Origin of the sequence: Paenibacillus sp. J45TS6, assembly GCF_018403285.1 — a bacterium.
Taxonomy (GTDB): Bacteria; Bacillota; Bacilli; order Paenibacillales; family Paenibacillaceae; genus Paenibacillus.
The window spans coordinates 346,028-448,999 of record NZ_BOSJ01000004.1 but is presented as its reverse complement, the minus strand read 5'-3'; the positions used below and the strand labels follow the sequence as shown (position 1 = coordinate 448,999).

The 102,972-nt window shown below is 41.9% G+C and carries 103 protein-coding genes, 2 tRNA genes, 1 other RNA gene, 1 pseudogene and 1 other annotated feature (1 of these 108 running past the window's edge); of the genes and pseudogenes, 33 read left to right on the top strand and 74 right to left on the bottom strand.

Annotated features, from left to right (window positions below):
- Positions 1 to 158, top strand: a pseudogene (locus KJS58_RS09280) (IS30 family transposase); the annotation flags it as partial.
- 39 nt (positions 159 to 197) lie between these two features.
- Here KJS58_RS09280 and murB read toward each other — a convergent pair.
- Entirely contained in the window at positions 198 to 1,214 is a 1,017-nt protein-coding gene (gene murB / locus KJS58_RS09275) for a UDP-N-acetylmuramate dehydrogenase (protein WP_213532224.1), read from the bottom strand.
- 229 nt (positions 1,215 to 1,443) lie between these two features.
- Between murB and KJS58_RS09270 the strand changes: the two genes are divergently transcribed.
- The 3 genes from KJS58_RS09270 (at position 1,444) to KJS58_RS09260 (ending at position 5,340) form a co-directional block, all read left to right on the top strand.
- Positions 1,444 to 3,270 (top strand): DEAD/DEAH box helicase, encoded by a 1,827-nt coding sequence (locus tag KJS58_RS09270; RefSeq protein ID WP_249717067.1) that lies wholly within the window; start codon positions 1,444 to 1,446, stop codon positions 3,268 to 3,270.
- Complete coding sequence (locus KJS58_RS09265) at positions 3,267 to 4,226, top strand: YqhG family protein (protein WP_213532222.1); 960 nt, start codon at positions 3,267 to 3,269, stop codon at positions 4,224 to 4,226. Before KJS58_RS09270 ends, KJS58_RS09265 begins: the two co-directional genes overlap by 4 nt.
- A 187-nt stretch (positions 4,227 to 4,413) precedes the next feature.
- Positions 4,414 to 5,340: a hypothetical protein gene (locus KJS58_RS09260; RefSeq protein ID WP_213532221.1), complete on the top strand. Its 927-nt coding sequence runs from the start codon at positions 4,414 to 4,416 to the stop codon at positions 5,338 to 5,340.
- A 39-nt stretch (positions 5,341 to 5,379) separates the two neighbouring features.
- On the opposite strand, the gene KJS58_RS09255 is transcribed toward KJS58_RS09260, so the two are convergent.
- Complete coding sequence (locus KJS58_RS09255) at positions 5,380 to 5,595, bottom strand: YqzE family protein (protein ID WP_213532220.1); 216 nt, start codon at positions 5,593 to 5,595, stop codon at positions 5,380 to 5,382.
- Between the two features lie 166 nt (positions 5,596 to 5,761).
- Here KJS58_RS09255 and KJS58_RS09250 point away from each other — a divergent pair, with 166 nt between their 5' ends.
- Entirely contained in the window at positions 5,762 to 6,472 is a 711-nt protein-coding gene (locus KJS58_RS09250) for an N-acetylmuramoyl-L-alanine amidase family protein (protein WP_213532219.1), read from the top strand.
- Here KJS58_RS09250 and KJS58_RS09245 read toward each other — a convergent pair.
- Positions 6,447 to 7,313, bottom strand: coding sequence for a divergent polysaccharide deacetylase family protein (locus tag KJS58_RS09245; RefSeq protein WP_213532218.1), 867 nt, complete (start codon positions 7,311 to 7,313; stop codon positions 6,447 to 6,449). The genes KJS58_RS09250 and KJS58_RS09245 overlap by 26 nt on opposite strands.
- A gap of 193 nt (positions 7,314 to 7,506) precedes the next feature.
- Here KJS58_RS09245 and KJS58_RS09240 point away from each other — a divergent pair, with 193 nt between their 5' ends.
- Entirely contained in the window at positions 7,507 to 7,878 is a 372-nt protein-coding gene (locus KJS58_RS09240) for a YhjD family protein (RefSeq protein ID WP_213532217.1), read from the top strand.
- A gap of 72 nt (positions 7,879 to 7,950) precedes the next feature.
- On the opposite strand, the gene KJS58_RS09235 is transcribed toward KJS58_RS09240, so the two are convergent.
- The 3 genes from KJS58_RS09235 to KJS58_RS09225 form a co-directional block, all read right to left on the bottom strand.
- Entirely contained in the window at positions 7,951 to 8,169 is a 219-nt protein-coding gene (locus KJS58_RS09235; protein WP_213532216.1) for a hypothetical protein, read from the bottom strand.
- Positions 8,170 to 8,275: 106 nt separating this feature from the next.
- The gene (locus KJS58_RS09230; protein ID WP_160033066.1) at positions 8,276 to 8,602 is read right to left on the bottom strand and encodes a hypothetical protein; all 327 of its coding nucleotides are present in this window, start codon (positions 8,600 to 8,602) and stop codon (positions 8,276 to 8,278) included.
- Positions 8,603 to 8,724: 122 nt separating this feature from the next.
- On the bottom strand, positions 8,725 to 9,294 hold the full coding sequence (locus KJS58_RS09225; protein ID WP_213532215.1) for a xanthine phosphoribosyltransferase: 570 nt from the start codon (positions 9,292 to 9,294) through the stop codon (positions 8,725 to 8,727).
- Positions 9,295 to 9,521: 227 nt separating this feature from the next.
- On the opposite strand from KJS58_RS09225, the gene KJS58_RS09220 reads away from it, so the two are divergent.
- A complete protein-coding gene (locus tag KJS58_RS09220) occupies positions 9,522 to 10,571 on the top strand; it encodes a YkvI family membrane protein (RefSeq protein ID WP_213532214.1) in 1,050 nt (349 codons plus the stop codon).
- An 8-nt stretch (positions 10,572 to 10,579) separates the two neighbouring features.
- Here the strand turns inward: KJS58_RS09220 and KJS58_RS09215 are convergent, their stop codons facing one another.
- The 4 genes from KJS58_RS09215 to KJS58_RS09200 all read right to left on the bottom strand — a co-directional run bounded on the left by KJS58_RS09215 (position 10,580) and on the right by KJS58_RS09200 (position 14,651).
- Positions 10,580 to 11,710: a glycosyltransferase family 4 protein gene (locus KJS58_RS09215; RefSeq protein WP_213532213.1), complete on the bottom strand. Its 1,131-nt coding sequence runs from the start codon at positions 11,708 to 11,710 to the stop codon at positions 10,580 to 10,582.
- A 197-nt stretch (positions 11,711 to 11,907) separates the two neighbouring features.
- On the bottom strand, positions 11,908 to 12,957 hold the full coding sequence (locus KJS58_RS09210; RefSeq protein ID WP_213532212.1) for a hypothetical protein: 1,050 nt from the start codon (positions 12,955 to 12,957) through the stop codon (positions 11,908 to 11,910).
- An 85-nt stretch (positions 12,958 to 13,042) separates the two neighbouring features.
- A complete protein-coding gene (locus tag KJS58_RS09205) occupies positions 13,043 to 13,849 on the bottom strand; it encodes a Cof-type HAD-IIB family hydrolase (RefSeq protein WP_213532260.1) in 807 nt (268 codons plus the stop codon).
- Between the two features lie 25 nt (positions 13,850 to 13,874).
- Entirely contained in the window at positions 13,875 to 14,651 is a 777-nt protein-coding gene (locus tag KJS58_RS09200) for a pseudouridine synthase (protein ID WP_213532211.1), read from the bottom strand.
- Positions 14,652 to 14,939: 288 nt separating this feature from the next.
- On the opposite strand from KJS58_RS09200, the gene KJS58_RS09195 reads away from it, so the two are divergent.
- Positions 14,940 to 15,509, top strand: coding sequence for a thioredoxin family protein (locus tag KJS58_RS09195; protein ID WP_213532210.1), 570 nt, complete (start codon positions 14,940 to 14,942; stop codon positions 15,507 to 15,509).
- Positions 15,506 to 15,994 carry a PCYCGC motif-containing (lipo)protein gene (locus KJS58_RS09190; protein ID WP_213532209.1) on the top strand — a complete coding sequence of 163 codons (489 nt, stop codon included), beginning with the start codon at positions 15,506 to 15,508 and terminating at the stop codon, positions 15,992 to 15,994. The genes KJS58_RS09195 and KJS58_RS09190 overlap by 4 nt, the downstream gene beginning before the upstream one ends.
- Positions 15,995 to 16,075: 81 nt before the next feature.
- Here KJS58_RS09190 and KJS58_RS09185 read toward each other — a convergent pair whose 3' ends face one another.
- The 3 genes from KJS58_RS09185 to KJS58_RS09175 are packed head-to-tail and all read right to left on the bottom strand — an operon-like array spanning position 16,076 to position 18,523.
- On the bottom strand, positions 16,076 to 16,567 hold the full coding sequence (locus KJS58_RS09185) for a DUF309 domain-containing protein (RefSeq protein WP_213532259.1): 492 nt from the start codon (positions 16,565 to 16,567) through the stop codon (positions 16,076 to 16,078).
- A complete protein-coding gene (gene yjbM / locus KJS58_RS09180) occupies positions 16,557 to 17,369 on the bottom strand; it encodes a GTP diphosphokinase (protein WP_213532208.1) in 813 nt (270 codons plus the stop codon). Before yjbM ends, KJS58_RS09185 begins: the two co-directional genes overlap by 11 nt.
- Positions 17,370 to 17,428: 59 nt before the next feature.
- Positions 17,429 to 18,523 carry a quinone-dependent dihydroorotate dehydrogenase gene (locus tag KJS58_RS09175; RefSeq protein ID WP_213532207.1) on the bottom strand — a complete coding sequence of 365 codons (1,095 nt, stop codon included), beginning with the start codon at positions 18,521 to 18,523 and terminating at the stop codon, positions 17,429 to 17,431.
- Positions 18,524 to 18,838: 315 nt separating this feature from the next.
- Between KJS58_RS09175 and KJS58_RS09170 the strand changes: the two genes are divergently transcribed.
- On the top strand, positions 18,839 to 18,985 hold the full coding sequence (locus KJS58_RS09170; protein ID WP_191798136.1) for a hypothetical protein: 147 nt from the start codon (positions 18,839 to 18,841) through the stop codon (positions 18,983 to 18,985).
- A gap of 168 nt (positions 18,986 to 19,153) precedes the next feature.
- Here KJS58_RS09170 and KJS58_RS09165 read toward each other — a convergent pair whose 3' ends face one another.
- Both KJS58_RS09165 and KJS58_RS09160 read right to left on the bottom strand, forming a co-directional pair.
- Positions 19,154 to 19,396: a ferredoxin gene (locus KJS58_RS09165; RefSeq protein ID WP_160033042.1), complete on the bottom strand. Its 243-nt coding sequence runs from the start codon at positions 19,394 to 19,396 to the stop codon at positions 19,154 to 19,156.
- A 126-nt stretch (positions 19,397 to 19,522) separates the two neighbouring features.
- The gene (locus tag KJS58_RS09160; RefSeq protein ID WP_213532206.1) at positions 19,523 to 20,803 is read right to left on the bottom strand and encodes a DNA polymerase IV; all 1,281 of its coding nucleotides are present in this window, start codon (positions 20,801 to 20,803) and stop codon (positions 19,523 to 19,525) included.
- 224 nt (positions 20,804 to 21,027) lie between these two features.
- Between KJS58_RS09160 and cimA the strand changes: the two genes are divergently transcribed.
- Positions 21,028 to 22,647: a citramalate synthase gene (gene cimA, locus KJS58_RS09155; RefSeq protein ID WP_213532205.1), complete on the top strand. Its 1,620-nt coding sequence runs from the start codon at positions 21,028 to 21,030 to the stop codon at positions 22,645 to 22,647.
- A gap of 56 nt (positions 22,648 to 22,703) precedes the next feature.
- On the opposite strand, the gene KJS58_RS09150 is transcribed toward cimA, so the two are convergent.
- The gene (locus KJS58_RS09150; RefSeq protein WP_213532204.1) at positions 22,704 to 23,270 is read right to left on the bottom strand and encodes a TlpA family protein disulfide reductase; all 567 of its coding nucleotides are present in this window, start codon (positions 23,268 to 23,270) and stop codon (positions 22,704 to 22,706) included.
- A gap of 164 nt (positions 23,271 to 23,434) precedes the next feature.
- On the opposite strand from KJS58_RS09150, the gene KJS58_RS09145 reads away from it, so the two are divergent.
- Positions 23,435 to 23,866: a M67 family metallopeptidase gene (locus tag KJS58_RS09145; protein WP_213532203.1), complete on the top strand. Its 432-nt coding sequence runs from the start codon at positions 23,435 to 23,437 to the stop codon at positions 23,864 to 23,866.
- On the opposite strand, the gene KJS58_RS09140 is transcribed toward KJS58_RS09145, so the two are convergent.
- Together KJS58_RS09140 and KJS58_RS09135 are read right to left on the bottom strand one after the other, a co-directional pair.
- A complete protein-coding gene (locus tag KJS58_RS09140) occupies positions 23,852 to 24,589 on the bottom strand; it encodes an exonuclease domain-containing protein (protein WP_213532202.1) in 738 nt (245 codons plus the stop codon). The two genes, KJS58_RS09145 and KJS58_RS09140, sit on opposite strands and share 15 nt — an antisense overlap.
- Positions 24,586 to 25,632 carry a DUF294 nucleotidyltransferase-like domain-containing protein gene (locus KJS58_RS09135; protein ID WP_249717064.1) on the bottom strand — a complete coding sequence of 349 codons (1,047 nt, stop codon included), beginning with the start codon at positions 25,630 to 25,632 and terminating at the stop codon, positions 24,586 to 24,588. The genes KJS58_RS09140 and KJS58_RS09135 overlap by 4 nt, the downstream gene beginning before the upstream one ends.
- 297 nt (positions 25,633 to 25,929) lie before the next feature.
- Here KJS58_RS09135 and KJS58_RS09130 point away from each other — a divergent pair, with 297 nt between their 5' ends.
- Both KJS58_RS09130 and KJS58_RS09125 read left to right on the top strand, forming a co-directional pair.
- Positions 25,930 to 26,358: a MerR family transcriptional regulator gene (locus KJS58_RS09130; RefSeq protein WP_213532258.1), complete on the top strand. Its 429-nt coding sequence runs from the start codon at positions 25,930 to 25,932 to the stop codon at positions 26,356 to 26,358.
- Positions 26,359 to 26,386: 28 nt separating this feature from the next.
- Complete coding sequence (locus KJS58_RS09125; RefSeq protein WP_213532200.1) at positions 26,387 to 27,061, top strand: zinc metallopeptidase; 675 nt, start codon at positions 26,387 to 26,389, stop codon at positions 27,059 to 27,061.
- Between the two features lie 22 nt (positions 27,062 to 27,083).
- Here KJS58_RS09125 and gltC read toward each other — a convergent pair whose 3' ends face one another.
- Together gltC and KJS58_RS09115 are read right to left on the bottom strand one after the other, a co-directional pair.
- Complete coding sequence (gene gltC, locus KJS58_RS09120; protein WP_213532199.1) at positions 27,084 to 27,995, bottom strand: glutamate biosynthesis transcriptional regulator GltC; 912 nt, start codon at positions 27,993 to 27,995, stop codon at positions 27,084 to 27,086.
- Positions 27,996 to 28,083: 88 nt separating this feature from the next.
- The gene (locus tag KJS58_RS09115; RefSeq protein ID WP_213532198.1) at positions 28,084 to 28,704 is read right to left on the bottom strand and encodes a rhomboid family intramembrane serine protease; all 621 of its coding nucleotides are present in this window, start codon (positions 28,702 to 28,704) and stop codon (positions 28,084 to 28,086) included.
- A gap of 101 nt (positions 28,705 to 28,805) precedes the next feature.
- Between KJS58_RS09115 and tpx the strand changes: the two genes are divergently transcribed.
- Positions 28,806 to 29,324, top strand: a complete 519-nt coding sequence (gene tpx, locus KJS58_RS09110; protein WP_213532197.1) for a thiol peroxidase — start codon at positions 28,806 to 28,808, stop codon at positions 29,322 to 29,324.
- 53 nt (positions 29,325 to 29,377) lie between these two features.
- Here tpx and KJS58_RS09105 read toward each other — a convergent pair whose 3' ends face one another.
- The 3 genes from KJS58_RS09105 to KJS58_RS09095 all read right to left on the bottom strand — a co-directional run bounded on the left by KJS58_RS09105 (position 29,378) and on the right by KJS58_RS09095 (position 31,044).
- Positions 29,378 to 29,773 (bottom strand): DUF1499 domain-containing protein, encoded by a 396-nt coding sequence (locus tag KJS58_RS09105; protein WP_213532196.1) that lies wholly within the window; start codon positions 29,771 to 29,773, stop codon positions 29,378 to 29,380.
- A 232-nt stretch (positions 29,774 to 30,005) separates the two neighbouring features.
- Positions 30,006 to 30,196, bottom strand: a non-coding RNA gene (ssrS, locus tag KJS58_RS09100) — 6S RNA.
- 71 nt (positions 30,197 to 30,267) lie between these two features.
- Complete coding sequence (locus tag KJS58_RS09095) at positions 30,268 to 31,044, bottom strand: YesL family protein (protein ID WP_213532195.1); 777 nt, start codon at positions 31,042 to 31,044, stop codon at positions 30,268 to 30,270.
- Between the two features lie 422 nt (positions 31,045 to 31,466).
- Between KJS58_RS09095 and KJS58_RS25625 the strand changes: the two genes are divergently transcribed.
- Positions 31,467 to 31,592, top strand: coding sequence for a hypothetical protein (locus KJS58_RS25625; RefSeq protein ID WP_283771257.1), 126 nt, complete (start codon positions 31,467 to 31,469; stop codon positions 31,590 to 31,592).
- A 50-nt stretch (positions 31,593 to 31,642) separates the two neighbouring features.
- Here KJS58_RS25625 and cshA read toward each other — a convergent pair whose 3' ends face one another.
- Positions 31,643 to 33,241, bottom strand: coding sequence for a degradosome RNA helicase CshA (gene cshA / locus KJS58_RS09090; protein ID WP_213532194.1), 1,599 nt, complete (start codon positions 33,239 to 33,241; stop codon positions 31,643 to 31,645).
- Between the two features lie 324 nt (positions 33,242 to 33,565).
- On the opposite strand from cshA, the gene KJS58_RS09085 reads away from it, so the two are divergent.
- The 3 genes from KJS58_RS09085 to KJS58_RS09075 all read left to right on the top strand — a co-directional run bounded on the left by KJS58_RS09085 (position 33,566) and on the right by KJS58_RS09075 (position 36,307).
- Positions 33,566 to 34,387 carry a YitT family protein gene (locus tag KJS58_RS09085; RefSeq protein WP_213532193.1) on the top strand — a complete coding sequence of 274 codons (822 nt, stop codon included), beginning with the start codon at positions 33,566 to 33,568 and terminating at the stop codon, positions 34,385 to 34,387.
- Positions 34,388 to 34,573: 186 nt separating this feature from the next.
- A complete protein-coding gene (locus KJS58_RS09080; protein WP_201450707.1) occupies positions 34,574 to 34,762 on the top strand; it encodes a hypothetical protein in 189 nt (62 codons plus the stop codon).
- Between the two features lie 183 nt (positions 34,763 to 34,945).
- Positions 34,946 to 36,307 (top strand): MATE family efflux transporter, encoded by a 1,362-nt coding sequence (locus KJS58_RS09075; protein WP_213532192.1) that lies wholly within the window; start codon positions 34,946 to 34,948, stop codon positions 36,305 to 36,307.
- 63 nt (positions 36,308 to 36,370) lie between these two features.
- Here KJS58_RS09075 and pfkA read toward each other — a convergent pair whose 3' ends face one another.
- The 3 genes from pfkA to KJS58_RS09060 form a co-directional block, all read right to left on the bottom strand.
- The gene (gene pfkA / locus KJS58_RS09070) at positions 36,371 to 37,342 is read right to left on the bottom strand and encodes a 6-phosphofructokinase (RefSeq protein ID WP_213532191.1); all 972 of its coding nucleotides are present in this window, start codon (positions 37,340 to 37,342) and stop codon (positions 36,371 to 36,373) included.
- Positions 37,343 to 37,357: 15 nt separating this feature from the next.
- Complete coding sequence (locus KJS58_RS09065) at positions 37,358 to 38,392, bottom strand: tetraprenyl-beta-curcumene synthase family protein (RefSeq protein WP_213532257.1); 1,035 nt, start codon at positions 38,390 to 38,392, stop codon at positions 37,358 to 37,360.
- A gap of 335 nt (positions 38,393 to 38,727) precedes the next feature.
- Positions 38,728 to 38,925, bottom strand: a complete 198-nt coding sequence (locus tag KJS58_RS09060) for a cold shock domain-containing protein (protein WP_160033010.1) — start codon at positions 38,923 to 38,925, stop codon at positions 38,728 to 38,730.
- Between the two features lie 163 nt (positions 38,926 to 39,088).
- On the opposite strand from KJS58_RS09060, the gene KJS58_RS09055 reads away from it, so the two are divergent.
- The 4 genes from KJS58_RS09055 to KJS58_RS09040 all read left to right on the top strand — a co-directional run bounded on the left by KJS58_RS09055 (position 39,089) and on the right by KJS58_RS09040 (position 42,670).
- Positions 39,089 to 39,322, top strand: coding sequence for a hypothetical protein (locus KJS58_RS09055; protein ID WP_160033009.1), 234 nt, complete (start codon positions 39,089 to 39,091; stop codon positions 39,320 to 39,322).
- 5 nt (positions 39,323 to 39,327) lie between these two features.
- Complete coding sequence (locus KJS58_RS09050) at positions 39,328 to 39,510, top strand: hypothetical protein (protein WP_191798084.1); 183 nt, start codon at positions 39,328 to 39,330, stop codon at positions 39,508 to 39,510.
- Positions 39,511 to 39,735: 225 nt separating this feature from the next.
- Positions 39,736 to 41,526, top strand: a complete 1,791-nt coding sequence (gene pepF / locus KJS58_RS09045) for an oligoendopeptidase F (protein ID WP_213532256.1) — start codon at positions 39,736 to 39,738, stop codon at positions 41,524 to 41,526.
- A 106-nt stretch (positions 41,527 to 41,632) separates the two neighbouring features.
- Positions 41,633 to 42,670 carry a M42 family metallopeptidase gene (locus KJS58_RS09040; RefSeq protein ID WP_213532190.1) on the top strand — a complete coding sequence of 346 codons (1,038 nt, stop codon included), beginning with the start codon at positions 41,633 to 41,635 and terminating at the stop codon, positions 42,668 to 42,670.
- 270 nt (positions 42,671 to 42,940) lie between these two features.
- On the opposite strand, the gene KJS58_RS09035 is transcribed toward KJS58_RS09040, so the two are convergent.
- The 9 genes from KJS58_RS09035 to hemE form a co-directional block, all read right to left on the bottom strand.
- Positions 42,941 to 43,882, bottom strand: a complete 942-nt coding sequence (locus KJS58_RS09035) for a hypothetical protein (RefSeq protein ID WP_213532189.1) — start codon at positions 43,880 to 43,882, stop codon at positions 42,941 to 42,943.
- Between the two features lie 45 nt (positions 43,883 to 43,927).
- Positions 43,928 to 45,865 carry an ABC-F family ATP-binding cassette domain-containing protein gene (locus KJS58_RS09030; RefSeq protein ID WP_213532188.1) on the bottom strand — a complete coding sequence of 646 codons (1,938 nt, stop codon included), beginning with the start codon at positions 45,863 to 45,865 and terminating at the stop codon, positions 43,928 to 43,930.
- Between the two features lie 54 nt (positions 45,866 to 45,919).
- The gene (locus KJS58_RS09025) at positions 45,920 to 46,507 is read right to left on the bottom strand and encodes a TetR/AcrR family transcriptional regulator (protein ID WP_213532187.1); all 588 of its coding nucleotides are present in this window, start codon (positions 46,505 to 46,507) and stop codon (positions 45,920 to 45,922) included.
- A 29-nt stretch (positions 46,508 to 46,536) separates the two neighbouring features.
- Positions 46,537 to 47,346, bottom strand: coding sequence for a DUF92 domain-containing protein (locus tag KJS58_RS09020; RefSeq protein WP_213532186.1), 810 nt, complete (start codon positions 47,344 to 47,346; stop codon positions 46,537 to 46,539).
- A gap of 176 nt (positions 47,347 to 47,522) precedes the next feature.
- Entirely contained in the window at positions 47,523 to 48,146 is a 624-nt protein-coding gene (locus KJS58_RS09015) for a fumarylacetoacetate hydrolase family protein (RefSeq protein ID WP_213532185.1), read from the bottom strand.
- 24 nt (positions 48,147 to 48,170) lie between these two features.
- Entirely contained in the window at positions 48,171 to 48,935 is a 765-nt protein-coding gene (locus KJS58_RS09010; protein WP_213532184.1) for a glycerophosphodiester phosphodiesterase, read from the bottom strand.
- A 28-nt stretch (positions 48,936 to 48,963) separates the two neighbouring features.
- Positions 48,964 to 50,421: a CapA family protein gene (locus KJS58_RS09005; RefSeq protein WP_213532183.1), complete on the bottom strand. Its 1,458-nt coding sequence runs from the start codon at positions 50,419 to 50,421 to the stop codon at positions 48,964 to 48,966.
- 218 nt (positions 50,422 to 50,639) lie between these two features.
- The gene (hemH, locus tag KJS58_RS09000) at positions 50,640 to 51,587 is read right to left on the bottom strand and encodes a ferrochelatase (RefSeq protein WP_374705794.1); all 948 of its coding nucleotides are present in this window, start codon (positions 51,585 to 51,587) and stop codon (positions 50,640 to 50,642) included.
- A 27-nt stretch (positions 51,588 to 51,614) separates the two neighbouring features.
- Positions 51,615 to 52,676, bottom strand: a complete 1,062-nt coding sequence (gene hemE, locus KJS58_RS08995; protein WP_213532182.1) for a uroporphyrinogen decarboxylase — start codon at positions 52,674 to 52,676, stop codon at positions 51,615 to 51,617.
- A gap of 251 nt (positions 52,677 to 52,927) precedes the next feature.
- On the opposite strand from hemE, the gene KJS58_RS08990 reads away from it, so the two are divergent.
- On the top strand, positions 52,928 to 54,136 hold the full coding sequence (locus KJS58_RS08990; RefSeq protein WP_213532181.1) for an MFS transporter: 1,209 nt from the start codon (positions 52,928 to 52,930) through the stop codon (positions 54,134 to 54,136).
- Positions 54,137 to 54,387: 251 nt separating this feature from the next.
- Positions 54,388 to 55,302 (top strand): ArsR/SmtB family transcription factor, encoded by a 915-nt coding sequence (locus KJS58_RS08985; protein WP_213532180.1) that lies wholly within the window; start codon positions 54,388 to 54,390, stop codon positions 55,300 to 55,302.
- A gap of 97 nt (positions 55,303 to 55,399) precedes the next feature.
- Here the strand turns inward: KJS58_RS08985 and KJS58_RS08980 are convergent, their stop codons facing one another.
- The 10 genes from KJS58_RS08980 to KJS58_RS08935 form a co-directional block, all read right to left on the bottom strand.
- Complete coding sequence (locus tag KJS58_RS08980; RefSeq protein WP_213532179.1) at positions 55,400 to 56,392, bottom strand: carbohydrate ABC transporter permease; 993 nt, start codon at positions 56,390 to 56,392, stop codon at positions 55,400 to 55,402.
- A gap of 1 nt (position 56,393) precedes the next feature.
- A complete protein-coding gene (locus KJS58_RS08975) occupies positions 56,394 to 57,269 on the bottom strand; it encodes a carbohydrate ABC transporter permease (protein WP_213532178.1) in 876 nt (291 codons plus the stop codon).
- 3 nt (positions 57,270 to 57,272) lie between these two features.
- Entirely contained in the window at positions 57,273 to 59,687 is a 2,415-nt protein-coding gene (locus KJS58_RS08970; RefSeq protein WP_213532177.1) for a DUF5696 domain-containing protein, read from the bottom strand.
- A 15-nt stretch (positions 59,688 to 59,702) separates the two neighbouring features.
- Positions 59,703 to 60,320 (bottom strand): Yip1 family protein, encoded by a 618-nt coding sequence (locus KJS58_RS08965; RefSeq protein WP_213532176.1) that lies wholly within the window; start codon positions 60,318 to 60,320, stop codon positions 59,703 to 59,705.
- Positions 60,317 to 61,816 (bottom strand): hypothetical protein, encoded by a 1,500-nt coding sequence (locus KJS58_RS08960; RefSeq protein ID WP_213532175.1) that lies wholly within the window; start codon positions 61,814 to 61,816, stop codon positions 60,317 to 60,319. Before KJS58_RS08960 ends, KJS58_RS08965 begins: the two co-directional genes overlap by 4 nt.
- 10 nt (positions 61,817 to 61,826) lie before the next feature.
- On the bottom strand, positions 61,827 to 62,690 hold the full coding sequence (locus KJS58_RS08955) for a carbohydrate ABC transporter permease (protein WP_213532174.1): 864 nt from the start codon (positions 62,688 to 62,690) through the stop codon (positions 61,827 to 61,829).
- Positions 62,691 to 62,696: 6 nt separating this feature from the next.
- Complete coding sequence (locus KJS58_RS08950; RefSeq protein WP_213532173.1) at positions 62,697 to 63,605, bottom strand: carbohydrate ABC transporter permease; 909 nt, start codon at positions 63,603 to 63,605, stop codon at positions 62,697 to 62,699.
- Positions 63,592 to 66,546 (bottom strand): extracellular solute-binding protein, encoded by a 2,955-nt coding sequence (locus KJS58_RS08945; RefSeq protein WP_213532172.1) that lies wholly within the window; start codon positions 66,544 to 66,546, stop codon positions 63,592 to 63,594. Before KJS58_RS08945 ends, KJS58_RS08950 begins: the two co-directional genes overlap by 14 nt.
- Before the next feature lie 80 nt (positions 66,547 to 66,626).
- Positions 66,627 to 68,039: an ABC transporter substrate-binding protein gene (locus tag KJS58_RS08940; RefSeq protein ID WP_213532171.1), complete on the bottom strand. Its 1,413-nt coding sequence runs from the start codon at positions 68,037 to 68,039 to the stop codon at positions 66,627 to 66,629.
- Between the two features lie 469 nt (positions 68,040 to 68,508).
- Positions 68,509 to 69,162, bottom strand: a complete 654-nt coding sequence (locus tag KJS58_RS08935) for an O-methyltransferase (protein ID WP_213532170.1) — start codon at positions 69,160 to 69,162, stop codon at positions 68,509 to 68,511.
- Between the two features lie 222 nt (positions 69,163 to 69,384).
- Between KJS58_RS08935 and KJS58_RS08930 the strand changes: the two genes are divergently transcribed.
- Together KJS58_RS08930 and KJS58_RS08925 are read left to right on the top strand one after the other, a co-directional pair.
- Complete coding sequence (locus tag KJS58_RS08930) at positions 69,385 to 70,530, top strand: THUMP domain-containing class I SAM-dependent RNA methyltransferase (RefSeq protein WP_213532169.1); 1,146 nt, start codon at positions 69,385 to 69,387, stop codon at positions 70,528 to 70,530.
- A 185-nt stretch (positions 70,531 to 70,715) separates the two neighbouring features.
- Positions 70,716 to 72,713: an LTA synthase family protein gene (locus tag KJS58_RS08925; protein WP_249717049.1), complete on the top strand. Its 1,998-nt coding sequence runs from the start codon at positions 70,716 to 70,718 to the stop codon at positions 72,711 to 72,713.
- Between the two features lie 89 nt (positions 72,714 to 72,802).
- Here the strand turns inward: KJS58_RS08925 and KJS58_RS08920 are convergent, their stop codons facing one another.
- The 13 genes from KJS58_RS08920 to KJS58_RS08865 form a co-directional block, all read right to left on the bottom strand.
- Entirely contained in the window at positions 72,803 to 73,069 is a 267-nt protein-coding gene (locus tag KJS58_RS08920) for a hypothetical protein (protein WP_213532168.1), read from the bottom strand.
- A gap of 81 nt (positions 73,070 to 73,150) precedes the next feature.
- Positions 73,151 to 73,375 (bottom strand): YuzB family protein, encoded by a 225-nt coding sequence (locus KJS58_RS08915; RefSeq protein WP_191798050.1) that lies wholly within the window; start codon positions 73,373 to 73,375, stop codon positions 73,151 to 73,153.
- Positions 73,376 to 73,403: 28 nt separating this feature from the next.
- A complete protein-coding gene (locus KJS58_RS08910) occupies positions 73,404 to 73,706 on the bottom strand; it encodes an iron-sulfur cluster assembly accessory protein (protein ID WP_160032985.1) in 303 nt (100 codons plus the stop codon).
- Between the two features lie 137 nt (positions 73,707 to 73,843).
- A complete protein-coding gene (locus KJS58_RS08905; protein WP_213532167.1) occupies positions 73,844 to 74,107 on the bottom strand; it encodes a hypothetical protein in 264 nt (87 codons plus the stop codon).
- Between the two features lie 97 nt (positions 74,108 to 74,204).
- Positions 74,205 to 75,104: a M14 family metallopeptidase gene (locus KJS58_RS08900; RefSeq protein WP_213532166.1), complete on the bottom strand. Its 900-nt coding sequence runs from the start codon at positions 75,102 to 75,104 to the stop codon at positions 74,205 to 74,207.
- A gap of 179 nt (positions 75,105 to 75,283) precedes the next feature.
- Positions 75,284 to 76,093, bottom strand: a complete 810-nt coding sequence (gene racE / locus KJS58_RS08895; protein ID WP_283771258.1) for a glutamate racemase — start codon at positions 76,091 to 76,093, stop codon at positions 75,284 to 75,286.
- Between the two features lie 229 nt (positions 76,094 to 76,322).
- A complete protein-coding gene (locus tag KJS58_RS08890) occupies positions 76,323 to 76,676 on the bottom strand; it encodes a YtxH domain-containing protein (RefSeq protein WP_213532165.1) in 354 nt (117 codons plus the stop codon).
- Positions 76,677 to 76,683: 7 nt separating this feature from the next.
- The gene (locus KJS58_RS08885) at positions 76,684 to 77,145 is read right to left on the bottom strand and encodes a DUF948 domain-containing protein (protein ID WP_213532164.1); all 462 of its coding nucleotides are present in this window, start codon (positions 77,143 to 77,145) and stop codon (positions 76,684 to 76,686) included.
- 107 nt (positions 77,146 to 77,252) lie between these two features.
- Positions 77,253 to 78,176 (bottom strand): DUF4261 domain-containing protein, encoded by a 924-nt coding sequence (locus KJS58_RS08880; RefSeq protein ID WP_213532163.1) that lies wholly within the window; start codon positions 78,174 to 78,176, stop codon positions 77,253 to 77,255.
- A gap of 65 nt (positions 78,177 to 78,241) precedes the next feature.
- On the bottom strand, positions 78,242 to 78,685 hold the full coding sequence (locus KJS58_RS08875; RefSeq protein ID WP_213532162.1) for a DUF86 domain-containing protein: 444 nt from the start codon (positions 78,683 to 78,685) through the stop codon (positions 78,242 to 78,244).
- Between the two features lie 5 nt (positions 78,686 to 78,690).
- Positions 78,691 to 78,819: a hypothetical protein gene (locus KJS58_RS25620; protein WP_263621304.1), complete on the bottom strand. Its 129-nt coding sequence runs from the start codon at positions 78,817 to 78,819 to the stop codon at positions 78,691 to 78,693.
- Positions 78,820 to 78,856: 37 nt separating this feature from the next.
- Positions 78,857 to 79,144, bottom strand: a complete 288-nt coding sequence (locus tag KJS58_RS08870) for a Dabb family protein (protein WP_191798037.1) — start codon at positions 79,142 to 79,144, stop codon at positions 78,857 to 78,859.
- 174 nt (positions 79,145 to 79,318) lie between these two features.
- The gene (locus KJS58_RS08865) at positions 79,319 to 79,834 is read right to left on the bottom strand and encodes a phage holin family protein (protein WP_249717047.1); all 516 of its coding nucleotides are present in this window, start codon (positions 79,832 to 79,834) and stop codon (positions 79,319 to 79,321) included.
- 337 nt (positions 79,835 to 80,171) lie between these two features.
- On the opposite strand from KJS58_RS08865, the gene KJS58_RS08860 reads away from it, so the two are divergent.
- A complete protein-coding gene (locus KJS58_RS08860) occupies positions 80,172 to 80,762 on the top strand; it encodes a helix-turn-helix domain-containing protein (protein WP_160032977.1) in 591 nt (196 codons plus the stop codon).
- 136 nt (positions 80,763 to 80,898) lie between these two features.
- On the opposite strand, the gene KJS58_RS08855 is transcribed toward KJS58_RS08860, so the two are convergent.
- A complete protein-coding gene (locus KJS58_RS08855; protein ID WP_213532161.1) occupies positions 80,899 to 82,050 on the bottom strand; it encodes a sn-glycerol-1-phosphate dehydrogenase in 1,152 nt (383 codons plus the stop codon).
- 148 nt (positions 82,051 to 82,198) lie between these two features.
- On the bottom strand, positions 82,199 to 83,497 hold the full coding sequence (gene melA / locus KJS58_RS08850) for an alpha-glucosidase/alpha-galactosidase (RefSeq protein ID WP_213532160.1): 1,299 nt from the start codon (positions 83,495 to 83,497) through the stop codon (positions 82,199 to 82,201).
- Between the two features lie 252 nt (positions 83,498 to 83,749).
- Here melA and KJS58_RS08845 point away from each other — a divergent pair, with 252 nt between their 5' ends.
- Positions 83,750 to 84,631: an AraC family transcriptional regulator gene (locus tag KJS58_RS08845; RefSeq protein ID WP_213532159.1), complete on the top strand. Its 882-nt coding sequence runs from the start codon at positions 83,750 to 83,752 to the stop codon at positions 84,629 to 84,631.
- Between the two features lie 56 nt (positions 84,632 to 84,687).
- On the opposite strand, the gene KJS58_RS08840 is transcribed toward KJS58_RS08845, so the two are convergent.
- From KJS58_RS08840 to KJS58_RS08830, 3 genes are all read right to left on the bottom strand, one after another.
- A tRNA-Leu gene (locus tag KJS58_RS08840) sits at positions 84,688 to 84,771 on the bottom strand.
- Between the two features lie 144 nt (positions 84,772 to 84,915).
- Positions 84,916 to 86,058, bottom strand: coding sequence for a 5-methyltetrahydropteroyltriglutamate--homocysteine S-methyltransferase (locus KJS58_RS08835; protein WP_213532158.1), 1,143 nt, complete (start codon positions 86,056 to 86,058; stop codon positions 84,916 to 84,918).
- A 103-nt stretch (positions 86,059 to 86,161) separates the two neighbouring features.
- Positions 86,162 to 87,079, bottom strand: a complete 918-nt coding sequence (locus KJS58_RS08830) for a LysR family transcriptional regulator (RefSeq protein ID WP_213532157.1) — start codon at positions 87,077 to 87,079, stop codon at positions 86,162 to 86,164.
- A 152-nt stretch (positions 87,080 to 87,231) separates the two neighbouring features.
- On the opposite strand from KJS58_RS08830, the gene KJS58_RS08825 reads away from it, so the two are divergent.
- Positions 87,232 to 88,155 (top strand): S66 peptidase family protein, encoded by a 924-nt coding sequence (locus tag KJS58_RS08825; protein WP_213532156.1) that lies wholly within the window; start codon positions 87,232 to 87,234, stop codon positions 88,153 to 88,155.
- A 97-nt stretch (positions 88,156 to 88,252) separates the two neighbouring features.
- Positions 88,253 to 88,612 carry a hypothetical protein gene (locus KJS58_RS08820; RefSeq protein ID WP_213532155.1) on the top strand — a complete coding sequence of 120 codons (360 nt, stop codon included), beginning with the start codon at positions 88,253 to 88,255 and terminating at the stop codon, positions 88,610 to 88,612.
- A gap of 21 nt (positions 88,613 to 88,633) precedes the next feature.
- On the opposite strand, the gene KJS58_RS08815 is transcribed toward KJS58_RS08820, so the two are convergent.
- The 3 genes from KJS58_RS08815 to tyrS form a co-directional block, all read right to left on the bottom strand.
- A complete protein-coding gene (locus tag KJS58_RS08815) occupies positions 88,634 to 89,863 on the bottom strand; it encodes an AGE family epimerase/isomerase (protein ID WP_213532154.1) in 1,230 nt (409 codons plus the stop codon).
- Positions 89,864 to 90,098: 235 nt separating this feature from the next.
- Positions 90,099 to 90,171 (bottom strand) — tRNA-Lys (locus KJS58_RS08810).
- A gap of 236 nt (positions 90,172 to 90,407) precedes the next feature.
- Positions 90,408 to 91,667, bottom strand: a complete 1,260-nt coding sequence (gene tyrS, locus KJS58_RS08805; RefSeq protein WP_213532153.1) for a tyrosine--tRNA ligase — start codon at positions 91,665 to 91,667, stop codon at positions 90,408 to 90,410.
- 97 nt (positions 91,668 to 91,764) lie between these two features.
- Positions 91,765 to 91,997 (bottom strand) — a binding site (T-box leader).
- A 180-nt stretch (positions 91,998 to 92,177) separates the two neighbouring features.
- Here tyrS and KJS58_RS08800 point away from each other — a divergent pair.
- Positions 92,178 to 93,638: an MFS transporter gene (locus KJS58_RS08800; RefSeq protein ID WP_213532152.1), complete on the top strand. Its 1,461-nt coding sequence runs from the start codon at positions 92,178 to 92,180 to the stop codon at positions 93,636 to 93,638.
- 127 nt (positions 93,639 to 93,765) lie between these two features.
- Here KJS58_RS08800 and KJS58_RS08795 read toward each other — a convergent pair whose 3' ends face one another.
- Entirely contained in the window at positions 93,766 to 94,866 is a 1,101-nt protein-coding gene (locus KJS58_RS08795; protein WP_213532151.1) for a glycoside hydrolase family 88/105 protein, read from the bottom strand.
- Positions 94,867 to 94,878: 12 nt separating this feature from the next.
- Positions 94,879 to 95,793: a pectinesterase family protein gene (locus tag KJS58_RS08790; RefSeq protein ID WP_213532150.1), complete on the bottom strand. Its 915-nt coding sequence runs from the start codon at positions 95,791 to 95,793 to the stop codon at positions 94,879 to 94,881.
- Positions 95,794 to 95,945: 152 nt separating this feature from the next.
- On the opposite strand from KJS58_RS08790, the gene KJS58_RS08785 reads away from it, so the two are divergent.
- Positions 95,946 to 96,770 carry a helix-turn-helix transcriptional regulator gene (locus tag KJS58_RS08785; protein ID WP_374705793.1) on the top strand — a complete coding sequence of 275 codons (825 nt, stop codon included), beginning with the start codon at positions 95,946 to 95,948 and terminating at the stop codon, positions 96,768 to 96,770.
- A gap of 5 nt (positions 96,771 to 96,775) precedes the next feature.
- Here the strand turns inward: KJS58_RS08785 and KJS58_RS08780 are convergent, their stop codons facing one another.
- The 5 genes from KJS58_RS08780 to KJS58_RS08760 all read right to left on the bottom strand — a co-directional run.
- Positions 96,776 to 98,365, bottom strand: a complete 1,590-nt coding sequence (locus KJS58_RS08780; RefSeq protein WP_213532149.1) for a glycoside hydrolase family 28 protein — start codon at positions 98,363 to 98,365, stop codon at positions 96,776 to 96,778.
- 51 nt (positions 98,366 to 98,416) lie between these two features.
- On the bottom strand, positions 98,417 to 99,982 hold the full coding sequence (locus KJS58_RS08775) for a glycoside hydrolase family 43 protein (RefSeq protein WP_213532148.1): 1,566 nt from the start codon (positions 99,980 to 99,982) through the stop codon (positions 98,417 to 98,419).
- Positions 99,983 to 100,164: 182 nt separating this feature from the next.
- Entirely contained in the window at positions 100,165 to 101,760 is a 1,596-nt protein-coding gene (locus KJS58_RS08770) for a pectate lyase family protein (protein ID WP_249717038.1), read from the bottom strand.
- 130 nt (positions 101,761 to 101,890) lie between these two features.
- The gene (locus KJS58_RS08765) at positions 101,891 to 102,859 is read right to left on the bottom strand and encodes a carbohydrate ABC transporter permease (RefSeq protein ID WP_213532147.1); all 969 of its coding nucleotides are present in this window, start codon (positions 102,857 to 102,859) and stop codon (positions 101,891 to 101,893) included.
- Positions 102,860 to 102,932: 73 nt separating this feature from the next.
- Positions 102,933 to 102,972, bottom strand: the 3' portion of a protein-coding gene (locus KJS58_RS08760; RefSeq protein WP_213532146.1) for a carbohydrate ABC transporter permease. 827 nt of this gene lie beyond the right edge of the window; only the last 40 of its 867 coding nucleotides appear in the window; its start codon lies off the right edge, out of view; the stop codon is at positions 102,933 to 102,935.

Sequence of the window (102,972 nt, the reverse complement as noted above, 5' to 3'; positions counted from 1 at the left end):
TGTTACGAGAGTTCTTTCCAAAAGGAAAAGACTTCGCAGAGGTATGTGATGAAGAATTGGAACATGCCCTCCATCTCATTAACAACAGACCAAGAAAATGTTTAGGATGGAAAACAGCCCACGAATCTTTTGAGTATGAAGTGTCGCACTTGGATTGACAATCCGTCATTTTATAATGGATTAATTTGTGTACAATCTTATTTCTTTTCTACAATAATGAGTTCTTCTTCCGGGATAAAATCAAATGCTTCATTCACTGATTTTTTCACTTGTTCAACCAAATATACGATATCTTCTGCTTTTGCATTTCCTTGATTCACAATCATATTTCCATGCCAAGATGAAATAGATGCACCCCCGTGCACCGTTCCTCTCATGTTCAGCCGATCGACCACTTTACCCATGGGTTCACCAAAATTGTAGTTATTTTTGAACACCGATCCGCAAGAAGGATAATCAAAATGAAACTTACTTCCGCGATCCTGAATTACGCTTTTGAAAGATTCAGGAACCTCTGCCTCATGATCCTGTGCCCAAGTCTCGGCCATTGTAGTGTAGTATTTATAGAAATTAGGCAAGACAGATGGATTTTGATATTCTACGACTTGCTCTAGTCTTTCCACTTCACGTATTCCTTGCTCAAGCGCGCTAAAGTCAGGATGGTTTAAGTATGCCCCCACAATAATCCAATCATTATTCATAAAGATCGAATTTTTGTAACTATACCCGCATCCATCTACATGAATGGTCTGCACTTTGAATTCTGGGTCTTTTAAATCAATATAAAAGGCAGTATCAAGAATGTCACAAATTTGTCTGTTATAATATTTCGCGTTCATATAGATTCCTGCGCCAACCGTTCCTGGAAGCAGAAAGCAAAAATCAAAGTCAGCTGTTCCTGAAGCAAGGCCAATAAGCGACAGATGCGACATCGGCATACCGGCAGAAACAAACCAGCCCTTCTCATCAATATAAGTTTCTTTCAGTTCTTTAAGACTGATAAAGATCATATCTTCTTTTGGTTCGTCCGGAAATAGGATGTTCGATCCCATGCCAAACCAAAATGGTTTTAATTCTTTTTCTTTTGCAAATTCTAGTACAGAAGTTAATTCCTCTATTGTGGCAGGCGCAGCTAGATATTTAGCTTTGCCTCCGATCTCATAAGTAGAATAAGCTGATAAATCTGCATTACTTTGTATGAATTGTTTATTCACCCTGTGTCCCTCCTACTGCTGTACAAAACAAAATCGCTTCATGATGTCTAACCATTATATACAATTATATTGTATGTAGCCATTATGTATACGCGCCTATGGTAAGTCAAATAATTTCATGATCTTTATCCTATCGCTTCTATCGTAAAATGCTGATTTAGTTATGAATCTCTTCGCTTTCGTCCATACTATGAAGACTTATGAGACGACAGGGGAGGCAATAACACCAGTGAATAGAAAAATATCACCCGCTCGCGCGATCTTTCAGCCCGAACCGCTGCCCGTTCCAATTCACTTTGATCAAAATTGGCTTGATGAACTTACAAATAGACTAGACAAAGGCGGACCATGGGGCGACTATCGTCTTTTTCAGCTTGCCGTTGAGGCTGAAGAAAGAGGACTCATACCAAGTTTTGATGATATGCAGTGCTTAAAACATATCCCTGAGCTTACACCCTTGCCGCATCAGATTGACACTGCTCGCAGAGTGCTGTTTGAAATGTCGGGGCGTGCCATTCTTGCAGACGAAGTAGGTCTTGGGAAAACGATTGAAGCGGGCCTCATTTTAAAAGAATATTTAATTCGCGGACTCGTATCTAAAGTCCTTATTCTTGTCCCTGCATCACTTGTACTGCAATGGGTAAGGGAACTCAATTCAAAGTTTGGAATACCGGCTGTCGCACAGAAAAAAGCGTACTCTTGGCAAAATGATATTGTTGTCGCTTCCATGGATACAGCCAAACGCGACCCCCATCAAGAGATCCTCATGAGTACCGACTACGATATGATTATCGTTGATGAAGCTCATAAATTAAAAAATAAAAAAACATCGAATTATCAATTTATGCTGAAACTTCGTAAAAAGTATTGTCTTTTGTTAACCGCAACGCCGGTCCAAAATGATTTAAGTGAGTTATTCAATCTCATTACTCTTTTAAAACCAGGACAACTAGGACGTCAAGGCGACTTTGCCGCTAATTTTGTGGTTGATAAACGAATGGCGAAAAATGAGGATCAGCTGAAGGATGAGCTGGCTAAAGTCATGATCCGTAATCGCAGAGGCGAAGGGCCTGTTCAATTTACGAAACGTAAAGTTACAAATATTAATCTCACCCTCTCACCGGAAGAGCAAGCTCTTTATGATGGAGTTACCGCTTTCGTAAAAGACCAGTTCCATTCAGCGGGAGGTAATATGACTAGTATGTTCTCGATGGTAACTTTACAACGTGAGGTATGCAGCAGTCGTGATGCTGTTTTCGTGACTCTTGTAAATCTATCTAAGAAATTGGCTCCAGACTCCCCGTGGCGTGACCGAATCTGGGATCTTGTTGCTAATATCAAAGCGATAAAAGCGAACACCAAAGCAGAGAAAACGATGGAGCTTATTCGTGAAATGAACGAGAAGGTGATTGTTTTCACCGAATACCGAGCTACTCAGGAGTATTTGCTTAACTATTTCCGCGACCGCGGTCTAACAGCAGTACCTTACCGCGGTGGTATGAACCGGGGTAAAAAAGACTGGATGATGGATCTATTTCGCGGAAGGGTTCAAGTCATGATCGCAACAGAAGCCGGCGGTGAGGGAATTAATCTGCAGTTTTGTCATAATATGATTAACTTTGATCTGCCTTGGAATCCGATGCGAGTCGAACAGCGGATTGGGCGGGTTCACCGACTTGGTCAGCAAAATGACGTAAATATATATAATTTAGCAACGCGCGGCACCATTGAGGAGCATATTTTGCACCTATTGCATGAAAAAATTAATATGTTCGAAATGGTTATCGGCGGACTTGACGTTATCCTCGAACGTCTTGAGAAACAAGAATCTATTGAGAAAAGTCTCACTAAAATCATACTTGAATCCTCAAGTGAAGACGAAATCAATGAAAAAATGAATGCCCTGTCTCATAACATTCATTCGCTCAAAGAAGAGGTCAAACAGCATCCTGACGCTTCACTTGTTAAAGATGCGGTAGGCAGCGTTCTGGATCCAATGAAAATGCAGCAAGCTGGTTCTTCCACCAAAAGCCGCAAAAGGGGGAGCTCCTTATGACGATGTCTAAAGATGAGGTTCAGTCTTATGTTATGACATTTCTTGAAGCAATGGATTGCCAAGTGATTGAGAAATCTCCTGCTCATGTTACGGTGAAATTATCAGTAGAAGCGGATAAAGCACTCACCAATCGTCCTTATTACTGGGGATTCGTAGACCGGACGGGCACTCCTGCTGAGACGATGTCTTTTACGTTTATTTTTGACCAAGAAGCGCATGAAAAGGCTGAACAAATACAAAAACAGCAAGCCAGTTTAGAATCGGCTGCGGAACTCGGAACAACCGGAACCAATCAAGACGCAGTGCTGGGGCGCTACTTTGGAAACGTTCCTTCCCTCCCCGTTCTTGGCCCGGGGCGTGTACTTCGTGAACCTATAGTCTATGGCTGCCCTCGACTCAAACAAATTTTCACGGCTTCTCGTGAAGGTGGAGCTTACGTTAACTTGTTTGAGCTCCCTTCTAAAAGGCAGATCAGCGGTTCCATTCCAAAAGCCTACGAGCCATGGCTTAGTGTCTGCTTTAAAGTAGAACTATCTTGCGACCTTAAACGAGAGGAACTTCATTTTCTAGGAATTTCACTGCTGACGGGCAGAATTGCAGAAGACTTTGGACTCGTGCTGGATAAAAGAGAACTCAGTCCAAGACTCCCGGATAATATGCATGTTCAAGGGGGACGAATTCCGCTCAAGCAAGCAGCTGAGTCACTAGAAAAACATATCCAAGGCAAACTTCGATTACTTGACTATAGCTGGGCAGATGCTGCCAAAAAACGCTTAGAAGAAGAACTCGTTGTTCTGGATACTTACTATGAAGATTTACTGAAAGAACAGCCAGAGGAAGAACAAAAATTACCTATCCAGGAACAATATAACCGCAGACGCAGCGAAATGAAATGGCAGTATGAACCTAAAATTAACGTAAGTACGGTTAGCTGTGGAATTATGCATCTTAGGTAAAGGGCGAGGCTGTTTCCTCAATCTTCGGCACAGGAAAAGGAAACATCACTTTTTTCGTCAAAACTAGTGCATGTCTTTCTTAAAGTCTATTCCAGTAAACAGCACCTTTCTCGTTCTTTCATCGGTAAAATGTAGATAAGAACAGCAGGTGCCTTTTTATGCTTGCAGAAAAGAAGGTGTGATTTCCTTGAAACGAACAAAACTCATGCTGAGCATGTTGTGTACCTTAATTTTTTCTTTCGCCAGCCATACACCATCCTATGCAGGTCAAGGCTCTACTTATAATCATAATACCGCTCCTGCCCCCGTCTTTCAGGTTGCAGAGCATACCATAAAAGAGCTTTCACAATACAGCGAATTTGCTGATTTTATTAACTCCCGTCTTCATATTATGCCGCTTGGTCCCGGGACGCACAGTTATCTTGTGCATGTTTATCAAGGAAAAGAGATCGCCGGTTACCTCATTATTACAGCAGAACAATCATCCATAGAAGAAACGAAAGCATCTCAGATCAAGTATCTGGTTACTGAATATGGGGTAGGTACTTCCTCCGTTTTTGATCCCGAATTGTTATACTCACTGGGCCATCTTTCTCGCCAAGAACAGAGTGCGGTAAATTCTAATCTTTATGAAATGCAGTATACAGGAAAATTATCATATTGGGTGATTGAAAAAGAAGAGAAAACAATATATGTGGATGCTGGGAGTGGAGATGTACTTCCTGATAACCCAGAAAAGCTTGCTGAACCACTTACTGTAGATGGCCGTTCCGATTGGATTGGCACAAGCCATACAATTCAAACGATACAACAGACCTCTCCCCTTTTTGATTCTTCCGAGAATCTCAAGTGGCGGGTTTCGACTCCGGTACCTATCGTGTCTGAACTTATGCTTCTGAAAAAACTTTATACTTCAAACCAGCTCATCTTTAGTTCTTCTGATCACAATATGTGGTACAGCGGACCGCTTTCCATCTCAGGATACGCAACATGGGCTGGCCCTGGTACAACTACCGTCTCTTACGTTCGTGTTGGCACGGATCAATCCCTGATTAGGTATATCCCCATGAAAAGACTGATTGAAAACGGGGAATTTCATGAAAACATAAAATAAGCCCTATCCCTTCACGTAATGGAATAAGGCATTTTGAATTTAAGAATCAGACGCTGTATTCTGGTTCTTTTTTTTATTGCGAACTTTTTTCTTATCCTTTGCCCACATGGATACCCCAAGCGGAAGCATTCCAAACCATTTTGTCTGCCAAGGTTCTTTTCTCTTTTTTTGGGATTTACGTTCTTCTTTCGGCTTTTCCATATAATCAACCACTTGCTCGGTTATATATCTAATTAAATCATTTCCTTTAGCCATGTCCATTCACTCCCTTTGACCAGCAGCTATTTTTCTTAGTGTGCACGAGAACCTATTTAAATAAACATTATTAATATTTCAGCTGAATGAAACATTAAAATTTGCACAGTCTATGGTAAGGAGTTTGAAATGATAAGTAACACACGGGAAGGAAGGTTTAATTTAGATGCCAAGACGAATTTCGATGTGTTTTTCTGTACTATTTCTTTTTCTTTTCCTTATCGGATCTGCGAACGCAACAGCAGCGCCAACCGCTCCACAAAAGGAAGATGATCACGTATCGCATGCTGCATTTCGCCATCCAGTTATCATTATTGATGCAGGACACGGGGGGATTGACGGAGGAACATCGGCCGATGATTTACTTGAAAAAAACATTAATCTTTCCATCTCCCAAAAAGTGTACATGATGCTAAAATCTAAAGGTTATGCTGTCGTGCTGAATCGAAATGGAGATTACGCACTCAGCGATGACAACACTTGGCTAAAAAGCCGTTCCAGGCATTTAAAAGACTTGGCACAGCGAAAAGGACTTAGTGATGAACTTCCCTCTGAAATTATTGTCAGTGTTCATGTTAACTGGAGCAAAAAAGAAAAATCACATGGTCCTGTCGTCCTTCATCAGCGGGAAGGAAGAAGTTATATGCTGGCTGAATCGATTCAAAGCTCACTTAATACGATGTATCAAACCGATCGCCAGGTAGAATGGGGGAAACCTTTTTATTTACTCAATTATGTAAAGAAACCAGCCGTTATCGTTGAGGCCGGTTTCATCAGTAACTTACAAGATCGGGAGATGCTTAGCTCAAGCCGTGGACAAAAGAAAATAGCCGAAGCTATCAGTGCAGGCATTATTTATTATTTGTCGGTATTGTAAGATCTGGATTCCAGTTCCATACTTGTTTCACCATATCACTGATGCTGATTAATTCGACCTTCCCCGTTAATCGGGGAATGGCATCTCTAATGATGCCTGCCGTCATAAGCCCTGGCACTCCGACATGTCCAATCGTTACACAAATATCTTGTTGCTTCAATTTTTCTTCAGCAAGTCTCATCTGCCTTGATATATGGCTAATGGAGTACTGATCATCCAGAAAGATATCATTTTCCACGGGCGGCATTCCTTTTTCTGCGGCGAGTTCAGCCACAACCGAATGCTGATCGGTTTTACTATCCACAAAAAAGAGTCCTCTTTCTTTACATACATCCAGCACAATGGACATGATGCGCCGATCTGAAGTGACTTTAGATCCCATGTGATTGTTCATTGCAACTGCATAGGGAACCTCATCGATTGCTGCATTGACTCTCTTGCGAATCTCCTCATCGGACAAATCCGTCGTAATTGCGCCCGGACCTAACCAATCTCTTTTTCCTTTACGAGGTTCCATCGGCATGTGAACAAGCACATCAATCCCCTTTTGATGAGCAAGTTCTGCATCTCTTTTCGTTGTCGGTAAGAAAGGCATGATCGCCACATTTAATGTAGTCGGCATATTCAGCATTTCATCTGTACCTTTCATCCCATTACCAAGGTCATCAATGATGATAACCATTTTCTTCACAGGCTCAGCATGAACCGGAACCGCTCCTATTGTTGCAGCTATTATTATACTTAGCGTTGTCATCCATACAATTAAGCTAAGACTCCCCGGCCTAAAAGAAGTCAGCACTTTTTTCTTAAGTTGTCTTCGTTTTTGTTTGCGAGTTGCCATGTGCACCCCCTCCTTCCATATGAAATTTTTCTTATTATTGGAGATATATACATTATTGGTTTAGATCCAAAAAATTATGTGAGATTTTATAGAAACCTAATTTCTTATATTTAGTAAACGATTCATTGATTAATTTGCTGAATACAGCATAAAATAAGAACATAAGTTCTTATTTTAGAAAGGGGAGATTCACTTGAAGGCAAACACATCATATGAAGAACAAAACCTGATTTGCAGCTATTTGCAGTTATTGCTCGTTGACCGCATTTTTCACCGTGATCTGCAGGTATTAACAAACCATCCGCTCCTTCGAACTCCGGTTCTTTATATAGAAGTGCTGTCCAGTGGAATGGAGCGTGTAACTTTACTATTGTCAGAAATACAAATGGAGTTTGCTCGAAAGGATATACGGATTACGAATATTAAATCAAATAAGGAAGGATTATGGGCAGATGCCAAAATAAGAGGACAAGAGATGCGCGTTGTTTTTCCATTATCTCAGTATAAAAATGAATTATACTCTAGAATGAGAGTTTACCTTGGTGGAATGAATCACGAAATATAATAAAAAACCGTTCTCTCTCTTATGCCCTTTCTATGAAAGAGGATAAGAATAAGAACGGCGGTATAGTGCAAGTTATATGTCTGTAGGACTCCGTCTTGGCTCGCTTTCCAGCTGAATTAAATAATTCCGATCTAATTTTACAATACGCCGATTGCGTTTGCGAACCATAATTTGTTCATCACTCCAAGCCACGACGATACCAACCACATCGTTAACTTCCAGATTGTCTCTGACGACACGAACACGTTCACCCGACTCACGGAGTTCATTTAATCGTTCATCTGTTATCATTTATAATCCCCCTTCTTACGTCTGCGATCTTCGCAGCTTGTCTCTTCTAACATGCAAAAAAAGACCTAAATGCATGCATTTAGGTCTTTAGGCTAATCACTAGAAATTAACGTGAAGCATGCTCTTTACTGTCGTTCTTTTCGAACCAGAAATCAAGCACCTTCGCCGACATCACACGCTGTTCAACATATTCGACCTGGTGAGGTGTAAATTCGTCTTTCCATGAGAAGGACAATTCTTCACACAGGTTTACAATAGTGAGAAGTTCAGACCAAGCAACATACCTTTTATACCAGAAGAACTGTGGATGTTCAAGCATATAGGGATAAAGGTCATCAAACTCCGTATGCTTACAATCAAGGGCACGTTCAAAATGAACTTTGGACTGCGCTAACTTATCAAGGAAATACTGTTCGTTTGGTTCTTTCCCCATGGGTGTTGCCTCCTCTCCCTAACCTACCTTTATTATAATCCATAAAAAACGTGATGCAAAGGCATTAAACAAAATTAGGCAACCAGAATATAAATTAAAAAGAAAAATGTGGTTTAAAAAAATTAAGCAAAGTGGACCTTGCCATCGGACAGAGACTTGATCTTCGCAAGTGATTCTACTCTAATCCCTTGTTCACGAAGGGTGCTCGCACCGGATTGGAAACACTTTTCAACCACAACTCCAAATCCGACGAGTTCTGCTCCAGAACGTTGAATAATCTTAATGACACCTTTGGCTGCATCCCCGTTCGCGATAATATCATCGATAAATAGAATCCGATCCTCTGGACCAATAAACTCACGCGATACCATAATATCCGTTACAATTCCCTTCGTAAACGAAGGTACACGTTCGCAATATGCATCCGGATCGGCCAGCAATGTTTTCTTTCTTCGAGCAAAAACAAGAGGTACTCCCATTTCTGCAGCAGTAGCAAAAGCGACTGGAATTCCTGAAGATTCAACGGTAACGATACGTGTGACTCCATCTTCACTAAATTTTGCCGCAAATTCGCGACCCATCTGCATGGTAAGTGCAGGGTCTATCTGGTGATTCAGTAATGCATCAAGCTTCAGAACCTGATCTGAAATAACAACGCCCTGTTCCCTAATTTTTTGTTTTAGTACTTCCAATGTTATGACCTCCCAGCCCATCCTATGACGTAAAAGTATCATAAAATATGGGTGGCTTTCAATATGAAAGTTTATTTCTTCCATTGGTATGTAACTATATCTACCTTACACTTTCCTCTTCTTACTCTTTGTCATGTCCAGATGGACAAGAGCATACCTTGTACGAGTAGTTATTTTTTAGGACGACTATAAGCTGTTGTTATACAGATCGGACAAGGAGGAAACGCATGAGACAGGGTTTCAAGGTCTTACAGGTTGCATTCACTTATATTGGCACGATTGTCGGGGCTGGCTTTGCCACAGGCCAAGAAATCTTACAATTTTTTACGGAGTATGGAAAATGGGCCACACTCACCATCGTCTTGTCGAGCCTGCTATTCGTATGGCTGGGTACTAAAATGATGCTGATCGCACATGATACCGGAGCGAATTCATATGAGGACTTGAACGGGGAGCTTTTTGGAAAAAAAGCAGGGAAATGGATTAGTTTTTTCACTTTATTTGTTCTGATTGGGGTTAATAGTGTAATACTTGCAGGTGCAGGTTCTGTCTTCGTAGAAAATCTTCATCTATCCTTTCAAACAGGAGTTCTCATTACCCTCATCGGCACCTATTTACTGCTTGGACGAGGAATCAAAGCTATTTTGCAATTGAACAGTATCATTGTGCCTTTCATGCTTTTGTTATCGCTCATGATTCTCATCAGCACGGTTCACCATCCCTCAGCTTCTAATTTTATCCGCCTTGAGCCGGACCGCAGCATGTTTGCCACTTGGCTGTCTCCGCTTTTGTATACGTCCTTCAACCTAGCTATGGCTCAAGCTATACTTGTACCTCTTGGCAGCCAATTAAAAGATAGAAACGTAATCAAGTATGGAGGAATGATTGGGGGGATCGGGATTGGCTGCATGTTAATGACGGCCCACTTCGCTATGTCCGCCTACATGCCTGGAATTCAGCAGTTTGAGATTCCAATGGGGAGTATTGCCTTCGCTTTGGGGGCCGCCATACAGATCATCTATGTTATTCTTATCTTCATGGAAATTTTCAGTACGTTTGTTGCCGATATTTATGGAATTACACTACAAGTGCGTCAGCATCTTCAAGTATCTCCTAAACTTATCACCTTGTTTATCATGTTAACTTGTTATTTAGTAAGCCAGTTTGGATTCAGTTCATTATTATCGATATTATATCCCATTTATGGGATGCTTGCGGTAATTTGGGTCTTTCATCTAATCAAAAGCCCGCTTGGTTCCTTTCACAGCAAGCAGTAACCCTTCTCTTAACTGGATACTTGATACTGCAAATACAGCTTCTTAAGTAAATTAACAGAACGGCTTAGAGAGTATTCTGATTTAGCCTTCTCACTTGCCGTACGGGCCAGTTCATATCGGTACGATGGATCAAGAATGACTTTCTCCAGTGCCTCAGCGAGAGCAACAGGATCATTCTCGGGAACAAGCAGACCATTCACTCCATCTTCAATCTGTTCCGCTATTCCTCCAATATCCGTACCAACAAGTGCAAGTGAACTGAGGGCTGCTTCTGCAAATACCGAACCGAACGCTTCTGCTCTCGAGGGAAGAACAAAGATATCGAAGAACGGCATAAACTCCTCGGGATGAAGCGTGTACCCATAAAATATAGTTTCGTTATATATGCCAAGATCCTGTGCCAACTTCTCAAGCTCGGAACGGATCGGACCATCCCCAATAATATGAAGGACATAGTCATGCCCTTTCTTTTTGAGCTCATAACAAGCTCTCAACAGTATATCAATTCCTTTTGCAGGGACAAGGCGGCATACAGTGACAAGCTGTGGCACTTCATTTTCGTGAGGGACAGGCTTAAACCGTTTCTCATCAAATCCATTAGGAATAATATCAATCTTCTCAGGATGCTGTATATAAGGTCTCAAGTAGTCTTTAAATGATTCAGAAACGGTAAGAAGACAATCCGCTTTAGCTTCCATTTCTTTATAGAGCGAAGTCAGGAACTTATGTTCCAATCCCCCCTCTTTGATTCTTCCGTTGAGAATGAGTTCTCTCTCGTAACTAGAGTGAATGGTTTGAATGAGGGGAACCTCAGGAAATGCTTCTTTCATAGCAAGTCCGGCAATCGGATGATGTGCATGAATAAGATCATAAGATTTATGTAGCCTGAGCTTCACCCACCATAAGTAATCACGGTATGTTTGAATATATTTGGTGACCACAGGACTGTCCTGATAAAGAGTCCAATCAAACGTATCAAATACAACTTCTTCACTGCCTTTATTCCGAATCCGTTTTGGCAAGGAGAACAATTCCATTTCCCATCTTGGGCTGCTAAAACGTTCTTGCATATAAGGAATCATGGAGGATACCCCGCCCGGCTGTTCAGGAGGGAAAAATAATGCTTGGAGCAATCGCATGTATTAGAGCCCCTTTCTCGTAGTCATCTTATCAAGTAATTCTTTCATCATGATATCTTAGCTTATGTAAATTAGTAAAGAAGGTACCCCATTCTTTTCACAAAAACAGAGGATGGCTAAGCGTCTCTTCCTTTTTATACACATAAGAAAAAGGCACCCCTAAAAGGATGCCTTTTGTTTTATAACGTTATTTATTTTTAGTCTTCATCCGAAGTCAGCAGCATTTCATCAATAACGACATTTCGGTATAACATGGTAATGTGCAGCTGTTTTAAATCGATCTCTTTTTCAACTTCTTTGGAAAGGACCAAGACAAGATCATGTCGCTGTTCCTCCGAGGGTTCTATATAGAAATCAATGTATCCTGAAACGGCTGCTTCACTTATATCTACAGTAGCGGAAGCGACAGGTAATCCTCCGTGTTCCTGAAGAAATAGATCGTAGGATACAATCTCATGATCGTGACGAATCATCCTCACATAACAGGATTCTTCAGCTTCCTCTTCACCTTGATCCAAGATAGACTGCAGTTCTACTCCATCCTCATCCCAATCAGGACCATCTGCCTCATCTGATGCTGTGTAAGAGGCATGATCTTGTCTAACGAGTTCGAGGATTGTAATCATATTATCTTTATATTTCATCTCAATGGTAATGGTATCAATCTCCCCATCATCCACCTCGGCCACTAAAAGTTCTTCCGCAGACTCAAGCTCCTCTTCTAGCGGTTCCTTCAGCCAGTCTACTTCTCCCTGGATATCTGTACCATACTGCTTTAGAACCGCATGAGCTATCGTCTGTCCCTTCCCATTTTGCAGTTCAAACGAAGACACGAATCGTCCGGCAGATATTAGCTCAATCTGCATTTCACCGCTCTCATCTTCATATAGAAAAAGAGGCGTTGGCTCAGGAATAATAGACTCTGGGGCGGACGGCAGTGTATCTTCCTCGTAACCATCCTCATCTTCGAGGAAACTTTCCACCTCGCCCCAGGTTAACAAAATATCAATATGTTCGGCATCTACCGCATCACGATATTGCAGCAAATATTGCTTTACATAAGTAAGAATCTCTGCTTTGGCCTTCGGCGGAACACTTTTGGCATCCAGCTGAACACTACCTGCAAGCCGATGGCCTTCCCGGAAGACAAGAATAAGCGTGCCGGCATACCTGTCTTCAATTAAAATATCTTGAACTTCTCCATTTGCCGTTCGCAAATCGGGCCGCAGCCGAATATGATAGCTCATCTTTTGTTAACCTCCTGTAGACCATTTCACTCTTGCTTTAAGAGTATCTGATATCCATAGTAGTACCCTGGGACAAGGAAGAATATTACTTAACGCCGATTACAAATTTTTCGAGCGCATGATGAACTCCATCTTCATTATTAGACAGAGTAACTTCGTCAGCAGCTGCCTTTACATCAATAGGAGAATTATCCATCGCGATGCCCTTACCTGCAAATGTAAGCATCGTAATATCATTATAGTAGTTTCCCATAGCCAGAACGTTCTCCCGAGCAATTCCCTTGCTCGCTGCAAGACGTCTCAGCGCTTCTCCTTTTGAAGCATCCTTATGCATAAGATCCAGGAAGAAATCTCCACTGCGGACCATATAAAACGGGCTGTTCCAAGTGTTCCATTCTTTTTCAAGTTCATTCATCGTATCGAGATCTCCAAAAGCCGAGAATTTCACAACCGGTTCACTTAATTCTGACCAGTGGGGCAAATTCATTGGTTCTAGAAAAACTTCATCATACATACCACGCACTTTCGGGGACATTTGATCTGCTTTATCAATATATAAACCAAACGCCGTATTCACATCAAAATGAATCCCATGCTCTCGGCAATAATCTACATAAGGCTGTAGTCCCTCCGCATCCATAGGGAACTGGTATATCACTTCCTGCGTTTTTGTATCAACGGTAACGGCTCCGTTATGTGTGATCACATAACCGCTGAGCCCCATTTTCTTCATAAGCGGTATCGTACTAACCGGGCCTCTGCCGGTGCAAAGCACCAACTCTGCCCCGCGGCTAGCCGCTGCCTTGATACTATCTTTATTCTCTTCAGATAATTCATGATTATCATGTAGAAGAGTTCCATCTACATCTAGTGCAATCAGTTTATAATTCATATTTGATCCATCCTTTATTTCTTTATTATTTTGCAAGATCCGTCCCGGTGAGAATATTCAGTTCTTCCTCCGTCAGTTCACGATAAGATCCAATGGGAAGCAGTGGATCTAACTGCAAAGCACCCATAGAGATGCGCTTCAGATATAAGACTTTCGACTGAACTGCTTCAAACATCCGCTTAACCTGATGGAATTTCCCTTCATGAATCGTAACCAGCACGCGCGAAGTATCTCCCTCTTCGCCAGAATCGACAGAGATGATCTCTAGAACCGCCGGTTTCGTTGTGTATCCATCATCGAGGGTTACGCCCTGCTGAAAAGCATGGATTTCTTTCTCTCCGATCTCCCCTGAGACAATTGCTTCATATGTTTTGGGTACATGCTTCTTCGGAGACAATAAATTATGTGAGAGTTGTCCGTCATTCGTGAGAATCAGCAGCCCTTCGGTATCCTTGTCTAAACGTCCGACCGGAAAAGGCTGGAACAATGCGTATTCCGGATCGAGAAGATCAATTACTGTCTCTTCCCTTACATCCTCTGTAGCCGATATCACTCCTGGCGGCTTATGAAGCATCAGATAAATGAACTCTCTGTACTTCACCGTTTCACCGTCAATCTCAATCAAATCCTCATAAGGATCGACTTGCATCCCGCTGTCCTTGATCAGCTTTCCATTCACCGTAACATACCCATTCTTTACTGCTTTCTTAATTTCCGAACGAGTGCCATATCCCATATGACTTAAAATTTTGTCTATTCGCAACTTTTTCACCGTTTTCTTTTGATTTATTTGCTGACTCATACTAAAGTCCACCTCCATCCTTCTGGTTATTAGTTCATTCAAATAAGACTTCACAAATTGTTCATATTACTTAAAAAGCAAAGATTACATACGCTCTGTAGAGCGTAAAGGCAGTTATAACGCTATAAGATTACGATCATGTGGTTCTGTTATTAGAATATCTGTCGCAGTCTGTACCTTATCTAACAAATCTATCCCCGTATTTCTGTTCCACTACAATGCGTAATGTTGTATAATGAAGGGCATTAAACTAGTTCCATAATTTATCATATTGACGGGGGATGAACAATGAGTTCTAAAACACAAACCAAATCGAAGACAGGCTATACCGGTAGGAAAAACAAAAAATCGAACACTGCTATTATTGCCTTTATTGCTGCATTTGTCATACTGATCGGCGCACTTATCACCATGAATATGATCAATAACAAAAATATTAATGAAGTATACGGGCTTCCTCAGTCGCAGCTGAGTGCATCAACAATCGAAATATTAGATGACCCGAATTATCAGAATATCATCCTGCCAGAAGAACTCAAAGGAAAAATTGATAACAAAGAAGACTTTTTCGTATATTTCTTTGCTTCTGATTGTCCTCACTGCCGTGCAACGACACCGAAACTGATGCCGATTGCCGGTGATTTAGGCGTCGATCTTCCCCAGTTTAATTTAAGAGAATTTGACAGCGGCTGGAGAGAATACAATATTGAATTTACACCAACCCTTGTTTATTTTGAGAAAGGTGTAGAGAAAGAGCGTCTTGTTGGCGGCATTCAAGAAGAAGGTACGAATACCGGCTATACGGAAGAAGATATCAAAGCATTCTTTACGAAATATAAAGGAGATGCTGTAAATTGAAAACCAAATGGTATGGAACCCTCTTCGCCGGTCTAATCTTCGGTAGCCTTGCACTAAGTGCCTGTGGGCAAAAAGAAGCAGGACACGACCACACCATGCATGGCAAAGAAAGCGAACAGTATGAGGCAAGTGCCTCTTTTACTGAAATGCCTGAGTTCCTCACAAAATATACGGATAACACACAAGCGACCTACGCTCTTGTCGGACAAGTTAAAGAGGAGCTGAAAATGCTCAACTGTTACTGTGGATGTATGGATTATGAATCAGCTCATGATTCCCTTTACCGCTGCTTCATCGCTCTAGAAGAGAACGGTGAAGTGACCTGGACTGATCACGGTGCACAGTGCGGTATTTGTCTAGAAGAACTACGCGATACCGTAGAACTCACTGCAGCAGGTAAATCGATTGAGGAAATCCAAACCTTTATTGATGATAAATATGCTCCCGAAGGTGCTCCTTCTTCTAGCGAAGTACATCCCGGTTAATCCTGCCAAAAGCTAAATATATAATCATATAAACCCCCGATTTCTTTCACTTTCTCAGTGAAGAGTCGGGGGTTTATATGATTAGGACGTGAATCCGTTTTTACCCATTGCTTTCATCCGTTCCTCGTACACTTTCCCGCGTGTCGGACTTCTCCGCTGAGGTATACTCGGTTTTAATTCCTTCGACCTCTGGTATACCGCTTCTTCGAGTTCATCATCCCAAATCACAATTGTATAATCCTGATAAGGTACAGGACTTTGGTCCGAGTGCTGCAGTTTCTCGAGGGCACTACGGCAAGATGAGAGAAGAAGTCCAAGTTCTATACCCAGGATCTGCTCCGGATACGGTTCAAGAATCTGGATCGCGCTGGTAAGCATTAACCGTGCCCCGCGCAGATTCTGATTCCGATAATGATACATCCCTACTGCGACTTGCAACAATCCTTTATATACAGGCTCACGATCCTCAGCAAGCCACAATTCCTCGAGCACTTCATGACACTCAAAGTAATCCTGATCCCGGTTAAAATAGACCAGGTAATCGACATAGAGCGGATCGTATTTAGAACTCATCGGTTTCACTGCTTTTTCTTGCGTTATTAAGCAGCTCCTTTACTTCTCCGGATAATTGCTTTATCGCCTCGATATCGTGTGCTTGCCAATACGTATTAAATTTCTCTTGTGCTTCAATCGCCTCATCCACAAGGTGATAAAAATATAACTGATGAATGATGGCGAGTGTCTTGGAGATGATACTGGATTCATCTTCAAACGTTTTTTGTGCTTCCAGAATCTCTAGCCGTATTGCAGACATCTCATTGTCCAGAATAAAGGCGGCTTCAGACGTTTTCTTCAGTCGTTCTCTTACCATATCAGGCAGGTTGTCTCTAAATTTGTAGTTCAAGGAATGCTCAATGGTAGCCCAGAAATTCATCGCCAGGGTTCGAATCTGAATCTCAGCAAGTACATGCTTTTGACCAAGCGCTGTCTGGACAGGATATTCAACAATCATATGGAAACTACGATAACCGCTTTCCTTGAAATTGGTAATGTAGTCCTTCTCATAAAGAACTCTTAAGTCCTTTCTTTCCCGAATATACTCGGCTACTCTGCGAATATCCTCCACAAATTGACACATGATCCGAATACCTGCGATATCCTCGATCCCTGTTTCAATTTCATTCATGGGCACGGAAAGCCGTTTGGCTTTATCCAAGATACTTGAAATTTTCTTGACGCGACCGGTTACGAATTCGATAGGTGCATACTCTTCACGTTTTTTAAGTTCTGCCCGCATTGTTTTAAACTTAACCTTAAGTTCCTCTACGGCCTGTTCGTAAGGAAGCAAAAATGTCCCCCAGTCTCTTCCGTCCATTGCCTCTGCCTCCTGTCTTATGCTCATACCTAAATCTTAATCATTATAGTACCAGCCACTTATCTATGGTCAGCTCCAACCGCTTCGGAAATGTGACGATAACCATCCTTGCGAAGCAGTTCCCGAAGGCCTTCATGAAGACGTTGATTAATCTCAGGACCTTCATAAATAAGTGCGGTATAAATCTCAACCAGACTTGCTCCCGCTTTAATCTTGTCGTAAGCATCTTTAGCTGTAAAAATGCCTCCCGATCCGATAATAGGGAGTTTCCCATTCGTTTGACGATAAACCTGGCTGATGATTTCAGTTGAACGATCACGAAGCGGCTTACCGCTCAGTCCACCTGTTTCTTTCGCATTCTCATGAGTCAATCCTTCGCGGCTTATTGTTGTATTCGTAGCTATGATACCCGAAACACCGCTTTTTGAAATCGTATCCACCATATATTTCAGTTCAACCTCAGTTACATCCGGTGCAATCTTAACCAGAACAGGCTTCTTTACACCTGATTTCTGAGATTCTTTCTTCATCTGATCCATAACCGCGGCAAGCAAATCACTAAGTTCACTTCCATGCTGCAAGCTGCGCAGATCCGGTGTATTTGGGGAACTGATATTTACAACAAAAAAGTCAGCATGCGAATACAACATTTCGATACACTTGCGATAATCTAATGGAGCATCCTCATTCGCAGTGATCTTGTTTTTTCCAATATTAATGCCAACCGGTATCGGTCGTTCCTTTATTCCGGATAAAACCGTTGCCATGGCTGCTGCACCTTGGTTATTAAATCCCATTCGGTTAACAAGTGCTTCATCTTGAGGAAGTCTGAACAGTCTAGGCTGTTCATTTCCTGGTTGTGGTTCTGGCGTTACGGTTCCCACTTCCATGAATCCAAATCCAATGGAAGAGAATCCAGGGACAGCTTCCCCATTCTTATCCAGTCCTGCAGCAAGACCTATAGGTGATGGAAAATGGAGACCGAATAAATCAGTAGCTAGATCCGCTGTTTCACGTACACGATACATGGAACGAAGTAAGCTCACTCCTCCTGGTATTCGGCCTGCTTTATTCAGACTGCCTATAACAAGATGGTGTGCTTTTTCAGCGTCCATTGCGAAGAAAAAAGGTTTTCCGAAATTACGATACAGCAAATCATCCACTCCGTTTACTAGATCTATTTATGGGAGCTTACAAATGTATCAAAACACTATTGCTATATCTAGCTATATCGTATGTAAACTTACAACATATAGTATGAATACAGCTTGCTTTTTGATATCACCAGCTTCCCCTCTACTCTCCAGTTTAGCGTTTTTTGTTGCAAAAGAAAAGGGATAGAGACCCAACTCCCTACCCTTTTACGAAGATCTAGATAGATATAATACTTTGATAATTTATCCCAGTTTGAATACAATAGAGAAAGCTTATGATAAAACCTAACTTTTGCCGTGAAAGGAGCATCTGACATGTCTCAAAAGAGGAAGAAACCAAGCTTGCAGCAAAAGAAAGAGGAAGTAAACCGGAAAGCCTTGTTCTGGACTGCACTAAGCGTTTTGCTCCTAATTATCTTAATTGCTGTCTTCGTCATTATCGGCGAATCAACAAACCCTTAATGCAGCCAGAAATATCGTTGATCCGGATTCGTTCGGCCGTGGACAAGCCTCGCTCGATTCCTGTCCTCGGCCTATGCCGGAAAGCATAGATCTAACTGCTTTATTTTCACAAAAAAAACGCCCGGCACCGAAACTCGGCACCAAGGCGATCATCTGAAATGGATAGGATTAACCTTCCATGTTAAATGGTGTATCTGCAACTTTGATGGAATCTGTAGGGCATCCATCACAAGCATCTTGCATATCTTCATGAAGATCTTCTGGGATTTCAACGTTACCGTGGTTCGCATCCCCACTATAAATCACTTCTGCAAGACCTTCATCATCGTAATCATAAATATCAGGTGCTGTTGCACCACAAGCACCGCAAGCGATACATGTATCTTTTTCTACCCAAGTATACTTAGCCATTTTTTCTCTGCCTCCTATATTTAAACACAACAAACAGTAGGTTTTACCTATACTAACAAATAGTTTAATACAAACTGATAGCAAACACAAATCATTTTGACCTGTACTTAGGACATTGTCAAGTCCCTATTCTGGGAGAGAAAGATTATCTTTTTGTAATGATGTTCCACGTGATTTATAGTTACGGATCAGCGTCGATGGATCGTCTCCAAGCATCCCCGCAGTTACCACCGCATTTTCTCCAAATTTATCTCTTAGCGTGTCCATTACCTTTATAAGGGATTCTTTCTTTGGCTGTTCTTGATAATCGAATAGATCCAGCTGCACTACTGATTCACTCTTCGGAATTAGATTTTGCAGCGTAATCCCAAGCAGCCTAATCGGTTTCCCTGCACCAAACTGCCGGTAAAATAAATTCACAGCTTCTTTATAAATATCTTTGTCGTAATCAGTTGGTACCTGCAGCGCATGGGACCGAGTAATGGTTTTCATATCAGGTGTGCGAATGGTAATCTGAATCCCGCCTGCCATCATTCCTTGTCTTCTCAAACGGCGCCCCACTTGGTCACTGATATTCAGCAGTACTCGGTTAATGTCGTTTTCATTCGAAATATCTTCAGGAAGCGTTGTGGTGTGCCCGATCGACTTATTCGGTTCACGATCAGCGAGTACCGGTGAATGACTGATTCCATTAGCCGCTTGCTTCATCCATGTTCCAAGTACGCCAAAATAATCTTTTAGCATTTGTTCATTTGCCTTCGCAAGCTGTCCAATTGTCATAATGTTAAGTTTTCGCAATTTCTCTGCTGTTTTTTGTCCAATCCCAAACAATTCCGCGCATGGCTTACTCCATAGTATTTTTTCAACATCCCGCAACCTAAGAACGGTAATGCCGTTCGGCTTTTTCATATCTGAGCCCATTTTCGCCAGCAGTTTATTAGGAGCAATCCCTATAGAACAAGGAATCCCCAGTTCTTCATTAATTCTTCTTTGAATTTCTTCTGCAATCTGGATCGGCGTGCCGAATTGTTTTGAACCCGTAATGTCTAAATAACATTCATCGATTGAGGTGGCCTCAAGTTCCGGCGTATATTCATAGGCAATCTTCATAAATGCCTTGGAGTATTTGCGATATAGGTGAAAGTCCGGTGTGATAACGATAAGTTCTGGACATTTTCGAAGTCCCTGATTTACGACCATTCCTGTACTGATTCCTAGTTTACGTGCTTCGTAAGAACAAGTGACAATAACTCCTTTGCGCTTTTCACTGCTGCCCGCAACGGCTGTTGGTTTCCCTGCATATAGATCAGGCCTTTCCGCAGCATGAACGGAGCAATAAAAAGCATTCATATCTACATGTAAAATGACGCGGCCCTTCACAGGATAATAATCCTTTACGTTCTCCATGCGGATACCTTCCTTACTCTTTTACTCGTTAAATAGATAGAAAATCAATTCATCAAAAACTTTATTTTACCGTTAAAATCTCCTTAAGTATACCGGATTACGTCCAAAATAAATGGATTCATCTACAATAATTACAAAATAACATCTTACTTTCCAGGTAAGAACTGATATAATAGTAAAATTATAAAGTTAAGGGTGACTTCTTAAAAGGGGGATAATATATCATGTCTAAGTCCATCTCTATCTTCGATACTACACTTCGCGATGGCACACAAGGTGAAGGAATCAGTTTATCTGTAGACGACAAATTACATATTGCCAAGAAGCTTGATTTTCTTGGAGTACAGTATATTGAAGGCGGCATTCCAGGTAGTAACACGAAAGACATTGAATTTTTCAAGCGAGTTCAGGAGCTCGGACTTTCTGCAAAAATCGTAGCCTTTGGCAGTACACGCCGTAAGGGCAGTGTTGCTGCAGAAGATGCGAATCTAAATCGTATTATTGAATCAGGTGCAGATGCAGCTACGCTCGTGGGCAAGTCTTGGGATTTTCATGTGCATACTGCACTCCAAACGACACTAGAAGAAAACTTAGAAATGATTTATGACTCCATCCATTATTTGAAACAAAGCGGACTAGAGGTCATTTTTGATGCGGAACATTTTTTTGACGGTTATAAAAACAATCCGGCGTATGCCGTCTCTGTAATGAAAAAAGCATATGAAGCCGGCGCTGACTGGCTTGTGATGTGTGATACGAACGGGGGAACGATGCCGCATGAAGTACATGAGGTGGTCTCGTCCCTGACAGAGCAACTGCCAAATGCAAAATTCGGCATCCATACCCATAACGACTGTGAGCTGGCTGTAGCCAATACACTGGCAGCCATAAATAGCGGGGCAAGACAAGTCCAAGGGACGATCAATGGCTACGGAGAACGTTGTGGTAACGCGAATCTGTGCTCCGTCATTCCAAATTTGCAGCTGAAATTCGGCTATGAATGCGTAGAAGAAGAAAAACTTGCACAGTTAACCAATGTCGCTAGATATATCAGCGAGATTGCAAATGTCAATATGCCGGTAAATCAGCCGTATGTAGGTAACGCAGCTTTTGCTCATAAAGGCGGCATTCATGTATCGGCCATCATGCGTGATTCTCGTACTTATGAACATATTGTTCCCGAACAAGTCGGTAACAAACAAAGAATACTCGTATCTGAGCTTGCAGGACAAAGCAACATTATTTCCAAGGCCAAAGACATGGGAATTGAATTTGATCCAACCAGTGAACAGACAAAAAACGTAATTAATAAAATTAAAGATCTCGAACATCAGGGCTATCAGTTTGAAGGAGCAGATGCTTCTCTTGAACTCCTCATTCGGGAAGCAAACGGTGATATGCAAGAACTATTCACTTTTGAGTCTTTTAAGATGTTGGTTGAAAAAAATGTCGGCAAACCGGTTGTTTCCGAAGCTTTTGTCAAAATAAACGTTGGTGGACGCAGTCACTATACTGCTGCAGAAGGTAACGGTCCGCTGAATGCACTGGATAATGCACTTCGTAAAGCACTCATTACTTACTATCCATCTTTAAAAAATATGCATTTATCCGACTATAAAGTTAGAGTCCTTGACGATAAAGATACGACAGCTGCCAAAGTTAGGGTTCTTATCGAATCCAAAAACTTCACTGATTCCTGGAACACCGTAGGCGTTTCTGAGAATATTATTGAAGCCAGCTGGGAGGCACTCGTGCACAGTTTCCGGTATGCACTTCTCGAGGAAGATCCTTCCGAGTTCATTGAACCGGATGCTTTGCCGCAGCAAGGATTAGTAAACCATTAAGCTCTGATCTTATATATGCAAAAGAGGCTGCAGATCTCATCATCTGCAGCCTCTTTTTATTTTTTCACAAGTGCCCGGACTTTCTTCTCTAGTTCTTCCTCTGTCAGAATACCCAGAATAATTTCTTGGATCACGCCGTTTTTGTCAATCAGAACATTCGTCGGAAATGCCATTCCTTTATATAAATCATAAACAGCTCCATCTTCATCCGTTAGGATTGGAAATTGAAGTTTAAATGTGTCAACAAATTGTTTAGCGTCTTTTACAGTATCATATTTTGTTACATTAACTCCGTATACATCAAGCCCATCTTTGTAGTTTTTCGCAAGCAGATTTAACGATCCAGCTTCCATCTTACAAGGATCACACCAAGAAGCCCAAAAATTAAGCAGGAGCGCTTTTTCTCTTGTCCCGCCTACTGTATAAGTTTCTTTATTCTCAAGTCCCTTTAACTCAAAAGGTGGAGCAAGCAGTCCTGCTTTCGCACCCGTTTCTGTAGGAATAGGGTTGTCCGTTTGGAATACATTTTGAATAGACAGACCCCCTTCTTTATTACTCGTTTGCCAAAAAGCAAAACCGATCAGCAGTAGAATCCCAGCCCATATATACAAGTTACGTTTCATTTGCCCATCCTTTTTCATTGTTATAGACTATATATGCTTTCATAATTGATTTCCTATTGATCTCATTTTACCCCTAATTTTGGTTAATTATATCACAAAAAACTCCTTTTCTAAAAAGGAGCCGCATGTTTCTTATCTATAAAAAGAAGAAGGAGCTTCTTAACATGATCATCCGAATGACGGCTGCAACTAACGAACAAATAAAAAATCACTTCCATACATCTTGGCCTTCTGAAGGGTGCGGTTTACTGCTAGGAACTTCGTCAATTGCTGATTCTGTTGACATCCATTCCATTATACCTGTCAAAAACGTGGCAGCAGAACCCAATCATCACTTTGAGCTCGAACCTGAAGTGTGGGTCCATCATTTACTGACTTCTCCTGATTTAATAGGTCTATATCACACACATCCTATTTCCGCTCCGTTTCCCTCAGCTGAGGATCTTCAGAACTTGCAGTCTTACGGACAATTAATGAAGGTGTATCTCATTGCGGGAATCAATCCCAATGCGCAGCGATTAGAAGTTAAAGCTTATGAGGTGGTACAACAAGATCATGGGTACAGCCTTAGGCATGCCGCACTATGCGTGACTTAGATGATGATATAAATCAGACAAGGTTACCACATTCATTTTCGAGATATCATCGAGATAGGCTCCCCATAAACGCGCTGTCATCATCGCATCTTCTAATGCATGATGTCTCCCCTTAATTTCAATATTTCTTGATTGAAGCAATTCATCAAGTCCATAACCAGATCGCTGCGGTTCAAGCCATCTCGCCAGCATCATGGTATCAATGACGCGGTGGCTTAGTCTCACTTTTGAGGTTTTCCATAAGGCAGCATTCAGAAAAGATTTGTCATGTGCACTCGCATGAGCTACAAGAACCCGCCCGCCTACAAAAGACATAAAATCATGCAGTCCATTCAAAAGCTGAGGAGCATCCTGGGTCATTTCGGTTGTGATTCCAGTAAGCTCGGCTATGTGCTCCGGGATCCTGTTCCTCGTTTTAACAAGAGTATAAAACTGTTCTTCTTCTATCACTTTACCTCCCATAACTCGCACAGCACCAAAAGACAAAATCTCATCTCCATGCTGGGGAGCAAAACCTGTCGTCTCTAAATCAAATACAACGGCATCCAGTTCATTAAGCGGCGTCCGGAGGGTCTCCGGCCGTCGATTTTCTCTCATGAGAGATCGTAAAAAAGCCATTTGCTGTGCCGTAGGAGTCCCCATCATAGAAGCAATCGCAGATGGTACTCCGCCTTGTCTAAACGAGTTCCAAAAACCGTTATTCCCCCTGCTTGGCTCTTTCATAGACGGCCCCTCTCGACAAATCGAAGTTGTCTTTGCAGATTCCGGTGAATTTTCTTGACAGCAGACAGCCCTAGTCTCAGTTTATCTAAAGTGTTCCTCTCTTTTAACTGATCCTGATCAATATATCCGCTGCTTGATAATACCCCATGATCTTCCTTCATCTGAGCGCTTCTTCTTAAATGCAGTGCAATCAAGAATGCTTTTTCACAGGATTCAATGAGATTGGACGGAGCTGCTTCAAGAGTCGAAAGTTTCTTTAGGCGCTGAAGTGTATTTGTCTCTTTTAGACCGTGCTGTAAAGCGTAATAGCGCCCGCTGTTCACAAGCGGAATATACATACCGTATTTCACATCAAATCCCCCAGCATGTTCCCCAAAACGTTCCTTCACTACTTGACCAAGGATATTTAAGGTAGCCTTATGCCTTACCGTGTTACGTAATACAGCCGCAGCCAGATCAGGCGTGGATTCAAATAGGAAAGAAAAATATTCCTGAAACTGATGGGATAAAGTGAGATCTCCCTCAACATGCCTCATATCAGCAGCAATAATATAGTAGCGTACCGGTTCCCATTGTAAGTCATTCGACCATTCACTAAGCTGCTCCCTCCAGGAAGAGAGCGTTCTTGCCCATAATGCTTCAGAACACATTACTTTTCCTTCACATTTAGCATAACCTGCTGACTCCAGCATATTGCTTAGTCTTATACCAAACTCTTTGAAAAAACGTTCTTTGTCTGGATGCCTTTCATCACTGATAATAAGTCCGTTATCCTGATCGCTCCACAGCGTAGCTTCCCCTCTTCCAGAGCTGCCAAATACAACGAAAGCATAAGGAACGGGTGCCTGACCATAACCCTCTTCCCGCATTTCTTTTTCTGTAAGTTCTATCGCTTTCTCCGCAATGGCATCATGCAAATCATTAACGCGTTGATACCAGTCCAGTATATTTATTTGATCTATATCATTTTGTAATTCCTCTTGTTTCTTCATTCGAGCTTGCTTCAATGTAAAGGCGGAATCCACATTTTCCAGGTTATCCATATTTCCTGCCTCCTGTCCTTTTTGCATAGAGCCCTCATTCAAAAGTTGGTATATATATGTCATATAAATTAACATCAAACAAGAAATTATTTATCATTAAGATTATAATCATCACCACATCATATTTACAATGTATATCTCTAAATGAAATCGTTTCCATTTTCGTTTATTTTTTTGACTAATTATGAGAGCAAGTGTATATAATGACCTAAAAAGTGTAACGTTTGACTGTACGGTTCTTCATCATGTATCATATTGTTTATTGAATAGGGAAAGGTGAGTGTTCTCGATGGGGATATGAAGCTGTATCGAATCGGTGAATTGTCGAAAGCTGCCGGTGTCAGTGAACGTACGATTGACTATTACACGAAGCTTGGGCTGATTACGCCAGAGCAACGTACACAAAAAAACTATAGATTATACAATCATGAAACCTTGTCTCGTCTAGAACGTATTATCCAGATGAAACTAGAGAAGTATAGTCTCGATGAGATTAAACAGTCTTTAGAAAAATGGAGCTCTGTTTCCTCGAATGAGCAGGTTACAAGCAAACTTAACAGTCTGGAAATTCATGTACAGCAGCTTGAACGAGAAATGAATGAACTAAAACCTCTCCTTCAAGACATGAAACCTACCCATCAGCGCAAAGTCGTTGCAGGGTTATTAACGAAAAGTGCCGCTTGTATGGAAGCACTGAAGATTTTGCTTGAAAGCTCCATGATGTAGTTATTCATAATAGTATGGAGGTAAATTTATGGGATTTCTGTATGTTCTAATTATCGTTGCATTTATATTGTCACTTTGGGCCCAATTCCGAGTAAAAGGTACCTTTAACAAATGGGCTAAAGTGGAAAACACAACAGGAATGACGGGCTATGATGTTGCAAGACGCATGCTCGATCTCAATGGACTTCATGATGTACCGATTGAGCCTGTGCGGGGAGCTCTTTCTGACCACTATGATCCGATTCACCGTGTGGTTCGTCTGTCAGAGCCAGTGTACTACGAAAGATCGATTTCAGCCATCTCTGTTGCATCTCACGAGGTAGGTCACGCGATTCAGCATAAAGAACATTATCCAATGCTCGTATTGCGTCACAAAATTTTCCCAGTCGTGAACTTCGCATCCGGTATTGCACCATTTCTTATTTTGGGTGGATTTCTCTTTAATGCATTTAACTTAATTGGTATTGGTATCATTTTCTTCTCGGTAACGGTAGCTTTTCAATTGATTACCCTTCCCGTTGAATTTAATGCCAGCAACCGTGCTCGCGACATTATTGTACAAGAAGGATATATCCAGAGAGAAGAAGAACGTGGCGTTGGTAAAGTTCTTAATGCCGCAGCCCTGACTTATGTTGCAGCTGCTCTTATCTCACTGCTTGAGCTTATTAGATATATTGCGATCTTCACAAGCAACCGTGAATAGCGAATATATAAGAACCCCAGTCTTAATTGACTGGGGTTTTGTTATTTTCTAAGCCAAAGTAATCAAGTAAAAATGACCGGAAAGACTGCGCAACGAGCGGTAGCTTCTCATCATTTCGATGAATAAGTCCGATGGAACGAGTTACTCTTGGGCTTGATAACCTTACTCTAGCAGGTTGAAGCGGGTTAGTTTGAAATAAGGCCATTTCCGGAAGAACACTCACTCCCATCCCAGCTGCTACAAGACCACGTATTGCATCGGTCTCTTCTCCTTCAAATGCAATCCTCGGAGTAAATCCTGCTTCTAAACAAGCATGCCATACGATCGGCCTTAGAGAATAACCTTTGCTAAATAAGATAAACTTATCTTCCTTTAATTGTTCCAATCGAATGCTTTCTTCTCCAGCAAGCGGGTGGTTTTGTGGTAAAATGGCATACAACTCTTCTGTAAGAACGACATCCCCGCCGATCTGCTCATGTTTTTCAGGAAAAGGAGAAATAAACGCTAGATCTACTTCTGAAGATAATACATCTCTAATCAATGTTGGGTACATACCTTGTTTAAACTTAAACTTCACATTAGGATAGCGCTTTCTAAACTCCGAAACGACAGAAGGAATAAGGTGGATACCAAGACTATGCGGGAAACCAATACGAATTTCCCCTTTTTCAGGGTCCGAAAATTCATGCACCTCACCAACAGCCCGATCCAAATCCTTAAGAATCCCCTCAACTCTTTTACAGAATAATTGTCCCACAGGAGTAAGTTGCAAATTTCTTCCCTTGTGCATAAACAAGTCGACTCCGAGTTCCTCTTCAAGATGATGAATCTGGCGACTTACTGCGGACTGAGCTACATGAAGCTCTTCCGCAGCTTGAGTCACGTGTTCTTTCTGTGCAACCTTTAAAAAGTACTGCAACTGTCGTAGTTCCACTCGTTTAATCGCTCCAATCTACTAAAACCATCCAAGTATACCAAGGATACTCTTCTTGACTCTACTGTATCATGCAAGCACAAATGAATCAACGATGCTTCTGTTTAAATAATCTAATTAGTAACCCGTATATGAAAAATCCAGCAATCAGCCCGCCAAAGTGAGCAACTAAATTAATATTGGCTACACCCAAAGAAAAAATAATACCGAATCCTAAAATGGTAAACATCACTTTCCTTGAGGCTTCATCCATCTTGTTACGCTGGAAAATAGCTATATATAAAAATGCACCATAGACACCATAGATTGCACCTGATGCTCCCACCGCATACGTTGGTGACGATAGGTTATTATAATAACCCTGTGTGATTAAATTACCAATAAAACCACTTGCTAAGTATAAAAAAGCATATTTCCACCAACCGAGTAATCTCTCCAGCGGCGGTGCAAATACCAGCAATGCAAAACAATTAAAGAACAAATGACTAAATCCAGAATGAAGGAACATCGAAGCGAACAAGCGCCATACTTCCTCATTCAAAGGAGGGATATTAGCTAAAGCTCCAAACTTTAATAAGGTGTATGGATTCTCCGATCCGCCATTAAAGACTAATACCATAAACATAATGACGTTAGCTGCAAGTAGTAACGTGGTTATCGGATAATACTTTATGTACCCTTTCCAGTTTTCATAACGCAAAAAAATCATAACTACACCCTTTCTTAAATGCACTACATTGGACATAAACTTGTTAATACGATTATAATAGATAAGTATGAAGATAACCAATTTCAAGGAGGTAGACATAGATGTCCCAAGAACGTAGTGGCGTAGCCACATTTAAAGGTAGTCCTCTCACACTGATCGGACCTGAACTGAAAGTGGGGGATCAAGCTCCCGACTTTACACTAAACAAAGACTTGCTTACTGAAGTAAATCTTTCGGACTATGCTGGAAAAGTCAAACTGATCAGCGTCGTTCCTTCCCTTGATACGGGTGTGTGCGATGCACAAACTCGCCGTTTCAATGAAGAGGCTGCTTCTCTTGGAGAGAATGTAGTCATTTTAACAGTAAGCGCAGATCTACCTTTTGCTCAAGCTCGTTGGTGCGGTGCAGCTGGCGTGGATAAAGTGGTAACCCTTTCGGATTACAAAACGAACTCCTTTGGCAAAGCATATGGTGTTCTCATTAAAGAATTCGCACTTGATATGCGTTCTATTTTTGTTATTGATGCAAACGACAAAATTACATATGTTGAGTATCTGGCAGAAATGACAGAGCCACCTAACTATGAAACAGCAATTCAAGCAGTGAAAGAACTTTTGTAATTCCTGTCACACAAAAAAAGCGAACGAGGACTTGTCCTTGCTCGCTTTTTATTTTATTCTCCGGTTACTTTATACCTGGAGAGCTTCTTATCAATAATATCAAAAATTTGAAGTATAATTCGATAATTCGCTCCAAGATCCCCTAATGAACCTTTTGAAGCAGAATAAATATCAACCGCCGTACGGACAGGTGTCACTTGAATTAAAGTCACCGTAATATCTAATGTACGACCAAATGTAGTGCGTTTCTCCATCGTAATTTCACCCACAGAAGGAACCTCGTGAAGTACTTTGTAGCCAGGTATCTTCTTCATTAGAGAGGAAATTTCATCCCATGCTTTGTCTCTAGACAAGTTATAGTAACGCGTTTTCATTTTGGGATCCTTAGCTCGATCGCTTGTTCCTTCCATACTGCGGATAATACCGACAAGTGTTCTTTTGAGTGACAAGACTCTTCCCCCTTTATATATAGCCGCTCCCTTTTTTCTTTAGTCTAGTGTAACATTCTCTATCGCAGAACAAAAGTGAGCAGAAACAACCTATGTAATTATAATAAAATCGATTCGTAATTAGAACGGGAAGACTGATGAGCTGCTGTCTATTCACCATTTCTAATAAAACTAAAAAAACATCTCAAAGCACCCTTACAGAGTACGTGGAGATGTTTCTTAAATCCTGAAAAGGATTCCCGCAAATGCCGTCCGATTATATTGTCTTCTGAACCTGCGATAGCAGGTGGGTGATCTCAGAGCTGGTTATGAAGTCCCCATGTCATATAGACAGGGCGTTTCAGCCGCACCTCGTTTGATCTCCCGAGACATAGTCATTGGTTCAAAAACAACGAATAACCGATACGAACATCGCAGGATGTAGAAACAATTATAGCGCTATTCCATGTAAAAGTAAATAAGAAAACAGAATATGCTAATCATCACGACTCTTCTTATTTCAATTCTGTGCGTGACTCAGAGGATGATTCTTCTTGAATTCCCTCTTCATCTGCCTGATCTGCTTGCATTTTCTCTATTTGTTCCTGCATTTTGGTGAAAGTAGCGTAGAAATTAAAGAAAGCAAACCATGCAATTACGCTGCCAATAAAGAAAAAGAATAATGCTGGATACTGTGCACCAATATAACTTACTAATCCCGCTCCAAGCAGAGTTGAGAATACGCGGAAGGGACGGATTAACGTAATGAGCACAGCATTCTTAATGATGAGTCCAATCGACATGTGATAATGAACCACCATCGAAAAGAAGTTAAACATAGAAACACCAAGTAATAGTAATAGAATCAGCATAATAATACCAATTAACTGCAAATTCTTAAATTGTGTCATGTATACGGTATAATCCAAATACATCACAACAAATAGAATGGTATAGAAAATACCGCCTATCATACTTTGCTTAAAGTTATCTTTGTAACCAGCAAAAAAGGTTTTGAATACAGGGACATCAGCATCCCCCATGACCCATTTACGAACTACATTGAATAAGGCTGCTGTCGCGGGAAAGAATGTAAACGGTGCCACGATTGCGATGGCCCAGTTCATTTGTATCGATTCATTCGCCATCCCTTGCCCCAAAACGAGAATCTTCACAATCGTAAAGAAAAAGAATGGTGAAGCACAGAGTACCCATAACAGGTTAGCCCCTGCAAATCTAGTGATCCATTCCGTAAGGCGATATATGCCTCCCATTGCTCCCTTAAACTCCAAATTTTTCTCCTCCTTACACACAGGAAAAATTCCAATTATAACGAAATTCAGCCCCATGTATCATCTTAGATGCGGATTCTCGAATCCGAGTAGTGCTTTATATTATGTATGAATACAAGGCAAACGCAGCTCTGTTAGCAAAGAATATCCATTCATAATGTAAATTGACCGCTCAAGAAAATCCAGAGTTATTCGTGATCTCTACTAGTAACTATACCGCATAACTATAATGAAAAGCTAGCATCTCAGGCAAATACGAGGCTTCCCATTTATAAAAAAATGTATATTTTGCTGAAATATAAAGGTATAAGCCTATTTATTAGACCTTTAGGCATATATCTAGTCATTTTTCTTGATTCGTCCATAGGATAAAGTGTAGTAGAAGAGCAAAGCAAGCTTCTGATCGTAAGGAGGTGAACGCGATGTCTTACGGCTGTGGTCCTGTTGTTGGTGGTTGTGGTACAGGTGGTTTTGAATGGTTCTCCACAGGTACGATTCTCGTTTTATTCATTCTGCTTGTCATTATTTCTAAAACATTCTTCTGTTAAATAACAGAAAAGACGAAGCATCATATGCTTCGTCTTCTTCTTTTTGTATCTTATTCAAATGAAGAATCTTCACGACGAGGTCTACGCTCACCGCTGTTGTTATTGCTGTTGTTGCCAGCGCTGTTATTACTGCTATATGAACGCGGTTTGCGATCACGATCACGGTCGCGATTATATCCGCCTTCTTTACGTCCACCACTGTTGTATCCGCCTCTGTTGCTGCTTCCACTACCGCTACCACCGCGATTGTATCCGCCGCTACGATTACCACCGTAACCGCCAGAAGGCTTACGTCCACTAGAACGAACATCTGGTTTACGACGTTTAGCACGAATCGGATCCTCAGGTGTAAGTTCGATCGCTGCATCTTTTTTATCTCCTGTAAGGAGTTTAAGAGCTGCAGACAAAAGTTGTACAGAGTCGTACTGCTCAAGCATTTGAATCGCAATTCCTTTGTACTCGTTCAATTCACCATCTTGTACAATTTCAAGTAGACGCTCTGCTGTTACACGTTGTTTACCTTCAATTGCTTCTGCAAGTGTAGGAAGCGGTTTACGCGGAATACGGTGACGAGTTACACGCTCGATGAAGTGCAAATGATCAATCTCACGCGGAGTCACGAAAGAGTAAGCTGCACCTTCTTTACCTGCACGGCCTGTACGACCAATACGGTGAACATAGCTCTCAGGGTCTTGCGGAAGGTCAAAGTTTACTACATGTGTTACACCAGAAACGTCAAGTCCACGAGCTGCTACGTCTGTAGCTACGAGTACATCAATGCTTCCATCACGGAATTTACGCATTACAGCGTCACGTTGATTCTGAGAAAGGTCACCATGCAGACCATCTGCAGAGTATCCACGTTTTTGCAAAGCTTCTGCAAGCTCATCTACACGACGTTTTGTACGACCGAATACGATAGCAAGCTCAGGAGATTCCATGTCAAGCAAACGGCTCAGCGCGTCAAATTTTTGACGTTCAGGTACTTCGATATAAGATTGATCGATAAGCGGTGCGCTTACTTGTTTAGGAATAACGGATACGTGCTCTGGGTTTTTCAAGAATTGTTGTGCAAGTTTTTGAATGTTAGGAGGCATTGTAGCCGAGAACAACATCGTTTGACGCTCGTCTGGAACTTGTTTCAGGATCGATTGGATATCTTCCATGAAACCCATATCCAGCATTTCATCAGCTTCGTCCAGTACAACAGTTTGTACATCTTCAAGTTTGATTGTTTTACGGTTGATATGGTCAAGCAAACGACCTGGTGTACCGATAATCACTTGTGGTTTCTTTTTCAAAGCGCGAATTTGGCGAACGATATCTTGACCGCCGTAGATTGGAAGAGTGCGGATCCCTTTAAAACGAGAAAGTTTCTCGATTTCTTCTGCTACTTGAATAGCAAGTTCACGGGTAGGTGCCATAATCAGTGCACGGATTTTTTCGTCAGTTTTGTCGATTTTGCTGATGAGTGGAATACCAAAAGCAGCTGTTTTTCCTGTACCTGTTTGTGCTTGTCCAATCAAATCACTTCCGCCAAGTGCTAATGGGATTGATTTAGATTGAATGGGTGTTGCTTCTTCGAATCCTAGTTCTGTAATAGCTTGTAGAACCTTAGGTTCCAAATTAAATTCTGAGAAAGTTGTCAAATTTTTTCAAACTCCTTTTATATGGTGGACATGTGGACAAATCCACTTCGTTATCTGTATTCTTAAGTAGCGTTACATTTATTGGCTGTTGGATCATGCGAAGTTTTCTGCACGATTTCACCTTTTTTCAATAATGAAGAGAATACTTTCCCTCTATTATTGACTAAACTACATATGATGTTTTTAATTGAAACTTGCTGAAAACAAAACATGCTTTTTCCGAAAAAAGCGACCTACTCAAGAACATCTAAACAATATTATATCACAAAACGATTTACAATTACCAGCTAGCATTATAATATGAATTATTGTTGAGGTGAGAAAGTGTTTAAATTACTAACAAAATCCGCACTTGTTTTTATAGGCGGTGCCATTATTGCAGCAGGCTTCAATCTTTTCTTAATCCCTCATGAGCTTCTTAGTGGGGGTATTTCTGGTGTATCCATGCTTATCGGATATTTCACCAGTCTGGATTTTAACTTCATGTACTTCGCTCTTAACATCCCACTCCTTATTGCCGGTTGGTTTATGCTCGGCAGGAGGTTTATCACTTTTAGCATATTGAATGTTATAGCAACGACATGGATGTTAAATTTAGTACCTGTAACTGCCGTTGTAGAAGACCCCCTCCTCTCTTCTGTATTTGGCGGGGTACTGATTGGGGTAGGAACTGGTTTGGCATACCGGGCAGGAGGATCATCTGGAGGGCTAGATATCGTTGCTTCCATTATTACCCGGTACCGAGATTTTCCTATCGGAACGATTATGGCGTGTATGAACGGGATTATTATTATGCTTGCCGGATATTTGAATAATGACTGGAATATTGCCTTAATCTCTGTATTATCCATTTATATTACAGGCAAAATTATAGACCTTATTCATATCGGGCATGTGAAAGTGACTTTATTTATCGTTACCAACGAGACAGAGATCATGCTAAAAAAATTATTACCAAGACAGCGAGGGGTCACCAAAATCAAAACACAAGGTGCCTTCACTGAGCATGAAAAAGATATGCTGATGACGGTAACGACGAAATATGAACTCGACGAAATAAAACAAATTATCAAGGATACCGATCCGAAGGCGTTTGTTAACATTGTAGAAACCGTCGGGATCATGGGTTCTTTTAGGAAGAATTAGGGTGTTTGTCAAGTGTAATATTTAAGGTCCTTGTGGTATACTATGAATGCATACTCGTTATTGCAATGATGTTCTCAAGAGCTTATCTTGTCTATCCGTAATTTCACCAAGCACAAGGCTTTTCCAGGCAATGAATGATTCTTTGCTGAATGATTCTAAGTGAGGAAAGGGTGATTATTTGTGGAAATGGAAAGGGTAAAACTGTCTGATATCGTCTCTAAATGGTTTCCAGAAATGCTCCCCACTTTAAGGCAACATGAACTCAATTCGTTAATTGTGCTTCGGGATGGATTCGGGATTTTGGAACCAGAGGATGCTATGGAAATCATTCAGTACAGTATTTGTGAACAGCAAGACAATATGTATTTACAATAAAACCGCACGCCGCCGCTATCGCCGTTTCTCGGCATAGCGGTTTTTTTATTTTATTTTGAATTCTCTTCTCTTTTTTCACTCGTATAGAAAGAAATTACTCTGTTCATTCTCCGGTACTTCTATTAAAATATTTCTTTGTGTGCATTCACAAATCTTATACAAAGAAATAAATGGAGAATCGACATGAATCAGACATTTACTACTTCCCAAAAATGGAAGCAATTTCTTATCATTTTGCTCCCCATCCTCATTACGCAGATTTCGTTATCGGCAATCACTTTTTTCGACACCAATATGTCAGGCCACTATAGCCCACAAGATTTAGCAGGTGTAGCGATTGGAGCGAGTCTCTGGATTCCCATCCAAACCGGACTCAGCGGTATTCTCATGGGAATTACACCGATTGTATCTCAGTTGATCGGCAGCGGTCGCAAAAGTGATGTGCGTTTCAATGTAATACAGGCACTCTATTTTGCTGTTACAATCGCGATTCTCATTCTTCTTGTGGGAAGTTTCGTCATTGGCCCTGTTTTGGAATTTATGAGCCTTGAAGATCGGGTTCAATCCGTTGCTTATTATTTTCTTTGTGCCATTTCATTTGGGGTTATCCCGCTCTTTGGATATACCGTACTTCGTAACTTTATGGATTCTCTTGGCCAAACAAGAATAACGATGATCATTACGCTCATTTCCTTGCCAATTAATATCTTACTGAATTATTTACTGATATTCGGCCATTTTGGCTTCCCTCGTCTTGGCGGGGTTGGTGCGGGTGTTGCTTCCGCATGCACTTACTGGATTATTTTCTTCATTTCCATCGTTGTAGTGCATCGTATACGCCCTTTTGCCGAGTATGGCGTATTCCGGAAGTGGCATGGTCCTTCTATTCGTAAATGGAAAGAGCTTTTGACTATTGGTATACCCATTGGATTTGCGATATTTTTTGAGACCTCTGTATTCTCAGCGGTTACCTTATTTATGAGTAGATTTGATACAGCAACGATTGCAGCGCACCAAGCTGCGCTGAACTTTGCATCTACCCTATATATGATTCCTCTTAGTATCAGTATGTCACTCACGATTTTGGTCGGTTTTGAAGTCGGAGCAAGACGTTTACAGGATGCCAAGAAATACAGCATCATTGGAATCGGCAGTGCTGTAACGTTATCTTTACTCACTGCTGTGGTGCTTATTGTATTCGGCAAGCAGGTTGCTGGTATTTATTCTACCGACCCTATTGTCATTGATCTGATTCAGCATTTTTTAGTATATGCCATCTTCTTTCAAATTTCAGATGCGGTAGCCACACCGGTACAAGGTTCATTACGAGGATACAAGGATGTTTCCCCTGCTTTTATCATTACTTTTATTGCTTTTTGGGTAATTGGACTGCCAGTCGGGTTTATAACAGCTACTTATACAACTCTCGGACCTTACGGGTACTGGATTGGTTTAATCGTCGGGCTTGGATGCGGTGCATTCGCTCTGTTATGGCGCCTTGTAAGAATACAACGTAAATACAATCAAAAATTAACGAGTAAGTAAAAAAAGCTGCTCAGTGTACCTAAAAGGTATTCACTGAGCAGCTTTTTGGTTAATTTATATAGGTTATTGGGAAAGGCGAAGTGCAAGATCATACAATTCCATATTAATTGGTTTTTTCGTGTTAACTACAAGGTCGATGTCTGTAAGTGTCAACTGATTATTAATAATTCCGCAAGCTTTATCGGATTCACCTTCAATCAGTTTACGAACAGCAAAATCACCTAGACGGCTGGCTAAGTTACGATCAAAAGGAGTTGGCGTACCACCACGTTGAATGTGACCTAGAACCGTTACTCGCGGCTCATACGCTGGGCAGCGCTCCATAATTTCTTTAGCTACGTCTTCTCCCTTGCCAACACCTTCTGCCACTACAATGATACTATGACGTTTTCCGTGTTCAAAGTTTGATCTCATTCGATTTGCAACTTCATCCATATCAAACGGAACTTCTGGAACAAGAATAGTCTCAGCACCAGACGCTAGTCCTGCATGAAGTGCGATATCGCCGCAATGACGACCCATAACCTCTACGATGGATGAACGTTCATGAGAAGACATGGTGTCACGAAGTTTGTTAATGGCATCTACTACAATACTTGTAGCTGTATCGAAACCGATCGTATAATCCGTATAAGAGATATCATTGTCAATTGTACCAGGAAGAGCCATCGTATTAATTCCGAGTTTACTCAGCTTGTTAGCCCCTTGATAAGATCCGTCCCCGCCAATAACGACAAGACCGTCGATGCCGTGCTCTCTCAGAATGTCTGCACCTTTTTGCTGACCTTCTGGTGTCATAAACTCCTTACAACGTGCAGATTGAAGCACGGTTCCACCGCGCTGAATAATATCTCCAACACTGCGAAGGTCCATTTGACGGATATCGTTATTTAAGAGACCTTGATACCCACGTTGAATACCAAATACTTCAAGCCCATAGTAAAGCCCACTGCGTACCACGGCACGAACAGCGGCGTTCATCCCCTGAGAGTCTCCTCCACTAGTTAACACTGCAATTTTTTTGACTGCTGACATTATGATTTCCTCCTCTTATTTCTCATACATATGTTTACGAATCCATTTGGTATTGACCAAGAAAAAGCGTCTAGTTAGCGGGCTATTTCTTAGTAACCTTTTGGAGACGGAACGAACCTCCTGCTGCTCGCTGACCTTAGGATCAGTCAAGTATAGTGCAAGCAGTCCTTCAATAATCATCCGGTGAAAAGAGCTTGCAGGCATGTGCGAAACGTCGTTACGAGCCTCATCAACAATATAGGCGAACCGTTCGATCATTTCATTCTCGCTTTCGTAATAATTACAAAAGTTAAGATCTCCACCCTGTCTGTCTTCCTCCTGATCGATTAAGTAATCGAGCATGATGTGTAGTCCTGTCACATGCGGAAAATAGGATGCATGAATAGAGGAAGCTTCAACATCATCTAGATGTGGGTCTGTAGCAGCAAGGAAAAGCATGAATACCCCTAGTGTTGAACCCGTAGCTGCTGCAAACTCATTCCATTGTAATGCCGGCGTGCGCTGCTTATGAAGTTCCCACCAATCGAGTAAAGCTTGTTCACGAAGTTCAGGCTTAATATGCTTGTACACTTGTAAGTCAACATAGAGTCCTACCAAATCCTGAACATGAGATTTAACAGCCGAATATCCGGGCAACCTCTTTAAGCAGGATTGACAAGTAGATACAAGACTATGCAAATATCCATCATCTTCTTGTTCTTTACGAAGTGCATAATAATTTACTAATTTCGCGTCAGGATTAACCGCGTCAAGCATCGATTTATGTAGCAGCCTAAAATCATCGGCATCCATGGAAGTACTTCGATCGCATAAATTATCCAAATAATCACTGATCGTTTGGTACGATACGATGAGTGGAATAAGGACTTCCTTCATCGACAAATTGGCAGCTGCATAAACAGCGCCTCCTTCACAGTGAAACTGTTTGCTTGCAATACTGGCAAGTGCCTGTGTTCTAAGCTCCGGGTCTGGAATCTCTTCTGCTCTCATTTTAATGCGACTAAGTTCTTGTCTTACACCAGGGAAAATATGTCTGTATACCCGGTTCATTAGTCCAATGGGCCCCCGTGGAACATTACGATAACTTTGTTTTTGGTTAATCAAATGACGGTGCCTCCACTTTGTTCTTTACATATTCATACCTGTTCAAACCAATACCCATTATAATATGACATGCCATTTTGTACAAATAATCTAAGTCACTTATTTATATTATCAAACATTAGCCCTCTATCCATTTTTTATCATATTTACATTATAGCATGTGTGAATATAATCACAGAAACAATCAAAAAAAGCGCAGCTCCCCTAATCGGGAAAACTGCGCTTTCAATACACGATTCAAACAAACTTGTATAAGAAATCCGATAAGTACGGAAAAATTCTTACAGTTTGATTACGTTAGCTGCTTGAGGACCACGGTTTCCATCAGTAATTTCGAATTCTACCGCTTGACCTTCTTCTAGAGTTTTGAATCCGTCTCCTTGAATAGCGGAGAAGTGAACGAATACATCGTCGCCGCCTTCAACTTGAAGAAAACCATAACCTTTTTCTGCATTAAACCATTTAACTGTACCTTTCAAATGAACAACCTCCTAAAAATACCGCCATCTATGGCGAATGTCTATATTATACTGCATAAGTTTTTACAATGCAATTACTGTTTTGATCAAACCTATAAAATAATTTGCTTCTGGAACTCGGGTAAGGTATCATTTTACCAAAACCGCAAATGGAGAAATGCACATGATTAAAAAACATCAAATATATAAAAAAGACAAATGGAATATGATGACTGTAGAAGTACAAGGTCGTTATATAGTGCTTCGTGAAATCTCTGATCAGTGGGGAGAAGATACTCACACATTTATGAGCAGACCAGCTCTTATGCAGTGGGCAAAAAACCGATTCCCTAAAGAAGACTTTGTAGACAGAGAAGAAGAATGGGCTGAAATTATGGCTGCTTTCAAAGAGGTATAAAATATATGGATGTTAGCAGTAACATACTTATTTTTATTGTTTCTGCCTTCCTGCTCGGCGTTGTCGTTATTGTGAAAAAAGACTCGCTTCCACAAAGACTTCGCAGGCCGCTTGCTATTATTTCTATTCTAATGATTGCGTTTGCCTTCTTCCTTATTATGTACAGCTTGTTGACAATGGGCAGCTAACCGCTCACCTGGTACCCTGGCGGTTACTTCCTTTCAAATATTTCATTACCGGAACGGTCATACTATGCATTAGTGCCTTACATGAAGGAGGAACCGCTATTGTATGCCCGAAAGACATTGCTCTTTGTGCTTGCAGTTAGTCTGATGTTTACAAATGGTGCCGCTCATGCACAAGCTGACCGTTCCGGCCCGTCTTTATTTAATGATCATCAAAGGAGGATGAATATGAGTAAAGTAGTGAAACGAAGTGAAGTACCTTTAGAAGATCAGTGGAACCTGCAGGATTTATTTGAGGATCAAGCTGCATGGGATAAAGAGTATGAAGAGGTCAAAACCTTGACCAAAAAAGCAGCAGAATTCCAAGGTAAACTGAGTCAAGCGGAAGCTGTAAAATCCTGTTTTGAACTCGAAGATGATATTTCCCTCAAAACAGAACGTTTATATGTTTACGCTCATATGCATCATGATGAAGATACGGCAAATCCTACATATCAAGCACTTTCTCAAAAGTCGAAAAAGTTGAGTGTGCAGGTTAGTGAATCTTTATCTTTTGTGACTCCGGAAATTCTCGCTTTACCGGATCAGGAACTCGATGCTTTTATTGAAAACCCTATTCTTAAGCCTTACCAATTCACATTAGTAGAGATGAAACGCGAAAAAGCACATGTTCTATCAAAAGCGGAAGAAGCATTACTTGCTCAAGTTGGTAACTTGTCTCAAGCTCCGCAGACGATTTTTGGCATGCTGAATAATGCCGATCTCAAATTCCCGAAAATCAAGGATGAGCATGGAAACGAAGTTGAACTGACTCACGGCAGCTATATTCAGTTCCTGGAGAATCCAAATCGTGAAGTGCGTGAGAGAGCGTTCAAAGCAGTCTACAGCACTTACGCGAAAAATAAAAATACGATCGCTGCTACGCTTAGCGCGAGCGTAAATAAAAATATTTTTTATTCAACTGTTCGTAAATACCCTTCTGTTATGGAAATGTCCCTTTATGGTGATAACATTCCAACCGAAGTGTATACGAACCTCGTTGATACCATCCATGAAAGCTTGCCGCTGCTTCAGCGTTATATGAAACTGCGTAAAAAGCTGCTCGGAGTAGATGAACTGCATATGTATGACCTCTTCGCTCCTCTCGTTGATGAGTACAAAATGGATATCTCCTACGATGAAGCGAAAAAGACCGTTAAAGAAAGCTTGAAACCTCTTGGTGAGAAGTACCTAGATGCTCTTCAGGAAGGTTTCAACGACCGATGGATTGATGTATACGAAAATGAAAATAAACGCACAGGAGCGTATAGCTGGGGCGCTTACGGCACACATCCTTATGTACTCCTGAATCATAAAGATAACTTGAACAGTATGTTCACGTTAACTCATGAGATGGGTCACGCTCTTCACTCTTATTTCTCAGACCATGCACAGAAATATAGAGACGCGCAATACACCATTTTCTTGGCAGAAGTTGCGTCTACTACGAATGAAGCTCTGCTGATGGATTATATGCTTAAAAAATCAACAGATCCAAAAGAGAAATTGTATCTACTCACCTATTATGCAGATCAATTCCGTACAACCGTATTCCGCCAAACGATGTTTGCTGAGTTTGAGAAAATCATTCACGAACGTGCAGAACAAGGAGAATCCTTAACACCTCAGCTTCTCTCCGAAATCTACTATGAACTGAACAAAAAGTATCATGGAGATGATATGGTAGTTGATCAGGATATCGAAATGGAATGGGCACGTATCCCTCATTTCTACAACAGCTTCTACGTTTACAAATATGCAACAGGGTTCTCTGCAGCAACCAGCTTCTCCAAACAGATTCTGGAAGAAGGTCAACCTGCCGTAGATCGTTACCTTGGCTTCCTGCAAAGCGGTGGAAGTGACTACTCTATCAATATCCTGAAAAAAGCAGGTGTCGATATGTCTTCCCCAGAACCGATTCGCGAGGCGATGGCCGTATTCGAAGAGGTAATCACCCAAATGGAACAACTTACGAAATAAAATATTATACCTAGAATCCCTTGCCAATAGCCGGCAAGGGATTCTCCATGATTTACAGCAGTTTCAAGCGGGGTCAGATAAAACACATGACAAGGGAGATTGAACGATGAGCATTCAAATCAACGAGGAATATACTTTACAATTACTAGATAAATTACTTAACACTCCGAGCCCTAGTGGGTTTACTCATCACATTATGGAAATCATCGAAGCAGAAGTGTCAAGACTTGGCTTTACGTATGAACGCAATGCAAAAGGCGGCACCATTATCACGCTTCCAGGTGAGGACAATAGTAGAACGATCGCGTTAAGTGCTCATGTCGATACACTAGGTGCCATGGTTCGTTCTATTACCTCCAGCGGAACGCTAAAACTAACATCCATCGGTGGATTCATGATGAATTCGATCGAAAATGAATACTGCATCATCCATACTCGCAGTGGCAAGTCCTATACAGGTACCATTATGTCAACGGCTCCATCGGTACACGTCTATGCAGGTGCCAGAGAATTCAAACGAGAAGAAAGTCATATGGAAATTCGAATTGATGAGATGGTAGAAACAAAACAAGATGTTTTGGATCTAGGAATCGGAGTAGGCGATTTTATTTCTTTTAACCCACGTGCCGAGTTTACAGCCAGCGGGTATATCAAATCTCGCCATCTGGATGACAAAGCAAGTGTCTCTGCTCTCTTTGCTTTACTAGAATCTGCTAAAAGTAATCAATGGAAGCCTAAACATCAAGTGAAACTGTTAATCAGCAATTATGAGGAAGTTGGTCACGGTACGGCTTATATTCCAAGTGATATTGATGAAATGATTGCTGTGGATATGGGCTGTATTGGTGATGATCTATCTTGTAAAGAAACCGACGTATCCATCTGCGCAAAAGATTCTTCAGGACCTTATGATTATGAAATGACATCAAGGCTGATTGAGCTAGCAAAAGCATCTGACATCGACTACGCTGTCGATATCTACCCTTTCTATGGTTCGGATGCTACAGCTGCACTACGCGGCGGTAATAATATTCGTGCGGCTTTGATCGGACCGGGTGTACATGCTTCTCATGCTATGGAACGTACGCATAAAAAAGCTGTAATCAATACAGCTAGACTGTTAGCTGCTTACATCACTGCGTAAATCTCTTTTGATTGAAAAAGCATTACTTACATCACGAAATCACATCATAAACGAATCCTGACAGAAAAAAATGATCGAACTTAATATTCTTCTTAAACAATAAAGACCCCTCTCGGGGTCTTTATTTTCTTATCATATAGATTTCGTCCTTACATTTAAAAAACAGCCCTAGAATAGGGTTTAGAAGTCCCTACGGTAAAACCAATAACCTTCCCCGAATTACACTTCATAAGCTGGGGTTTTACAACCTCAATAGTAACGACAAAAAAGTTAAGCTTCTTCTACTGCTCTCTTTCGCTTGTTCTCCCAATTCATAAGTTCACCGAGTAGTTTCTGCTTTGTGGAATCAAGTTTTATTAAAACTCTACCCACCTCTCCCATACCTTTGCTAACACGGTCCTGGGCGTCATGGATTTTATTTTGTACCAACCAGTCACTAAAAAATCCATCAAGGAAATAATCCGCAAAAGTAAGCATACCTTGAATTTCAAAATCACTATCCAGGATTACATTGACATCACGAAGCTCTTCCTGAAATTTACGAAGATGGAACTGAGCTTCATGGACATGATCTTCTGCATCTCCAATTCGGCTATGTTTAATATGTGTGGAGATCATTCCTCCACCAAGCATATCGTAGGTTCCCCAATTTCCCACTGATTTTAGAGATTCGGCAGCCTCATCGAGACTATCGAGCACTCGATTGCCTGCGCCCATCGCTTCATCGATCTCTTTCAGTTGTCCTTTGATCTTGACCTCATTTTCCAAACACTTCTGAATAAAATCATCTGAGTCTGCCAAGCTTTTCTGTTTGTCAGCCATAAGTTCATCGTATTCTTGTCTCCAGTGTTGCCATTCATACAAAGCTGCAATCTCGCTTCTCACCTCAGAAAGCTGTTTGCGAATATCCTCAAGAGCACGGGATGCTTCGTCATACAACGCTTTGCTCTCTAAAAGTTCTTTCTCCTCTTTCTCCAGCTTCTCTTCTTTTCTCCCCACCACACTGTAAAATAAAGAAGACAAAGAAGTCTTAAGAAGCTGATCTACATCCTTTTGTTCTGCACGCAGATGTTCTTTTCGAACATAAAGGAGTTCTTCTCCCCTTTTTTCAAGTTCCTGTAGGTTTTCTTCTCGGGAAGTCCATTTGTGAAGCAATCTGCCTTTTTCCTTCAGTAGTGCAAGGCGTTCATTCATTTCCTCATACACAGACATTCTCTCCCTTCTCGTCCTTCCAAGACTTACGAAGATAAATGTTATTTACTTCTTGTTCTGTTCGATCTGCTCTGCTAGTTCATTTAAATAAGTCCATCTTTCCATTAAATGTTCCAGCTCTAACTCCGCCTCTGTCTGTTGCTTCATTAATTCTTGGAGTCTTGATGCATCCGCAAAAGCTTCTTCCATTTGAGAAGTAAGATCTGCTATCTTCTGCTCTGCAGCTTCAATCATTGTATCAATCTGCTCATATTCCCGCTGCTCTTTAAAACTAAATTTCAGTTTCGTTTTAGGCGTATCTTCAGACTTTACAGAGGCAACTGGAGAATCTTTTTTCTCCACACTTGATTCTTTCTTATTCATTTCTTTCCCGGGCTCTTGCCCATTCTTAACAAGCCACTCTGCGTACTCTGAGTAGTCCCCTACATGTACTCTCACCTGACCCTCGCCTTCAAAGGCAAGCACTTTATCAATCGTACGATCAAGGAAATACCGATCATGCGATACGACAAAAACAACGCCAGGGAAATCCTCCAAGTAGGTTTCGAGAACACTAAGGGTACTGATATCCAGATCATTCGTAGGCTCATCTAGGAGAAGTACATTAGGTGCAGACATAAGGACTCTTAACAAATACAGACGGCGCTTTTCTCCCCCAGACAAGCGGGAAATATACGTCCACTGCGCTGCAGGAGGAAATAAGAATCGTTCGAGCATCTGAGCCGCAGTAATGGTTTCTCCATCTCCTGTGCGAATCACTTCTGCTTCTTCTTTGATATATTCGATGACCCTTAGGTTCTCGTCCATTTCTTGATGTTCTTGTGTAAAATAACCCAGTTTAACGGTAGGTCCTACTACAATCTCACCGGAATCTGGCTGAATTCGACCTGCAATCATATTGAGCAGTGTTGATTTACCGCTGCCGTTTGGCCCTACAATACCTACACGGTCACCAGGAACCGCAATATAACTTAGATCATCTACCAAGGTGCGATCTTCGATTTTTTTTGACAGATGTTCTATTTCTAAAATCTTCTTGCCGAGTCTAGCAGAAGCCACTGACATTTCCAGATCTCCAGACCGATGAAGATTGTCCTGATCTCTCAATTTTTCAAAGCGGTCAATTCTCGCTTTTTGTTTTGTCGTCCGTGCTTTCGCGCCTCGGCGAATCCAGGCAAGTTCGCTGCGCAATAAATTTTGCCGTTTTTGCTCTGAGGACGCTTCTCTCTCTTCACGTTCTGCTTTCAGTTCTAGAAACTTAGTGTAGTTTGCTTCATACCGGAAAAGACGTCCATGATCAAGTTCAATCATCACATTCGCTACTCGGTCCAAAAAATAACGATCATGCGTGATCATAAGAAGCGCACCGCGGCGTTTTTGTAAATATTGTTCCAGCCAAACGACAGAATCGTTATCGATATGGTTTGTAGGCTCATCCAGTATAAGAAGATCCGATGGATGAATGAGTGCAGCGGCAAGCGCAACCCTTTTTCGCTGTCCACCCGATAAACTGCCCATTTTTGCATCGAACTGCTGAATGCCTAGTTTAGAGAGAATTGTTTTTGCTTCACTCTCTAGCTGCCATACATCATGCGCTTCCATCTTTTCACTAATTGAAGTTAGCTTTTGCAGCAGCATTTCATCACTTGGCTTTAGTTCTAGCAGTTCCATAATTTCCATATAGCTGCGAACGGTCTGCATTTCGGGTGAGTCGCCTTGAAATACTTGCTGTAGTACCGTGATATCAGGGTCATAATCCGGATTCTGATCTAACATCTCGATCCGTACATGGTTACCGATTGCCACGTTACCTTCGTCTGCTTGTTCCTTACCTGCAATCACGCGAAGAAATGTGGATTTGCCTGTTCCGTTTACACCAACAATACCGATTTTATCTTGATCGTTCATACCAAACGACGCATCTTTGAAAAGAATCTTTTCTCCATAGCTTTTGGAAATATGTTCAACTGTCATTATATTCATTATGAAATTTCCCTACTTTACTTCAGTTTAGATACATCTTATATGTGTTTTTTATTAGATGAAGTACGAACTTGCAAGTTCTTTACCACAACCATTGATGAATAAGTTGCTTGCAAACTTCACTCTGTTCTCCAGTTCCTCTGCCCCAAAATTTGGTTTGACCATGATATCCATTTTATGCCGGTCTAAAATACCAATATAAGATACAGCATAAAGTTCCGGCTCTGGTAATCCGCCTTCCGCGAGCATTTCTTGCACGATATACATATACTCTTGTAAAAAACGCTTCATATATTCTATGAGCTCAGGATCATTATTCGGCGTCATAAAGAACAGCTTTGTGTGCTGACGCCGCTCATAATAGTATGTTAAGTGATTCCGCGCAAAAACGATTAATTTATCTTGCATGTTCATAGAAGAGTCTTTTAAAATAGCTCTGGCTGACTGAAGAAAACGTTCACAATCTCTGCGGGTAACTGCTGTAAAAAGGGCTTCTTTATTTTTAAAATATAAATAAATAGTCCCTTTGGCGATGCCAGCCTCTTCCGCAATTTCGGACATTTTGGTTTCATAAAAACCTTTCATCCCAAATAGATGATAACCCGCGTCCAAGATCGCTTCCTGTTTGTCTATTGGATCCATACTTATCACCACCCTACAAATCTAGTCATTTAAAATATAAAGTGCCCCAGAATACCTGCCAGAGCTCCGCCGAACAAGGAACTTAGTAAATTCACAAGGTCATTGCTCATCCAGCCTAAACCACGGCTTTTTATCGTCCTAACGCCGCAGTGCTCATGCACTTCTACTTCTTTACCGCATATTGTGCAGCAATACATTCGCTGCGCCGTCGCTCCTAACAGAGAATCAAGATAAGCCCCAGCAAAACCAGAGATAAGCCCAATTAGTGCATATGCTAATAAGGAAGCCTGCATCTCTTGCCCTGTTACTTGTAAGAAAAGGTAAGCTCCCACACCAATAAGAAGCGCCCCTGACATGGATGCAATATTACCCGTCAATGTCACTCCCCCAGAAGCCCCAGGAGCTACAGGTTGCAGTGTAATGACTGATCTCGGTCTTCTATGGCTAAGACTTCCAATTTCAGTAGCCCACGTATCAGCAGTAACCGTTGCCATGATTCCAATGAAAACATACATCCACACGGGATGCGGAAAAAGAGCATTTAGAATGACTAATATCATCCCAAGTCCGCCATTTGCAAACACTTGAGCAGCATCCCGGTTTCCAGTCTTAGCATAGGATTTTTCTAATTCACGCTTCTCACGTTTCTTATATTTCGAGAGCAGGGTCGAAGTAATAAAAAATAGCAGCAAGGTGCCGAACCAGAATAAATTACCTGCTCCATAGTATACTGCACCCATCACAACAGCTGCAGCAAAACCCGAACCTGTGAGTGATTTCTTCCTATAGGCAGCACCAGCCACGAGGAGTGCAAATAAAGTGCCCCATATATAGTCCATAAGTGTCAGTTCTCCTGTACATCTATTTTATATTTCAATAGTATAACACGCGGATCCATGCCGAGTCAGTCCAGCTATTGAATCAGACAATATAAAAAAACACGCAATCGCAACTAGCTGATTCAGGATAGTCGCAAAAGCGTGTCCTTATTTAGTTCCTTTTGTCTTTCATCAGGTTATTTGATCGTAATACTGCCTATATCTTCACCGGCAAAGCTTAGTTTTAGCATATCCCCAGACTTGACTGGTCCAACGCCTGCAGGCGTTCCTGTAAATATAATATCTCCCTCACCAAGTCCATAATGCAGTGCTACATAATCTACAATGTCCTGGAGACTAAAGATCATGTCCTGAATATTGCCCCGCTGCACTTCCTCATCATTCTTATTCAGCGTGAAATCGGATGCCATAAGAGCGTCTATTCCTTCAAAAGGCTTAAACTCACTGATGGGAGCAGAACCAAGGAAACCTTTTGCTGCTGTCCAAGGGTGTCCCTTGCTTTTTAGCTTAGACTGTACATCACGCAGGGTAAAATCAATGCCGAAAGCGTAGGAGTCCACTACTTGATTTATAACCTCTCCAGGACAAACCTCTTTTCCAATTTTGATGACAAGTTCTGCTTCATAATGGATTTCTCCGCGTCCTTCGGGTAGTGCAAGAGTCTGTCCATTCATCATTACAAGTGCATGAGATGGTTTCATAAAAATCATCGGTTCTTCCGGAACGGCATTCCCTAGTTCTTCAGCATGAAGTCGGTAATTTCGCCCCACACAATATACATTTCGAATTGTTCTCTGCATATCTCTTCTCTCCTCTAGTCATGTCTACTTGGATGAATTAGGTTTGAATAATTTCGATAACTTCCTGGAGTTCGCTTTGTTCCACAATTCAGGCCGATTCGTGCACAGCATAATACTTGGGTCAAGCGCCGCAATATTACGCATGATACGCGATGAATCAATCGTCCATGCCATGACTCTAATATTTTTACTATTCATCTCCTTTATAAGCGACTTCGTGACATAAGGATATCCAATGGATAGAAAATGACATCCTAGTTCTTCTAGTTGCCTTGCAAGGTCTGCAGGAGATGCATTAATAATCAGCCCTGTCGGAATATCGGGATGAATTTGTTTTACCTGCCGTAATGCCTTCTTCTCAAAAGAGGTAATAACATAATCACGAGGTTTCCATACGCCATACAGTTTTCCAATAACAGAAGCTGCCAAATCAGGATACATATTACCGACCGTTTTCAGCTCAATATTAAGCTTTACTTTCCCCTTGGTAAGTTCAAGCACTTCAGTCAGTGTAGGAATACGTTCCCCCGCATACTTTTTCGATTTCCAGCTTCCAGCATCCAGTTTCTTTAGTTCAGCAAGGGTATGATCTCTTACATTGCCGCTGCCATTTGTTGTTCGTTCCAGACGAAAATCATGGATTATCACAGGAACTCCATCACGAGAGAGCTGCACATCAAGCTCTATCCAGGAAACCTGCTCTTGCTCCATAGCCAGTTTGAATGCAGCGATTGTATTCTCGGGAGCAAGGGAAGAATAACCGCGATGTGCTACGCATGGATTGTCCATCTAACTTCACCCTCTTTGCAGGAACGATTTATTTTATGGATGAGACCGTCCCGTCTTCGCTTATTTTAGCTCCAAATGATCTATTCTGAATCTCACGCAGCAGTGCTGCTCCCTCTTTCTTGTTCATCGGAACGGGCTGTGCAAGCTCCGCATGATAAGGTAATAATTTGATACCGCATTTCCCATCTTTTTGACATGTTGCCTCAAAGATAGCCGTTTTCCACGTTTCCGCTGTAGCTGATCTTGAAAAAATAAAATTACCCGTGCTATAAGCGATCCATTTCCCTTTATAGGACTCTAATCCTTGAAGTACATGGGGATGACCGCCAATCACAAGATCTGCGCCTGCATCAATAAATTCATAACCTAGTTTTTTTTGATTCTCATCCGGTGTTGTATGCCGCTCTTGTCCCCAATGAGCCATCACAATCACGAGATCCGCCTTTTTATGAGCTTGCTTTATGGCTTTTACCGCTTCCGTGCTATTATATGCGTCCGCCACACCAGGTTTCCCTGCTTCTGCCCGCCAACTCGCTTCAGGAATAACTCTTGTAAAACCTAATAATGCAATTTTGATTCCATTTTTCTCGTAATAAACAGGGCTATAGGCTTCCTTTCGATTCAGGCCAGCACCCACATAGCTAAGTTTATTGTTTTTCAGATGCGTAAGTGTATCTGTAAGACCTTTTACTCCTTGGTCCAATATATGATTGTTGGCCAAGTTTACGACATCCACACCCGCAGCAGCTAGTGATTTGAGAGCTTTCGGGGATGATTTATATACGAAGCTTTTATTTTGAGCTGCTACTCCACCTGTAGTGACAGGTGTCTCCAAATTAATGAATGTGAGATCGTCATTTGTAAATAAGGAGCCCAAGTGTTGATACGGATAGTCGAACCCTTTTTTTAATAATAAATCCTCTACTTTACCTGAGAATTGAACATCCCCTGCAAAGTGCATAGTAATTGACTCTTTAGCAGCCGTATTTATTAATTCTTCTTCCTTTGCTGATTCTTTGGCCTCATCTGATTTATTCGACTCATCATCAAGTTTCTGATCAGGTTCGTTTATCAAGTCTTGCTCTTCTTGTGATGTAGACACCGATTCCTGCTTCCGTTCCTCGCCTTGGGACAGATCGAGAGCTTGTCCTTGTCCTTCACTGCCCTGCTGCTGTTTATCATCTACATCTTGTTCCTTATCATCAGTTGCCTCTTGTTCCTTATCATCAGCTATATCCTGCTCGGTATCATCAGTAAGTTGCTCGTTACTCTCTGGAGCTGAATTTGATACATCGGAATTATCCACCATATCGGCTTGATCCTGGTTATTGCTTAAGATCCACGGCATGTTTCCTGTCCTAATCGCAATCATAAAACCTGCAACCAGTAAAACCAACACCATATTAATGGTTATCCATTTCTGGGTTCTCTTCCGTTGTTTTTTCTTTTTGGCTGCTTTACTTCTTTCTGTTCTTGAGGGTAGCATAAAATCTCCTTCTTACTATAATTGACTAGTAAAGTAATCTTAACGAGTCTATGAAACGAATCTATTATACCATTTAAAGGATATTTGGTGTGAATTCATAGAGACAAATAGAATTATAGGTAAACAAAAATAACCGCGAAGCTGCGCTCCTATGAAGAGCTGCTTGCGGTTATTTCAATGGAATGTAACACAAATCACACGTTATATAAGATTACTAATTAAGCGTTCCACTTTTCATCAGCACGTCTAATAATAACATCACTCAGTGCTTCCATATAAAGCGGGTCACTATTAAGTGAATCGATGCGCATGAGTCGCATATCCAGTTCTTTAGCGACCGCTTTTGCTTCAATATCCAGATCATACAGTACTTCCAGATGATCGGATACAAAACCAATAGGTGCTACCAGTACATCCTCAACCTCTTCTTTGCTAAGTTCCTGCAGTGTATCAAGAATATCCGGTCCAAGCCAAGGCGTTGCTGTACGACCTGCACTTTGCCAAGTGAACTGCCAACGTTCTACTCCAGCTTGTTTTGCTACAACCTTGGAAGTTTCAAGCAGTTGCTCCGGATATGGGTCACCCATCTCTACGATTTTTGCCGGCAGACTATGAGCACTAAACAATACCCGAACATCTTTGCGGATCGCTCCCGCCTCTTCAAAATCATTCAGCTTAGCAACCACTCGCATGGTAAGTGCCTCTATGAGCTTCGGATGTAAATGATAGGATTCAATAAAACTCATCTCTATCCCATGTTCCTCTGCCTTTGCCTGTGCTCTCTTAATATATGAACCAACACTCATTGTAGAGTAATGAGGAGCAAGTACGATTCCAATTGCTTTTTTAATACCGTCTGCCGCCATCGCATCTACTCCATCTTCGATAAATGGGCTCGCATGCTTCAAACCTTGATAACAACGATATTCAGTACCTGCGGTTCTAGCATCCTGTTTCAAAGTTTGCTCTAATGATTCCACTTGCTTGTTTGTATTCTCGCGAAGCGGAAAAACTCCGCCAACGATCGCTTCATATCGTTCGGTGAGTTCAGCGAGTTGCTCTTCCGTTGGCTTATTCCCGCGTCTAATATGTGTATAATATGCTTCAATATCCTCCATACTTTGAGGAGTGCCGTACGACATGACGAGTACACCTATTTGATTCATTATCTCATCCATCCTTGTTCGTCTTATTTAAAATACAGTTGACTTCTGTGCACGAATGGCTTGCTCTGAATATTCATGAACATAATCTGTAAGTTCTTTCAATTTATCAATCGAAGCCTCTGGAAATAAACCATGCCCCAGATTGAATATATAGCCAGGAGACTGAATGCCTTGATCAATAATATCTTTGGCATATTTCTTAATCGTGTCCATTGGGGCAGTCAGCACATAAGGATCTAGATTCCCTTGTACGGCAAACTTCTCACCGAGTCGCAAGCGACCTTCGGTAATAGAGACTCTCCAGTCAAGACCAATAATATCTGCTTTGACCTCATGCAGTGTAGGAAGCAGTTCACCTGAACTCACGCCTGGGAAGTAAATTTTAGGTACTTTTAGATCCGACAGCTCATCAAAGATACGAGTAATGGTAGGCAGTACATAGTATTTGAAGTCTTGCGGGGCAAGAGCTCCTACCCAGCTGTCAAACACCTGAAAAGCTTTTCCTCCATTTTCAATTTGATGACGAACATAAGTAATTACCATATCTCCAAGTTTGTCCATTAATGTAAACCAAAGAGCGGGCTCGCTGTACATCATTTCTTTCGTTCGTATGTAACTTTTCGACGGACGGCCTTCGATTAAATAGCTTGCTATTGTAAAAGGCGCCCCTGCAAAAGTAATAAGCGGAACCTGAAGTTCATGATCTAATATTTGGATCGTCTCCATGATGTGGGATAGATCCTTATCGACATCAATGGGTTTAAGACGATCAATATCAGCCGCTGAGCGAATTGGATTATCGATGACAGGCCCAATATCTTTGACGATATCAAAGTCAATACCAAGAGAAGCTACCGGATTCATAATGTCGGAATAAAGAATAGCTGCATCCACACCCAGCTTGCGTACGGGCAACATCGTCACCTCAGCTGCAAGTTCCGGCTGTTTACAAATCTCCAAAAGTGTGTATTTTTCTTTTATCTTCCGATATTCAGGGTCATAGCGCCCCGCTTGTCTCATGTACCATACAGGCAACCGATCTACTTGTCTTTTGAAGCTGGCTTCTATAAACGTATTATTGTATGCCATTTTGGGGCCTCCCCTATTGTAAAGTCTTTACTTCATTATGCCCTTTTTATGAGTAGGTAACAAGGATAGGAAACCGAACATCCCTTGACAATTAGATGAAGCTTTTCTGCCTAACATGAAAGACATCTGAAGAAGTTGTAAAGAATTTCTGTCATTAAACTGCTTAACCGATAACAAAAATTCAGTGTGCTATACTGAAGTAATGGAAACACTCAACTTAAGAAACGGCAGAAAGGAAGTGAACTGGCGCCTTGAAATCATGGAAAGTCAATCTCATTGTGCTCTGGTTCGGACAGTTTCTCGTTAACGCAGGCATGACGATGGTAACTCCGTTTCTGTCCCTTTATCTCGCTCAAGACCTTGGTGTAACAGGTGAACGAGAAATCGGACTATGGGCAGGTTTTATTTTTGCTGCTAACTTTCTGACATCCTTTATCTTTCAACCTCTATGGGGAAAACTCGCAGATAAATATGGCAGAAAAATCATGTTGCTTCGCTCCGGATTCGGGATGGCGATTGTAATTGCCCTTATGGGACTCGCTACGAGCCCCTGGCATCTGTTGTTCCTTCGCTTATTAAACGGTACAATATCTGGCTTTAACCCCGCCGCTGTAGCACTTATTTCTGGAACGACACCGAAAAAACAAATGGGTTTTGCAATGGGAACGGTTCAATCTGGACAAGTTGCAGGTACGATTCTTGGACCCCTCATTGGCGGAATTCTAGCTGATCTGGTAGGGTTTAGACCTATCTTTTACATTACGGGATCACTTATATTTATTGCGTCCATGCTGGCACTCTTTTTGGTTAGAGAAAAATTCGATCGGGAAGAAGCTTCACATCTGCCCCAGCAGTCCGTTATGGAAGGTTTACGTGAGCTGACAAAAGCGCCTCAATTACCTGCGTTATTTGCAGTTACATTTCTTCTGCAGTTTGCAATGGTAAGCCCCATGTCACTCTTGCCGCTATATGTACATAAGCTCCATGGTACAGCAGAGAATCTTGCTTTCTTTGCAGGAGTGGTCAGTGCAGTAGCAGGTATTTCAAATATGATTACTTCTCCACTACTCGGTAAACTGAGTGATAAGGTTGGATCCCATCGAATCTTGACTTTCGCACTGATTGGAGCGGCCTTAACCCTGATACCTCAAGCTTTCGTCCATAGTGTATGGCAGCTTGTCGTGATCCGGTTTCTCATGGGCGTATTTATGGGAGGACTGCTTCCGAGCGTCAACTCTCTAATTCGCAAGTATACCCCCGACGGAATGGAAAGCCGGGCCTTTGGATTTAACAGCAGTACACTGGCTTTAGGAAATATGATTGGCGCTGTAGTCGGAGGGTTCTTATCCGGTTTTATTGGGATTGAAGGTCTCTTTATTATTTCAGGTGTGCTTCTTCTCATTAATGTGGTTTGGGTACGGACAAAACTCTATTCACGAAAGTCTATTAGATCACGATAACCATATTTATTTATATCGATCTCGTTGCCTCGTTTGTAAAAAGGATTTTCTACAAGCTCTTCTATGATGCTTGATAGAAAGTCCTTTTTACTTTTTTCGTAAATATACTTAGCTCATTCTATTAAGAATAAATATGATCAAATATTATAGAAACCTTAGCATAGTATCCTAGAACTATTTATAATATAATTAATCCATCAATTCCAAATATATACTGGAATAACCAATTGACCGAAGGAGACTTCACTCTCATGATCATTAGTACAAATGAATTATATCTGCCTGTGTATGAGGCACTTGCAAGTGATGTCAGGCTGCGAATGATTGAGCTGCTGTCACATCAAGATATGAACGTAAAAGAACTAGCACAAGCTCTAAACTTAAGCAGTGCGATCATGACGATGCATGTTAAGAAACTAGAGAAAGCAGGAATTATTACATCCAGTCTTGTTTCGGGTCAAAATGGGACTAAGAAAATGTGTAAGCTGACTACGGAAGGTATTGAAATTGTCTTTCCTCAAAAAGAAAGAACACGTCGTAGGTTCCACGAATACATCGTATCCATAGGTCATTATAGTGATTTCGTTGTTGAGCCAACCTGCGGCCTTGCAACAACCACAAAAGTAATCGGTATGTTTGACGAACCCAGATATTTTCTTGATGCAGAAAGAGTAAACGCAAAAATTTTATGGTTTACAAAAGGTTATGTAGAGTATCGAACTGCGAATTTTATTCTAAAAAGCGAAGAACCTACGGAACTTGAGATTTCCTTTGAGATTTCTTCCGAAGCTCCTTCGGCTAATGATAATTGGCCTTCCGATATCTCTTTCTTCTTCAATGGGATACGGCTTGGTATTTGGACGAGCCCTGGAGATTTTGGTGGATCGCGCGGCAAATTCACACCCGAATGGTGGTGGGATGAGATTAACCAATATGGACTGTATAAGGTGCTACGTGTAAACAAAGACGGCACCTTTATCGATGGACATAAAATCTCAGATATAACACTAGAGGATGTGGATATTCGCTCAAAACAGTGGACGTTTCGAATTGCCGTGGAAGAAGATGCCGAGCATATCGGAGGAGCTACTTTATTTGGAACAGGGTTCGGCAACTATAATCAGGACTTGGTATTCAAACTATACTATGAAAAAGTAGACGTATAAACAGCAGCACCCCCGGGCTCATGTAATAGCGGGAGTGCTGCCGTTTTAAATTTAACATGATAAATCCATATAAGAAATGCATAGTATAACCGTCGCCCTATTCCCCTGCGATACCGCTTCGTTCCACACTTTCTACAAAATATCGTTGTGTAAACATATAAAGAATAAGAACAGGAAGTAGTGTAAGTACAGCTGCCGCCATAATTTGATTTTGGAGTGTCGGAGCTAGACCAATTGCACTGCTGGCAGAAATACTTTGAGTTGCCTGTTGAAATTCAAGATTTGCGTTTCCATTAAATAAAGCCATATTTTGAGCAAGGTTAAAATATTCCGGTACCAACAAATACATATTCGGCTGAAATAAGTCATTCCAATGCCATACGACTGAAAATAGAAATACAACAAGCATCGCAGGTTTGGCTAAAGGAAACATGATCGTCCAGTAAGTTCGAAACGCCCCTGCCCCGTCAATACGTGCTGCCTCCTCAAATACCGTAGGAAGCCTGCGGTAGAATTGAACAAAGATTAAGACAAACAATGCTCCCTTCAGTCCATGACCAAGTGCAGAAGGTACGATAAAGGGTAGATGAGTGTTCACCCATCCTAAATCAAGAAAAAACGTAAACAATGGGACTACAATCGTTTGCGGAGGTACCAAAAACGTAAATACGACAAGAGCCATCCATAGAGCTTGCCCTGGAAACCGATAACGTGCAAAGCCATAACCCACTAATGAACAACTTAATACTTGAAGTACAGCACTGCCAAACGAAATAATGGAGCTGTTGAGAAGTCCTCTCCAAAAATTAATCTCGTTCATGGCAATACTGTAATTGACTAAGCTGAACTCTTTAGGGATCCATCGTATGGTTGCATCTGCAATATCTTGCGGTCGCATTAGTGATTTGGATACCATGTATAGTAGTGGGTACATGAAAACAAAAGATAAGCTTAAAATGGTGAGATAAAAAAGGATGCCTTTAATGGTTTGTCCCGATTTTCGTACAGCTCGAATTTGCCAACCCAACTCTTGCTTATCAGATAAAACAGTAGAAGGCATTGTCCATCTTCTAATAACGGATTTCAACATATCAAGCCCTCCCCTCTGTCTGCAGCAAGCTTTTTCTGAATAAGAAGAAGATTACAGCCAGTACAATCGAAATCACGATAAAGTAAATCCAACCCATTGCAGAACCATAGGCATAATTATTTGTTTTAAATACATTATTCATAATGTGGTTCATGATATGGTTATCCGTTTTCGTGAACGAGTTCACTACACTGTAGAGTGTATTTACAAAGATCATCGGCATAATCATCGGAAAAGTAATTTTCCAGAAAGCCTCCCATTTGGTCGCTCCGTCACACTTTGCTGCCTCGTATAAAGAAGGAGAAATCGTCTGTAGTCCAGCAATAAAGATGAGGATCTGTACACCGGCATCCCACATGACCAGGGTAAGAGAGTCTGCATATTTTAATAAGGGACCAAGAACAGCACCGGGAATAAAATCATTCAGCATCCCAAAGAGTCCATATTGATAAAAAATAGGAAGCTGGGCCGCTCCTTGCTCGAGTAGTTCTCTTAAAATGGCACCCGAAGCAATAATCACGGGCAAAAAGAAGATTCCGCGAAAGATCACTCTGCCTTTAAAATTCCGATTCAGCAGTAGTGCACTAAACATGGCAAAGATAAGAATAAGTGGTACTTGTGTAAGCATGGTGGTCATTGTTTTTTGGAGTAACGGTAAAAAATCAACATCTGTCGTAAAGGCAGCTCGGTAATTTGTAAGTCCAGCAAACTCTGCAACGAGCCCCTTTTCAGTGACCGTAAGATGATTTAGGGAATAATATAAGGACTGACCCAAGGGGTACGCCATAAACAGCATGAAACCTATGATCCATATCGAAATAAACCCATACCCCTCTAGAATGTGTCTGCCTCGCATGGAGAGCTTTGATTTTCTCATCTCTTATGCTCCCCCTCCTTCTTGCACGATGTATCCAAGCGCAGGTACAGTCAATCCTTCTATCACAGCTGCTTCTGTACGATAATTTACATATACAGAGATATCATTACTGTAGGTAGTAACATAGACCTCGCTTTCAATCTGCTTATGATCTTCAATGACTGCTCCCTCAAGCTGCTTATATAACTCCTGTAACTGACCAAATTCTTCAGCAGCCACGGAAGACCAGTACGTGTATTCGGAGCTCCACAGTTCATCTTCCATTGTTCGCTGCAACAGGTTCGTTGGCTGAAAAGTGAGTCGCATACTTGGCAGCGCACCATATTCAATCATACGAAGTTTCTCATTAATCGCATCATCTCGCAGATTGGTTGGACTAGCGCTGTACGGTATGAGGCCACGGAGTACAATCTGGTAGAAAGGAACGGTTTCATCTGTATAAATAAAATGGCTGGAATCAAGCGGTACATTATCAATGGTATCAATATGACCGTAAGTATACGCATTCCCGTAACTAACTCCTGATTTTAAATCGGAGCTTCGCACGGTATCCATTGCTTTTATCCATTTCTCTGCAATGCTTTGTCTTGTAGAGATACTTTTCGGATCCAGATCAGACATGAGTGTCTCTCCCCAATAGGAAAACTGAATACCCGAAGCACCTATTTTTTTGAATTTTTCTTGTTCTTTGCTTACGAATTTTTCAATGATTCGATCGGGTTTGAGCCAGTAAAATACTTCACTGTCATCATTCCATCCACTGGAGACTTCGTATTCCGAGCTTACGGCAAGTTCCCGATCCATTCCTCTAATGCCGTCTCTACTTTTCCGTATTCCGCTGCTATCCTCATAAGCACGAGCATAGTTCGCTTCTACATATAAACTAATACCGCGGTCTTTTGCGTAAGCAGCAAGTTCTCGTAATTCCTTTTCTCCTCCAAGCTTTTTGGAAATTGGGAAATGCTTAGGCTGATCTCCATATAAACCGTTCTTGCCATACCCTTCCAGTGTAATCCTTATATTTGTCATGCCTTCTTCAGCAAAACGATCAATGATCTCCTGAGCTTCACGGAAAGTAGTCATCTCAATAAATGTACTCCCTATGATCTCATCCCTCATGATTCCTCCGACCAAACGAATCGACATGGAAGAAGCATTTTCCGTAATTGGGGTAACTCCTTTACTTGTCGTCAGATACTCACGATAGGCTTTTGCCATCCCTACATAATCGGCTTCATCGCCTTGGAGTAATATGAACTGAGCCCGTCTCTCTCCCGGAATCCGTTCTCCTTGATAAAAAGGGATTTGACCGGATGACCCGATAAAAATTACATCGTTTTTGCGGTAAACAAATTCAGAAGAAACGCGGTACAGCGGAATATTCCGTATACCGGAAGGGGTGGCATTGATCTTGGCATCATAATCCCCTTCTGTAACGATTCCTAAAAACCCAACATCACCGCGGTAATTTCCAAATACGGGCATTGCAATTTTTTCTTTGGGTGGATTTGCTTTACGGAAATTCGCCTCGATATTCGTATGCTCCGCGCTTACATAGATGGGGTCTGCACCATATACATATTCTGAATACCCTGAGTAAAACATCGGATGTTCTTTTTTATAATGAATCAGCGCTCCAGAACCGTCAGGAATAAAGATAGCTCCTTTCTCTTCTCCCGCAGCTGCATTAAAAAAAGGCAACGGTTCTAAACTTACAATTCGAGCTGTACCCGTTTCTTTAATAGATTCTTCAGGTATAAGAACTTCGAGACCATTACTAAGAAGTTTATATTCCATAGTAATTTCGAGCTTTTCTATAGGAAGCAGGAAGCTTAACCTGGCCCCTAGTTCGGTATACTCGATCGACAGTTCATTCTCTTTTTCTTTTAGAGTGTGCGTCTGAACTGTATCCGTCCCTTCGGTGTATTTAATATGAAGTGGAGAATCCATATATTTTTTATTATTTGGCATCGTAGTCCGGTCTACTTGGGGTGCGCCAAGCCATTCTTTTTTTGTTAATTTATCGACCAGCCTAATATTCCCGTTCTTCTCATCGATAAAAAGCTCGAGTTTATCATTCTCTGTCACTTTTTTTGTGGCCGTAATCGGATAAGGACCGAGAGATAATATTGGGTTTGCTGTGTCTGTTCCCTCAGAAACTTCTTCTTCAGCAGCTACTTCCTGTTCTTCCTCGTTCTTAGCCGATTCCTCTGCTTGATCCGCTTCCTGCTCCTGAGTATCCTCACTAGGTTCATTTCCAGTCTCCTCCAAAGACAGATCCGTCTCTTCTAAGGCAATTTGAATGGAATTACCCATCTCTGCACTTGATCGATTAGACTGGCCTGATGCTGAACCGAAGTAGGGATTAGAGCTGAATCCGAGCACCAAAGCGAGAATAAATATCCATTTGCTTTTCATCCGCATGATTAACACCTACTTTCGGAAGTTCATTTCTCTAAACAGTTCAATAATGAACTGAATAAGCTGATTGATCAGACCAAACATAAGTATGCCGATAAACCATAAAATTGCGATTCCAATCATACTAAGCAGTGTAATAAACACTAACTTTCCAAATTCAAAATCATGAATTTTTTTCACTTTGAGAAGCAGGAGCCATGCAGTCCATATGAACACGACTTTGACTAGGACCGAATACGTAGAATATTCTTGTAAAGAAAATACAAAGGTAAGCAGTGTTATAGGAACGATGAAGACGATATAGGGAACCAGTGCAAAAGCGCTGCCTACAACCACTTCTTTAAATTTTCCCTCTCCATCAAGGATAGCGCTGACTCCCCAGTTCGATACACACCAGGTAAACCAGGGAACCACAATCCAGACAAACTCATGAAGGTATGATATTTCGTACGGCTCTCTTGTTTCAAATGCGTATCCAGTTAGTACAAGTGACAACATACGTGCTATATATGCCAAAAGTACAACAATGACAGCATCACGCCATCGAATGCGATTTGTTTTTTGAATCTCCTCATAAAAATCAAAAGGATGCCTTAACACACCAAACATCATTTGTGCTGTTGTTCTCATTTAGCCTGGCCTCCTTTCATTGTGCGATCGCTATGAGGTTGTGGCAGCGGATGCTTTTCTTTCTTACTGTAAGCTCGAAAGCCCCGCAGCATTTTTCTCATCATTCGAGGCAACAGATATCGCAGGAAGAGAAATAGAACAATGATCCCACCGCTAATCCAGGCAAAGTACTCTCTTATCCATTCTTTTCGATACTCGTAAAAGGCATCAGAATACTCACCGCGAGCACCTGCTAGTTTAAAGTAACTCATCGCTTCTTGATAACGTTGTGCTTTATAAAGAGACTTGCCAATTGCAAAATAAGCTAAATCGAAGTTTCCATTTTGCTGCAGCACTTGCTGCCACAGCCCTTCTGCCTCTTCATATCTTCCATCAACGTACAACTTAGAAGCTTCATGGACCGTATCCGCAAAAGGAGTGGTACGGAACAGATCGACCCGATTTCGGCCTTTATCCACGACATAAATCGTACCTTTACTAGACTGAGCAATGCTCGAAGGTGTCACAAAAAGTCCGTTCTGCTCTCCTAGTCCTCCAAAAACAAAAAGCAAAGTGCCTAATTTGTCATACTGATAAACCTTGCTATTCATTAAATCCAGCGCCGTCATTACCCCGTTCTCATCTACCGTAATATCAATAAAAGCAGGGATAGAATCGAATGATTGATCTCCATATACCTTTACTCCGGGATTCAGTGTATCTACCCCGACAGGAGACAATCGTTTCACCTGATTTGTTTCCGTACCAAGGGTCGTTGTATAGATAAATCCTTCCTTATCCTGAACTGCATTTGAAAACTCTAGCGGCTTTGTTGTCGCAAGTTTTGCTTTTTGTTCATCCGTCGCAAGCATTCTTACAAACAATCGACTCCAGCTAAATCCGATATGATTGGCTCCATAAAATCCTCTAAACTGCCCATTCGGATCAATCTGAATCAGCCCCTGTGTATTCCCATCACTTACAACAAACATATAGCCCCGCTTATCAACAAGCAGCTTCGAAGGTGAGTAGGAAAAACTGGCACCGAGCAATGGACTTTCAGGTTTTGCGAATTCTTTTTGATACGTACCATCCGCACTGTAAATGACAATCCGCTGATTTTTGGTATCCGCTGCATAAACGGTGCCATCACCGGTTACAAATACCCCTTTCGGTTCGTTTAGTTTTCCTTTTCCTTCTTCTGCACCCATTACTTTTATCAGCTTACCGTCTTCTGTCAGATGTAAAATTCGGCTGTTACCGGTATCTACAATGTATAGGGAATCATCCGAACCTACAAAGATATCTTCGGGGGCATTCAGTGGACCAGATTCAAGTTCCACTCCTTCAATAGAACGTTCATAAAAATACCCGTTAATGGAGTGAACACGATCTCCATGCGTATTTTCGGTATATCCGTGATAAGGTGCGTCTGCATAAGAGAAAGCAGGTTCAACAGTAACACTCGCAAAAAGTACAGCAATTAGTAGCGATCCGTATCGAAGCCAACGTTTCATATGCTCCTCCCTATTCCTTCAGCCCCGAATGGGCCATCGTCTGCAGCACCATTCGCTGTGTAATGATAAATACGAGGATCGTTGGAATAATCATAAGCAAAGATGCAGCTGCAAGCGTACCTACCCTGGCTACAACGCCTGCCCCTCCGCCGATCGTCTGAATTGCCAGGGGCAGCGACTTCATATCTTCTTCCGTTGTATAGACCATCGCTGGATAAGGATCATTCCAAGCGGAAATAAAACTGAATAAGGCAAACGTAGAAATCGCCGGTTTTAACATGGGAAGAACAACACTGACAAAAACTTTCCATTCCGATGCCCCGTCCATACGAGCTGCTTCAAGAAGAGCATCCGGCAGTTGACGAAGAAACTGTGTCATAAGAAACATTCCCATCGGTGCTGCCAAATAAGGAAGAATTAAAGCCCAATACGTATTAATGAGCCCGAGCTTGCTTACGAGCAAATACTGCGGAATCTGCACAACAAGCGGTGAAAACATAAGGGCAAGCACAACCATATTAAAGATCGCCCCTCTGAAAGGCATATTGTGCTTAGCAAGCGGATATGCAGCCATAGCGGAGATCATAACTCCAAAAAACACAATACAAATACTGATAAATAAACTGTTGAAGATATAGCGTGAAAAAGGAACCGATGTCGTACCTGTAACTAAGAGCAAATCCCTGAAATTCAGCAGGGTTGGATTATTTACAAAAAAACGAGGTGGAAATAAAAATAGTTCACTAACTGGTTTGAACGCTGTAGAGATCATATAAACTAGAGGAGCCAGCATAAGCAACCCGAGCAGCGTCAGAAAGATATATAGGACGATACCTCCAACATCCCTTTTCTTGCCTTGGTATGTGCCAAACATTACGAATCAGTCCTTTCCCAGCCAGTTAAAAATCAGTCGGTTCAGACCGATCATCATGAAGAAGAGTACAACAGCAATGGCTGCGGCATATCCCATTTCAAACTTAATAAATGCATAGTCAAACAAATGCGCAAGAATCGTATGTCCTGCATACAGCGGGCTTGGTAAACCCACGAGCTGCACACTGATATCAAATACGGTCAAGGAACTGACAACCTGCAAAACAGCACCGAATAAAAGCTGAGGTTTGACAGAAGGAAGCGTAATGTACCAAAGCTGTTGCCACCTGAACCTGATGCCGTCAATAGAACCTGCTTCATATAAATCTTTGGGAACATTCTGCAGACCGGCAAGGAATGCTAGGAAGCCAACACCCATTGACATCCATAAAGAAACAATAATAATAACAGGAACAATTGAATTTACATTTTGTAAAAATAAATAAGGCTCGTTGATGATCCCAAGTTTACTTGCGTAGTAATTAAGTAGACCTCTTCGATCCCCAGCGAATAGATAGAGCCATACGACGGACATTGCTGTCGCACTCGTTATTGATGGAGTATAGAAACAAAGAGTATAGAAAAAACGGTATTTTTGCGGAACTTGACTAATCAGCCAGGCCAGGAGGAAAGCCATAATGTACCCAACCGGGCCCGTAATAAATGCGAATTTTAATGTAATGCCAATGGCTTTAAGAAAAATATCATCATCAACAAACAACAATCGATAATTAGATAACCCAATGAACTTGGGCGGCTCTAGAATATTGTAATAAGTGAAACTTAGACCAATGGAAGTAGCAACAGGAACGATGGTAAAAAGTGTGAACAGGATCAGAAACGGGGCCAGGAAGTAATAGGACACCCGATTCTTTTTTATTTCCCGCCAGAGCGTGGAACGATTATGAGTCATCATCTAGACCAAACTCCTCCCTTTTCTTCCGTAGTTCCTTGTCAATTTCGCGTACTCCCTCTTCCACAGCCTCACGGGTAATTTTGCCGTTTAGCACGATTTCGTTCCATATGTTAGCGATATGTCTTGTGGTGTAGTATCCACCAATGACGACTTCACGTTCTTTAAACCATTCCCATTGCTCCAAAATAGCGTTAATATCGTTCTCTTGCCACGGCAGACGTTTAAGCGCTTCGACATTGGCCGTGTTCCATCTTGCCTCTACTCCAAGCAGCGCTTCCAGTTCAGACCCGAACCGTTCCTGTGCATCTGCTGAAGTCCACCATTTTAAAAATTCCCATGATTCTTCTTTCATTTCTGTATCTTTAAAAATCATTCCCGTCTGTGCGAGTCCGCCAGTAGATCGATTAATTTGACCATCTGCTTCTTCCATACCTGGCATTGGCTTCATTCCCCACCAACCAGTAAGCTCAGGAGCAGCCGTAGATAACAGGACATAAGTCGAGTAATCAGCTACGCCAATCGGCATTTCACCAGAACGGAATCGGTTATAAAAATCAGCCTGTTTCTGAATTTTGTAATTCGTAAATAGTCCTGTCCACATCTTGAAAGCTTCCATCGCTTCTGGTGAATCGAGATTGGATATCTTACCGTCTTCACGATAAAACTCTCCACCATGTTGGAACAAGAACGGAGCAAATTCATTAATAGCAAGAGCAGGATTGTTAGGTGCATGAGGGTAAAAGAAATCCATTCCGTTTTGCTGCAAAATAGGAATAAGATCCATAACCTCTTCCCAAGTATCCGGCATCTCTTCTTCCGAATATCCAAGTTCCTCCATAATATCTTTACGATAAAAAAGCATATTAAAGTTTTGATTTTCCGGCAGGGCGAAACTTCCGCCATTATATTCATACGGTATGAGCGCACCCGGTCTAAACCGAGCTGCAATCTCACCATAATCAGAGAACTCCTGCAGATTGATAAGACCATTTCTGACCGCATAATCGATCGGTACTTCTCCATCGACGCCTAATGCTACGTCAGGAGCAATTCCCGAAGTGCTCGCCAGAAGCAGTACCTGCATTTGCTGGGCTGGTATCACATTCACATTGACCTTAATTCCGGTTTCTGGTGTGAAATCTTCATCAATCATTTGCTTGATGATATCTACCCAATCGCGTCCTCTGGCTACCCAAACTTCAAGTACCTCTTCCCCTTCATATACATTGCCTATCCCGCCGTAGTCTTTAGTAAACGACTGTACAAAATCATAGACCATCGTCCCTGTTCTTTTCACCCAGCCTGCACTTGGCTCAGGCCACTCCTGATCCGGGGACTTCACAATTAAATAATCCAGCAGAAGACTTTGTTTACTGAGCGAGTTCACCCATGTTCCCAGAGAAGCCTGAAGATCATTAAATTGTTGTATTCTTCCTGGTATGGTCCGGGTCTCCTCTGCCATACTGAGCAGTACGTCTCGCGCTTCATACAGTGTACTTACTTCGGAACTTCCTTCGGTAACCCCAAGTTCGTAAAGCGCTTTGATCGTATCATCAAACGTGCGAGCCATAAGCTGAAGCCTAGGCACAAGATTTTCAATATTCTGTTCAAGCTCCCAGTCTCCGTTCGGATCAGGATTCGTCCCTGTAACCTGAATTACTTCACGGCCGATTAAGGACATTTTGCGCGTCGTACTCGTAATGTCTTCAAGAATACTTCCCAGCGCTCCTACTTGAACTTCCATTCGCAAATGATGCTTGCCTTTCTCCAGATAAAATTGATAAGGCTTCTCCTCGGTACCAAATTTTGCGATCTGGAATTCTTGTTTATAAGGAAAAGCAAATCCATTCATTTCACGAAATGGCAGTTCCCCATCAATAGTCACTTTCCGTTCCACAGGTATTCCGTTCAAAAACCATTGTCCGTACCGTGCTCCGATCTCATAAAGACCGCTCTCCGGCACCTCAATCTCCCATTCAGCCCATTGCCCTCCATTTCGCCAGCTAGCTCCTCCGAATGTATTGAGGGTGATCGCATCTTTGTTAAAAGGTTCGGTCGCAGGTTCCCGGTCTTCTATTCTTTTTAAAGTTGGGTCAGATCGTAGACTAGATTCTTCTGCCTGTACCTTAATGAGCACACCTTTCGTCTGACTGTACTCTTTTGCTGTATATTCTTGACTTACTTCTTCATAAGTAGGAATCTCCTTTGGGGAGTGAATATAAATCTGTCCTATGGCCGCTGGTTCTCTCACACTTGTCATTCGCAAAGTATGCAACCCTTTTGTTAGATAAAAACGCAGCGGTTCATACGTTTTCGCTTCTGGATCCTGAAAATCTCGGTACTGCCAGCCGCTTACTTCTTTTCGAGCAGGATTAAATTCATTTCCTTGATTATCATGCCAGGGTTCTCCAGATTCAGACCACATTCTTTGGAATTCCAGTTTACGAGCCTGATAAAAAGGAAACTTGCCATCAATTTGTATACTTCTCACAATAGAAGACCGTTTTCCTGGCAGCGCATAATAGTCCATACCTATTTGGTAGAAACCATCTTCCGGTACTTCAAATTGATATTCACTCCAGCTATTCTCGTCTGTCAGCGCAAGAAAGGGACCTGTTTGTTCCCCAAGATTGCCTACCCATTCCGTACCTTGATCACTCGTCTTTACTGCACCCGTCATAAGCAATTTGATTTTTTCGCTCTGTGCATCTGCTGCCCCATGATTGCTGTGCTCTTTTATGTAATCCAAATACGAGGATTCTAGTTTGCTTCCGGCATCTTCCTGCTCCAAAATGGAAGTCTGCTCTACACCTGTTAAGACAGGAATATGAGCCATTGCATCATCGTCATACCCTCTCGAATCATTCCACCATATCAAGAAAATAGCGGCAGCTAGAATAGAAATGAGGGTTATTTTATATCGAAGCAGCCAGCGAACCACGTATGAAATACCTCCTTTTGCAAGTTCGTTCGGTATCCGTTACAGGCAAGGAGGATTCCTCCTCGCCCATGACTTACTTCTTACGGTTGAATCTGCTTAAGTAATTTCTCTTTATCCGCTTTCAGCTTCTTTTCTATGTTTTCTGCTGTTTGCTGAATAGCTGTCTTGGAATCTATATTTTTGTCAATTGCATTCAGCACGCCTTCAACCCAAAGCGGCCATGCTAAACCATCAAGAGGAGTGTATCTGCGAACAGGAATTTTATCCGTTAGAGAGGTATAGAATTTTTGATCTTCCTGGCCACCTAAATATTCACTTACGTGTGAACTGTACCATTCTGTACTCGTAATATTTTTCCAATCGGGTTGAACCGATTGTTCCATCCATACTTTCCATGCTTCTTCAGAAGTGGTCACCCACTCTATGAAAGCCCAGGCAGCATCCTTATTCTGACTCTGTGCAGGAAGAACAAAAGTAGAACCACCCATACCGACATTTAAGCCAAACGGCATATTCGTTGCTCTCCACTTTCCTTTTTGTTCTGGAAAGTTAATACTGAGATCCCTAGCTCCATAAGTACCGGTAACGTACATTGGGGACTCCCCTTTTTTAACACGCTGCTTTCCTTTATCGCTTAGAATGCCATCATGCGGAGCAATCTTAAGCTGATTTACACGCTTACTGATATCGAGATATTGAATAAAGTCTTCTGTGTTTCGAATATAGTTCAATTCTGTATCATAATAACCGAGAGAATCACCGTACCAGTGAACTGGAGAATCTCTCCATTCCATAGCATACTTACCATTTGCTTTTAGAATCTGAGCCAGTGTGAAGAAATTTTCAGGGTCCTGAATATACTCTCCGAGTTCTTCCGGATCAGATGGAAGACCAAGCTCTTCAAAAATATCAGCTCGATAATACGTTACCGCCGGCGTTATATCCCATGGCATGCCAAGTAGCTTCGTACCATCAATAGAAGACCAGCGATTCCAGTTGTACTCCGATACAAGGTCTTTATATTTGCCCGCATCATAAGGCTGCTCAAGCAAATCAACAAGTACGTTTGTTGTGCTGTATCTTGGGAACTGACCTTGTTCTACGAGTGCAACATCAGGCGCCCCTTTCCCTGCTGCTAGCGTTGTTTGGAGCTTGTCATGTAGATCGCCAAAAGGAACATAAACGGTTTTTAGCTTGATATTAGGATAGACCTTGTTAAAATCCTCTTGAAGCTTTGCGGACTTCTCTTTATCATCAAGAAATGTCCAAAACGTTATTTCCCCTGACATGTTTGGATCAAGGGTAGACGCGGGAAGCATGTCTTCCTTTTCTTCTGTCTCTTTTTCTGTGCCCGTATCTCCTCCGCCTTGGTCAACCGGAGTGACCGTTTCTGTTGTTCCTGAGCCTGCTTCCGGCGTGGCACCACCAGAACATGCTGTAATCATGGCAATAACGAGTACACATAAAACCAATAGAGTAAATCTTTTTCGCATGACAATCCCTCCTTAGAATGGCTTAATATATAAGACGGAAGTGGAAGTCAGCCAGCTGCAAGCAACAGACTGAAAACCCCGTTCATCTTCAAAAGGAAAATATATACATATCTTATAATATAAGCGCTTACATTATTGAATAGGAATAGATATGGTTTCTGTTACTTATGTTAGAAGGTTGTTTCTCATGTAGGAAGGAACCAAGTAATTTACAAAGAATGTATAGTAGTAGATAGATGGTTAGAAAGCAGATGAAGTCATGGCGGGAAAAGCAGAATTCGTACGAATGTTTAGCTATTGAAAAGAAACACTATCACTAAGATAAATGTTAATTGAATAACCAAATTATTACGGATTAATGATCTATTTGTCAAGAAAAATAAAAATAATAAAAAAACATGCTCTAATCATTCCTTCTAGAGCATGTTAAAGGTTTAACTTATTACTTTTCTATAGTACGCATGACACTCTATTTCACAATCGCCAGCGCAAGTCCATCATATGCAGGAAGCATGGTACTCATCAGGCGTTCATCGGTAGCAATGCTTTCATTAAATTTACGAACGGCTTGAACGGAAGGCCCATTTTTCTCTGTGTTCAGTGTTCTGCCGCGCAAGAAACAATTATCCCCCGCAATAATAGCTCCCGGATTTGCTAGCTGTATCGCGTATTCAAGATATACGGGATAATTTTCTTTATCTGCATCTATAAAAAAGAAATCAAATTTCTTACCTTCTTTTTTAAGCTCCTCCAGACTGTCTGCCGCAGGTCCAATTTTGTATTCCACTTTCTCCCCGTACCCTGCCTTTGTCAGATGGGCATGTGCAAGTGCTGCATATTCTTCTTTAAGTTCCAGGGAGGTAAGTCTTCCTTCTTCAGACATTCCTCGAGATAAACAGATGCCGCTGTAACCACCTAGAGCCCCGATTTCGAGCACTTTTTTGGCTCCCGATGTTTGTACGAGAAACGTTAATAATCGGCCATAGGCAGGGGCAACAGATACTTCTGGCATCCCTTTTTCCTTAATCGTCTGGATGACTTCAGCCAAGAGCGGATCTTCCTCATATAAATCATTTACATAATCGTCTGGATGAATATTCACTTCACTCAATTCCTCCTTCATTCTACTTTCCTTATGGACATAATTGTTCTATAATAAATGTTTGTTTTATATACCCTTGTTTTTGTCTACTCTAGACGAAAGACGAAAGGTGCGTATATCATTGTACTGGTCCTGATTCAATCAGGCAAGAACACACTCAAATATAAGAAAATATAAGAAAGGTAATCCTGCCGCTTCATTCATAAGCAGCAGTGATGACCAAGATGGAGTTGACGTTTCTTTATGCAACCTTTGCAATTAATTGCAACGACCCCAATGGGGACAGAAGCCGTCGTTTCAAGAGAATTGAAACTGCTTGGCTATACCGATGTAACCACCCAAAATGGGCGGGTAATGTTCTCCGGTGATTTTATTGATATTGCCAGATGTAATCTTTGGCTGCGCAGTGCCGACCGGATCCTGATTAAAATGGGTGAATTCAAAGCTACTACGTTTGATGAACTATTTGAAGGAACAAAAGCTCTGCCTTGGCAAGACTGGATACCTGCGGATGGTGAATTCCCAGTCCAAGGACGTTCCCATAAATCGCAATTATCCAGTGTTCCCGCTTGCCAAGGGATTGTCAAAAAAGCCATTGTAGAAAAACTAAAGCAGACTTATCATACGGAATGGTTTCCGGAAGATGGCCCACGTCTCGTCATCGAAGTCCATTTGCTCAATGATATAGCTATGCTGACGATCGATACCAGCGGAACTGGCCTTCATAAACGTGGTTACCGTAAACTCGTAACCGAGGCTCCACTGAAAGAAACACTGGCAGCTGCTCTTATTCAACTGAGCAGATGGGGCCCGCATCGCCCGTTTTATGACCCGTTCTGCGGTTCTGGAACCCTGCTGGTTGAAGCTGCAATGATTGGTTGGAACATTGCTCCTGGTCTGCGCCGCTCGTTCAGTGCTGAGCATTGGCCGATTGTTCCTACTGAAGTGTGGAACCAAGCACGAGAAGAAGCCTTCGATCTCGTGAAAGACGATGTACCGCTTCAAATCGCTGGCAGTGATATTGACCCGCAAGCTATTGAAGTCGCAGAAGCTGCCGTCAGAAGCGCCGGTTTTGCGAAGGAGATTAAACTTGATGTTCTTCCTGTTTCCCGTGTACGCCTAAAAGGCGATTATGGATGTCTGATTACAAACCCACCTTACGGGGAACGGATCGGTGAGCAAACGGAAATTGAAAGACTGATCTACTCCTTAGGGAGAGTTGCTGCAGAAGTACCAACATGGTCTTTCTTTGCCATCACCTCCACTACATCATTCGAAAAACATTTCAATCAAAAAGCAGACAAACGCAGAAAATTGTACAATGGACGTATTGAAACTCAGTTTTATCAATTTTTGGGACCATTGCCACCAAGACCCGATCGGTCGTAATACACAAAGAGGGAGTAAACGTATTGTTTACCCCTCTTTTTTATTTTCCCCTTAGTAAATCGTTATTACAAAGCGATATCTTTTCTTTTGCAAACCTTGACGTTTATTACTCTGGCTTAAGGCGATATAATAAGACAGGAAAATCAATATCTCAATCTGAAAAAGGCTCACTTGGAGGTTACCTATTGCCTAACATCTCAAACCCCATACTCGTTTCACATCGCAAAAAGTTCACCTGGCTCAGAAGTTATCTTCCTTATCTTCTATTTCTGATCATCATGATTCTAAAGCTCGGATATTTTCATGATGAACTGAACGCAAGAAATATAGATATGAGCCGGATTGATTATGTCATCGCTGTTGGTTCCTTACTCATCGTTTCATTTTGGGTATTGCTACTGCCCGTACGAATCCGGATCATCACTTTGTCGTTATTAAATCTCCTTCTAACGGGAGTCATCTATGCAGATCTTGTCTATTATCGTTATTTCGGCGATTTTATAACCGTTCCGGTATTGCTTCAGACAGGACAAGTCGGTTCACTCGGAGATAGTATTCGTTCTCTAATTTACAGTAGTGATCTATGGTTCTTTGTAGATCTTATCTTGTTAGCTATATTTGGGCTGCTTTATGTAATACATTTATATCGAAGAAGCAGGAGAAACCGCAGTTCTCTCCATTCTGTACAAAAACAAAGAGCAGATCAGCAAGCTTCTTTGCGAAGCAGACTCGTAAGCGGAGTGCTCGCTTTCGTTCTTGGCACCATACTCACAGTTGGTCCTATTCAGCATTCCAGCAAAACTTGGGCTGCAGGACTTTTTGAAGGAAACTGGTGGAATATGACTCTTTATAATGTCACGGGTTTGCTTGCTTTCCACGGCTATGATGTTTATCGCTATAACAAAGAACGTATGAACAGTCGGGCAGCGATCTCTGACGAGGACCTCGAAGAAACCGTTGCTTATTTTTCTGAAAAACAAGAAGAAGCAAGAAAAGCCGCCCAGGCCGAGACTTTTGGGAAATATAAAGGAAAGAATGTAATTATTGTTCAAGTGGAAGCTTTCATGAACTTTGTGATTGGCAAAGAAATCGGCGGAGAAGAAATCACACCTCACTTTAACAAATTAATGAAGGAGAGCCTTTACTTCGAAAATTTCTATCATCAAACTGGCCAGGGAAGAACTTCAGATGCCGATTTTCTGACAAATATATCGCTGCATCCTCTCCCTACGGGTTCTGTTTTTGTTAGATACCCGGATCACGAATATGACTCTCTCTCATCGATCCTGGGCAGCGAAGGATACCATACAGCCGCTTTCCATGCCTATGAGAGCAGTTTTTGGAACCGGTATACGATGTATAAAAACATGGGCTACGATGAATTTATAAACCGAAATAACTATATTATGGACGAAGCCGTAGGCTGGTCGCTGGGTGACAAATCCTTTTTCAAACAATCTGTCAATTATATAACGGAAGAACAAGCGAAAAATCCGGCTCCGTTCTATTCTTTTATGATTACACTCACCAGTCACCATCCTTATGTCATGCCTGCTTCTCTACAAGAACTAAACACCGGCTCTCTTGGTAAAACAATGTTGGCTGATTACTTACAATCCATTCATTATGCGGATGCAGCGCTCGGAGAACTTGTGGAACAATTAAAAAAAGAAGGACTATGGGATGACACCCTGCTTCTCGTCTATGGAGACCATGACAGTTCCATCAAGGAAAAAGAAGATTATGAAACGTTTCTCGGTACATCACTCAGCGATCTTGAGATGCATCAAATGATGAACCAGGTTCCCTTACTCATGCACCTTCCGGATGGAGACAAAGCGGGAATATATCTTGAACCTGCCGGACAAATTGATATAGCCCCTACTGTTCTACATCTGCTCGGCATCTCTACCGAAGATAATTACCTTATGGGATCGGATTTACTGAGTACCTCCAAGCGGATGACTGTACTTCGTACTGGCGCTTTCGCAAACAGTGATCTTGTATATATTCCTTCGGAAGACCGTCTGTTCGAAAATGGATCATGTTATGAAATGCCCGCAGGTGAACAAACCGATATCCATGCGTGCAAACCGTCTTACGAAAAAAGCAAATTAGAATTATCCATTTCCGATCGGCTTATTACACACAACTTAATCCATAAGCTTCGTGCTAAAGAGTGATGTTTCTACACACAAAAAAACCTGTTCGCACTTCGTGCGGACAGGTTTTTTGGGTGTGCAGGGTGATAAAGCCGTTGCTCACTGAATATTTACTTTTTGCTCACATTCAGGGATGAAAGACGTTCTTTCTCTTCTGAGAGAATCTCCTGTGCAAATTCTACTCCGCTATATGTGGTTTGCTGCTCAGCCGCTCTGACAGCATTCTCGGTACGAACCAATCGATTCTGTGCCTGCTGTATGAGCTCTTCTGTAGGCTGAGATACCGCCGCAGTTACTGCATGGTGCAGTTTCTTAACGGAACTCGAAGCCTGGGCAACCAAAGTGGAAGATTGCAAACTGGAATGATCGTGCTTCATTTTTGAAAACCACTCTCCTTCTCTCAAAATCCTGCTACAATCTTAGCATGGTTTGAAATTAGGGAGGTTATGCAGTGGTCTTTATTTTTTTATAAATGGAGCTGCTTTCGCAAGTACTTCATCTTCGGTAGGGGCACTGATATATCGTCCATTGATATATACAAATGCACGTTTACCGCATGGGCCACAGTAAGATTTACATCCGATCTTAATTTCGGCATCAGGAGCCATCTTCTGTAGTTTCGAAACCATACTTTTTAGTTTGATGTGCTTACATTTTTCACATACTCTAATATCGTTAGCCATTTATTCCCCTTCTTCTTTCACCAAAGGCTTAATGATTAATATTGTTCCCTTGTGAAGGGTCTGTAATTACAAAACCTTCTCTTGGAAAGTAAAGGTAGTCCACTTTAATATTTTCAAGCATTGGTTTTCCTTTTTCAAGCAAAACATCAATTTCTTTATCTGTGGAAACCAATTCATCATTTTCTTTTTGTGTATCAAAATCAATACCATAATGCACGTGATCGCCATGATCCAGCGTAATCAGAACGCGTACCAATTTCCCTTCATTCTCAGGCAAGTCCAGTTCGCGCTTCAATACTTTCGCTGCGTTACGAGTGATCTTTACTTTCATGTATATTCATCTCCTAGAATCTATAAATAGTGATCAGTGCTTCAGGCATTTATTGTGAAGATTATAAGCCTGTCCATTGACAATACATTATATTTTAATCAAGAACAGCTTAAATCGCAAGGAATAACCTCTCATTTTTACCGATTACTTAGATCACTAGGAGCATTAATTGAATATTTACGCTCCGCTCTTGTCACGAACCAGTTCATTAGCAGCATCGTCACTCCGATATCATCAATGGGCATGAACGGTAGCACATCTGGTAGAATCCAGTATAAAAGAGCAGGAACAAGAAATAACATTTTATCAAACATCGACACCTTAGAAGAAGTGAGCAATGCAGGTAAACGTCTAATAATATGGGACCATCTGTTTAATGAAAATAACCTTCTCCATTTCATTGTCATGTACTCCTTCCTAAGTTCAGAATATGATTATCATACCATAATGAAGGCATACGGAGGGCATGTATCATTTCCCTCCTGCGCCTTCTTCATCCTATTCACCGTTTTGTTTTGCACTCACCAGCATCATTGCCGTCACCATGATCCGCTCCACTTCCTGAGCAATTGTATCGTACTGTGATACGGGCAGCGGATTCACACCAAGTCCTGTTTCCACCGTAAATCCTGGTCTTCTAAACTCAAGAATAAACCAGTCTTTATATCCTGCGTCACTTCCGAAAAGTTTCACCGCTTTGTACCCGGCAGCATCAGCCAGTTGTACAGCCCAGTTCTCACTATATGCAGGTTCCGCATTACGATAATTCCAGTATACTTCTTGACCCTGGCTGTGAAGAGCAATGACCGCATCAAACTTTCTTTCTTTCGTGAAGCTTGCCAAAGCAATAGATTCAGGTTCGGACAAGGGGCTCTCCCCCCCAAAATCTCTTGGACCCGGCCCGGTTTTCTCTCGCCGGCTTGCCTCCTCCTGCCAGAAGGCGGGAAACTGGTCGTTTAAATCTACACCGCGAATGTTGGCTTTCCAGTTTGAAAAATTGGTGTCTCCCCCATTTAACTCCAGTAATTCCTTCTTCCAAGGATGATCTTCCTGAGGTCCACTCAGTACGAGCTCAATCCCATCTGGGTTTAACATAGGTAGTACCCACAATGTAATTTCTTCAAACCAAAGTTCGGGCGGATGGCCATGAAATGTTGTTCTTTCATTCAATGCTTTGATATAGTTTTTCACAAAAAACATCAGACACGGAACATTCAGCCATTCATTTGCATGCATCCCTGCATTGACATGAAGGTGGGTTTCCCCCCTCCCTATGGCAATATAGGGGATATCTTTCCCCATCACGCTTTTTCCGATTACACCGTATCTTATCCCAGGATTGCCCGAGCAGATTTCATCCAGGTCATGTAATAATTCCCGATATCCATACCGTTCCATCCTTATCCCTCCTATGAGAAAACGAAAACGTATGTTACCGCAGTATATGCATATGACTTTGTCCGCCGTGATAATCATCTATATCAAAGTCATGACCACAAACCACAAAAAAGCAACCTAAGCCCGAATGAAAATCAGACTAGAGGTTGCTTTTTTATACGAATGGAATGAAGTTATAGTTACAGCATTTTGGATACTTGCCATACAACAGGAGTATTCTTAATCTGTTCCCCTAGCCAAGAACGGGCTATGCTTTGGAACATCTCTGGATCTCCGCTGCAGAAAAACTGGTGAACCGGTGTATCCTCTATCGTAGCAAGCTTGCGTTTATCATATAAAATAGTGCTGGTTTCTCTCGCAGTTTCATCTGCTGAGCTAATCAGCTTCACGCTCGGCCCCATAACTTCTTTAATACAATCCGTCAAAAATGGATAATGCGTACATCCCAGAATGAGTGTATCTATAGGGAATTCCTTCATTCGTGATAGTGAAGTTTCTACCGTGTTTTTTGCATGTTCCGAGCGAAAATCCCCTTGTTCCACAAGTGGAACAAGGGCAGGACAAGCTAAGCTTTCCACATGAACATAAGGAGATAACTGTTTCAATGCTTCGGTGTAAGCCCCGCTGTTAATCGTACCTACCGTGCCAATTACACCAATGTTCGCTGTCTTTGTAGCGCTAATCGCTGCACGAGCCCCAGGATGAATGACACCAATAACCGGAATATCTACTTTTCTCTTAATATGCTCAAGGGCAGCAGCTGTAGCTGTATTACATGCAATCACAATCACTTTTGGGTCAAACTGAACCAAAAAATCAACAATCTGTTCTGTAAAATGTATTACTTCTTCGGACGAACGGGGTCCGTATGGTGTACGGGCAGTGTCTCCAAAATAAATCACTTTTTCCCGAGGGAGTTGACGCATAATTTCTTTGGCAACGGTCAATCCTCCAACACCAGAGTCTAATATAGCAATAGCTTGTTGCACGAACACACCGCTTCCTTCTTCAATAATTTCCCTTCTTTTCACCTTTACATTATGATTGATTCGGCAAAAAGGTACCTACATCTTACTCCATTTCACACAAGCCTTCAACAATTCCACAGTACAAAAAGGCCTGACTTCAACTGCTGTAAGGAACAGCAGGAAGAAGTCACAGACCTTTTTTCAGCTACGCAGCTGAATCATAGATTCTGATGGAACCCTAAATTATTAATTACTTGCTCTCATTAATTTTCTTGATTTCGGCTAGAATAGATTCCTCTATATTTGCCTCTTCTTCCGTGCTGAAGGATGATACCGTTACGAACACTGGTTTTGTTTTACCGATCGAACGGAATTCTTGAATGATTCCTTCCGTCTTTTCCACGACTTTAGCAGAAAGCTGAGAACTTTGATCCGTAATTTTAGTGGCCAAATCTTGACTTTTCTCTGTAACCAGCTTTGCACCATCTGAAATATCTTGACGTAGTTCTGCTCCTGCTTTAGGCGCGAAGAGCAGCGCAGTAATCGAACCTGCAATACTTCCAATTAATGTTCCCCATAGCAAACCTTTGTTTTTCTCATTCATGTCAAGCTCACTCCTTCTCACCCTGGGTCGGTTCACCGGACGCTTTGGAGAAACGCTGCCAGGTAGACCATAAGGTCAGCCCGGCATCAAGAGAACGAAACAATGGACTCATGCGCTGCTGATTCTCTTCATGAGCATGCTGTACATGCTGCATAACAGAACGGGAGATCGCAGAGCTGATGTTATCAACCTGCTGCGTCGTCGATCTGATCACCGTTCCCGCCGCTTCCATTGATTCCATGAAAGAAGCTGACTTCCGGATATGCTCTTGTAACATGAGCACCGTTTGATCCGTTCTTTGAAGCAACTGAATCGTATCCACGGTCAATAGACGCGCTCGTTCTTCCATCTGTAAGGTGGTGCCTTGTAACTGCTTAATAAGTCTTCGCAGATTCATAAGCACCGCAATCATGAAAGCAGAGAGGATAACAAACGCTCCCGCTGCAACAGCCACACTCCATTCCATCATGTTCCTTCCTCCTGCTATCCGGGCGAATGCCCATCTCTTGTTACCGCATTATAAGCAGGAGGAGCTTGACTTGACACACTTACGGAGAATTATTTATTTAAAACCACTTACGGTTCGATTTGACCAGCGTAATAGGGAGCCCCTGGATCGAGATCAATAACATACCTTCTAGGAGATACAATCGATTCCTGATGCTCACAGCGCCAGCGTTGGGAATCCGCTGTACCCAGCAGCTGACCATCGAGAATGACATCCCCTTGATCAAATAGATAATAAGCTGCACCAAACAGCGTTTGTGCTACTTTGTCGGGATCAAGACCCGCGAAGTGACACTGAAAATCTGGAACACCAAGTGAAGAAAGCCCTACCGTATCCATCACGAGTTCTCGGCGTGCCTCCGTTCCGCCCGCTTGATACAAACGAACATTCATCGCGCCGTAGAGGTGATCTCCGTTCTGCAGAGCCTGCGTATAGGCAGCAGGTTCAACAATCTTGTCACTGCCATAGAAGTAAAGCGCATCACAAGGGACAACCTCAAGCACAGCACGGAGTACCTCCTGAAAAAGCTGTAACCGTTCTTTGTGAGGCAATGCTGCTGTAAACAAGTCATGAATGCGAAGCTGATACTCGCAATCGCAGGTAACCCCCGCAGCTTCTTTCCAGTGCCATGACTGCTCTAATGATCCTTTAAATCGTTTTTTGTCTGTGATTTCCTGGACCGGTAAAATGCAAGTCTGTGCAGGAACCGTGCCATCCTCAAATGGTACCATGAATTCTGTATGCATAATGACCAGAGGTTCCTGCTCTTCTGTCTCGGAAGCTGCGCCTGACGAAGATGAAGTTCCTACAGAAACTGCCGCTCCATCTTTTAAACGTTTCTTAAGCACGCGGGCGTTCCCTGTTATTCGCCGCATCACTTCCATTAATTTTTCCTCACGAAATACAGGACGTTCTTTAAACAAAAGTTCGGCCATATATACCGGATGAAACCCTGAGTTCTGTTTTTGATCTGTATTTTGTGAAACTGACATGACGATTCCTCCTGAAGAAAGGTACTGCTTTTACTAGCATTAATAATTCTGGAATACCTTTTTTATTAGCTTCTGGCTTTCTGAAACGGTCCGAGTTCAAGCTCAAGATATGCACGAACCTGTTCTCCAAAACGGTCCAATACAGCAGGCAGCTGTACTGTCATCTCATGAAGACTTGTCCGATCCCAGGCATAATAATCCTGAACGAGCGGTTTACGAAGGGACACAAGATTCATAAATAAACGGTAACTCTCTTCGTCAAAAGCTCCTGCTTCATGAACAATTTCAACAATATCTTCATAACTGCTCGCATCACGAAGAATAAAACCATCAATGAGGTAACTTCCAACGTCTGTCACTGTCTCTATAGCCAGATGAAGTGCTCTTTCCTGAACCATGCCGTACAGCAGGCTTCCATCCCAATTCGAAGAAACTTCCCTAAGTGCAGCTGTAATTTCAGGAACACTGTTAAGGCGTAAATTAATTTGATCTATATTTACGTAGTACATTGAAGTCACATCCGTTTCGTATGTTGTCGGTTACGTTTGTTTTTCCGCTTTAACCAGATGAGCATGACAGGACATGCGATTAAAATGACGATCAGTATAAACATGGTTTCCATTACATCTTTTAAATCGCCCACTTGTAAGTTCCCTCTCTCTACTTGTTAAGATATGGTCTTACACTTCGTAATCGACTGCAACAGCAGAGTCTTTGACTTCGCTCATATGTTTGATAATTTCTTGGTGAACAGGATGAACTTGATAAGCCTCTAGATCCTCCAGGGAATCAACTACTGCCGTAAGGGAGATGTCAAAAGAACGCTCTGTTTTTAGGACATCTACGCCAATCTCCAGCGATCTTACAAATTCCATCTTTCCATCCATACTGCGAAGAATTTCAGCCGTACGCTGAATCGCTTCCTCTGAACGATCTTTTAGTTTGAAGAATACAATGTGTTTAATCATATATATCGGCTCCTTTGTCTATAAGTAGTTCTTATTTATCAGTTGTTTAGATACGTTACAAAAAATATATCATAAACACGCGAACATTGGAAAATTATCAGCCTCGTTTCTCTTAAGTAAATAAAAAAAAGGCTCCATCTACGAAAAGATAGTCCTTCACCAAGTCTTCGATCTTTACTTTTTGGAGTCTTCTTCCGATGCTGCTTCTATATCTTTATTTGTTACATCTTGCTCAGTGCTCGTCTTTCTCGTCATCTTTTCATTCGATTCTTTTTCATACGATTCTTTTTCTTTCTTTTCTTCTTCATCTGACTGCCATTTCAAAACATAAATCATTTTTTTCAAGATATTCGGGATAGGAAAACCAATACGAGAGTAATTTTCAGTGATCGAGATCAGTTCATTGGCCAAATAAAAATATATGGCTCCTCCTTTTATCATATCCGTATTCATCAACAGATCTAATTGATTGGCAATCAGAATGACAAGAAGTATGAGCCCTTTCCGGCTCAGTCCCCAAAATCCGATTTCACTGTTCAGTTTTTCTTTTGTTCTGATGGCAGCTGCTACACCTGTTATATAGTCTACAGCCATAGCAATACACAAGAAAATCAAGAGTTCAGACCAGCCCCCAAATGCATACGTAAACAACATTCCTACCAAACCTACATTAATCAGTGCTGGGTTCACTTTCAGCCCCCCTTCTTTCCTCCTTCCTATTAATCTATGAAAACAGATAAAATTTGACAGTACTTTCAACTACTTCGTATAGGAAAAGACAATAAATTTGATTTTCACGAAAGATAAAATTAGTATTTTAGACCTATTTTTTATGGGTAAAATAAAAAAAACGCATAAAAACATCCTATAAAATAGATATAATATACATTATATGGTTCTAAAAATAGTTCGATATTCATCTAACAAGGACTTAACGCATATAAAAAGGTTATTTATCCACTGTTAACTGTATACTTGAAAGTGAACATTACTTGTTGTAGTATTTGATTAAAAAATCGGAGGAAATATGCCTAAACAACAAGATCAACACTCAATCCAGGCCTGGTCTCTGATCAACCGCAAATATCTAGGAAAAGGCGTCCGCGTTAAGCGTTTCCGCAGACCGACTCGCTGTCAGGTCCGCAATCGAATTTTGCTTGCTGTCCTCATGGCTAATGACATTAAATTGTCTCAATTAGCAGAAGATTTATCTATATCTTCCCGCAGTGTAAGCGCATGGGTATATGAAGGTCGTATTCCTGGAAATACCAATCTCGAAAAGGTATGTCAGTTGCTTGGTTATCCGCGCCACATTTTGTTCAATGAAGAAGTAATTCGTACAAGTCCTGTCATTTGTCAGCCTGAAGCCTCTCGTTTTATGAAACGGACGGTGACCCGTTCTCCTGTGAGCAATCGCATTCTTACGGGACTCTGTATGGTACATGATTTGTCCGTAACGGACGTAAGTCACTGGATCGGCGTACATCCAGGAACCTTCCGCAAATGGCTTCATCAAGGAACTTTGCCTTCACCGGCATTTCAAGAGCAGGCAGAGCAATTTTTTAAAATTCCAAAATCCATTTTATTTGCGGATGCCATATTAAAACAAAATTCATAGACTGAATACATAAGGATGTTCCAAAGCAGATGATGCAACACTCTGCCTGGAACATCCTTTTTTAATCATTTGTACGTACAATATGACAATACTCCTTACAGAATTAGCGTATGTGTTACAGATGTTCATTCATTGATTACATGTTAGGAACAACTTTCTCATTTCTATACGTCAACCCCGTATAACGGGGTCTAAGGGTATGAGCGATAGCCATTGCATCTTTAAACTCAGATTCTGATACATTCATGTCTGCAAGTGTTGCAGGTCCGCCCACTTTGCTAAGCCAATCCTGCATCTGCTCTCTTTGTGGCAAATCTTTATATGCTTCAAAAGCAGAGACATTCTCTGCGTGATACAAATCGCGGTAGATGTCAGTTAGAAGCGCAGAAGCTACTCCTACCTTAGCTCCATGAAGAATAGCATGTCTTCCCTGCTCCATAAATCTCATCTCGAGACGATGAGAAATATGATGTTCTCCTCCTGATGCTGGGCGAGAATGATCGATCAGAAGCATCGAAATCCCGGAAACAATGAGCGCATCCATCAAGATAGATACACCTTTCTCGCTCCCTTCTGCAATATCATCCACATGAAGAACACACCTATTCAGTGCTTCCTCTGTCATTTGATAAGCGAGCGGGCAAAATGGTTCTTTCCCGAGATCACGCGACACTTTCCAATCTGCAAGTGATGTAAATTTACCCAGCATATCACCAAAACCAGCTGCCGTCAGTACCTGCGGAGCTGCAGACAGAACTTCTAGATCGGCAAAAATAGCATGGGGTGCCGTCGCCTGAAACGTTTGTTTCACCCCGCGGATAACCAGGGGCGCTCCTGCAGAAGTAAATCCATCGACGGAAGCTGCGGTCGGAACAGAAATGAACGGAATGTTCATTTTAAAACATACGATTCTTACCAGATCATGAATAGTTCCTGATCCTACGGCAAGAACCGCCTCACTGCTATGGGAAAGGGCCAGAAGCAGCTCTACAATAAATGCTTCGTCAGCAATTACATCTCCTGCTTTGTTAGCGTTAAGGAGTACTTCACTTACCGTAATGCCGGCATCTCCGAGAAGACCTGCGACTTTTCTTCCCGCAGCCTCTCCTGTATTTTCATCGTAAACGACGCTAACCTGTTTATAACCTTGACTCACCACATAGGGTGCAATCTTTTGCAGTGCCCCTTTTTCCATAGAAATCTGAATATTCACTTTATAATGTGCTGATCCACATTCACAATGACTCGCCTCTTCATTCCATCTTTCTATACGTTCATTCATATCCATGACTAAAACGCCTCCTGTAAGATGAATTCACTCTCCAGTGTCTAATATGTACGTACAAATTGTCAACTAAAAAGACTGCTCTAACACGGTTAAAGTGTCTGAACAGTCTTTTATCACCTTAATATGTTCCAAACTAGCTAAGGATCACTTATTTATATTCGGGAAGCCAATCTCTATGGGCCTCTATTAATTCATCGCACATATGGATGATATCATCCATAGAAAGTTCTGCTGCTGTATGTGGGTCAAGCATTGCTGCATGATAAATATGTTCTTTCTTGCCTGTCATCGCTGCTTCAATGGTAAGTAGCTGTGTATTAATATTCGTCCGATTAAGCGCTGCACACTGCGGAGGCAGATCGCCAACGAATGTCGGGCTTATTCCACTGCGATCCACGAGACAGGGTACTTCTACACAAGCTTCTTTGGGAAGATTGGTAATAAGACCTTGATTCATTACATTACCGCCGATTTTATAAGGAATACCGGTTTCAATCGCTTCTAAAATGTAGGAGGCATATTCGTGAGTACGCTGATGTCTCAGTTCCGTATTATTCACAATCTCATCCCGCATACGTTCCCAGCCTGCGATTTGTTCCACACACCGCCGCGGGTACTCGTCAAGCGGGATTTGGAATCTTTCAATGAGTTCCGGATAATTCTTTTTAATAAAGTAAGGGTGATATTCCGCATTATGCTCAGATGACTCTGTGATGTAATAACCAAACTTCAGCATCATCTCGTATCGAACCATGTCTCCATGAGATTCCTTTTGCTTCTCCGCTGCTCTTCGCTTAATCTCTGGATATAAGTCCTCCCCATCCCGCGTTACTTCCAGGAGCCATGCCATATGGTTAATTCCCGCGATCTTCGCCTGTACTCCCGTTTGATCTATGCCAAGGTGTTCAAACATATGAGGTACACATACCTGCACACTATGACATAATCCTACGGTTTTGATTCCTCCGTATGTATTCATTACATTCGTGAGCACAGCCATAGGATTCGTGTAATTCAAAAATAGTGCATCAGGACATACTTCCCGCATATCAGCAGCGATGTCCATCATAACTGGAATCGTACGCAGATTACGGAATATGCCGCCGATGCCAACGGTATCGGCAATCGTTTGACGAAGACCATACTTCTTCGGAATTTCAAAGTCGGTAATCGTACAAGGATCATATCCGCCAACTTGAATCGCATTAATCACATATTTAGCTCCGCTCAGCGCTTCCTTACGATCGGTGTAAGCTGTAACCCTGCATGTGCTGCCCACGCTCTTTTTCAAATTATTCAACATTTTCTCTGAATCGGTCAGTCGCTCTAGATTTATATCAAATAAAGCTAATTCAAAACCTTGCAAAGCAGGGGTCATCATACAGTCACCTAACACATTTTTAGCAAACACGGTACTTCCTGCCCCGATAAATGTAATCTTGTCCATCTTTCATTCCTCCTTAGCTGCAATTAAAAATATTCACTTGTTACGATGCAACTCATGACTCACTGTCGTTAAAAATCTAGTTTCACCCTGTATTACGGTGTTTTTATTGTATTCTTTGTTTTTTTGTTACGCTTTCAATATAAAACAATAAGAGAGAAATAAATATGGAGAAACACAAGACATATATGGACGTTTGTTGCATTATTAAAAAGAGAGATTCTAGATCATTGAACTAGAACGGGAGGAACTTATATGTACCAAGAGCATACTCATTTCGAAGTAGCTATCAACCCCAATCCGGATCTGAATGAACCCGCTGTTTTATTTTCAGGTGAAGGAAGACCTGAACCCTCTCATGGAATTGGTCCATCTGTACATGAATATTATCTCGTACATACCGTCCTTGATGGAAAAGGTATCTTTGAGTGTAATGGAGTATCCTACCCTTGCAAAAAAGGGGATACTTTTTTTATCTTCCCGGGTATTTTATTTCGTTATCAGGCCGACTCCTCTGACCCTTGGCACTATACTTGGGTGGCAATACAAGGGGTTACCGTATCCTCCTATTTAAGAAAAATAGGTGTAACGAAAGAGCGACCTGTTCTGCATACCACAGATGTGTCTACTGCTCATGAGTTATTCAGACGAATCCGTCTTTCTTTTCGGCAATCTGCTTATTCGGAGATGGAAAATTTAGAGGCGTCTGGCTGGATGCGACTGCTTCTTCATCATTTTGGTCTAGCTAATGCTGACTCGATCCAGTCCCCTGAGCGAGATCTCCCCACTATGATTGACCGCCAGGTTGAGCATGCCATACGCTGGATTTCCCTCCAATATCCTCAGCAGATCAGTATTCAGCATATTGCTTCAACACTTGGGTACCATAGAGCGCATTTATCTAAGGCTTTCAGAGCAAAGACGGGATACTCGCCTAAACAATATTTGATGAACGTCAGGCTAAAGAAAGCTCAAGAATTGCTATTAGGAAATCTGACCATTGACCAAGTATCCTCATCTGTTGGTTTTAATGATGCTTTATATTTCTCCAAGCAGTTCCGCAAAGAATTTGGTATGTCACCGACTGACTACCGGAATGCAGCAACAAGAACGCACGAAAAGAAAAATGGACAATAAAAAAGGCTCGTCACTATAGCTGCAAGAGCAAAGTGACGAACCTTTCTTAAGTAAGATGCGGCCGAGAGGACTCGAACCTCCACGGGGGTGAACCCACACGGACCTGAACCGTGCGCGTCTGCCAATTCCGCCACGGCCGCATAATCTATCATATTCCTGTATTATAATGGTAATTTTTGAGATTAGCAAGTATAAGTGAGAATCAAAAAAATCCCTCTGAAATGCTAATGGCTTTCTAAGAAAGCTCATTTCCGAGTAGCATCAGAGGGATGATTACATGTGGCTTATTGCCAGATTTGCTCTGCGATTTCTTTAATAAAAGCAAGTTTGTTCCATTGTTGTTCTTCTGTCAAAATATTTCCTTCTTCTGTCGAAGCAAATCCGCACTGAGGACTAAGGCAAATCCGGTTAATATCAACATACTCCGTTGCTTCTTCAATACGTTTGAAAATTTCTTCCTTGCTCTCCAGCTCCCCAATCTTAGATGAGAATAGACCAAGTACCACCTGTTGATCTTCTTTCAAGAAACGAAGAGGTTTGAAATCTCCCGCACGGTCCGTGTCGAACTCAAGATAGTAACCTGAAATGTTATCAATTCCAAGCAAAGTTTCAGCGATCGGTTCATATCCGCCTGAAGATGCCCATGTGGAATGATAATTACCACGGCATACATGTGTTGTAACGATAAGATCAGATGGCAAAGAGGAAACCGCCAGCTCATTAAGCCTTGCATACAGCTTAGCCGTGTCAGCAACGTTCACGCCTGCTTGCTGTTTTGCTTCCAGATAGTTTTTATCACACAGCATTCCCCATGTGCAGTCATCAAGCTGAATACTGCGGCAACCTGCTTCATAAAAGGCAAGAATGGCATCATGATAAGCTTTAGCAATGTCTTTTACAAGTTCTTCTTCACTGCTGTAGAACTTATCTATAGCAGCTTTATTCTCTGGACGATAAAGCTCAGAGAGGAACTGTGCCGGTGCAGGAATCGTTTGACGAGCTACCACATCATCGCCTGCTGCTTCTTTCAAAAATTGATAATGTGCAACAAATGGATGAGAAGAAGAAAATCCGATTTTACCCACAAGGCGTGCTGTTTCTCCTCTTGTGGTTTCCCCTTGGAATGGGTAGCCTTTGACATCACTTGCTTTCTCTACTCCATCGAGTCCCCACATAAAATCGAGATGCCACCAAGAACGACGGAATTCTCCGTCGGTAACAGCCTTTAGGCCCACTTCTTTTTGCTTTTCAACGAGACGAATAATCTCCTGATCTTCCACTTTTGTTAATTCTGCCTCAGAAATTTCCCCTGCCTGAAATTTAGCTCTGGCTTGTTTTAACGCTTCTGGGCGTAAGAAGCTTCCAACCACATCATAACGATAGGGAGTAACACTCCTCACTGTACCTGCTTTAGTAATTTGGCTCATATCATCGATCTCCTTTAATTGGTAATCCATAAGTTCATAATTGAAAGATACCATGATCGATCAGTTATAGTATAACTCCTATAAACTATAGCTGGTTATAACTTTAGACTATATCAAATTTTTGCGTTGCTTCCTGCAAGGCTTCTACATAGGCTAGTGCTAGCTTTGAAAGCATCGCATTTTTATGAGAGATCCAGCCTACATTTATAGTCTCATGATAATCCAGCGGTACAGGGATAATATCATGGCCATTTAAATCCGCACTCAAAACTCCAGTTGAAATCGTATAGCCGTTCAAACCAATCAAAAGATTAAATAATGTTGCTCTGTCATTTACTCGAATGCTTTTTTTATGTGATAACGTACTTAAAATTTCCTCTGAGAAATGAAACGAATTATATTCACCCTGTTCAAATGACAGATAAGGATACTCTTCTAAATCCTCAATGGTAACCTTCGATTGCCTTGCAAGCGGATTCTGCACACTAATAAAAATGTGGGGCTTCGCTGTGAACAAACTATGAAAATGCAGGTTCGCTGCATCGAGCAATTTACTCATCACCTTACTATTAAATTCATTTAAATAAAGAATTCCAATTTCACTGCGCAGCGTTTTTACATCTTCAATGATTTCATGTGTCTTGGTTTCTCTGAGTGCAAGTTCATATTCCTCCTGCCCATACTGCTGAACCAGCTTAACAAAAGCATTTACAGCAAAAGCGTAGTGCTGCGTGGATACGGCAAAATGTTGCGGCGAAGGTTTAGCGTTCATATACCGACTCTCAAGAAGTTCTGCTTGTTCAGCAACCTGTCTTGCATATCCCATAAATTCAACGCCTTCCATGGAAAGCGAGATTCCTTTATTGGTACGTTCGAAAATAGTAATGCCGATATCTTCTTCCAGATCACGAATTGCCTTGGATAAACTCGGCTGTGATATAAAAAGTCGTTTAGCTGCTTCGTTCATCGAACCTCGATTGGCTACCTCAATAACATATTTAAGTTGGGTAAGTGTGGCCATACCATCCCTCTTTCTCAGGTGAAAATTTCTATTCTCATTATACCAGTAGTAAGATTTGTTTTATCGCTAAAATTTCGGTATGTTTCACTATGTATCTACATAATCAATAAGTATTTAGATTTGTAACTATCTGAAAATGGGGTGAAGAATCTATGGCTATTGCACCGCCGATTCTGCGTAGAGGAGATACCGTTGGAATTGTCACCCTTGGGAGTCCGCTGAACCGTGCAACGATTGATGCGCGAATTGCGGTTTTGAGATCTACAGGGCTAAACACGATCGTGGGTGAACATGTATATGAGCAAGATGGTTTTCTAGCGGGTACAGATGAAGACCGAGCGGCAGATCTAATGGCAATGTTTCAAAATGATGAGGTCAGGTTAATTCTTCCCACTCGGGGAGGAACGGGGGTAGCAGGGATCCTTCCTTATCTTGATTTTGATATCATACGTAACAACCCGAAACTGATATCAGGATACAGCGACATTACCATTCTGCTTAACGCCCTTTATCAATATGCCGATCTGATTACACTTCAAAGCTTGATGTTAATTGACTTTACTCTCCAGACCCCTGCTTATAACTTTGAACAGTTTTTCACCGCCACTTCCATCCCCACTCCTACTCGCCGTATCTCTAACCCTCCAAGTATTCCGATGATAAGCCGCATCCCGGGAAATGTGACAGGTCCGCTTGTCGGAGGAAACCTCACTTCTTTTGTTGATACCTTGGGTACCCCTTATGAGATTGATATCAGGAACAAAATTCTCGTACTGGAAGAGACGCATGAGCCTACGAATACCGTCTACCGCTATTTAAATCATCTTCAGCTCGCTGGTAAACTAGAAGAGTGCGCGGGGATCATTATGGGCGAATGTACAGGTTGTCTGGAAGCTTACGGTGTATCCTATCAGGAACTCATTGAAGACGTTATTGTACCCTTAGGTAAACCTTTAATGACTAATGTAACGACAGCTCACGGTATTTATAAGGCTGCCCTTCCCATTGGAGCCGTTGTGAATCTGAATACAGAGGTCAATCAGCTGACTGTGGTCGAGCCCACTGTTCTTCCCTGATGCACATCTAACGGCTATGTTATACTGTCATAAAAAGGAATCTCCTTCGATTCACTATCTAGTAGTCATCGTATAAAAGAAAGGAAGAATTCTCAAGATGGAACCTGCCGAACTCATTGCCACACTTGCGGTTTTTTTATCATGTATCCTGCTGCTTATCGTAATGAAAGTAAAACGCCAAATCAAAGAAATTCAGCTTGAACTTGATCTTATCAGAAATCAAACAGGTCGAGCAGATTTTACTCCCTACTCACCTGTTTCTGATCCGAATCAAGGTCAAGCTGTCTCTTTTAACACGTCATCTGAGAAAATAAAAGTAACAGCATTTGATGAACAGCTCCTACTCATGGTCCAACAAGGTCAAAAAATTGCTGCTATCAAAAAGCTCAGAGAAGTAAAAGATATGGATCTGAAATCTGCTAAATTGTACGTAGACAAACTAGAAGAACAAATGTAGCTTAGATGATTTACGTTAAGATCACATTTTTAGTCTTGATTTCATCGCTGCGCCTCCAAATGCGAGCATAGCAGTCATGGCATTCGTAATCGGGTGGTAATCCGCCTTAGGAGACGGACTTTTCAAGGTACTATACAAGGCATTCCGGCGATCAAGCTGCTCATACCATCCTCCATGTTTATGATCGACAAAATGCGTAAAGCAGTAGTCAAATAAAGAAATATAGAACTCTTTATATTCCTCTGAGTCTGTTCTCGCTGCAAATAAGGCGGCAGCTCCTAGAGCCTCTGTCTGTACCCAATATACTTTATCATTATCGATAACGGACTTGTTATCGGGAGAGATCGCGAATACGATACCTCCATATTTTCGATCCACTCCCTTATTTGTCGCATGTCGGAAAAGAGCTTCTGCCCTTGGAAACAGCCACTCCTCCGGCTGATGTCGATCTAGCAGTTGCAACAGCTTACTCCACTCAATCGAGTGTCCAACCACAAATCCATAGGGACGGAATTCATTTTTTGTATTCCCTTTTTCATAATCCCAGTCAATCTTCCAGTTCTCATCGTAGTGCTCCCATAACATTTCTGTACCGGACTGAGGAAGTAACTTGAACATCACCGAATGTGCAATTGTTCTAGCTCGTTCATCATATTTACCGTCCCCTGTAGCTTCAAAAGCTGCCATCATTGCTTCACACAGATGCATGTTTGCATTCTGTCCGCGATAAGGAGACGTTAGCGACCAATCTGCCGTTATTTCATCCACATATAATCCGTCTTCCTCACGCCAGAAGTGCTGGTCAAGTATTTCGTATATATGCTCTATAATCGGTTTTGCTTCGGCAATATCGGCCTTATAAGCTGAAGCAGCAGCTAAAAGAGCAAAAGCATGTCCATATGCCATTTTTCTGTTGTCCTCTACTCTCCGCCCTTTGACTTTCCAATAATATCCGCCATATTCTTTATCACAGTGTATTTCTTCTAAGTAGGTTAAACCACGCTTCGCCAAATCACGGTATTTATCTGCACCCGTTAAAATAGCCGCAGAACTATAAATGTAAATCAAACGAGTTGTTCCTACGAGCGGTCTAATCTCAGCATCAGATACCGTTCCATCATCCAAATAAGTGTTAAAATAACCTCCGTTGATTTCGTCTTCTACATGCTCAGCATAAAAATCAACGGTATCTAAAATATGTTTCTCAAGGAAGGAAAGTTCCATAAATTGATTCCCATTAATGACTGCCATGACAAAACACCACCTATCCGTATTTATTGTAAAGCAGATAAATTCGTTCTCTATCTCCTTTACCCTAAATTTAACTAGATCCTTCACCTTATCACCTAGGAATAAGAAGGAATATTCGCAAGTATAAAATGAGCGATAAATACATAAAAACAAAAAAAAGACTGTAGATGAACTAGTAATTCAAACTAGTTATCTACAGTCTGAGACGGCGAATACTCGCCATCTTTAGATAGGATGGGTTCTGAGGGACTCGAACCCTCGACCAATTGATTAAGAGTCAACTGCTCTACCAACTGAGCTAAGAACCCATGTCGTTTTCATGTAAAAATCAATCAATGTGTCTATATTAACATATGAAATTCATTTTTGCAATATAAATCTATTATTTTCTTGCCTAGATCATAGATCGAACCTGCGGCGGATATATCTAGTTAGATGATATAAAACCGCGGAACACGTAAAAGTGTCCCGCAGTTTACGATTGTATTGAACTTAGTTACCTTGTGAAGAAACGTTGCAGGCCTTACTGTGGACTAACTGTCTACTAAGACATTTTTACCAAGCTGTAGTTTTTCTTACCTTTACGGATAATGATAAACCGACCGCCAATGGCTTCACTTGCTGTCACTTCAAAGTTCACATCCGTAACTCGCTCACCATTCATCGAAATTGCACCTTTTGTAATATCTTCACGTGCTTGACGCTTAGATGGCTCGATACCGAGATCAACAAGCCAGTCTACGATATTTTTCGATTCATTGGTTGCTTCAAAAGTCGGCATTTCTTTAAACCCTTGCTCAATCTCATCTGCCGTAAGGGATTTAATATCTCCGCTAAAGAGTGCAGCTGTAATACGAAGCGCTTGCTCAAGCATTTCCTCGCCGTGTACAAATCTTGTCATTTCTTCAGCAAGCTTCTTCTGAGCTTCCCGTTTATGCGGTTCTGTCTGTACTTTTTCAGCCAGCTCGTCAATTTCCTCTTTGGAGAGGAATGTAAAGTACTTCAGGTATTTCACTACATCACGATCATCTGTGTTAGCCCAGAATTGGTAGAACTCAAATGGAGTTGTTTTCTTCGGATCAAGCCAGATCGAACCACCCGCTGATTTACCGAATTTCGTACCATCAGCTTTCAGCATCAGCGGAATCGTCAGACCGAACGCTTTTGCTTCTGCTCCTTCTTTTTTCCGAATCAAATCTAGACCGCTTGTAATGTTACCCCATTGGTCAGAACCGCCGATCTGCAGCTGAACATCTTCATTCTGATACAGATGCAAGAAGTCAAGAGACTGCAGGATTTGGTAAGAAAATTCAGTAAAGGAAATACCACTTTCGAGTCTGCTTGCTACAACATCCTTAGCAAGCATGGAATTGAGGCTGAAGTTTTTACCATAGTCGCGCAAGAATTCGATGACATTGATCTTATGGGTCCAGTCATAGTTGTTAACCATGCGAATTTGGTTATCGCCTTCTGTAATGAACAGTTTTTTCATTTGGTTCGTGAGCGCATCCACGTTCGCTTGTACTTCTTCGAGTGTTTGCAGTGAACGTTCTGATTGACGCCCACTTGGATCTCCAATGGTTCCCGTAGCCCCACCGATCAGAATAACCGGACGATGCCCAGCTAGTTGGAATCGTTTGAGTACCATGAAGGGAATCAAGTGACCAATATGCATACTATCGCCCGTTGGATCTACCCCGCAGTACAGAGATATTGATTTTTGATTCGTTAATTCTCTAAGACCTTCCGCATCCGTTTGTTGATTAATGGCGTCACGCCATTCGAGTTCATCAATAATATTCACAGTCATAACACTCCTTCAGGTTCATAAGTTTTCTTATAATTAGAGATAGACCAACACGGCAAACATAAAAAAAAATCGTCCCTATGTCTATTGTAGACATAGGGACGATTGAACAACCGTGGTACCACCCAGATTGCATAAATGAACACCACACATCAGGTGTGCCATTTATGCCGCTTTTATCGCGAGGTATCGTTCGCCACTTCCGCTCGGCATTACCCGAGATACTCCAGAGTGTAATTCGCGATCTTAGTGTGTACCGGGTTCCATCAACCCCCGGCTTTCTAGAACAGGGACTAAGCTGCTACTGGGCTCTTTCAACGTATATCATATATAAGATTATTGACAGTATAGAGAAATAATTTTTTGATGTCAACCTTTGAAGTTGAGGTGTAAAATCGATAGTTTTCACAATAACGTTATAATTTACTCTGTCATCCCATTTTTTATCGTCCATGAGAATGTTAGAATGAATTTATATGTTCAAAATTTGCATTAGGAGTAAAAGAATTGCGTACACATCCAATTAATTATTTGCGTATTACAGGCCTATTAGATGGTTTTTCATTTTTATTTTTGTTATGTATCGCCATGCCAATGAAGTATATCGGCGGCATCGATGCAGCAGTCTCAATCATGGGTAGTATTCACGGTGCAATCTTCTGCTTATATGCTCTTGCGATCCTTTATGCTGCTATTCGGGTCGATTGGAGCATATGGTGGTCTGCTGTAGCATTTATTGTCGCTTTTATCCCGTTCGGTAATTTTGTATTTGATTTTAAGCTGAAGAAAGCTCAAACCAAATATAAGATGAAGCCTTTTAATCCTGCCCTGATTGTTTATAGTATTGTCTTCTTTTCTTTTATCGATTTATTTGCACAACTGCCCGTTATGAGTACATTTGCGGCTTCCGTCGGGGCAAGCACATTTATTGTAGGCTTTGTGGTAGGACTGTATTCATTAACCAATACGGTGGGCAATGTTTTATCTGGTATTCTGACGGATAAGATCGGACCTTTCAAATTACTTATGGCCGGTTTGCTATTAACCAGCAGTACGTTGCTGCTATATTATTTCGTCGAATCACCTACATTTTTGATTATAGTACGTATTTTTCATGGTTTTGTAGCTGGGCTAATTGTTCCTGCTGCGTTCACCTTCTCAGCAAATACAACGCTCAATAATGAACAAGGAAAAAAAGTAGCATTCACCGGTACCTTTGTAGGTCTAGCCGCCATTATCGGACCTGCTTTCAGCGGAATTATGGCAAACAAAACCTCGGTACCTTTCGTTTTCACTTGCATAGCCGTACTAGGGTTTATCCTAGCCGTACTATCTGCTATCTTTCTTCGTAAATATAAAGTGTCTAAGAAAGAGAAAGAGGTTACCGTCCACACTTCAGCTGGATCGTTCTTTAATATAGGGGTCATAAAAGCATATTGCGGGGCATTTTTCTTAATGTTCTCTCAAGGCGTAATCGCTTATTTACTACCCCTGCATGTGCAGACGCTTGGATATGATTCAAGATTAAGCGGCACGTTATTGAGTACGTTCGGGATCATTGCTGTTCTAATGTTTGTACTTCCTACGAATCGTATTTTCGATCGTGTTGCTCCTTCGGTAACGATGGCCATTGGAATGGGCCTGCTTGGAGTTAGTCAGCTGCTGATTAGCCAATCAACAACGACACTCGCTCTTTACATCGTACTCGGTTTATATGGAATCGGCTTTGCGCTCTTGTTCCCATCTATTAATACAATGCTCATTAGAGCGACCACGGCGGAACTGCGAGGCAAAGCTTACGGATACTTCTATGCCTTCTTCTCTCTAGGTGTAGTTGCTGGATCTTCTGTATTAGGATGGCTGTCTCTCAGTATTATCGGAGGGTTCTTATTTACGGGAGTAATCCTATTGCTTACTTCGGTAACCATTGCCTTTCACAAGAAAAAAGATCAGGTGCTGAATCATTAAGGAAATACAAATTTTCTTTACCCTTGATTACAAAAGTAGACAGGATCACAGGAACTTTACCTCAGGTAAACTCCATGATCCTGTCTTTTTTTTCACAAATAACATGATTCTTCACACGATGCACGGCCTACAGATACTCAACCGCACTAAGAGCCATGATGCAGGCACCCAGCGACTTAAGATCATCTTCAACAATAGGCTCTGAAACATAATAGGTATACGACCCATCACGGTAAGGCTGCCCTCCAAGCCCTGCGACTTTACAGTTCTGTTTAACAGACAGCATCCCTTTACGGTCCTTGTACAAGAACTTCGTTATCATCCCCTGGTAAGCACGCTTAGCAGCCTCAGCCATCTCCGGACCCAATATTCCAAGTACATTTCCTTTCTTTAGAGTATAGGTAAACATAGAAGAAGCTGAAGCTTCAAGGTAATTCCCTTGCCGAGTGCCCTGATCCATCACTTGATACCATAACCCAGTCTGAGTATCTTGTACGTTAAGAACTGCCTCGGAACAACGTTGAAGCATAGCCGCTACCTCTTCTCTCCCTTCATGTCTCTCAAGAAAAGGCAATATATCCACAAGAGCCATAGCAAACCAGCCCATTCCCCTCCCCCAAACCTGCGGTGATTGCCCAGTAACAGGGTTTGACCACCTCTGACCTCGACTCTCATCCCATCCATGATACAAAAGTCCGGTCTGTGAATCGCGTGCTTTGTCCTCCATCAATATCAATTGCTGCACTGCTTCATCAATATAACGCCTCTCTCCAAACATAGTTCCATACTCGGCTAGAAAGGGCATCGCCATGTAATGACCATCAAGCCACATTTGATGTGGATAGATTTTTTTGTGCCAGAATCCACCGGATTTTGTACGCGGCTGATTGTCCATTTGTACGATTAGCTTGTTTGCAGCCAGCGCATATTTTTCTTTTCCTGTGTACCGATAGAGCTGAAGCAGCATCTTTCCGTTATTGATTTGATCCAAATTATAATCCTGCTCCCGATAAGTACGGATATTCCCATCGTTGTCTACATAACGGTCCATATTCGTCCGGATATATTCCATAAGATAGTTCTCTCCCGTATACCTGTAAACATCATGGATTCCTTTCAACAAGCAACCTTGTTCATAGTGCCAACGATCGGAAACCCGGGTACAATGAATCAACATCGGATAGTTCTTGATCCAATGTGTTACCAGCTGCATCGCGAAATTATCCATTCACCTGCCCTCCTACACCCTTGCGGAACGCTTTGCTGGCTGCCACTGATCCAGGCCCCCCAAGACAAAATCAGGTGTGAGTTCGCTTGCTTCTTCCTTGCTCATGAGCTGTGCCCAGGTCACTCGCTCCATATCATTTGCGCCAGGTCCATACGATCCATATTCTGAATATCTAGATGTTTTTTCCTTCTCTAGATCACTCCAATTATGCCAACCTGAAGAATGAACGGACGCATCCATTTTTGTTCGGACCCACACGACCTTCGCATAAGGTCTCCATGGTCTTCCCAGATACACATTCTCTACCCCAGCGCCTCCTGTAACCACGCAATCAAGAAAAATGTATCCGTGTTTCTCGTTCTCCGGTGTGGATGCAGCCGTAATGTAACCGCCTTTGCGTTTACAGTGGATATGACAATGATCAAATACTGCTGTTGCTGGCCCAAAAATAAAATCGACGTCTCCCTCAATATAACAATGGTCATAATATTGCCTTCCCGGACCCGTGTACAGGGTATCTTGATCCCCCAAAAACCGCACCTTCCTAAACAAAGCCCGATCCGCATCTACAAATGCAGCAACCGCCTGACCCGTTCCTGGACCAGAACTGTTTGCAATCGTCATATTCTCCATCATGAAGTCAGGAGCATAAATAAACAGACTCGCACTTCGGAAAGTACCGAGCGGACTTCCATCATCCCCTAGGGTATGTGCATTATCATCGTAAGTGAGAATGGTGTTTTTCTGATCTTTTCCTAGAAAAGTAATAGCCGGCAAATGTTTATGGATCCTAATTTTTTCTTTATAGATTCCTGGCTCTACTTGAATTACCACAGGTTCTTTTCCCACCGAATCCACAGCCTCTTGTACCGTCATAAAGTCTCCTGTGCCTTGCTTAGAAACAACGATGATCTGTTTATTATCCATGAATTGATCAACCTCTCCTCTCTATTGTTAACGTTTACATTATTGTGTATAATCGTTCTAATTTACGATTGAATATGCGTGTTATTTATCATTCTTCTATTTATTCTCCTAGGGAGGGATATACTCTGAGTGATCGTATTGAACCAAAACATATGATCGGCGAACACGCCTTTTCGATTCAATTGATGAAAAAAAGTGGGATTTCCGCGATGAAACGACCTCATAGCCATCCTTATTATGAGCTCTACTATTTACTAGATGGAGAAAGAGTATATTTTATGAACGGTTCGGTCTATACTGCCCGAAAGGGTGATATGATGGTCGTCAATCCAGATGATTTTCATTCCACAGCAAGTTCGGATGTTCCGGAATTCGAGCGGGTACTTGTTAGTTTCTCTCATCAATTCTTTACGGAGGGTAATCCTCGTACTGGGGTGGAGCTTCCCTTTCGTGAATCCCTTCTTCTAAGATTCACCTTGAAGGAACAACCTTTCATTGAACATCTTCTGCGCCAAATGCTAAAGGAATGCAGGGAGCAGCCCCTTCATTATGTAGCTTATGTTCGTTCATTGCTGGCGGAGCTGCTAATTCACCTCGATCGCCATCTTCATAGTGACCAGACTAAAAAAGTCATGATTGAAGACAGAAATCCCATGCATGCCAAGGTATCCGAAATTGCAAACTATATCAATGAACATTATGCACAGCCGCTGACACTCGAGCAGCTCGCACGGCAATTTTATATTAGTCCATCTTATCTAAGCCGAATCTTTTCCAAGTTAACGGGATTCCATTTCAAAGAATATTTACAAGTCGTTCGCATCCGCGAGGCTCAGAAAAGACTTGCTGAAACACGTGATAAAGTACAGTCGATTGCGGAGCAAACAGGATTTGAACATATCAATCATTTTAATAAGACTTTCAAAAAACTGACGGGCACCTCTCCCCTGCGTTACCGAAAACAACACAGCAAGTAGAAAGTTTAATAGGAGAGTCTTTTGATTTCTTCTTTTAAAACACCTTGCCCCGTTATAATCTCCATGGATTCAGCAGCGGAACGCCGGACGGTAATATCTGCAGTTTTGGCTCCAAAAACAGCGATTTGGCGTTCTCCTTCCTCACGAGACTCTCCCTTCACTCCCGCCGCTGACACAGAACGGCATTGATGAAGTTCAATCAAAGGTCCATGATCGGTGTACAATTGTACATCACTAATCTGAAAATGTTGCGCGTGGGCAAGCTTTATTCCTCTGCGGCATTGGAAAATAGAACTCGATATGTCCATATTTGAAAGCGGCATTTCTGAAAGGCCCCCCGCATAAACAGCCGACTCGGCACCAAGACAAACAATGCCCTCCATTCGAATATTTCGGAAAATAGGCGTTTCATCGGATATAGGATATTTATCATCTGCCCAGATGCCGGAGCCTTCATTTCCGTTGTAGAACATATTCATAGATATGGCATCTCCGGCGATCTCTCTCATCCGAATATTCTGGATAATGATATCCTCGACAATGCCTCCTCTACCGCGTGCGCTTTTAAATCGAATTCCTATATCTGTACCGATAAATGTACAGTCTGTGATATGAACGCGGCGGACACCGCCAGACATTTCACTACCAATCACAACGCCTCCATGACCATGATAGACAACACAGCCTCGAACAATGATATCCTCGCAAGGAATTCCCAAGTCTCTGCCAGGTTTATCTTTACCGGACTTAAAACAAATCGCATCATCACCTACATCAAACATACAATTCTCGACTAAAGCCAAAGAACAGGAATCAAGATCCAGTCCATCTCCATTCTGAGCATACCAAGGATTACGAACCGTAATGGAGCGAATGGTCAGATGCTTGGAAGCCCATGGATGAAGACACCAGGCTGCCGAATTCTGAAACGTAGCTGCTTCGAGCAGGATACGATTACATTTCCGCAGACTTAGGAGCGCCGGACGCAAATAGTCTCTGGCAACCTCATACGACTGCTTATCTTTACAACCTTCCTGATCCAGCCGATCTACCAGGGTTCTGCCGTTCATTGCACCTACGGAAGGCCACCAAACCTCCTCTTCACTATCTACAACTCCTCCGTTACTTATGAGCTGTTCCCATTCCCGTGCATTCAGCTTCATCTTTTTGACTGGTCGCCAAACCTCTCCGCCGCCATCAAATATCCCTTGCCCGGTAATCGCGATATCTTCGAGTCCCTCCCCGTCCAGTGGTGATTGACATCGATAAGTCGCCAGTCCCTCAAACGTTGAATAAATAAGCGGGTAATCATCTCTACACTGACTAAAGCTAATTAGTGCTCCTGCCTCAGCATGCAGATTTATTCTGCTCTTCAGTACGATAGGTCCTGTACTCCATACCCCTGGAGGAATAACCACTTTTCCACCGCCTGCCTGATGACATGCTTCAATCGTTAAACGAAATGCTTCCGTATTGTCTGTCACACCATCACCTGCAGCTCCGAAATCTGTAATCACAAATGTCCGATCCGGTATAGCAGGCAGTTCAATATTTTGGTTCACATTTGACCATGCTTCAGGTATCATTTTTTCCATAAGTTCTTCCGCTCCTTTTTTCGCTCGATTTCAATCGTGAGTCTTTGTTTCTTATTCCGTCAGCGCAATATATTCAAACCAGTCAAAATCCGCTGCATTGTCGCTGTTCTTTCCCTCACTGCTTGCATACATACCTATATAAGCTCCTGTAAACCCGCCTGCCATATCTGTGCTGAGTATCGTACCAAGTACATTCTCACAGAGTGTAACCCATGGACCTTCTTGTTCCCGGTATAAAAAGCTGTAGTTCTGCTGGTATGCTTCAACTTTCAAATACAGCTTGGAAGCATCGAGAGCGTGAGCGGCTAAGGTCGTCTCTTCCCCACCGCATCTGCGAACAAGGCGAATTTCCTTATTACCTTCCCGAATCCCATATACAAATCGGAACTGATAATCCATATTTTGCAGCAGCACGAGCCCTGCAGACTCCTGTTCTGAACGCGGGGTAAACTCCATCACTGTACTTGAGGCAAAGCTGATATGTTGCTGCCTGCGTCCTACAAAGGATGGATTTTCAGGTTTTGTAATCGACTCTGGCTTCAAACGAAGCCGTAAATACCCCGGACGTTCTTTTAAACTCCAAAATTCTTCCCGCGGTGTACGAATGAAATTCCAATGATTTTCGAGCTCTAACGTATCAAAATGATCGCAAGCCGGAAGGGAGGGCCATTTATGTTCAGGAAGATCGGGGCGATTCATGACTAGCTCAATCTTACCGATTCCCGGTGCCACTACTGGCCAGCCGCTTTCCCAGCGGACAGGGACAAGGAACGTCTCTCTTCCTAAGTTGCGGTAATCTCCGCCGTAAGGGCGTGAAGCAAGACATACCATCCACCAATCCCCATTTTGCGTTTCAATGAGTTCCGCATGTCCAACGTTAACGATTTCGGCGTCTCTGCCAAGATGCCGATGCGTCAGAATCGGATTAGACCTGCATCCCTCATATAGACCTGTCACAGACTCACTGCGTGCTATGGTTACGGCATGCGTTCTTCCTGTTCCACCTTCTGCGATGAGCAGGTAATAATAACTTCCGATTTTGTACAAATGTGGTCCTTCCTGCGCATGAGCTACTTTCAGTGCTCCCTGCCACAGGCTGTGTTTTTCTCCAACCAGCTTGCCTGACGCAAGATCAAGTTCCTGAAGCCAAATGTCCATATTTTTAGCATGAATCTGTCCTTCCGGTGGAACCCTGTTCCCTGTGTAATAGACCTTGCCATCCTCATCAAAAAATAAAGATGGGTCAATACCTGGTGCATCTTCAAGCCATACGGGTTCTGACCATTCACCTTCGGGATCAGATGCAGTTACATAAAAGTTGTGCTGACTTTTATCATTTCCCACCATCGTGGTGATGACATAGAAAGTGCCTTCGTGATAACGAATCGTAGGAGCCCATATTCCTTTAGATGGCAGCAGCCCATCCAAATCCAACTGCGAAGGTCTGCTCAGTACATGACCAAGCTGTCTCCAATTCACGAGATCCTTACTATGAAAAATTGGGACCCCAGGAAAATACTCAAATGTAGACGTGACCATATAATAATCTTCATCAACTCTGCAGACCGATGGATCCGGATAAAATCCCGGTAGAATCGGATTTCTGAATGTATTCAATAGATACACCTCCATTTGGAATCGATTTCATTATAAAGTAAGGAAATTACCAATTCTCTCTGTTCACTTGTTCAAATCGTTTAAATTTATCTTTATTTGTCCTCTTTTGTTTTTTATTATCAATCTTCCTCTAAAAAAGGGACCAGCATAGCCGATCCCGTCGTAAAATAACTTTCTTTTTGCTAATTCAAATAAGCACTAAGTTCTGGATAATGAATGTATTTTATACCCCCAGCAAATGAGGACGCACCAGAGTATGCGTTCACAAAACCTTTTACATCCATTCCGTTTGCATTGTATGCATTAAGCGTCTGGAAGTTATAATTCGTGATTGGATTCCATGGGGATGGATTTCCGTTTGGTGCAGGAAGCGGGTAAGGAACCGGAAATGGCGGCGTCTCCGCTTTATCCGTATAGGAACCCATATCAGTGAAGAATCCGGCTGTGTCTACTGAAACTTCATTATCCCAATAGCCGCTGCTTTCTTTTCGATAGCCCTCAAATCGGTTCGCATTAGAATAGACTTGACCCCCGGCACCCACATTCAAGCTGGAATAACCGTCATTATTCGTTCCTGCATGTGTCCGTACCATAAAGTTGTTAAGGGCGTGCAGTTTACCGTTACCGAGCTGCGGTGTCCGGTGAATGACCGAATCAAATTTGTTGTATGCGGCAGTGGCTCTATCCTTATCTACAAATCCTGCTCCAAAGGCAACTCCCCAATAGCGATGATAGAAGTTGTTATACGATAGCGTGACAAAATCAGGATCCTGGGCTGCATAAATGGAACGATTCACCCATATAAACTTCCCAACTTCATCCTTATCCAGTGGCAGCGTTGTAGAGAATGATGAATGATCAATCCAGATATTGCGTGATCCATATACAGCGATGGCCACTACATCTTCGCGGTTTTCCACACTAATGTTCACATTTTTAATAATGATATTGTTGCTTACCGGTTGAACTTTGAAATAATCATCAGTCCGTAAACGGGGATCTACAAGTGTATTCGCTCCGTAAGAACCGATAATTGTTTTGTTCGAAGCGATTCGCAGATCATACACTTCATTTAAGGAATTGATGTTTGCCGCAATGACAATCGTCAGCGGATCAGGATTCAGAAGAGCATCCTTAAAGGAAGCGAGATCCGATACAAACACTGTTTTTCCGAGCAGACCACCAATTGTCCCGGTTTTCTCTCCACCGTCAGCATTGACATGCCCGGCAAAGCCGATGAGACCATCACTTACAAGCTTGAATTTTTGCTTAACATCTCCGGTAAAAGACGCGAGGATCACGCTCTGATTGGAAGTATCCAGCGTTAATGCCAACGATTCATCTTTTTTGCTTACAATTTTATAGCGTAAGGCATCTCCGTTAAGGTCCGTTTCTACACTGATGAATTTCCAGAGCTGCCCATCCTCACCTGCATCACTACGTAGAACTGCAGTCGTATTCGCAACGGTCCCGCTCGCTAAAGTCGATAAGAGCTTTTCAGTCCGCATATTAATAATTTTAAAGTTAATACCATCCATTGTACTTAGCCTCCAGCGTTCATTGCTCTCTCCATTAGAAGGCCAAAAATTAATCGGATCATTCTCTTTAAATCCTGTGATATTTATGTTTTCATGATTTGAGCCAACGATCTTAATCTCCTGATAAGGGTAAGCTGGATTTGCGAAAGCTTTGTAGTCCTGACCTACAGAAGGAAAAAATATTGCCATCATTACCATAACCGCCAGCATCATAGATACCAATTTCTTCTGATTTGCCATATACATCCTCCAGTTCATATCATTCGAGATTGATCTAACGTACCAACCTTCGTCATTCTCCAACCGTAAGAAAACCTTCACCTCCTTTCGGCCAATAACCTCATAGTAACCGTAAAAATGACAACTTTAGCTATTCCACGAGACCCGTACGTTCCACGCCTTCCACAAACCAACGCTGAGCAAACATATAAAGAATGAGCGGCGGAAGAATGGACAAAAAGGAAGAAGCCATTTTTAATGGTTCGTCAAAAATCGAAGGGCCTTCCATTGCAAGTCTCTGCTGAATTGCAGAATTAGCAGTTGAAATACTTAGGGAGAGCGGCACATTCTCCGATCCTGTTAAATACATACTGGGCAGATAAAAATCATTCCATGTCCATACAAAAGAAAATAAAAAGACGACCAAAATTGCGGGTTTAGCGAGCGGCAGCATCACCCGGTAAAAGATACGGAAGACACTCGCACCATCGATCTTCGCAGCTTCCTCCAGCTCCTTCGGCTGGTTTGCAAAGAACTGACGATAAATGATAACAAACACAGCACCTTTAAATCCGTGGCCAAACAAAGCCGGAAGCATGATAGGGATATAGGTTCGGATCAAATCCAGCTTTCCCGCAAAAATCAAATTCGGCAAAATCGTTACTTGAGGAGGAACAATAAATGATAATAACAGAAGAAAAAACAACGTCTTTTTAAAAGGAATCCTCAGTCTCGCAAAAGCATACCCAGCAACTGCGCAAGAACAGGTCTGTAAACAAGCGACCGAGAGCGAGACCATGAGACTAAGAGAAAATGCTTTGGGAAAGTGAAGGATGTCCCATGCATCTTGTAAGATGCCGAAGTAAACCGTTCGCGGAACCCAATTAACTGCGGGATCAATCAGATCCGCCTCATTTTTAAGCATCGAAGAGACCATGTAAAATACAGGTTTCAAGTAGATATATGTCACGGTAATGAGAATGAAATAGATAAAAAGCCGGTACAGAAGGCCTTTGTCGGCCTCTTTTCCCACCATGATATGTTTGATTCTACGAAGCCGCAGCCCCTTACGCCGGGCAGGATGATGATTTGGATTGACCGTGATGTCCGTTCTCTCCATGATGGACACTTCCTCCCGTTTTTTTATAAATCAGTGAAAGGATAAGCTATGAGGACGCAAATAGATTTTGTAATTATGCAGATGTTTTACGCGATGAAGTAACCCTTTTGAAC

Coding starts and splice junctions, on each gene's coding strand:
- KJS58_RS09265 (WP_213532222.1), top strand. CDS start 3,267: ATGACGATGTCTAAAGATGAGGTTCAGTCTTATGTTATGACATTTCTT.
- KJS58_RS09255 (WP_213532220.1), bottom strand. CDS start 5,595: ATGGCTAAAGGAAATGATTTAATTAGATATATAACCGAGCAAGTGGTT.
- KJS58_RS09250 (WP_213532219.1), top strand. CDS start 5,762: ATGCCAAGACGAATTTCGATGTGTTTTTCTGTACTATTTCTTTTTCTT.
- KJS58_RS09245 (WP_213532218.1), bottom strand. CDS start 7,313: ATGGCAACTCGCAAACAAAAACGAAGACAACTTAAGAAAAAAGTGCTG.
- KJS58_RS09235 (WP_213532216.1), bottom strand. CDS start 8,169: ATGATAACAGATGAACGATTAAATGAACTCCGTGAGTCGGGTGAACGT.
- KJS58_RS09230 (WP_160033066.1), bottom strand. CDS start 8,602: ATGGGGAAAGAACCAAACGAACAGTATTTCCTTGATAAGTTAGCGCAG.
- KJS58_RS09220 (WP_213532214.1), top strand. CDS start 9,522: ATGAGACAGGGTTTCAAGGTCTTACAGGTTGCATTCACTTATATTGGC.
- KJS58_RS09215 (WP_213532213.1), bottom strand. CDS start 11,710: ATGCGATTGCTCCAAGCATTATTTTTCCCTCCTGAACAGCCGGGCGGG.
- KJS58_RS09210 (WP_213532212.1), bottom strand. CDS start 12,957: ATGAGCTATCATATTCGGCTGCGGCCCGATTTGCGAACGGCAAATGGA.
- KJS58_RS09205 (WP_213532260.1), bottom strand. CDS start 13,849: ATGAATTATAAACTGATTGCACTAGATGTAGATGGAACTCTTCTACAT.
- KJS58_RS09200 (WP_213532211.1), bottom strand. CDS start 14,651: ATGAGTCAGCAAATAAATCAAAAGAAAACGGTGAAAAAGTTGCGAATA.
- KJS58_RS09195 (WP_213532210.1), top strand. CDS start 14,940: ATGAGTTCTAAAACACAAACCAAATCGAAGACAGGCTATACCGGTAGG.
- KJS58_RS09185 (WP_213532259.1), bottom strand. CDS start 16,567: ATGAGTTCTAAATACGATCCGCTCTATGTCGATTACCTGGTCTATTTT.
- yjbM (WP_213532208.1), bottom strand. CDS start 17,369: ATGGACGGAAGAGACTGGGGGACATTTTTGCTTCCTTACGAACAGGCC.
- KJS58_RS09170 (WP_191798136.1), top strand. CDS start 18,839: ATGTCTCAAAAGAGGAAGAAACCAAGCTTGCAGCAAAAGAAAGAGGAA.
- KJS58_RS09165 (WP_160033042.1), bottom strand. CDS start 19,396: ATGGCTAAGTATACTTGGGTAGAAAAAGATACATGTATCGCTTGCGGT.
- KJS58_RS09160 (WP_213532206.1), bottom strand. CDS start 20,803: ATGGAGAACGTAAAGGATTATTATCCTGTGAAGGGCCGCGTCATTTTA.
- cimA (WP_213532205.1), top strand. CDS start 21,028: ATGTCTAAGTCCATCTCTATCTTCGATACTACACTTCGCGATGGCACA.
- KJS58_RS09150 (WP_213532204.1), bottom strand. CDS start 23,270: ATGAAACGTAACTTGTATATATGGGCTGGGATTCTACTGCTGATCGGT.
- KJS58_RS09145 (WP_213532203.1), top strand. CDS start 23,435: ATGATCATCCGAATGACGGCTGCAACTAACGAACAAATAAAAAATCAC.
- KJS58_RS09140 (WP_213532202.1), bottom strand. CDS start 24,589: ATGAAAGAGCCAAGCAGGGGGAATAACGGTTTTTGGAACTCGTTTAGA.
- KJS58_RS09135 (WP_249717064.1), bottom strand. CDS start 25,632: ATGGATAACCTGGAAAATGTGGATTCCGCCTTTACATTGAAGCAAGCT.
- KJS58_RS09130 (WP_213532258.1), top strand. CDS start 25,930: ATGAAGCTGTATCGAATCGGTGAATTGTCGAAAGCTGCCGGTGTCAGT.
- KJS58_RS09125 (WP_213532200.1), top strand. CDS start 26,387: ATGGGATTTCTGTATGTTCTAATTATCGTTGCATTTATATTGTCACTT.
- KJS58_RS09115 (WP_213532198.1), bottom strand. CDS start 28,704: ATGATTTTTTTGCGTTATGAAAACTGGAAAGGGTACATAAAGTATTAT.
- tpx (WP_213532197.1), top strand. CDS start 28,806: ATGTCCCAAGAACGTAGTGGCGTAGCCACATTTAAAGGTAGTCCTCTC.
- KJS58_RS25625 (WP_283771257.1), top strand. CDS start 31,467: ATGTCTTACGGCTGTGGTCCTGTTGTTGGTGGTTGTGGTACAGGTGGT.
- KJS58_RS09080 (WP_201450707.1), top strand. CDS start 34,574: ATGGAAAGGGTAAAACTGTCTGATATCGTCTCTAAATGGTTTCCAGAA.
- KJS58_RS09075 (WP_213532192.1), top strand. CDS start 34,946: ATGAATCAGACATTTACTACTTCCCAAAAATGGAAGCAATTTCTTATC.
- pfkA (WP_213532191.1), bottom strand. CDS start 37,342: ATGTCAGCAGTCAAAAAAATTGCAGTGTTAACTAGTGGAGGAGACTCT.
- KJS58_RS09065 (WP_213532257.1), bottom strand. CDS start 38,392: ATGAACCGGGTATACAGACATATTTTCCCTGGTGTAAGACAAGAACTT.
- KJS58_RS09055 (WP_160033009.1), top strand. CDS start 39,089: ATGATTAAAAAACATCAAATATATAAAAAAGACAAATGGAATATGATG.
- KJS58_RS09050 (WP_191798084.1), top strand. CDS start 39,328: ATGGATGTTAGCAGTAACATACTTATTTTTATTGTTTCTGCCTTCCTG.
- pepF (WP_213532256.1), top strand. CDS start 39,736: ATGAGTAAAGTAGTGAAACGAAGTGAAGTACCTTTAGAAGATCAGTGG.
- KJS58_RS09040 (WP_213532190.1), top strand. CDS start 41,633: ATGAGCATTCAAATCAACGAGGAATATACTTTACAATTACTAGATAAA.
- KJS58_RS09035 (WP_213532189.1), bottom strand. CDS start 43,882: ATGTCTGTGTATGAGGAAATGAATGAACGCCTTGCACTACTGAAGGAA.
- KJS58_RS09030 (WP_213532188.1), bottom strand. CDS start 45,865: ATGAATATAATGACAGTTGAACATATTTCCAAAAGCTATGGAGAAAAG.
- KJS58_RS09025 (WP_213532187.1), bottom strand. CDS start 46,507: ATGGATCCAATAGACAAACAGGAAGCGATCTTGGACGCGGGTTATCAT.
- KJS58_RS09020 (WP_213532186.1), bottom strand. CDS start 47,346: ATGGACTATATATGGGGCACTTTATTTGCACTCCTCGTGGCTGGTGCT.
- KJS58_RS09015 (WP_213532185.1), bottom strand. CDS start 48,146: ATGCAGAGAACAATTCGAAATGTATATTGTGTGGGGCGAAATTACCGA.
- KJS58_RS09010 (WP_213532184.1), bottom strand. CDS start 48,935: ATGGACAATCCATGCGTAGCACATCGCGGTTATTCTTCCCTTGCTCCC.
- KJS58_RS09005 (WP_213532183.1), bottom strand. CDS start 50,421: ATGCTACCCTCAAGAACAGAAAGAAGTAAAGCAGCCAAAAAGAAAAAA.
- hemH (WP_374705794.1), bottom strand. CDS start 51,587: ATGAATCAAATAGGTGTACTCGTCATGTCGTACGGCACTCCTCAAAGT.
- hemE (WP_213532182.1), bottom strand. CDS start 52,676: ATGGCATACAATAATACGTTTATAGAAGCCAGCTTCAAAAGACAAGTA.
- KJS58_RS08985 (WP_213532180.1), top strand. CDS start 54,388: ATGATCATTAGTACAAATGAATTATATCTGCCTGTGTATGAGGCACTT.
- KJS58_RS08980 (WP_213532179.1), bottom strand. CDS start 56,392: ATGTTGAAATCCGTTATTAGAAGATGGACAATGCCTTCTACTGTTTTA.
- KJS58_RS08975 (WP_213532178.1), bottom strand. CDS start 57,269: ATGAGAAAATCAAAGCTCTCCATGCGAGGCAGACACATTCTAGAGGGG.
- KJS58_RS08970 (WP_213532177.1), bottom strand. CDS start 59,687: ATGAAAAGCAAATGGATATTTATTCTCGCTTTGGTGCTCGGATTCAGC.
- KJS58_RS08965 (WP_213532176.1), bottom strand. CDS start 60,320: ATGAGAACAACAGCACAAATGATGTTTGGTGTGTTAAGGCATCCTTTT.
- KJS58_RS08960 (WP_213532175.1), bottom strand. CDS start 61,816: ATGAAACGTTGGCTTCGATACGGATCGCTACTAATTGCTGTACTTTTT.
- KJS58_RS08955 (WP_213532174.1), bottom strand. CDS start 62,690: ATGTTTGGCACATACCAAGGCAAGAAAAGGGATGTTGGAGGTATCGTC.
- KJS58_RS08950 (WP_213532173.1), bottom strand. CDS start 63,605: ATGATGACTCATAATCGTTCCACGCTCTGGCGGGAAATAAAAAAGAAT.
- KJS58_RS08940 (WP_213532171.1), bottom strand. CDS start 68,039: ATGCGAAAAAGATTTACTCTATTGGTTTTATGTGTACTCGTTATTGCC.
- KJS58_RS08935 (WP_213532170.1), bottom strand. CDS start 69,162: ATGAAGGAGGAATTGAGTGAAGTGAATATTCATCCAGACGATTATGTA.
- KJS58_RS08930 (WP_213532169.1), top strand. CDS start 69,385: ATGCAACCTTTGCAATTAATTGCAACGACCCCAATGGGGACAGAAGCC.
- KJS58_RS08920 (WP_213532168.1), bottom strand. CDS start 73,069: ATGAAGCACGATCATTCCAGTTTGCAATCTTCCACTTTGGTTGCCCAG.
- KJS58_RS08915 (WP_191798050.1), bottom strand. CDS start 73,375: ATGGCTAACGATATTAGAGTATGTGAAAAATGTAAGCACATCAAACTA.
- KJS58_RS08910 (WP_160032985.1), bottom strand. CDS start 73,706: ATGAAAGTAAAGATCACTCGTAACGCAGCGAAAGTATTGAAGCGCGAA.
- KJS58_RS08905 (WP_213532167.1), bottom strand. CDS start 74,107: ATGAAATGGAGAAGGTTATTTTCATTAAACAGATGGTCCCATATTATT.
- KJS58_RS08900 (WP_213532166.1), bottom strand. CDS start 75,104: ATGGAACGGTATGGATATCGGGAATTATTACATGACCTGGATGAAATC.
- KJS58_RS08890 (WP_213532165.1), bottom strand. CDS start 76,676: ATGAATGAGAAAAACAAAGGTTTGCTATGGGGAACATTAATTGGAAGT.
- KJS58_RS08885 (WP_213532164.1), bottom strand. CDS start 77,145: ATGATGGAATGGAGTGTGGCTGTTGCAGCGGGAGCGTTTGTTATCCTC.
- KJS58_RS08880 (WP_213532163.1), bottom strand. CDS start 78,176: ATGTCAGTTTCACAAAATACAGATCAAAAACAGAACTCAGGGTTTCAT.
- KJS58_RS08875 (WP_213532162.1), bottom strand. CDS start 78,685: ATGTACTACGTAAATATAGATCAAATTAATTTACGCCTTAACAGTGTT.
- KJS58_RS08870 (WP_191798037.1), bottom strand. CDS start 79,144: ATGATTAAACACATTGTATTCTTCAAACTAAAAGATCGTTCAGAGGAA.
- KJS58_RS08860 (WP_160032977.1), top strand. CDS start 80,172: ATGCCTAAACAACAAGATCAACACTCAATCCAGGCCTGGTCTCTGATC.
- KJS58_RS08855 (WP_213532161.1), bottom strand. CDS start 82,050: ATGGATATGAATGAACGTATAGAAAGATGGAATGAAGAGGCGAGTCAT.
- melA (WP_213532160.1), bottom strand. CDS start 83,497: ATGGACAAGATTACATTTATCGGGGCAGGAAGTACCGTGTTTGCTAAA.
- KJS58_RS08845 (WP_213532159.1), top strand. CDS start 83,750: ATGTACCAAGAGCATACTCATTTCGAAGTAGCTATCAACCCCAATCCG.
- KJS58_RS08835 (WP_213532158.1), bottom strand. CDS start 86,058: ATGAGCCAAATTACTAAAGCAGGTACAGTGAGGAGTGTTACTCCCTAT.
- KJS58_RS08830 (WP_213532157.1), bottom strand. CDS start 87,079: ATGGCCACACTTACCCAACTTAAATATGTTATTGAGGTAGCCAATCGA.
- KJS58_RS08825 (WP_213532156.1), top strand. CDS start 87,232: ATGGCTATTGCACCGCCGATTCTGCGTAGAGGAGATACCGTTGGAATT.
- KJS58_RS08820 (WP_213532155.1), top strand. CDS start 88,253: ATGGAACCTGCCGAACTCATTGCCACACTTGCGGTTTTTTTATCATGT.
- KJS58_RS08815 (WP_213532154.1), bottom strand. CDS start 89,863: ATGGCAGTCATTAATGGGAATCAATTTATGGAACTTTCCTTCCTTGAG.
- KJS58_RS08795 (WP_213532151.1), bottom strand. CDS start 94,866: ATGGATAATTTCGCGATGCAGCTGGTAACACATTGGATCAAGAACTAT.
- KJS58_RS08790 (WP_213532150.1), bottom strand. CDS start 95,793: ATGGATAATAAACAGATCATCGTTGTTTCTAAGCAAGGCACAGGAGAC.
- KJS58_RS08785 (WP_374705793.1), top strand. CDS start 95,946: ATGATCGGCGAACACGCCTTTTCGATTCAATTGATGAAAAAAAGTGGG.
- KJS58_RS08780 (WP_213532149.1), bottom strand. CDS start 98,365: ATGGAAAAAATGATACCTGAAGCATGGTCAAATGTGAACCAAAATATT.
- KJS58_RS08770 (WP_249717038.1), bottom strand. CDS start 101,760: ATGGCAAATCAGAAGAAATTGGTATCTATGATGCTGGCGGTTATGGTA.
- KJS58_RS08765 (WP_213532147.1), bottom strand. CDS start 102,859: ATGGAGAGAACGGACATCACGGTCAATCCAAATCATCATCCTGCCCGG.